59 protein-coding genes and 1 pseudogene are annotated in these 102,497 nt (G+C 42.3%); 32 read left to right on the top strand and 28 right to left on the bottom strand.

Going from position 1 to position 102,497, the window contains the following annotated elements; all coding sequences use genetic code 11:
- On the top strand, nt 1–92 hold a 92-nt coding region (locus M1P97_RS21770), incomplete at its 5' end, for an IS3 family transposase (protein WP_249390155.1).
- Nucleotides 93–121: 29 nt separating this feature from the next.
- Nucleotides 122–1,099: pseudogene (locus M1P97_RS21765) on the top strand (alanine/glycine:cation symporter family protein); the annotation flags it as partial.
- A 22-nt stretch (nt 1,100–1,121) separates the two neighbouring features.
- Here the strand turns inward: M1P97_RS21765 and M1P97_RS21760 are convergent.
- The 4 genes from M1P97_RS21760 to M1P97_RS21745 all read right to left on the bottom strand — a co-directional run bounded on the left by M1P97_RS21760 (nt 1,122) and on the right by M1P97_RS21745 (nt 6,705).
- Nucleotides 1,122–2,342 carry a M16 family metallopeptidase gene (locus M1P97_RS21760; protein WP_195374496.1) on the bottom strand — a complete coding sequence of 407 codons (1,221 nt, stop codon included), beginning with the start codon at nt 2,340–2,342 and terminating at the stop codon, nt 1,122–1,124.
- A gap of 125 nt (nt 2,343–2,467) precedes the next feature.
- On the bottom strand, nt 2,468–4,384 hold the full coding sequence (locus tag M1P97_RS21755; RefSeq protein WP_249390187.1) for a hypothetical protein: 1,917 nt from the start codon (nt 4,382–4,384) through the stop codon (nt 2,468–2,470).
- Between the two features lie 19 nt (nt 4,385–4,403).
- Nucleotides 4,404–4,772, bottom strand: coding sequence for a DUF3244 domain-containing protein (locus tag M1P97_RS21750; protein ID WP_195374498.1), 369 nt, complete (start codon nt 4,770–4,772; stop codon nt 4,404–4,406).
- 211 nt (nt 4,773–4,983) lie between these two features.
- Nucleotides 4,984–6,705 (bottom strand): tetratricopeptide repeat protein, encoded by a 1,722-nt coding sequence (locus tag M1P97_RS21745; RefSeq protein ID WP_195374499.1) that lies wholly within the window; start codon nt 6,703–6,705, stop codon nt 4,984–4,986.
- A gap of 587 nt (nt 6,706–7,292) precedes the next feature.
- Here M1P97_RS21745 and M1P97_RS21740 point away from each other — a divergent pair.
- From M1P97_RS21740 to M1P97_RS21725, 4 genes are all read left to right on the top strand, one after another.
- Nucleotides 7,293–7,904, top strand: a complete 612-nt coding sequence (locus M1P97_RS21740; protein WP_195374500.1) for an SIS domain-containing protein — start codon at nt 7,293–7,295, stop codon at nt 7,902–7,904.
- A gap of 21 nt (nt 7,905–7,925) precedes the next feature.
- Nucleotides 7,926–8,849, top strand: a complete 924-nt coding sequence (locus M1P97_RS21735; protein ID WP_195374501.1) for a carbohydrate kinase family protein — start codon at nt 7,926–7,928, stop codon at nt 8,847–8,849.
- 76 nt (nt 8,850–8,925) lie between these two features.
- Nucleotides 8,926–9,984 (top strand): tyrosine-protein phosphatase, encoded by a 1,059-nt coding sequence (locus M1P97_RS21730; protein WP_249390186.1) that lies wholly within the window; start codon nt 8,926–8,928, stop codon nt 9,982–9,984.
- Nucleotides 9,985–10,107: 123 nt separating this feature from the next.
- Nucleotides 10,108–11,907 (top strand): DEAD/DEAH box helicase, encoded by a 1,800-nt coding sequence (locus M1P97_RS21725; protein WP_195374521.1) that lies wholly within the window; start codon nt 10,108–10,110, stop codon nt 11,905–11,907.
- Nucleotides 11,908–12,018: 111 nt separating this feature from the next.
- Here M1P97_RS21725 and M1P97_RS21720 read toward each other — a convergent pair whose 3' ends face one another.
- Nucleotides 12,019–13,593 (bottom strand): beta-N-acetylhexosaminidase, encoded by a 1,575-nt coding sequence (locus tag M1P97_RS21720; protein ID WP_195374503.1) that lies wholly within the window; start codon nt 13,591–13,593, stop codon nt 12,019–12,021.
- A gap of 107 nt (nt 13,594–13,700) precedes the next feature.
- On the opposite strand from M1P97_RS21720, the gene M1P97_RS21715 reads away from it, so the two are divergent.
- Both M1P97_RS21715 and M1P97_RS21710 read left to right on the top strand, forming a co-directional pair.
- On the top strand, nt 13,701–15,311 hold the full coding sequence (locus tag M1P97_RS21715) for a dipeptidase (RefSeq protein WP_195374504.1): 1,611 nt from the start codon (nt 13,701–13,703) through the stop codon (nt 15,309–15,311).
- Between the two features lie 31 nt (nt 15,312–15,342).
- Nucleotides 15,343–16,512 carry a C1 family peptidase gene (locus tag M1P97_RS21710; RefSeq protein ID WP_249390185.1) on the top strand — a complete coding sequence of 390 codons (1,170 nt, stop codon included), beginning with the start codon at nt 15,343–15,345 and terminating at the stop codon, nt 16,510–16,512.
- A 551-nt stretch (nt 16,513–17,063) separates the two neighbouring features.
- Here the strand turns inward: M1P97_RS21710 and M1P97_RS21705 are convergent.
- Genes M1P97_RS21705 through M1P97_RS21685 form a run of 5 tightly spaced genes read right to left on the bottom strand, consistent with a single transcriptional unit; the run spans nt 17,064 to nt 27,832 of the window.
- A complete protein-coding gene (locus M1P97_RS21705; protein WP_249390184.1) occupies nt 17,064–18,176 on the bottom strand; it encodes an aldose epimerase family protein in 1,113 nt (370 codons plus the stop codon).
- A 17-nt stretch (nt 18,177–18,193) separates the two neighbouring features.
- Entirely contained in the window at nt 18,194–20,338 is a 2,145-nt protein-coding gene (locus tag M1P97_RS21700) for an alpha-galactosidase (RefSeq protein ID WP_195374507.1), read from the bottom strand.
- Between the two features lie 14 nt (nt 20,339–20,352).
- Nucleotides 20,353–23,145: a glycoside hydrolase family 2 protein gene (locus M1P97_RS21695; RefSeq protein ID WP_249390183.1), complete on the bottom strand. Its 2,793-nt coding sequence runs from the start codon at nt 23,143–23,145 to the stop codon at nt 20,353–20,355.
- Nucleotides 23,146–23,157: 12 nt separating this feature from the next.
- Nucleotides 23,158–26,448, bottom strand: a complete 3,291-nt coding sequence (locus M1P97_RS21690; protein WP_249390182.1) for a DUF5107 domain-containing protein — start codon at nt 26,446–26,448, stop codon at nt 23,158–23,160.
- 10 nt (nt 26,449–26,458) lie between these two features.
- Complete coding sequence (locus M1P97_RS21685; protein ID WP_249390181.1) at nt 26,459–27,832, bottom strand: sugar porter family MFS transporter; 1,374 nt, start codon at nt 27,830–27,832, stop codon at nt 26,459–26,461.
- Nucleotides 27,833–27,994: 162 nt separating this feature from the next.
- Here M1P97_RS21685 and M1P97_RS21680 point away from each other — a divergent pair, with 162 nt between their 5' ends.
- Nucleotides 27,995–28,882, top strand: coding sequence for an AraC family transcriptional regulator (locus M1P97_RS21680; RefSeq protein ID WP_195374510.1), 888 nt, complete (start codon nt 27,995–27,997; stop codon nt 28,880–28,882).
- On the opposite strand, the gene M1P97_RS21675 is transcribed toward M1P97_RS21680, so the two are convergent.
- Complete coding sequence (locus M1P97_RS21675) at nt 28,851–30,122, bottom strand: S41 family peptidase (RefSeq protein WP_249390180.1); 1,272 nt, start codon at nt 30,120–30,122, stop codon at nt 28,851–28,853. The genes M1P97_RS21680 and M1P97_RS21675 overlap by 32 nt on opposite strands.
- 310 nt (nt 30,123–30,432) lie before the next feature.
- On the opposite strand from M1P97_RS21675, the gene M1P97_RS21670 reads away from it, so the two are divergent.
- The 19 genes from M1P97_RS21670 to galA all read left to right on the top strand — a co-directional run bounded on the left by M1P97_RS21670 (nt 30,433) and on the right by galA (nt 68,001).
- A complete protein-coding gene (locus M1P97_RS21670) occupies nt 30,433–30,996 on the top strand; it encodes an RNA polymerase sigma-70 factor (RefSeq protein ID WP_195374512.1) in 564 nt (187 codons plus the stop codon).
- A 93-nt stretch (nt 30,997–31,089) separates the two neighbouring features.
- Nucleotides 31,090–32,055 carry a FecR family protein gene (locus tag M1P97_RS21665; protein WP_249390179.1) on the top strand — a complete coding sequence of 322 codons (966 nt, stop codon included), beginning with the start codon at nt 31,090–31,092 and terminating at the stop codon, nt 32,053–32,055.
- Between the two features lie 241 nt (nt 32,056–32,296).
- Nucleotides 32,297–35,650 carry a SusC/RagA family TonB-linked outer membrane protein gene (locus M1P97_RS21660; protein ID WP_249390178.1) on the top strand — a complete coding sequence of 1,118 codons (3,354 nt, stop codon included), beginning with the start codon at nt 32,297–32,299 and terminating at the stop codon, nt 35,648–35,650.
- Nucleotides 35,651–35,679: 29 nt separating this feature from the next.
- Nucleotides 35,680–37,290, top strand: a complete 1,611-nt coding sequence (locus M1P97_RS21655) for a RagB/SusD family nutrient uptake outer membrane protein (RefSeq protein ID WP_249390177.1) — start codon at nt 35,680–35,682, stop codon at nt 37,288–37,290.
- Between the two features lie 2 nt (nt 37,291–37,292).
- Nucleotides 37,293–38,978: an arylsulfatase gene (locus tag M1P97_RS21650; protein WP_249390176.1), complete on the top strand. Its 1,686-nt coding sequence runs from the start codon at nt 37,293–37,295 to the stop codon at nt 38,976–38,978.
- A 226-nt stretch (nt 38,979–39,204) separates the two neighbouring features.
- On the top strand, nt 39,205–39,759 hold the full coding sequence (locus M1P97_RS21645; RefSeq protein ID WP_195374834.1) for an RNA polymerase sigma-70 factor: 555 nt from the start codon (nt 39,205–39,207) through the stop codon (nt 39,757–39,759).
- 58 nt (nt 39,760–39,817) lie between these two features.
- Nucleotides 39,818–40,828 carry a FecR family protein gene (locus M1P97_RS21640; protein WP_195374835.1) on the top strand — a complete coding sequence of 337 codons (1,011 nt, stop codon included), beginning with the start codon at nt 39,818–39,820 and terminating at the stop codon, nt 40,826–40,828.
- Nucleotides 40,829–41,060: 232 nt separating this feature from the next.
- On the top strand, nt 41,061–44,303 hold the full coding sequence (locus tag M1P97_RS21635; protein ID WP_249390188.1) for a TonB-dependent receptor: 3,243 nt from the start codon (nt 41,061–41,063) through the stop codon (nt 44,301–44,303).
- 16 nt (nt 44,304–44,319) lie between these two features.
- Complete coding sequence (locus tag M1P97_RS21630) at nt 44,320–46,050, top strand: RagB/SusD family nutrient uptake outer membrane protein (RefSeq protein WP_195374837.1); 1,731 nt, start codon at nt 44,320–44,322, stop codon at nt 46,048–46,050.
- 40 nt (nt 46,051–46,090) lie between these two features.
- Nucleotides 46,091–46,543 (top strand): DUF5018-related domain-containing protein, encoded by a 453-nt coding sequence (locus M1P97_RS21625; RefSeq protein WP_195374838.1) that lies wholly within the window; start codon nt 46,091–46,093, stop codon nt 46,541–46,543.
- Between the two features lie 103 nt (nt 46,544–46,646).
- Entirely contained in the window at nt 46,647–49,055 is a 2,409-nt protein-coding gene (locus tag M1P97_RS21620) for a glycoside hydrolase family 95 protein (protein WP_249390175.1), read from the top strand.
- Nucleotides 49,056–49,119: 64 nt separating this feature from the next.
- The gene (locus M1P97_RS21615) at nt 49,120–51,780 is read left to right on the top strand and encodes a beta-galactosidase (RefSeq protein WP_249390174.1); all 2,661 of its coding nucleotides are present in this window, start codon (nt 49,120–49,122) and stop codon (nt 51,778–51,780) included.
- 26 nt (nt 51,781–51,806) lie between these two features.
- Nucleotides 51,807–54,767, top strand: a complete 2,961-nt coding sequence (locus tag M1P97_RS21610) for a glycoside hydrolase family 2 protein (RefSeq protein WP_249390173.1) — start codon at nt 51,807–51,809, stop codon at nt 54,765–54,767.
- Nucleotides 54,768–55,245: 478 nt separating this feature from the next.
- Nucleotides 55,246–58,362 (top strand): SusC/RagA family TonB-linked outer membrane protein, encoded by a 3,117-nt coding sequence (locus tag M1P97_RS21605; protein ID WP_249390172.1) that lies wholly within the window; start codon nt 55,246–55,248, stop codon nt 58,360–58,362.
- A 12-nt stretch (nt 58,363–58,374) separates the two neighbouring features.
- The gene (locus M1P97_RS21600) at nt 58,375–59,898 is read left to right on the top strand and encodes a RagB/SusD family nutrient uptake outer membrane protein (protein WP_249390171.1); all 1,524 of its coding nucleotides are present in this window, start codon (nt 58,375–58,377) and stop codon (nt 59,896–59,898) included.
- A gap of 499 nt (nt 59,899–60,397) precedes the next feature.
- Complete coding sequence (locus M1P97_RS21595; RefSeq protein ID WP_249390170.1) at nt 60,398–61,765, top strand: alpha-L-fucosidase; 1,368 nt, start codon at nt 60,398–60,400, stop codon at nt 61,763–61,765.
- Between the two features lie 23 nt (nt 61,766–61,788).
- Nucleotides 61,789–64,191, top strand: a complete 2,403-nt coding sequence (locus M1P97_RS21590; RefSeq protein WP_195374845.1) for a glycoside hydrolase family 95 protein — start codon at nt 61,789–61,791, stop codon at nt 64,189–64,191.
- A 10-nt stretch (nt 64,192–64,201) separates the two neighbouring features.
- Nucleotides 64,202–65,149, top strand: coding sequence for an alkaline phosphatase family protein (locus M1P97_RS21585; protein WP_249390169.1), 948 nt, complete (start codon nt 64,202–64,204; stop codon nt 65,147–65,149).
- A gap of 17 nt (nt 65,150–65,166) precedes the next feature.
- Complete coding sequence (gene galA / locus M1P97_RS21580) at nt 65,167–68,001, top strand: beta-galactosidase GalA (protein WP_249390168.1); 2,835 nt, start codon at nt 65,167–65,169, stop codon at nt 67,999–68,001.
- A gap of 100 nt (nt 68,002–68,101) precedes the next feature.
- Here the strand turns inward: galA and M1P97_RS21575 are convergent, their stop codons facing one another.
- The 6 genes from M1P97_RS21575 to M1P97_RS21550 all read right to left on the bottom strand — a co-directional run bounded on the left by M1P97_RS21575 (nt 68,102) and on the right by M1P97_RS21550 (nt 79,970).
- Nucleotides 68,102–70,003: a RagB/SusD family nutrient uptake outer membrane protein gene (locus M1P97_RS21575; protein WP_195374848.1), complete on the bottom strand. Its 1,902-nt coding sequence runs from the start codon at nt 70,001–70,003 to the stop codon at nt 68,102–68,104.
- A 19-nt stretch (nt 70,004–70,022) separates the two neighbouring features.
- Entirely contained in the window at nt 70,023–73,550 is a 3,528-nt protein-coding gene (locus M1P97_RS21570; protein ID WP_249390167.1) for a SusC/RagA family TonB-linked outer membrane protein, read from the bottom strand.
- Nucleotides 73,551–73,608: 58 nt separating this feature from the next.
- Nucleotides 73,609–74,739 carry a FecR family protein gene (locus M1P97_RS21565; protein ID WP_195374850.1) on the bottom strand — a complete coding sequence of 377 codons (1,131 nt, stop codon included), beginning with the start codon at nt 74,737–74,739 and terminating at the stop codon, nt 73,609–73,611.
- Between the two features lie 603 nt (nt 74,740–75,342).
- Complete coding sequence (locus M1P97_RS21560) at nt 75,343–75,945, bottom strand: RNA polymerase sigma-70 factor (RefSeq protein WP_195374851.1); 603 nt, start codon at nt 75,943–75,945, stop codon at nt 75,343–75,345.
- 516 nt (nt 75,946–76,461) lie between these two features.
- A complete protein-coding gene (locus M1P97_RS21555; protein WP_365358314.1) occupies nt 76,462–78,594 on the bottom strand; it encodes a S46 family peptidase in 2,133 nt (710 codons plus the stop codon).
- A 17-nt stretch (nt 78,595–78,611) separates the two neighbouring features.
- Nucleotides 78,612–79,970, bottom strand: a complete 1,359-nt coding sequence (locus M1P97_RS21550; RefSeq protein ID WP_195374853.1) for a TIGR00341 family protein — start codon at nt 79,968–79,970, stop codon at nt 78,612–78,614.
- 204 nt (nt 79,971–80,174) lie between these two features.
- On the opposite strand from M1P97_RS21550, the gene M1P97_RS21545 reads away from it, so the two are divergent.
- Entirely contained in the window at nt 80,175–82,244 is a 2,070-nt protein-coding gene (locus tag M1P97_RS21545) for a sensor histidine kinase (protein ID WP_249390166.1), read from the top strand.
- Nucleotides 82,245–82,246: 2 nt separating this feature from the next.
- Here M1P97_RS21545 and M1P97_RS21540 read toward each other — a convergent pair whose 3' ends face one another.
- The 3 genes from M1P97_RS21540 to ruvB form a co-directional block, all read right to left on the bottom strand.
- Nucleotides 82,247–83,752 carry a lipopolysaccharide biosynthesis protein gene (locus M1P97_RS21540; RefSeq protein WP_249390165.1) on the bottom strand — a complete coding sequence of 502 codons (1,506 nt, stop codon included), beginning with the start codon at nt 83,750–83,752 and terminating at the stop codon, nt 82,247–82,249.
- Nucleotides 83,753–83,955: 203 nt separating this feature from the next.
- The gene (locus M1P97_RS21535; RefSeq protein WP_249390164.1) at nt 83,956–85,473 is read right to left on the bottom strand and encodes an ATP-binding protein; all 1,518 of its coding nucleotides are present in this window, start codon (nt 85,471–85,473) and stop codon (nt 83,956–83,958) included.
- Between the two features lie 3 nt (nt 85,474–85,476).
- Nucleotides 85,477–86,502: a Holliday junction branch migration DNA helicase RuvB gene (gene ruvB, locus M1P97_RS21530; protein ID WP_195374857.1), complete on the bottom strand. Its 1,026-nt coding sequence runs from the start codon at nt 86,500–86,502 to the stop codon at nt 85,477–85,479.
- Between the two features lie 475 nt (nt 86,503–86,977).
- On the opposite strand from ruvB, the gene M1P97_RS21525 reads away from it, so the two are divergent.
- From M1P97_RS21525 to M1P97_RS21515, 3 genes are read left to right on the top strand one after another with little or no spacing between them, the layout of a single operon-like run.
- Nucleotides 86,978–87,934 carry an outer membrane beta-barrel protein gene (locus tag M1P97_RS21525; RefSeq protein WP_249390163.1) on the top strand — a complete coding sequence of 319 codons (957 nt, stop codon included), beginning with the start codon at nt 86,978–86,980 and terminating at the stop codon, nt 87,932–87,934.
- A gap of 56 nt (nt 87,935–87,990) precedes the next feature.
- On the top strand, nt 87,991–88,953 hold the full coding sequence (locus tag M1P97_RS21520; protein WP_249390162.1) for a hypothetical protein: 963 nt from the start codon (nt 87,991–87,993) through the stop codon (nt 88,951–88,953).
- The gene (locus M1P97_RS21515) at nt 88,925–89,614 is read left to right on the top strand and encodes an ABC transporter ATP-binding protein (RefSeq protein ID WP_249390161.1); all 690 of its coding nucleotides are present in this window, start codon (nt 88,925–88,927) and stop codon (nt 89,612–89,614) included. Before M1P97_RS21520 ends, M1P97_RS21515 begins: the two co-directional genes overlap by 29 nt.
- A gap of 210 nt (nt 89,615–89,824) precedes the next feature.
- Here M1P97_RS21515 and M1P97_RS21510 read toward each other — a convergent pair whose 3' ends face one another.
- The 8 genes from M1P97_RS21510 to M1P97_RS21475 form a co-directional block, all read right to left on the bottom strand.
- On the bottom strand, nt 89,825–91,972 hold the full coding sequence (locus tag M1P97_RS21510) for a GH92 family glycosyl hydrolase (protein ID WP_195370632.1): 2,148 nt from the start codon (nt 91,970–91,972) through the stop codon (nt 89,825–89,827).
- Between the two features lie 33 nt (nt 91,973–92,005).
- The gene (locus M1P97_RS21505) at nt 92,006–93,130 is read right to left on the bottom strand and encodes a glycoside hydrolase family 76 protein (protein WP_249390160.1); all 1,125 of its coding nucleotides are present in this window, start codon (nt 93,128–93,130) and stop codon (nt 92,006–92,008) included.
- 20 nt (nt 93,131–93,150) lie between these two features.
- Nucleotides 93,151–94,290 carry a SusE domain-containing protein gene (locus M1P97_RS21500; protein ID WP_249390159.1) on the bottom strand — a complete coding sequence of 380 codons (1,140 nt, stop codon included), beginning with the start codon at nt 94,288–94,290 and terminating at the stop codon, nt 93,151–93,153.
- Between the two features lie 12 nt (nt 94,291–94,302).
- Nucleotides 94,303–95,430, bottom strand: coding sequence for a SusE domain-containing protein (locus tag M1P97_RS21495; protein ID WP_195370626.1), 1,128 nt, complete (start codon nt 95,428–95,430; stop codon nt 94,303–94,305).
- Nucleotides 95,431–95,463: 33 nt separating this feature from the next.
- Entirely contained in the window at nt 95,464–97,086 is a 1,623-nt protein-coding gene (locus M1P97_RS21490) for a RagB/SusD family nutrient uptake outer membrane protein (protein ID WP_195370624.1), read from the bottom strand.
- A gap of 14 nt (nt 97,087–97,100) precedes the next feature.
- Nucleotides 97,101–100,448, bottom strand: coding sequence for a TonB-dependent receptor (locus M1P97_RS21485; RefSeq protein WP_249390158.1), 3,348 nt, complete (start codon nt 100,446–100,448; stop codon nt 97,101–97,103).
- 132 nt (nt 100,449–100,580) lie between these two features.
- Nucleotides 100,581–101,594, bottom strand: a complete 1,014-nt coding sequence (locus M1P97_RS21480; RefSeq protein WP_249390157.1) for a FecR family protein — start codon at nt 101,592–101,594, stop codon at nt 100,581–100,583.
- Between the two features lie 56 nt (nt 101,595–101,650).
- On the bottom strand, nt 101,651–102,214 hold the full coding sequence (locus M1P97_RS21475) for an RNA polymerase sigma-70 factor (protein WP_249390156.1): 564 nt from the start codon (nt 102,212–102,214) through the stop codon (nt 101,651–101,653).
- Nucleotides 102,215–102,497: the final 283 nt, after the last annotated feature.

Here is a 102,497-nt window from a genome sequence, read left to right as displayed (position 1 = left end):
AATATATAGACTATTATAACAATAAAAGAATTAAAATCAGATTAAATGGAAAGAGTCCGGTGCAGTACCGAACTCTTTATCAAAATATATAGTAGATAACTTGTCCAACTTTTCGGGGTCACTTCAATTACGGTGGATGGGGGTATTTTTTGCCGTATTGATCTCTATCACCTTCGGTTTTGCTTTCAATTCCGTACAAAGTAATACGATTTGTGCTGCGTGGGAAGGGGCATTCGGATTCGATCACAGGATTATTGGCGGGATATTGACTGTATTGACCATTCTGATCATTTTCGGAGGCATTCAACGGATTGCCAAAGTAAGTAGTATCATTGTTCCAGTCATGGCCCTCGGATATGTAGCACTGGCATTGGGCATCGTACTTTTCAATATCGGGAAACTACCTGCCGTACTGGAGTTGATCATTAATAAGGCCTTCGGATGGGAACAAGCCATTGGCGGCAGTATCGGCGCAGCCCTGATGCAGGGTATTAAGCGAGGGTTGTTCAGCAATGAGGCCGGTATGGGTTCTGCTCCGAATGTAGCAGCCACAGCTGATGTTTCTCACCCGGTAAAACAAGGTTTGATCCAGACATTAGGCGTTTTCACCGATACTTTGATTATATGTACCTGTACAGCTTTCATTATCCTTTTTAGTGGTGCACCGCTCGACGGATCAGTTAACGGCGTACAGCTTACGCAACATGCACTGACCAATGAAGTAGGAAGCGTGGGGAGTATCTTTGTCGCCATAGCAATTCTGCTGTTTGCTTTCAGCAGTATCATCGGTAACTATTATTATGGCGAAGCAAACATACGGTTTGTTACTCAAAAGAGAAGCGTATTGTTTACATATCGCCTGTTAGTCGGTGGAATGGTGATGTTTGGTGCATTGGCTAGCCTTGACCTGGCATGGAGCCTGGCTGATATAACCATGGGACTGATGACTATTTGCAACCTGATTGCTATCTCCCTGCTCAGTCGCCAGGCATTCCTTTTACTGAAGGATTATATTGCCCAGAAGCAAAAAGGAATAATAAGTCCGGTTTTCGATAAGAACAGTATCCCGGAACTTACCGACAAAGCGGAGTGTTGGTAAAAGCATCATAGACCGAAAGCTGTTACTGGTAAATCAAGCTAAACAAACGTTCCGGAGCAAAAACCTCGTTTGCTACTTCCTGAATATCCTTTATGGTAAGGGCTTCAATACGGGCAAAAACCTCCGGAAGCGTATCATAACGGTTATAATGCAGGAAGCTTTTCCCCAATCCCAGGAAAAGTCCTTCCTTATTATCACCGGAAACACCTAACTGCCCGATCACTTGTTTCTTGGCTGCAGCCAGCTGCGTTGCAGATAAACTATTATTCCGCAATTTATCCAGCTCTTTATTAACCAGGCGTAAAGCTTTCTCCATATTCTTCGGATCCGTACCAAAATAGATACTGGCTAATCCGGTATCGGTATAGGAAGTGACATTCGATTCTACATTATATACTAACCCATGTTTCTCCCGGAGCGAGACATTCAAGCGGTTATTCATACCCGGTCCGCCCAACATATTATTAAGCAGGAACAAAGGTATTCGTTTTTCATCGTGCATGCTATAAGCACGGCTACCGATCAAGACATGTGTCTGATGCGTATCTTTATGAACTTTCCTCACACAAGGTTCAATTGCACCGGGAACAATACGGTTACGCGGAGCTACCGGAAAAGCAATATCAGACAAAAAGCCTTCGGCCATTTTCACGATCTTATTGAAATCAATCCGTCCCATCGAAAAGAATACCATATTCTCCGGTGCATAAAAACGACGCATAAAAGAACGGCCGGATTCAGAGTTAAATGTCAGAAGAGACGCTTCATCCCCCAGGATATTATGCCCCAAAGCATGTCCGTCATAAAGCAAATTCTCGAATTCATCGAAGATAAGTTCAGATGGACTATCCTCATACGAATTGATTTCATCCAGAATGACATCCACTTCTTTCTCTATTTCCTGCTGCGGGAACTGAGAATGGAAGATCAGGTCAGTCAGCAGTTCCAGGGCACGCTGATAGTGCTCTTCCATGAAGATGGAATAAACAAAAGTCTCTTCTTTGGTCGTATAGGCATTCAACTCGCCACCTACATTCTCCATCCGGTTCAATATATGCCAAGCTTTCCGCTTTTCTGTACCTTTAAACATCATGTGCTCCACGAAATGAGCCAGGCCGAATTCATTCGCCTCTTCATCACGTGTTCCGGCATTCACCGCAAAACCACAGTACGAAACCGGTGATTCCATCGGCAAATGTACCATACGAAGACCATTAGATAAAATATGTGAGAAGTAATGCATTGTATCTTTTTGCTTTAATGACCCGCAAAAGTACAACAAATAAGGACGATAACACAGTAAACGGTAAAAAAATCCGGGAAACAACCTGTTCCCCGGATACCAATATATAAACTTTATAATCGGTCTTATCTTGTTATGTTAGATTCATCCCATGTATAATATCCTGAAATGGGAGGATACCCTGAATCCTTAATCTCATTGACATATCTGACACAGTCACTTTCCCCTTTTACCAATATTTTCTTGTAATTAACTGTTTGGCTACCCAACTTTATATTAAACCATTTTGAGAATGAATAAACTTTCCCCGTTGCATTATCTTTTAAATCAAAGGAAACAACAGCTTTGAAACTTCCATGATAAAACTCAGTAGGTGCTACATGCCTTATTTCCTCGGAAGTCTGATAATTTTTAACAAAGACAGAACCATACAAAGCACTTACAGCAGAACTGGCTCCGGAAGGTCTTCCGATAAGAATTTTAGAATAATACTTTTTATTTCCAATCAATCCGAATGGCTCCGGTTCGTAACTACCATATTCACCTTTTTCCGATGATCCAAATATATAAGGGGCCCTTTCTTCTGCTGCAATCTGCACATCAAAACCACTGATCGTTACTTTATTTTTAATCTCACTATTTAAGATCAAATCTTTTTGGGTACAATCCAGATAATATCTAAAATTATAAACACCTTTATAAAAGTGCTGTGTATCTGTATAAAAATCATGCGCAATTCCTTCTATAATTAGAGTCGGGGTCTTATTAAGATTCCATGTACCAAGTGGTTTATTATAGATCGGCATGTCACTAGTATTGGTAGAACAGCCCGGTACCGGAAACTGAGAAACAGTTCCCCACCCAGGTAACGTTCTCTCTGCCTCAAATTTAAATGTAGTATTAGAAGCTAAACGTAAATCTACTTTACCAACAGAAGGTTTACTACCACCTATTCCCAAGATCGAACTAACAGCCCCTGTTAATGCTTTTGCTGCAACAGAACCTCCGGAAGTAAATATAGCCTGTAGTCCGTTTTTAACACCATCTCCAATACCAGACATTGCTTTCTTCTTTATATTACCCCATAACCCTTTAAAGAAAGAATCATTTTTACTTATCCCCTCTTCAATCTGGCTGCCCAATCCCTCGACTATACCACCATTATCAGCCATAATTGTCTTATTAGAATTGGTTTGACCGAACATATTACTAAGACTAAGGTTAAAATTAGAAGAAGGTGCCATAAATTCAATCGTCCCGGTTATCGAGCCATCAGTCTTTCCTTCCCCTGTTATAGTTGTTTTATCTACAACCCATCCCGCCATCTCAAAATTATATGAACTGCCAGATACAATAGAAGGGTCATAAGCACATTCAACTTCAATACCATACCAGTTATTGACCTGATATCCTCTTCCTACGAATTCTGTTCCTATAATTGTACCCGAAGGCGTAGTAATATAAAATGGGTTTGCAACTTTCCGGGTTATATCCTCAGCAAACTCAGTTGTAAAATTAAACAGAGAAGTTGATTTATCGACTCTAATCCCCCAATATGAATTACTATTACCGCCACCTGAAGCATTTGATAAAGCATAAACAAAAAAACGAAGTAAACCCATATGTGTATTATACAAGGCAAAATATTTATTTGCAGTATTTTTCGTCATATTACTATATACCAATACCCAATTATTCTCTCTGGAATAATATCGTTCTTTGAATACCGGATTATATGCATTGGGATCTAACCATTCACTAGGAATTCCCATCGAAACTGTCGATCCTTTAGCCCAGGGTAGTTCTATATTATCAATTCTTCCGATATTAGGATTATAAATCGGATATTTATCTAATCGATCCCACTCAAAATTATCATCAAAAGCGGCCTTGGTAATAACAGGTACTTCTTCTTCCGGTTTAGGCTTTTCCGGTTCCGGTAAATCTTCCTCCGTCTTACACTGAAAAAACATAATACTAAAAAAAGTAATCATCACAATCTTCAATAACAATGATTGAAAGGTAAACATGCTCTTATTCATAAATATTGAATTTTATAAGTTAATCAGACACTACAAATACCCCATTCAAACAAACACCTGTCGCATCTGTAAAATAAATCGTATATGTTCCTGTCCCCTCTCCACTCAAGTTTATATCGACTGAAGAAGTCTGAGGAGAAACGACTTGTTGATGAACCTGTCTACCTTCCAAATTTACAATAGAAATATTGACGTCTCTCAATAATATAAGAAAATCAACATGGATTACATTATTATTCAAATTAACCGTAAGATGAGATATATCCAACAAAATAGAGCGAACTCCACCCTGATTTTTTGTTCTTCTTATCTCCACCTGATCTGCTTTCACAGTCATACTGCAAATCATTACAATAGTTAACAATACACCAATCATTTTTCTTTTCATAACTTGCTATTTGTTTGATTCAATGCAATAAAGTTATCTACCGCAAACCTATATAAATCCTTTTTGAAGGTATATTAATTCTATACTATTAATATTCCAATTTTATTATGTATTAATAATCAATATGTACACATGCATCTATTTATAAAAAATCAATATTCTATTTCCTACAGTTAATATTTAACAGACGCATGACAATATATTAACAATTTTAACTCTCACTATTTATCCCTTCCTCCAAAATAATAATGATATCAGCCCCATCCGGAGCTTTCAATTTTTTCCGTATACTGGTTTTCCGAGTACGAACCGTATTGATGCTTTGCTTCATTACACAAGCTATTTCCGTAGTATCCATATTCGCTTTTAGCAAACAACAAAGCTGAATCTCTTTCTCCAACAAAATTTTGCTATAATGGTTTCTCAGTTTACCGGCAAAATCATTATATAATAAATCAACAAGCAAATAAAGTTCATTCCAATCAATCTCAAGAGTATGCTGCTCTCCATAAAACAAACTATTAAACCTTTCAAGAAAAGATTGCTCTTTCTCCGATTTTTCATCCAGTTGGGACAAGACTTTCGTGATATTTAACTGCATAAGCAATGCTTTTTTTACCATCATATCTTTTTCTTCATCAGAATAGCCGGATAATTCCATTTGCCCAGCTGCATCATTATTGCAGTTACTTTGATTTATCTTTTCCATCTTTCGCAAAACATCTACCGTATCTTCCGCCTTCGATAAATCTTGTTCTTTCTTCCATTTCATCACGCCAATAACAAGAAAAATAACTAACAATAGACTCAAAATAATCCAGCCAATTACAATAGCACGGTGCTGTACCGTATGCAATTTTTCATTCTCCTCCTGATATTTTAGATAATTATAGATTTGTTCAACCTCCGCTAACGAGCTTTTACGTTGAAGCTGATAAACAGAATCGACACAGGCTACATATCGATTCTGGTAAAAAAATGCCGATTCATAGTTTTTACTTGCAGCTTCTGTTTTAGCTAAAGCTGAATAATAAACAGCCCGCAATTCTATATCATCCAATTCTTCCACAACAGATTTCACTTCATTCAATAAAAGAAATGAAGAATCGGGGTCATTCAAATATGCATAAATTTTCGCTAAAGTAATCTTTCGAGTTATCAACCAATCGCCATCATTCTCTAAAGATAAAGATTGCTGCAAATAACATTTTGCTTTTGGATATTGGCTATCCTCATGCAAATAAAGCCCTATATCATTACATATAGCAGCCATTTCCATTGTATCTTTACATTCGCGAGCTATCTCCAATGCCTTTTCCAAATAATAGTAGGCACTATCTCTTTTACCGTTTATCCCATATTCAGAGCCTATCGAATGTAGTAATGCCCCCGTATATTTCTCTCCGGGAGTTTGACCGTAAATAGCATACGACTTTTTATAAGCTTCCAGCGATTTATCAAAAGCATATTGCTTATCGTGCAACTCTCCCAAATAATAATTCGCCATCATCCCCAAAAGAGGATCCAATATCTCTCCCGCATATTCCGCTGCTTTCAGAAAGTACAACCCGGCCTCAAACAGTTTTCCGGCTTGTTCATATACACGACCGGCATAATAATTGGACCACCCTTTTTGAGATGTATTACCGTGTTTTTTATAATATATCAATGACTGTAATATGGTTACAGTATCACCCGATAAATCCATATAAGATTTATCTTTAACCTTCGTATACATCAGTTGAAAAGCAGCAAAATCTGCCTTACTCAAATTTTCCGGGTCAGAATAAGAGGATAACAACACAAATGCACTATCCGGATCATTTTCCATCAGACTTTCCGCCTGCGATAAAACCTCTTTAAGTTGCCCTGAATGGCAAGAACATAGACCAATCGTAATAATTATGCAGTAAACACGTATCAATAGTTTCATTTTCAAAGCGTTTAGACCAGGTATTCCAGTTTTACGGCAAATATATAATTTTATATTAGACCATACTTGGATAAATTCGATTTCTTTACTAGAAATTCAACCACTCTTCACCTGCGAACAATCAAATCCGCCAATTAAATGTCCCATAAACCTTTTCGAAAAGTATCGCTTCTGCATAATATTTCCATTCAATCATTTATTCGTTTGATATATACCAAATGAATAAAGCATATATGTGTTCTTTTCATTCGATAATTATGTTTCTTTCATTCGATAACCATAAAACGATACTTTGTATGGAAAAAAAATAGAATCTCCAACTATCAAAATGTAATCACCCTACCATGTATTTTTGATTTCTATACCGGGTAAATGAAAATAGTTGCATAGGTAATATTTTTTAACGTATCATACGGTTCTAAAAACAGGGAATTATATATCTATTTGACAAAACCGTCTGTATACTTCGGTTGGAAGGGAGAAGATCGGGAAAACAATATATTAATAGGAATACCTGTCGAACCAACCGATTAAAATAGTATTTTTGCAAACTGTTAGAGATAATTGTATAACAAACAAAAGTAGCTATGTCACACGAAGCAATCGCAAGCATCCTGCAGCAGGAAGCTGCAGCAGTCCTGAATATTCCCGTTAGCTCCGGCTATGAAGAAGCTGTAACCCTTATTGTAAAACATGTTCATGAACTGGGCGGGAAACTGATCACCAGCGGAATGGGGAAAGCCGGGCAAATTGCAATGAACATCGCCACGACCTTCAGTTCCACCGGGACGCCGACTTCTTTCCTGCACCCCAGCGAAGCACAACACGGTGACCTGGGAATCGTACGGAACAACGATATCATGCTACTGATCTCTAATTCAGGGAAAACACGCGAACTGGTAGAATTGGTAGACCTCACCCGCGGACTGGTACCCGACATGAAATTCATTGTTATCACAAGCAATCCCGACAGTCCCCTGGCTAAAGAAGCTACGGTGCAACTACTTACCGGAGCACCCGCCGAAGTTTGCCCGTTGGGCCTCACTCCCACTACTTCCACAACTGTCATGACAGTGATCGGAGATATCCTGGTAGTCGGCACAATGAAAAAGATCAACTTCAACAATAAAGATTATGCCAAGCGTCACCACGGCGGTTATCTCGGATCGAAAAGCCGTGAGCAAAGCAAGAACGAATAGACAATAAACAAACCATTATATATGAGAAAAGTTATTGGCATCGGGGAAACCATTCTCGATATTATATTCAAGAATAACCAGCCGCATACAGCCGTTCCGGGCGGATCAGTCTTTAACGGACTCGTATCGTTAGGACGTTTGGGCGTTCCGGTTTCTTTCATCAGTGAGGTCGGAAACGACCGTGTCGGCGATATTATCCGCCAGTTTATGGAAGAAAATCATATCTCTACGGAGTTCGTTGACCGTTTCCCCGACGGGAAAAGTCCTATATCACTGGCTTTCCTCGATAAGGAGAACAATGCCAATTACACTTTTTACAAAGATTATCCCAAACAACGCCTGGAAGTGCCACTGCCGGTTATCAATGAGGACGATATTTTTATCTTCGGTTCTTATTATTCGCTGAATCCGGTTTTACGGGAACGGATGGTTGAATTTCTGGAATATGCCAAAGAACGGAAAGCCATCATTTATTACGACCCGAACTTCCGCAAGGCACATGCACATGAGGCAATCTACCTCACCCCTACTATCCTGGATAATCTGGAATATGCAGACATCGTACGCGGATCGGATGAAGATTTCTTCAATATCTTCGGAAAAACAGATGCAAAGCGTATTTATACGGATCATATCAAGTTCTATTGCGACCGTTTTATCTCCACTCATGGAGCCGGCGGCGTAAATCTCTATACAAGCAAACTGGAAGAACATTTCGATACCGCTCCCATCCAGCCGGTCAGCACCATAGGAGCCGGTGATAATTTCAATGCCGGTATCATCTATGGATTATTAAAATATAACATCGGATACCATGATCTTTCGACGATGAGTAAAGAAGCATGGGAAAAAGTGATCCGTTGCGGTATGGATCTTGCCTCTGAAGTATGCCAGAGCTACGACAATTACATTTCTAAAGAATTCGCGGCCTCATACAGCCGGTAGTCTTAAATATCATTAACTCTGGTACCATAAAGAGCCGGATTTATTATCTTTGTAATGTATGTATGCTAGAAAAACAATGTTTGTAAGATTATTATCACTGTTCGCTTGTGTAACACTATTAGCAGGCTGTTCGTCCAACAACCCTGAAATACGGACGATCTGCTTGCGTGATGGTATAGGAAATTATATCATCAAATGGGAGACAGACCCACAGATAGACGGGATCTTAAAAATGTATGTATCCGACAATCCGGAATCATTCAACAAATCTCTTCCGGCAGGATACGCCAACATCAACGACGGCGTTTTCACCTACATTACCAACGACAATATGTCGCGTAAATACTTCCTGCTGTCTTTCAACGACAAATACTTCCAAACAGTCGGAGCCCGTTCCGTAAGAATGGACAGTATACAGAATGTACGTGAAATCGGAGGTTACGGAACCGCTCATAATCACAAAACAACCCGCTGGGGGCAGGTCTATCGCTCCGGACAACTCAGCTCCCTGAGTGAATGGGATTCTATCCGTTTGAACAATCTGCACATTAAAACGGTTATAGACCTGCGTGGAAATGAAGAAGTAGCGGTCAACCCGTTACGTTATTCCAACGCAAATGTTGTTCGTATTCCTATTCCCATCAAGAATATGGATAATGTAGTCACACGTATACAAGAAGACCGTATGCGTAAAGGAGACGGGATCTTGTTTATGCAGGATACCTATTTACAATATGTGACCGATTACAGCGAACAGTATGCCAAAGCGCTCGACGTTTTTCTGGAGAAGGATAATTATCCGATCCTGATAAGCTGCTCGATGGGGAAAGACCGTACAGGCTACCTGACCGCCATGTTATTGTTCGCCCTCGGAATACCGGAAGATACAATAGTTAAAGACTATATGGCTTCCAACGAGAATATCAACATCGGACATTTGGCTTACATGGCACGCGACCTGAGTACGAATGCACAGGAAACGATCACGACTCTGGTCACTGTCAACGAAGGGCTGATCGACCTGGTTCTGAAACGGATCCGGAAAGATTACGGTTCGGTAGACAAATATCTGTCAAAAGGCTTGCACCTGACCGATAAGAAACGGGAAGCATTAAAAGATATTTTATTATATTAATGTGAATCCGAATTATTTATCTACCTTTGTACCCTCTGAATTTATTATATACACATATATCACATTTTGAAAACATTTGAAGAATTAGGAGTTGCCGCCCCCATACTGAAGGCAATTCAAGAAATGGGTTACGAATCACCCATGCCGGTACAGGAAGAAGTGATTCCTTTCTTGCTGGGAGAAGACAACGACGTAATCGCATTAGCACAAACAGGAACAGGAAAAACAGCCGCATTCGGTCTGCCCATCCTGCAAAAGATTGATGTGACAAGATATCAGCCTCAAGCACTTATACTTTGTCCCACCAGGGAACTTTGTCTGCAGATTGCAGACGACCTGAATGAGTACTCCAAATATATTGACAACCTGAAGGTGCTGCCGGTATATGGAGGATCGAGCATTGAAAGTCAGATAAAGACTTTAAAACGTGGCGTACACGTAGTTGTAGCCACTCCGGGACGTCTTTTAGACTTGATGAACCGTAAAACGGTAGATCTGGGTACGATTAAGAACGTCATCATGGACGAAGCAGACGAAATGCTGAACATGGGCTTCACCGATAGCATCAATGCTATCCTGGCAGAAGTTCCGCCGGCACGTAATATGTTACTCTTCTCCGCTACAATGCCACAAGGTATTGCAAGCATCATGAAGAAGTACATGAAGAACCCGAAAGAGATCGTAATCGGCAACAAGAACGAAGGTAACAAGAACATCAAAGATATCTACTATATGGTACAGGCAAGAGATAAATATCTTGCACTGAAACGTATAGCCGACTTTTACCCGAACATCTACGGTATTGTTTTCTGCCGTACCCGTAAAGAGACACAGGAAATTGCCGACAAACTGATACAGGACGGTTACAACGCCGACTCACTGCACGGTGAATTAAGCCAGGCACAGCGTGACTACGTGATGCAGAAGTTCCGTGTAAAGAACATTCAACTGCTGGTTGCTACCGACGTGGCTGCCCGCGGACTGGATGTGGACGACCTGACACACGTTATCAACTACGGCTTACCCGATGAAGTGGAATCCTATACTCATCGCCGCGGACGCACAGGACGTGCCGGAAAAACAGGTATATCTATCTCCATCTGTCACGTAAAGGAGAAAGGAAAGATCCGCCTGATCGAGAATATCATCAAGAAGAAATTTGAGAAAGGCGAAATGCCCAGCGGACACGATATCTGCGAAAAGCAGCTTTTCAACCTCGTCGACCAGATCGAAAAGGTAAAGGTAAACGAAGAGGAAATCGAAACCCTGATGCCGCAGATCTACCGCAAACTGGAATGGCTGGATAAGGAAGACATCATCAAACGTGTTGTTTCCCTGGAGTTCAACCGTATGATCGACTACTATAAAGATGCCGATGAAATCCAGGATGTAGATGAACGCTCAGCTCGTAGCGAGCGGGGAGAACGTGGTGAACGGGGAGAACGCCGTACTTTCACTGCTGAAGAAGGTTATTCACGTTTCTTCCTTAACTTCGGAAAAGCAGACGGCCTGTATCCGAACCAGTTGATCGAACTGGTCAACAAATGTGTTCCGGGAAAGGTGCGTATCGGCAAAATAGACCTGCGCGACAACTTCTCATTCTTCGAAGTAGAAGATGGTGAAGCACAACGTGTAATGGATAACATGAACGGTTTCGAAATAGAAGGACGTCGTATTTCCGTTGAACCGGCCCAACAAAGCAAGGGTGAAGGCAGAAGCAGCCGCAGTAGCGGTGGATTCAGCCGTGGCGGTGGTAACACACGCGGAGGCGGTAGCGGTTCGAGAGGCGGTTACAAAAGTGGCGGTGGTTATAAAGGCAAACGCGAAGGAGGCTTCAGCGGCAGCACAACCGACAGACGTAACGGTGAAAAACCCTGGAGACGGGAAACATCCGACCGTAATGCACGTAAGAAAAGATACTAATCTATACTATATGAGGGTGTGTCAAAACCCTCTTTTTAACAAAATCACCCCTGCTACAGATACTTGTGACAGGGGTGATTTTTCTGTTTTGGGTGTTTTGACACACCCTCATCAACCGTTTTGCAATACATCTTCCTTCTCGGGAGCATCCGGTTCAGGAGTAGAGTCCGGATCAAACGGATTAAAGTAGTAAATACCGAATGTATCGAGATATTGCAGGAAGTATGGCAACTTCTTCATAAAGAGACTGCTTTCTTTTGCCTTTGCTGGTGTCCAGGCTGATTCGGCAACGGCTGCCAAGCGGGGGAAGGTCATGTAATCCAGACGCTTTGTATCCGCTACACGCTCCGTCCACAAAGAGAACTGCATCCCCATCACCTGATCTTCATAATCTTTTGTCAGGTGAATGATCGGATCGGGAAAACGATAAATATCTTCCACCGGATTGTAACCGTTCCACAGACGTCCTACCTTATGTGCACCGTATTGTACAAAGTCGGCATAAAGCGGACGACGCGGAGTCATAATCACACGGAAACCATTTTCCAAGGCCTTCACCAGCTGATGTTTCCGGTCGTGACGCCACCACATGATAACAGCTTTATCTGGAGAAACACCGGCATCGATAATTTCATCCCAACCGATCATTGTTTTACCTTTCGAAGCTACGATATCGGCAGCACGCTTCACGAAGTAATGCTCCAGCCCTGTCTCATTCTGCAACTTTTTGTCTTTGATGAATTGCTGGATCTCAGGATCGGTAAACCAGCTCTGGTTGCCATAATGCACCTCGTCACCACCAATATGGATATAAGGGGAAGGGAATAAAGCGACGATTTCATCAAGTACATCACTGATGAACTGATAAGTCGTCTCCTTACAGGGATGGAAAGTGAAACCATTCCATTTACCTTCTCCACCACCCGACAGTTCCGGATAAGCACGGCTTACGGCTGTTGCATGTCCCGGCATATCAAACTCCGGAACGACCATAATATGACGGTCGGCTGCATAAGCTACGATCTCGCGGATATCATCCTGCGTATAGAACTGAGCCGGAGCTTCCGGCTCATGCCAGTTACCGATTGCACCGACAGATGTCAGCTTCGGATATTTCTTGATCTCAATACGCCAACCCGGTTCGTCGGTCAAATGCCAGTGGAAGACATTCATACGGAGGGAAGCCATAATGTCCAGATACTGTTTCACCTTCTCTTTTCCGAAGAAATGGCGACTTTCGTCCAGCATGAAACCTCTCCAGCCATAACGTGGCTGGTCTTCTATCTTACAAGCTCCCAAAGTTCCATTACCGAAACGTACCAGTTGCAACAAGGCCTCCTTGGCATAAAACAAACCCGATTCGGAAGAGGCTTCCAGCAATACAACTGACGGCGAAATGTTCAAAGAATAACCCTCATCAGCCATCTTTAGCTTTTCATCCAATACCAGACGGATCTCTCCCCCGGCGGCAGACGATTGCTTACCTGTCGTTTTCAACTCCGATTGTAATTTCTTTGCCAGCACATCGGCATATCCGCCATTTCCGCTGATCTTTGGAGTGGTTCCAATCGTAAAAGAACCTTTTTGGCCTACAACCCTGGCAGGTGTAGGAAACATTCTCAACTGTGCCAAAGCAGGCAACCCAAGAAATATAAGTAGCAAAGCTACTGAAAATAGTTTTCTCATGGAAATTATAGTTATTGTGTTATCGTGCACACTTTAGATTTGAGCAAATATATGTAATTATTCCGATACAGTTTGTATCTTTAGGCATTAAATCAAATGACGAACACATGAACAGACTGTTTATCTTCACTCTTACACTTATCTGCCACTGTCTGATCACATCTGCGCAGGAAATCGAATATGCACAACCGGTGAATTCCCCGGAAAGCTGCACTAGTATTATGGTCGGTAAAAAAGCATCGACAGACGGGTCGGTTATGACCAGCCACACCTGTGATTCCAACTACCGTACCTGGATGGATATCGTTCCGGGAGCGAACTACGACCGGGACACCACCCTTGCTATCTACAACGGACGGATGCATACCGAATATCCGGCCGATGAAACGAACGTCGAGCTAAAAGGAACTATTCCCCAGGCTCGTTCCACTTATCAGTTTCTGAACACATCTTATCCCTGTCTCAACGAAAAACAGCTGGGTATCGGTGAAACGACAATTTCCGGCCGTAAAGAGATGGAGAACAAGAACGGTATGTTCATGATAGAAGAACTCCAGAAGATCGCATTGCAACGCTGTACCACAGCCCGCGACGCTATCCGCCTGATGGGTAAACTGGTGAAAGAATACGGTTACGGTGATTCCGGCGAATGCCTGACTATCGCCGATCCGAACGAAGTATGGATCTTTGAGATCTTCGGCGAAGGGCCGGATAAGATTGGAGGCGTATGGGCAGCAGTCCGTATTCCCGACGACCATGTCAGTGTATCGGCCAACGTTTCCCGTATCTCCACCTTAAACCTGAAAGACAAGGATAACTATATGGCTTCGGACAATGTATTCGACGTAGCCAAAAAGATGGGATTCTGGGATGGAAAAGAACCGTTCCGTTTCTGGAAAGCTTACAGCGGCGGGAACTATTTCGGTGAATTGAAATCTTATAGTCTCCGCGAATTCTTTATACTAAACAGCCTGGCTCCTTCCCTACATCTGTCTTATGATTCGGAGGAGCTACCGTTAAGCGTAAAGCCGGACAAACAAGTATCAGTCACCGATGTGATGGCGCTTTTGCGTGAAACCTATGAAGGAACCGAATGGGATATGACCAAAAACCTGAAAGTAGCGGCTAATAAGAAAGACGACGGAGTGAAAGATTCGATAGTCAGCCCGTCAGCCAATCCTTGGATGACAACAGACATGATCAACATGTTGAACGGAGTGAAGAGCGGAGTCGTTACCCGCAACCGCCTGGTATCTGTTCCGCAATGTTCCTATTCGCATGTGATCCAGTTACGCAGCTGGTTACCCGATGCCATCGGAGGTATAGCCTGGATGTCATTCGACAACCCGGGACAAAGCCCGCGTTTCCCTATCTTTGCCGGAACCACGGCACTTCCTCCCAGCTTCTATATCTGCGGACAACACCGTCATCGCGACGATGCAGCTATCTGGTCTTTCCGCGAAGCAAACAAGTTGGCAACAGTACGTTGGGGACTGACGAAAGACAAGATGCAAAGCGGAATCAAACATTTTGAAGATAAAGGACAACGAGAATTGCCCTTCGTAGAAAGCCAGTACAAACAAATACAGCAGGCCGAAGGAGACGAAGCAGCCAAAGCCTACCTGACCGGATATACCTCCGACTTTGCCGGAGCTACCATGCAACGCTGGGAAGACATGGCCGACGAGTTCTGGAAGATGTTCGCACGAGGATTCTAAACAACAAAAACAAACAATTAAATCATATCTTATGAAAGCATTATTTATTTCCTGTGCCTTGTTGCTTTCAGCTCTGAGCGCATTTGCACAAGGTTATCAGTTTACCGAAGTAGTAACCGTTCCGGCTACTCCTGTAAAGAACCAGGCTGCCACCGGTACTTGTTGGTGTTTCGCCACAACCTCATTTATGGAATCGGAATTGATGCGTATGGGGAAAGGAGAATACGACCTTTCCGAAATGTTCATCGTACGCCAGAAATACATGAACCAGTTGCAGGATAATTACCTGCGTCGTGGTGATGGGAATATCGGACAGGGTAGCCTTTCGCATACTTTCATGAATGCCTACCGCCAGGTCGGTATCGTTCCGGAAGAAGTTTATAAAGGAATCAATTATGATTCCGACCGGCACAATCACAGTGAGATGGTTCAATATATGAAAGCTATTGCCGATGTTGCCGTAAAAAACAAAAAACGTAGTCCTGAATACGACAAACTGATCAAGAATCTGTTCGATACCTATCTGGGAGAACTGCCTGCAAAATTTACATACAAAGGAAAAGAATACACTCCCAAGTCGTTTGCCGAATCATTAGGATTGAATATGGATGATTATATCGAACTGACAAGCTTCACCCATCATCCTTATTATAAAAAATTCGATGTGGAAGTACCGGATAACTGGGAACATTCCCTGATGTACAACCTGCCGCTCGACGAAATGATCGAAACGGTAGATTATGCCTTAAACAACGGTTTCACCGTATGTTGGGACGGTGACGTAAGCGAAAAAGGTTTCTCTTTCAAGAACGGCGTAGCCATCAACCCGGAAGTAAAGAAGGTAGAAGATTTCTCCAATACCGACCGTGCCCGTTTCGAGAAGATGGACGAGAAAGAGCGTCTGGAAGAAGTATATAAATTCGAACAGCCTTACCCTGAAATCAAAGTAACTCCTGAGGTTCGTCAGGAAGGTTTCGAAGCATTCGTCACTACCGACGACCACCTGATGCATCTGACCGGTATTGCCAAAGACCAGAACGGTACAAAATATTACATCACCAAAAATTCCTGGGGCACAGACCGCAATAAGTTCGGTGGTTACCTGAATATGTCGGAAAGCTTCGTCCGCGCCAAGACCATTTATGTAATGGTGCACAAGGATGCAATACCGAAGGCAATAAAGGCAAAATTAGGTTTGTAGAGGAAAATCGCATGAGGCATGATATTCCTGTAAAGATTTGTTTTCTCGCAAAACAAGGATGAAGAGTTTAAAGGATGAGGACATGGGAGAAAAAAATAATTTAATGAACAAGAATATGCTAAATACTTTACCGGAGATGAACCAATATAACAGCCTCCCCTACTCCTTTTAATCGTCGATAAGGGAGATACTACCTGTTAAGCAAGGAGGAACTATGTGTTAAGTCCTTATATTTTGTTGCTATCCTGTACACCATAGGATATTTCCCTGTACACCCTGCGCGGGCAGCCTGTACACCTTAATCCGCCACCCTGTACAGGGTGGTTTTACTAAATAAGGACTTAACACGTAGTTTGTCGGGACTTAACACGTAGTTGTCTGCCTTTTAACAGATAGTCCTTTGGCGGAACAGGTGACAGATGACAGACTCCGTTGCAGATAAAAAAGTATCTGTCACGCCTTTATACATTGATTATCTATATGTTACGAAGACATGTGACAGATGGCAGATACTTTTCTAAAACTTTGTGTAGAAAGAAATTTTCTTATGGTTACCGGCTCACGTTCGTGAAGCTGTATTCGGTGATATGGCGATACTTCTTTGCCTCATCTATCAGGATAGAGGGGAAAGCCGGTTGGTTAGGCGCATCCGGATAGCCCTGTGTTTCAATAGCTATACCTGCGCTGGCATAGTAAGGGGTATTATCCTTCCCGATGTCCGTACCATCCATAAAATAACCGTTATATACCTGAACGGAGGGCTGATTGGTATATATCTCCAGTGTCCTTCCGGAAAGATCATCAGACAGGCGGGCCGCAAAATTCAATTCGCCGGCCTCTTCGGTATCCAAGGCATCCAAGGCATATGCCAGGGAAAAACCTTTATCCTTTTGTATCTGCGGATGTTCCTTGACCAATGACGAGGCAATGGTACGGGGCGAACGAAAGTCGAGCGAGGTTCCGTCTACCGGTAACAATCGGCCTGTAGGAATTAATTCACCGTCGCATTCTATGATAGCAGAAGCGTTCAGCGTAAGCTGGTGGGATAAGACATTCTTCCTTTCTGCCGGATCGAAAGAAGATTGAAGATTGAAGAAAGCATGATTAGTCATATTCACTGGAGTCGGATGGTCGGTCGTTGCTTCGCATTCCATCCGCAAGATATTGTTTGCTTTCAATAGGTAAGTAACCTTCACTTGCAGGTTGCCGGGATAGCCATCTTCACCGCTTTGTGAATTATTTGTAAACTCGACAGCTTCTTCTCCGGAGGGAGAAACATATGTACGGAATTTCCAGTAACGATTGTGAAAAGCATCGATTCCACCGTGTAAATGGTTACGAACAGGTGTACCATACACATCGTTGGAAGCTAGCAGAAACTCCTGCCCTCCTATCCGGAAACGGGCATTACTGATCCGCCCGCAGACACGACCGACGATAGCACCGTGATATTGTTCACCTGCCATCCGGTAACCATCGATCGTATCGAATCCGAGAACGACATCGGACAAGTTTCCCTCACGGTCGGGTGTCCACATACTTACCCAACGGGCACCATAGTTGGTGAACTGGGCGACAAGGCCGTTACGGTTTCTTAATGTAACCAACTCAGCGGAAGAAGCCGGGCTTCCTCCGCTGAAGGTTGATATTGATAGTAATTTCATCAGAAACAGTCTATACTTTACAGTTTTACAATCTTAAATATCCGACTCTTGAAAGCACCGTACAATGGGAATTCTATTCCTATATTCATCAGTTGACTTCCTTTATAAACACCTTTTACTCCCTCAATCTGATAAGAAGCATCCGGTTGCAGTCCACGAAGTTTTACGCTTTTAGGACGTTTTGTTTCCGGTATGGCATTGTTCGGATATTCCGCCAGATTATATACGAATACGATAGATTCTGACTTCGGTTTATTTACAAACTGAAGCACACTCCGGTTGTTTTCGTAAGGTGAAACCAAACGGTAGTGATCTCCTTTGTGAACGGTTTCACGAATCTCTTTATATCGGGCAACCTTCTCACGGGCAACCTCTTTTTCTTTGTCGCCCCATTTCGTTATATCGTAGCCAACACCTAATACACCGCACATAGATACATCAAACTTGAATTCCAGCGGGTGATTCTGGTTATGCCAATCCTCCTGCGTCACCCAACTAATCATTGAGTTAGACGGAAAGACATTCAGAAAGGAATGTTGTATAAATATCCTTTCCACAGGATCGGTGTTGTCGCTAGCCCAACAGAAATCAGTACGTGCCATCATGCCCAAGTCTACTCTACCACCTCCACCGGCGCAGTTCTCAAACCATACATCGGGAAATTCGGATCGCAATGTTTCAAGTAGACGATACAGGTTTTCCACATATTTAATACGGACAGCCCGCTGTTCATCGGTTGGAGCGGAAAGGAAGCCAGGCTCGGTAACACCTCTGTTCATATCCCATTTGATAAACTTAATATTATTCTCACGCAACAGTGTGGAAAAGCTGGTATACAAATACTGATAGACATCTTCACGGGCCAGGTTCAGCATTAACTGGTTACGCGTTTCATGGCGGGTACGATTCGGATAATGGAAAACCCAGTCAGGATGGCGACGATACAGGTCACTGTTAGGATTCACCATTTCGGGCTCTATCCAGATACCGAAATCGAGTCCCAGGTCATTGATCTTTTCAATCATAGGTTGCAGGCCATTGGGGAACTTCTTTTTATCCACAGTCCAGTCACCCAAACCGCCTTTATCGTCGACACGGCCTTTAAACCACCCGTCATCGATCACGAAAATCTCTACACCCAATTCTTTGGCAATCTTTGCCAATGCCAGCTGATGTTCTTCGTTTACATCGAATGTCGTGGCATACCAACTGTTATATAGAACCGGACGAACCTGGTCGCGATGCGATGGATAAAGTACTTTCTCACGGGTATAAGAGGCCAGGCTCTGTGAAGCACCTTCCATCCCACGGGCAGAATAGCCGATAATCATCTTAGGCGTGGTAAAACTTTTTCCAGGCTTGAGAACCAACGACTGGTCCCAGAAATTGATACCACAGGTAGTCTGAAGTTCACCTGGTGCAAACTTTTCCAGATCGACCCGCCAGTTTCCGCTGTATTGCAGTGTTCCGAACCACACTTCGCCACAGGTCTCCTCTTGTTCGCCTTCCGGCCGTATCGCAAAGAAAGAGGATCCATACGAACGCAAGTCTTTTGTCTGAAGTGTTTTCAAACCCTGGGTAAGTTTTGTTACATTCGGCTGATACTCATACCCCCATCTTCCAGACAGGTGGGTCAGTTCATAGGCATTTTTCGGGAGAAAGAAGGTACCCGATTGGGCGTTCTCCAGCTCAATATCACCTTTCTTCCCTGTATTCGTGATCTCGACCCATTTTTCCAACAGATCGTATTCCGGCAGAACGCGGATATATTCAGTAACAGCCAGCGGATAATACTGATCTTTCTGATGAATTGCCAACACGGTATAACCGTCTTGTACCTGTATCTCCGATCCGGCATAAGTCAATTCGATATCCCGCACACGGTCTTTAAAGATCGCTTCCAGCATAGGTGTCGTAGCCGAATAGCCACCACGTACTGTAACCTCTTCACCCAGCGGGTCATGGAGCATATTCAAATCCTGGCTCTTATCGCCAAAATAGTACATATTCACCGTCCCCTGATCCGAAACACGGATCTGATAAACAAACGAGTTAGTCGTCAACGTCCACGACTTACCATCGTTTCCAACCGCGACAGGCGACTTCTGTGCCCAGGCCATTGCCGCCGCAAAAATAAATAACACAACAAAGAGCTTTTTCATAACTTACAATCTTATTAATAAATATCTTCCGGATTTGTTGCGCCCGAAGACGCTCTATCGGTATGCAATCGAGATAAAACTGTCGATTCCACCGCAGATAAAGGGTTGAATGCATCGCTTTTCATGTATTCAAGCAGGCTGAAATATAACTGTCGCGCTTCAGGACGTTGTGCCCAGTCGGACAACAGGTCCATGGAGCAGAAGATCAGTTTTCCTTCTCCTGCTTTGGCCTCAAACAGGTTGGATAAACGGCGATTGTTCGCGAAGTTATCGACTACTTCGATCAACGGAGTGACAGCAGGCAGACTGTCTAAAACGACCGTCTTCGATTGTTTCAGTAACGACCACCATTGCCAGTCGGTATAATTTCCTGTCGGGAAATTACCGAATGCAGGATGGCCGGCATCACACAAGATACCCATCGAACCCGCCTGCTTCGGAAAATGTACTGGACTCCAGAACACCGGAACGAATTTACCTTCCAATCCCACCGTTTTCTTATAGTCCGGATTGTATAGAACTTTCTTTCCTCCGGCCAATGCTTTCCCGGCTTCATTCAGGTCACGCGTAACGACGATATCTCCCTTATCCAAGCCCAGTCGGGCCGGATATACCCAGATACTCCATTCATTTTTGTAAGACGTATTATCCAAAACTACGGACAAGGTCAACCGGGTTGCCTCAGGCTGATCCAGCGGGCTGGCGATTGTTTCTGGTAGCTTATTCAATCCGATGGCGAGTGACGGACAGGTTATTGTTCCTTTATTCACCACTTTTCCCTTATCATCTTTCAACGACCAGGAAAGGGATTGATCTTTCAATTCTTTATCTGTAAAATTAGCAACCTCTACCGCTGCGACAAAAGACTCGTCATTGGTATAGACGGCTTTCGGAAAACGCACCAAAGGGGATACAGGAGAGCTGGCCTGACGAAAAGTTGCCGCATCGGTAACGCCTTTACTGTCCCAGAATGCATCCAACAAACCAACCAAAGCCGTACTCTGTCCCGGGAAATCATGCAAGTCGAGAAGCTGAAAACCACTACATCCGGCCGTTTTCATCGCACGTTCGATCTCTTCTTTATATAGAATGGCTGCCAGGTAACCGGAAGCTTTCAGGTAGTCGTCGGCTTTATCCGACAGACCTTTCTTTTCCAGTTCCTGCTTTACTCCTTTAAAGTTCAGAGGATCGAGTACGCCGGTGTATTTTTCAATCTCTTTCAGGTTCGGATATACCGAATATTGACCGACTTCATGGGTGATCAGCGGAACCGTCATTCCCTCGACAGAGGCTACATAGTCCTTGTCGAATGAAGGAGACTCGGTATCGAATACTCCCTGACCGCGTACCCATCCTTTTTTAGTCCATTGCGTGATAAAGAAATCGTCATCCGGTTCAGGCCAGTCACCATGTCCACGTTCGAAAGTGAAAGAGGTGGTTGTATACAAATGACGCGGATCTTTCTCCTTAACATAATTCAGCAACTGAGAGAGGAAGTTGAAATCCGGTTGCAACTCATTTCCCAAGCTCAGGAAGCAGAAAGAGGGATGATTGCCGTATTCCGACAGGATACGGTCGGCTTCAGCATACAGATACTCATTCGTTTTCTGATCCTGTCCCACTTTCAACGACCAGAGAGGAAGTTCCACCTGCAGATAAAACCCTAAAGAGTCGGCTACCTGGAAGGCTGCTTCCGGCGGACACCAGGAGTGGAAACGCAGATGGTTTAACCCCCATTCGCGAGCCGTCAAAAAGACCTTCTTCCATCCCTCGGGTTCCATTGGCGGACGACCGGTAAGCGGAAAGATACAACACTCGAGCGTTCCACGCAAAAAGGCTTTATTTCCGTTCAACAGCAGATCCGATTGGTTATGCCTGAATTCACGCATACCGAACTTTGTACTTCGCCCGGCTTTCACCGGACCGGCTTCCACCTTCAAATCTAATTGATATAATGTCGGAGTGAACTCACTCCAAACCTCCATCGAATCACCCATCGGGCAAGTGATATCCAATAATGTCTCTCCCGACGGGAATTCCATATCACGTGTTACGGTTGTAATTGGGTTATTCTTCTGTTTTTGTACCACGGCCTGTAAAATACCTTTTGCAGCCTCCCCACGATTGCTGACCTTACCCTTCACATGCACTAGTTTACCGGAAACGTCCGGATACACTTGCAAATCTTCGATGGAAAGGGCATCTTTTGCCGTAAGAGATATTTCACCGATGATACCGTTCCACATGATCTGTGTTTCGTTGGTATAGGCATGTGCCATATCGTTTACGGAGATATCGTGTTGTTTCCGGTTATCAACGCGGACAGTCAACTTATGTTTCCCCGGTGTCAGATATTCCGTCAAGTCGAAGACATGGGGGCTGATCAGGCTCTCACAGCTACCGGATATGGGATTCCCGTCCACCCATACTCTTGTATGCCAGATAACACGCTCCAGCTTTAATTCGATGGATTTGTCTTCCCAGTCCGATGGAATCGTCACTTCACGCGAATACCATGCCGGACCGACATAACTGTTTTTACGGGTAAGATGAAGTATCTGCGGCTTACCGATAGAAGGTGGCAGGGTATTCGGGACACCATATCCTGCCTCATCCGTCGTTCCCGGTAATTGGATTTTGTCGGCAAACGAACGGTCAAACCATTTCTCCGATACACCGACATCGATACTATCCATCGCAAACTGCCATTCTCCGGCTAAGGATATCACCGGCGACGTTTCCTTACAAGCAGAAAATGCCACCAAACAGAAACATACAATCAGAAATTGCTTCATCTTACTTTCCATCTCTTAAATCTTTTACTTAATCATTTCCTTATGTATCTGTACTCCCTGATGGTTATTATCCATTTCGGCGGCAATATTGAAATACTTCATTGCTTTTTCGGTATCTCCCAAGCCCAGATGGCCTAATGCCATCAGGTAATTGCAGTGGATACGGTTCTTTTTGTTCATATCGTCTTCCCAAATCTGCAGATCCGGTAGGGAGACGGCGAAGTAATCCATCTTAAAGACATCGTATACATGCTTTTCACCATAAGAGATCAGATTATTGAAGCGACCGCGTGCCTCGTCTTCACGACCCAGTTTACGCAATGCCAGTCCCTGATAGAATATCTTATCCGGCTTCTGGTCGTTGTAATACATGGCGGCGGCAGGCTGACTGTTTCCGACACTGGCTTTGAGGAATAATCCGGTTGCTTCTTCATTGCGACCTAATCCCTGCAAGGCACAGGCCTTATAATAATTGAAATCATTCTCCTGGGCACCGTACAGTTTCCCTTCTCCAAAGTTATGCGGATAAACGAAGCATTCTTCTATCAGATTCAATGCATCCTGATATTTTCCTTCTGACAGCAATTGCTTCACCAACTCTACGCGGGCAAGCTGATATTGGGCAGGAACTTTACCTTCTCCCCCTTCCCACGGATGGAACTGGCGGGCATCGATCCTGCGGATGGCTTCCTCATACTGTCCAAGCTGGTTGAGTAAAGTGACATATTCCAGATACAAGTCATCGCGCTCGAAAGCAACTTCTTTGTGTTTATCCAGGAAAGCCAGCCGATCGGCATGCGGACGGTTCAAGCGTTTATACAGTTGATCGAGCTCCATCAGAATACGGGCGTCTGTCGGATCGAGGGCAAAAGCCTTCTCCAATAAAACAACTGCTTCTTCCTGTTTATTCAGTTTATTGAAATAAGCCAGCGAAAGGTTGCGCAATACGGTCGGGAATGTTTCATCCTGCTTTTTCGATGCTTCCCAACAGGCAATCGCTTCCGGGTACTGACGTTTATCGTACCACAAATTACCCAGATAATACAACGCTTTCGGAGCCTCGGCTGCAAAATCAATCACTGCCTGAAGAGCCAAAATAGCTTCCAACGTATTCGGGAAACAACAGTCGGGTATTTGCTGTTCAGCCTCACGGATTGCCGCCAAAGCCTCTTCCTTCCGATCCAGACGGATCAGGAACCAGCTCTTATAATAATGCAACATCGTCTGATCGGCAACCTGTAAATCGATAGCCGTCTCAGCCACCTGCAATGCTTCTTCCCAGCAACCTGCTGATGCATAATCGAGTGCCAGCTCGCTATAATTATGTCCTTCCGGACGCATCAAAGCGACCAATGCTTTCAGATCGGAATCGTTTCCGGTTATCAGATACTTTTCAAAGCCGCAACCAAAGTTGAAACGGTCGATACGCAACGATTCATCGATCAGGGCTATCGCCTCGTCGTTTCGTCCCAAGTGACGAAGAATAATAGTCTTCAAATGACGTCCCCGCAGGTTATGCCAATTGCGGAGCAGGGATTTATCTATTTCATAAAGAGCTTCTTCCCAGTCTCCTCTTGCGGCTGATAATTGGGCGAGAGAATAATAACCGGCATCCTGCCAGGCTGCATTCCAGCAGGCTTTATAGAAAAAGTCGTATGCTTCTTCATTCTTTCCCTGATATTTCAGGGAGAGGCCCAGATTGTATAACGGTTCACCGTCATACGGATTCGGATTCCGCTCGGTCAATGTCTTCACCGCCTGGCGCAGATAAGGTTCTGCCTGGGCAAACTGTCCTTTGCGAACCAGCCATAAGCCCATCGCATTATTATTGCGTACATCGGTCGGATCGCGGCGGATGGCTTCCCGATAATAATCCGTAGCCGAATAGGTGGCATGGCGATACTGTTCCAGATGCAGGCCGGTCAGGTAGAGTTGTTCGGTAGTCCGTACATCTTCCGGATCGAGTGCAGCTTTCGCAGGTTCAGGAACTTCTTTGATCACATCCGGTTCAGGTTCCCATGTCAGTACCTGTTTGCCTTTTGCATTACAGATACAAACCTTCACATCGCACAGACTATTCACAGGGACAAACTCCTCCAGTATATTTTCAGGAGTGACATCACGGGTAATATCAAGATAAGTCTTCCCTGCTTTTTCTATAGTAATATGCAAATTCTTTTGTACCGAAGTGGCAAATATCTTTAATAAAGCGCCCTTTCCATCGGGTTCTATGTTCATCAGAAGGTCGGAAGAGGCGTTCTTCACGACACCCAGTTCACGATAAGGCATGAAGTATTGGGTGAATGTTTTTTCTTCGTAAGGTTGCAGCCAGGTGAAGTCGGGCTGGTTGTCGGTATAGACACCGGTCATCAGTTCGATATAAGGGCCGTCAGCATCCGTCAGGTTGCGGTCCCAGGCTTGTCCGAAATCACCGTTACCCCATGTCCATTGCTTTTTACCCGGTGAGATATGGTGGTTCGCCACATGCAGGACACCGGCACGGGTATCGTTCTCATATCCTCCCACAAAGTTATATTTGGAACGGATCGCCATATAAGAGGTAGGAACCGGGATATTCTTGTAACGCGAAATATCCACGCCTGCCGAATAATCCATCTTATAATAAGTGCCCGTAGCAATCGGGTAACGCGAAACATCCCGTTTTCCATGATCGAAAACGGCATTTACATCGGCAGGAAACACCGATTGATAGGCATCATTCACAGCTACTGCCGGATTTGCCCACCAAAGGAATGTCTGTGGAACCGGAGTCGGATTGTATAATTTACCCTGAATCTCCAACACGGCACGCCCCGGACGCAAGGTAAAGCCGGCCATCCCTTTCTGATGGAACATCCGTTCGCGTTCGCTTACCCAAACGATGGCACTTCCATCGGCACAACGTTCGATCGTATAATCGATCGGCAGGAACGTACTCGGACGGTGATGCTGCGGCCAGTTAAACTCGATACCGCCGGAGATCCACGGTCCGGTCAGTCCAACCAAAGCAGGTTTAATAACATGGTTATAGTAGATGAAATGGCGTTTTTTGATCTTATCGTACGCCATTTGTACCCGTCCGCCCAGTTCGGGAAGGATCATCACTTTTATATATTCGTTTTCCAACCACACAGCATGGTAACTCTTTTCCTCGCAGGTATCTTCTATCTTTTCAACCACCGGATAAGGATAAACCACACCGCTGCTTCCCTGGTAAACACGCTTCTCCAGGAACATCGGATTCTTTTCAGCTTTGCCAATACCGTAGGTAGGAAGAAGGATATCTTCTTCCCAAACTTTCACATTTTCAGTCATTTCAGTATATTTATTTCGTTAATTCTTTTTCCAGTTCCTCTAAAGTTTTACCTTTTGTTTCAGGAAGTTTCGCACGGATAAACAGGAATCCGCCCAGACAGATAAGGCCATACAGCCAGAAGGTTCCCGAAGCGCCTACCGCTTCATTCAGTATCGGGAAAGTATAGGTCAACAGGAAGCAGGCCACCCAAAGGAAGAAAGTAGAGATCGCCATTGCCATCCCGCGTATCCGTACCGGGAATATCTCGGAAAGAACCACCCAAACCACCGGTGCCAGCGACATGGCATAGCAGGCAATAGCCATCACGACCAATAGAAGCATCGGCCAGCCGCTCATTTCCAGGAAGTAGCAGGTACCCAATACCGCATAGATAATAGCCAGCCCGGCAGAACCGACAAACATCAAAGTACGTCTGCCCCATTTATCCACCGTATAGATAGCGACGAAAGTAAAGATTACATTGGTCACGCCTGTCACTACAATATTCATCAAGACATCAGAAACGGCATAGCCTGCCTCCGAAAATATCTCATGTGCATAATTGAAGATCACATTGATACCGCACCACTGCTGGAAGACAGCCAATACGATCCCGATCACCAATACATTCCGTACCCCCGGCTGAAGCAAAGCGCTCCAGTTTACTTTTTCTTCATTCTTATCTGTTAGATGTGCCAATTCGTTTAATGTCTGATCGGCATATTGGTTGCCTCCGATACGTATCAATATATCCCGGGCTTGCGTTGTCTTCCGGACCGTTGCCAGCCAACGTGGACTTTCCGGTATGATAAAAGAAAGCACAAAGAACAATCCGGCAGGGATCAGCTCTGCCCAGAACATCCATCGCCAGGCCCATTCGATACTGTTTGCCGTCAGCGTTTCGCCCCCTTGTGTAAAGTATTCTCCGATCTGCCAGTTTGCTAACTGTGCAAACAGGATACCTAATACGATCGTCAACTGATTCAGGGAAACGAATTTTCCCCGGACAGAAGCCGGAGCTACTTCAGCGATATATACCGGCGATACGTTCGAAGCAATACCGATACCGAACCCACCGATTATACGATAAATAATAAACCAGGTAAAACTGTCGACCGCCCCTGTCCCATAGGCCGACCATACAAAAAGAAAAGAAGCGATGATCAACATTTTCTTACGTCCGTATTTATCGCTCCACTCGCCGGACAGCAACGCACCCGCCAGACAGCCGATCAAGGCACTACTCATCGCCCATCCGCGAAGGGCCGCAGAGCCTTCGAGGCCAAAAAACGGTTCATAGAATATTTTAGCGCCACCGATCACCACCCAGTCGTAACCGAATAGCAATCCTCCCATGGCTGAGACGAGACAGATAAGTAATAAGTAAGCTGTTGTACGCTTCATGGTAGTAGTATTAAAGTTATGGTGCAAAGAAACAGCCTTTCAAGAGAATACAAAATAGATAAAACCGACCTAAAGATGGATAATATTACGATTTTCCTCTTTTAGCCGGTATACTAATCGAATAAATAATATACCTTTGCAAACACCTATAATTCCAGTACCATGATCAAACGAAAAGATGGCTTTAGCGGTGAACGCGCACTTGTGCTTCCTCAATCTGTCGTACAGGAGATGGAGAAAGATGCGCTTTCATCGATCCTGCATATTACGGACATCGGTTATTATCCCAAAGCATGGCATCACTTCCGCGAACGTCCGGAGCCGATCAGCCAGTTCGTTTTTATCTATTGTATAGAGGGAGCCGGATGGTTCCGCATCGGCGATCAGGAGTTCACCATCACCGCAAACCAATATTGTATCCTTCCTTCCGGTGTTCCCCATGCCTACGGTTCAGACGAGAACAATCCCTGGACGATCTACTGGATCCATTTCAAAGGGAAGCTGGCCTCCTACTTTGCCAGCCAGGCCAGTCGCCCGATAGAGATCAAACCGAGCGTACAATCCCGCATCAGCAACCGCAACAATCTTTTCGAAGAAATCTTCCGCACGCTGGAGATGGGATACAGCCACGAAAACCTGTTGTATGCCTGCTCAGCTTTCCACTATTATCTGGGCTCCTTACGCTATTTGCAGCAATACCGGGAAGCAGTACGCAACGAGTCCGATGCAAACGATATCGTAACAGCGGCCATCCATTATATGAAAGAGAACCTGGAAAAGAAACTGACATTGGCCGACCTGGCAACCCATATCGGTTACTCACCGTCCCATTTCTCCGTTCTGTTCAGCAAACGCACCGGGTATGCCCCATTGACTTACTTCAACCAACTGAAAATACAGCAGGCCTGCCAGTTGCTGGACTTCACGGATATGAAGATAAACCAGATCTGTTATAAGATTGGGATAGAAGATACTTACTACTTCTCCCGACTGTTCAGTAAGGTGATGGGGATGTCACCTAGGGAATACAAGAAGCAGAAGAAAGGGTAAGTATCCCCCTATAATCATCCAGTCCCATTTCCTCTTTCAATGAATAGGGAATGTCCGGACAAATATATCCGTCTTTAAACAATGTCACCGGTTCGTAAATCGTTTGCGTTGTTGGCATTTGATACATTATTTTTGAGTTAGGCAGGTATCCTTTGATCCCATTGCCACAAATTGGATAATATTGTCCTGCGATTTCTCCTACTAAGATTCCTGCATTGGATCTCTTTATTGCCATACAAAAATGAGCCCCCGACGAATACGTTTCATTACCCATTATCACAAATACTTTTCCATCATAACCGGAGTCATTACCCGGTATAGTTTCTTCACGATACCCTACCCCATTTTCCATAATAGGATAACCGAATGATTGCATCCATTTATCAGCCTCTACCTTATTCTCACTAGAAAGATGTTTCATCAGATCAGAATCAAGAAATGCTTTTACTCCTGACTTTTTCCCCAGCATCTTTGCTTTCAAAGTATGTACATCTGTTTTTAAATAATTCATTACTATATCATTGCTACCATCACTTCCCCCATTATTATGCGTAACATCAATAAATAACGTTTTTATCCCCTTACTTTCCAATTCTTTGAAAAAGGAGTCAACAAAGGACTTGTATTGTTCCGCACTCTGTTTATTATACACTACCGTACATGTATTATAATAAAGAACTGCCATCGAATCTTCCGGATAAAAAACAGAAGAATAAGGCTTATCGTAAACCGAGGTCTGTTTTTTTCTGTTAGTTTCAACACTGATAATCGTATCCTGCAGACCATTTGCTGTTTTTAAAACACCTATATACGTCCTTGTACGTGTAAGCGCAGGACTTAACAAGAAATTCAATAACATATTCTTACTGTCATTGGATATTCTGGTCGGTAAATCCCATGGAACCATCGAATCTATATCCAGAGCCGTAAATGAAACAAAAGAATCTTTTACTGCCAATAAAGTATCGCTTCCCAAGAGCATTTTATCTTCACAAAATTCAACATACGGAAAATCATAATACCTTTTATCAGAAGAAGGGAATTCAATACCTACATGCCCATCCAGGAACTTTCTGATTTTCATCAACCGCTTTCCAAAATCCTTTTTTGTCATGGGTTCCGAACAAGATTCGATCATCTTTACCTCCAATGCGACAAAAGTCATCGAATCATAACGCTGATACGGATCCGGATGTATATCTCTTATCAAATGGAAGAAGTATTGAATATCTTCTTTCATATCCCCCCTACTTAACATATCCTTATCACTCCCAACGGAACATGCAATGAAAGACAATAATATCAAAATACCCGCTACTAAGTTTCTCATAATACCTGCAAATTATAACAAAGTCTTTATTTCCACCAAAGATATGGATAATTGTACCACCGATCTTCCTTAAATAAAAATTTATCCGTCTGAGAGAGTCCTTTTCAATGGATATAAGTATATTTGTATGCAATACAGGAGAAAGATAAACCTTTTATTGAAATTATCACAGGAGCAAATATGCATTATATGAAAATCCAAATCTTAAAGGAAACAGGGTATGAGTAGCTTTTCAGGAACAGAGAAGAACACATTCTCAAAAATATATCTGGTATATTTCCCCAAGCTCGTGCGTTTCGCCCGGGAATATGTCATATCCACCGAAGATGCGGAGAATATCGTCCAGGATATTTTCATGTATCTCTGGGAACACCGAGATATGCTGGATTCTCTGAACAACCTCAATGCATTCCTGTTCACCCTGGCAAAAAACAGATGTATCGACTTCTACCGCCACAAAGCATTCATCGACAGCAAAAAAGAATCACTGGATAATCTCCAGGAAAGAGAGTTGAAATTAAAGATGGAAGCATTGATGCAATTCGATGAAAACATTTTCACTGAAAAAGAAATAGAAAACCTATTGGCTAAAGCAATCGAACACCTGCCGGAAAAATGCCGCCAGGTGTTCATTCTGAGCAGAATGAACGGATTAAAATATGAAGAGATAGCCACACAACTGGATATTTCCGTCCACACCGTGCAAAACCACATCGTAACAGCCATACGCAAACTGAAAGTCGAATTGAAAGACTATCTTCCTCTCTTTATTTTCATCATCTGAAATCTCTCTCAAAAAAAATCTATTTTTTTCTGTTTCCTACTAGTAGATGGTTAGAACCAATCCGTCATATTAACAGAACGAGCACTAAAAAGCATGAACGAACAACTAAATAAATACTTCCTCGGAGAACTTTCAAACACGGAAAAGAAGGAACTCCTTGACCAGATAGAATCCGACTCTGACAGCAAAGCCGAATTTATCCGTATGCAAAATACGGTTACAATATCGAAGTTGGTCGAACAGAGCAATGACAACGAATGGGCTTCACGAAAGATGAAAGAGTTGGGAAACCGGATCAACCGTAAACAAAACCGTCGCCTCTATCTCAATCTGGCTAAATATGCTGCCGTCACTGCACTCTTGTTGGTAAACACCTGGTTGCTGACCGACAAGTTCATACCAAAGGAAAAAGCAGCGCTTTATACCCAGATAAAAGTACCGACAGGACAACGTATTTATATGACTCTTCAGGACGGAACGGAAGCATGGCTGAGTCCCCGGTCGATCATCAGGATTCCGAGTGAATTCAGTAAGGACGAACGTTCGGTAGAACTGGATGGTGAAGGATTCTTTGCAGTGACAAAAGATGCGAAACGCCCTTTTATTGTAAAGACCCAGGATTATAACATCAAGGTTCTCGGAACGAAGTTCAATATTTTTGCCTATACAAAGAGCAAACGTTTTGAGACAAATCTGGTGGAAGGTAGTGTACAAGTGATCAACAACAAGCAACCGGAAAAGCAGATGATCCTGAAACCGAATGAAATGGTGTCTTTAAAAGATGGCGTACTTGTAAAATCGATTGCCGCATTCAATAATGAAGAATACCTGAAAAGCGGAATATTCCATTTCAGCAACAAAAAATTCTCAGAGATACTGGACTATCTCACTTTATGGTATAAGGTAAAATTCGAAGTGAAAGACTCTGCCCAAATTGACAAGTATGTATCCGGTAAGTTCAGGCAAAGCGATGATATAGAAAGAATACTGAAAGCATTACAAGGGGTGCATCACTTCCAGTATAAAATAGAGAACAATGAAGAAATCAAAATATACTAATATAATATTCATTTAAAAAAAAGAATGCCTATGAAGTAAACACGATCATTCCGGAGGAATGGTATAAAAAGGGGGCAAGTGTTACCAGCACTTACCCCGGAGTCAATACCTTTCTTTTATGTATCCACAAAAAATCAAAAACAGTATTAACTTTAAAAGTACAAGCAAAGTTATGAAAAAAAACTTATTGCTATTATTCAATTGTGCCTTTTATCTTGAATTAAAGCATATAATTCGTATTATGAAAATCGCAACAATTCTCACGTTAATCGCAATTTTCCAAATCAGTGCGACTACTTTGCATTCGCAAAATGCCAAAGTAAACATCAGTAAAAGTGATCTGCCGCTCAAAGAGTTTATCCAGGAGATCGAGAAGCAGACGGACTATTTATTCATGTATAGTGAAAAGGAAATCGACATGCAACAACAGGTGCATGTAAACGCTAAGAACAAGCCTGTATCAAAAGTACTTGAAGAGGCTTTGGGCGACAGTGAAATCAAATATAACTTCAATGAAGGATATATTTCACTGAGTAAGGTCAAGAATGTAACCGTCAGTCAAGAAGGAAAGAAAGTAACCGGTATCGTAAAAGATCCCACAGGCTATCCGGTAATCGGTGCCAATATCATGGTGAAAGGAACCACCAATGGTACTATTACCGATATAGACGGAAAGTTTACTCTGGAAGTGCCTGCAAATGCGACTTTGTCAATCTCTTATATCGGTTATCTATCGCAAGAGATCGCAACAGGTAATCAGTCTGACTTTTCCATCCTGCTGAAAGAAGATACACAGGCATTGGAAGAAGTCGTGGTTGTCGGTTACGGTCAGCAAAAGAAAGTCAGTATTACCGGTGCTGTCGGTAATATCAAAAGCGACAACATCAACCGTTTGGCCAATAGTACCACAGCTTCTATGCAGGGTGTATCACCGGGTTTAACGATCCTGGACAAGGGAGGATCACCGGGTCGTGCCAGCACTACACTTCGTATCAGAGGTATCACTACTATTAACAACGATAAAAATATTGACCGTAATGAGGCTTTATTGCTGGTAGACGGTGTTGAACAGCGTATCTCCGATATCAACCCGGACGATATTGAAAGTATCTCTATCCTGAAAGACGCTTCTACGACAGCTATCTACGGTTCGCGTGCCGCCAACGGAGTTGTGCTCGTAACAACCAAACGTGGAAAAGAAGGTAAGATCAGAATGGATTTCAATACTTACTGGGGTATCCAGAGTGTGACCAACAAACCGGAACACATGGAAACGGTCACTTATATGCAACAGCAGAATTATGCTTTCCAGAATGCCGGACAAGCTCCTCGTTATTCCGACACTTTTATCAAAGAATGGCAGGCTAATCACAAAAGCGATCCTATCACATACCGTAAAGCCAACCAATGGCAGGATGCAGTTTACAGCTCTGCCCTGCAACAGAATTACAGCCTTACCGTAAGCGGTGGTAACGAAAAAGCAAGAGGTTTGATGGCGTTGCGTTATTACGATCAGGACGGTGTTGTTCCGAACTATAAATCCGACATCAAAGAAATTCGTGTCAACACGGACTTTAAACCTTTTGAACGGCTGAAGATATCGGCGGATGCCAACTTCAGAAGCAGTTATTCCAAAGCACCTCTCGATGCCTACGAATACGATAAAAATGGTGGTGGTATTTTCTACTCCATGTATCATGCCACACAGTTCGTTGTTCCGCAATATCCTGACGGCAGCTACGGATTGGGTAATAAGAACGCCAACCCGCTGATGCTGGCCGAAATGGGTGGAACAGACAAGCAATGGAACAATTTATTCATCGGAAACATTAAGGCTGAATTACAAATTATCGACGGCCTGAAGTTTACAGCCCAGTATGCACAACGTTATGGCTTCAATAAGACCGTTAAATTCGAAAATGCCTATACGGTAGTGGATCATCAATATCTGGACTGGACAGCTACAGCAAAAGACGAGCCCTATAATCCGAGTAGTAACCGCCAGCGTACCAGAAATATTTCGCGTAACAGCATGGACGACAAACGGGAAGATACCAACGAATATACACTCAACCTGTTGTTGAACTACGAAAAGCAGCTAGGCAAACATAACTTACAGGCCCTGGCCGGTTTCTCGCAGATAAAGAATGAATGGACACACAACCAGGCACAACGCTGGGACTTCTATAACAACGACGTACCTTCCATCAACATGGGTTCCGAAAGCTCCTGGAAAAGCTACGGATATAACAATGAATTCGCCCTGCGCTCTTATTTCGGCCGTTTGAACTATAATTACGACAACCGCTACCTGCTCGAAGCAAATCTGCGTTATGACGGTACATCCCGTTTCACCGGAGATAATCAATACGGAACATTTCCCTCCTTCTCCGCCGGTTGGCGTATCTCCAACGAAGCATTCTGGAGCGATGAACTGCGTAATATCGTTTCCGACCTGAAACTGAGAGCTTCCTGGGGTAAGACTGGTAACCAGACTGCCGATCTATATGCCTTTTACGAAAGTTATACCTCTACCTCTTATAATTTTGGCGGTAACCTGGTACAAGGCTATATGCAGAAAGAACTTGCCAACAAAGACCTGAAATGGGAAACAAGTACACAAACCGACATCGGTATCGATGCAGGTTTCCTTAACAACCGCCTGACACTTACAGCCGACTATTATTACAAGAAAACGGACGGTATCCTGGTGAAATTACCGATCTCCGGAACCATCGGCCTCGATGCTCCGGTACAGAATGCTGCTGTTGTCGACAATAAAGGTTTTGAACTGGCTCTCGACTGGAAAGACAATATCGGTGATTTCTATTATGGTGTCAACTTCAACATCTCCAACAACTGGAACAAGGTGATCAGTCTGGGTGGTGCAAATCCGACCCTCGACGGAGGAACAGCCGACGTTATAACAACTGTCAGGGAAGGTTATCCGATCAACTCTTACTGGGGTTACCAGACTGACGGATTCCTGACACAGGAAGATATCGACAACAAGTACCCTGTTTATGACAGTAGAATGACATTGGGTGATGTTAAATACGTAGACCGCAACAAGGATGGCAAGATCGATGCAGAAGATATGACCGTGATCGGTAACGAGTTTCCGCGCTACCCGTTCGCCTTCTCTGCCAATTTTGCTTATAAAGGTTTCGACTTCTCCTTCATGTTCCAGGGAGTAATGGATGCCCAGACCCGTGTATCAGGAGCATTGGCTGAAGGTGGTAACTTCGAAGGCTTCACCCTCGATATATTCAAGGATTACTGGACACCGGAGAATACGAATGCCCGTTTCCCCCGCCCACGTAAGAGTGTGGATTACAACTCTATGATGTCTGACTTCTGGGTAATAGATGCCGGTTACATCCGTTTGAAAAATGTACAGTTAGGTTATACGCTTCCGAAAGCATTGAGCCAGAAAGCTTACCTCGAAAAGGCACGTATTTACCTGGCCGGAAGCAATCTGTTGACATTCTCGCCGCTCAAAGAATGGGGACTCGACCCGGAATTCGTATCAGGCCGTTTTCTGTATTATCCTCAGACTTCGGTGTATACAATCGGAGTTAACTTGACATTCTAAATACTATTAATGTTGAAATATAATTCATTATGAAGAAGATTTTTATATATCTAGCTTTACCATGTATCGTATTCGGATGTGATGTACTCGATACGATCCCGACCGACCGTATTTCTTCTGAAATATTCTGGAAAACCGACAAGGATGCCGAATATGCATCCAACGCCATCTACCGTTTCCTGGAAGACCACGGAACTTTACTGAGCCGCGACGAGATGTCGGACATTGCACGTGCCACTTTCGAAACCTCGGACGAGACAAAGATAGAAGCCAGTATCGCAGACCCGCAGACCAACCTCTTCCAGAATACCTGGAATGATCTGTACAAAGGTATCCGCCGTTGTAACGACTACATGGACAACGTGGACAAGATAACTCCCGAAAACGAAGCCAAAGTAAATACCTACACGGCTGAAGTTCGTACCTTACGTTGCTATTTCTACTCCCGCCTGGTTGCTTATTTTGGAGATGTTCCCCTGATTACAACACCGATAGGCATCAGTGAATCGAAAGAACTGACACGGACTCCCGTTTCGGAAATATACGATTTCATCTATAAGGAAATTACCGGATCTGTCAATGATCTTCCGGTAAAAGCCAGCGAAACTGGCCGTGTAACCAAAGGTGCCGCTCTCGGATTACTGGCACGAACAATGTTGTTTGCTGCAGGCAACGTAACAGGTACGGACGATCAATCGACACTCTACTACCAGAGAGCCAAAGAGGCTGCAGATGCTGTAATCGCTCAGGGCAACTATTCACTGTTACCCAATTACAAAGATCTGTTTACGTATGAAAACGAGAACAGTCAGGAAGTGATATTCGACAAACAGTTTATGAAGGATGTCTACGCCAATTCGGTAATGAACAACTTCGGTGCCGTATCATTAGGAAACAACGGATCAATGATGTCGCCGACCGGTCTGCTTGCCGATGAGTTTGAAACGGTCAATGGAAAAAAGATCACGGAAGACAGCTCTTATGACCCGATGAATCCTTATGAAGGACGCGATCCCCGACTCAAATACACATTATACACACCAGGGGACGAACTGCCTAACAAAACCATCTACGACTCCCGCCCGGGTTGGAGCACGACAGGCGATGTAATCGGAGCCAGTTACCAGGTTTCTAAAACCGGATTACTTCCGAAGAAATATATCAATGCGGAAGATATCGGTCAAAGTAACCGTACAAATTGCGGCATCAACCTCATTATTATGCGTTATGCCGAAATCCTGCTGATCGCGGCCGAGTCTCGCATCGAACTGAATACAGAAATGGATCTTGCTTTACAATATATCAACCAGCTCCGTCAACGCTCGGATGTAAACATGCCTCCCTTATCCGGTATCACATCTCAAACCGCCCTACGTGAAGCTGTCAGACATGAAAGAATGGTCGAACTGGCTTTGGAAGGTCATCGTTTCTTCGATATCCGCCGTTGGAAAATTGCTGAAAACGTTTGTAACATGGATCGGATAGAAGGAATGCGTTACGTGGATAAAGAGACGGGAAAACTGGTAACGGTTACCACCGACTACAAGAAAAAATTCACATCTAGAGATTATCTGTGGCCTATTCCATACAACGAGAGACAATTGAATAATAATTTAACTCAAAATAATGGTTGGAATTAATCATGAAGACATTAATATTTAGAACATTACCCATTGCAGCACTGGCTTTCTCGGCCAGTGCATGTAATGCCAGGGAGAATAAGGAAAACAAAGAAAGCAGCAAACCCAATATCCTTGTGATCCTGGCGGATGATATGGGATTCTCCGACCTGGGATGTTATGGTGGTGAAATCCATACTCCCAACCTGGATAAGTTGGCCGAGGAAGGTCTTCGCTTCACTCATTTTTATAATACAAGCCGTAGTTGTCCTACCCGTGCATCGTTGTTGACGGGGCTCTACCAACACCAGGCAGGTATCGGGCGTATGACCTTCGACGATCATCAACCGGGTTACCGAGGAACTATGACACACAACGGGGTTACTATTGCCGAGGCTCTGAAAGAGAACGGTTATCAGACAGCCTGGGTAGGCAAATGGCATATTGCCGAAACACCTTTACGCCCTGATCAGCGTCAGTGGCTGGCACACCAGGTACAACACGATGAGTTTACCCCGAAGGAAAACTACCCGATCAACCGTGGCTTCCAGGATTGTTATGGTACGATCTACGGAGTGGTGGATTACTTCGACCCGTTCAGCTTGGTCAGCGGTGACAAGCCTGTGAACACTGTCCCGGAAGATTACTACAGCACGATCGCATTGGCCGATACAGCCGTCGCCTATGTAAATAAATATGCAAAAACGGATAAGCCGTTCTTCATGTATCTGGCTTTCCATTGTCCGCATTGGCCGTTGCATGCACTACCGGAAGATATAGAAAAGTATAAAGATACTTATAAAGACGGTTGGCAGGCTATCCGCGAAGCCCGCTACCAACGGATGAAGGAGATGAAGTTGTTCGGTGATGCCGATGATTTCCTTTCTCCGCGACAGTTTACCGACTCATGGGACGAGAACCCGACCAAGGAATGGGATGCCCGTGCGATGGCCGTTCATGCAGCTATGGTAGACCGTATGGACCAGGAGATCGGTCGTGTGATAGAGACGCTAAAGAAGAACGGCCAGTTGGATAATACCCTGATCCTCTTTATGTCGGACAACGGTTGTAGTAATGAAGACTGCCAGAATTACTCGGAAGGAGAAAATGACCGTCCGGCCGAAACGCGCGATGGCCGTAAGATCGTTTATCCGAAAGAGAAAGAGATAATGCCCGGCCCGGAAACGAGTTATGCCTCTGTGGGTGCCAGATGGGCGAATACCGCCAATACGCCGTTCCGTTTCTGGAAAGCGAAATCGTATGAAGGTGGTATTTGTACTCCGATGATCGCTCACTGGCCTGAAGGAATTAAGCAACCCCAAGGAACGGTTAATACCCAGATGGGACATGTGATGGATATAATGGCAACCTGCCTTGATATATCGGGTACCGACTATCCGACGGAATACAATGGAAATAAAATCATTCCATTGGCCGGCAAAAGTCTGGATCCGATCTTTAAAACGGGGACCCGCCAGGGACATGACGAATTATGCTTTGAGCATTTCAACGAGAAAGCCCTGATCGATGTCTCCGGCTGGAAGATCGTATGGCCGAACAATAAAAAGGACTGGGAGCTTTATAACTTAAATGAAGATCGCAGTGAGATGCATAACCTGGCCGATCAGTATCCTGAAAAGGTAAAAGAGATGGTAGCACGGTATGAGGAATGGGAGAAAGACTATATGGTCGTTCCCCGTCCGAAATAAGAATAAGAAAGGGGCTGTCCATGTATGAACTGCCCCTTTAATAATTCCTTCGAGAGAATCCCTATAATAGACTTAACTAAAACTAACAAAACCTGAGAAACTTCAGAATTATTTCCATACATCAAGCACTAATTCGCATTTTTCCCTACATTTGCCTCCATAATTAAATAAAAAAATCACATCTAAAGAATGGTATACCTTAGAACATCCCATTTTACTTTCACTCATGCAAAAGACAAAGACTGAAAAAGAACGGCTATCAGATTTAAGTAACGGAGACACAAAAGCATTTAATGATCTCTTCATGCTTTATTTCCCCAAACTCAAACTATTCCTGTCAGGTTTTTTGGACAATGAAGCTGAAGCAGAAGACCTGGCCCAGGATGTATTCGTGAAACTATGGCAAAATCGGCAATCACTCATAAAAGTAGAGAATCTGAACGCTTATCTTTACCGGATAGCCAGAAATACACTATATACATACCTTAACCGCTCTTTTTCTCCAGATCTGATTAACGAAACAAACGCCACCCATATTCCATCTATTGATGAACTGGAAGAACTGATCTTTGCAAAAGAACTGGAAGAATTAATAGATATGACTGTCGACAAAATGCCTCCTCAACGAAAAGCAATCTTCTGCCTGAGCCGCAAGCAGGGACTGAGCAATGACGCAATAGCCCTTCAATTAAACATCAGCAAACGAACGGTGGAAACTCATATTTCTGCTGCATTATCAGATCTACGTAAAGTTATTTCCATTTTACTGCTATTTTTTTAGAATACCAACTACGTGTGTTTTTCATTTTTGTAGTCTTACTATATATAAACATAGTGAGATGGAAAAAAACAGAGTTTATAATATACTACGGCGTCTGGTGGATCATACGGTTCCATCGGAACATCGTTCTGTAATAAAAAACTGGTTGGCCGGTAGCATCGACACTCCTGAGAAGGAAGCGGCCATGAGACAGATATGGCAGGAAATGGTGGCAGAAGCGGACAACAACACTAGCCGATCTCTTCAGAAAACTTTGCAAAAAATTCATCATGCAGACCATCAATCGATTAAAGTATCTTTACAAAGTCGCCTACTACGCTATGCCGCAATCCTTATTTTACCATTAATAACCGGTATTGCAGCCTGGTGGCTGACAAAAAACGAATATACAGAACCCGAAATGATAGAATGTTATGTCCCTAACGGCCAACAAGAAACCATACAATTACCCGACGGTTCCGTCATACAAGTAAACTCCGGTAGTTTACTTGTTTATCCCCGTGAATTTTCAAAGGGGAAACGTTCTGTATTTTTAAGCGGAGAAGCCAATTTCATTGTAGCTAAAAACCCACACAAACCTTTTATTGTCAGTACCGGTCCACTGAAAGTGGAAGTATTAGGTACAAAATTCAATATAGAATCATACCCGGACAATGAGCGTATCATCACTACGCTGGAAAACGGTTCTGTCAAGATATACAAGAATGACGAACCGGAAAAAACTATTATTATGCATCCGGATGAGCAGGTTATTTATGATGGACAAAGTCAGGTATTCAGTACCAGCTATGTGGAAGCCAGTGATTACGCCGTCTGGACTCAAGGAGAATTACGATTTGTTAATCAGCCATTAATGCAGATACTAACTGTCATGGAGCGTAAATATAATGTACACATAAAAATAAGTCCGGATATCAAATCATCCGATTTGTTTACAATGAAATTTAAACAGCATGAGACAGTAGAAGATGCCATACATATATTTACCCAGCTGGCAGGAAATATCAATTACAAAATTGAAGGAAAAGATATCCTTCTGTTCAAAAATAGAAAGGAGGTTACACGCTAATAAAAAGACACCGGAAAGCACCTCTCACAGCAACTTCCCGGCATCTGAAATAGACTTTACTATGTTTTAAATAAAACTTCAACGAATTTATTAACATTTACAATAAAATCTAATACACAAAAGTATGACTTTTAAGTTTAAAAGGGGATTAATTATACCCATAAAAAACAGTAAAAAATTATTTTTCACGCTTTGCCTATTTGTATCCGGGACTCTATACAGTCAAAATCAGATGATCAATCTTCCCAAAGGAGCGAACACGATACAAATTATTTTTCAAGAAATTGAAAGACAAACAAATCTCTCCGTAGATTATAATCAAAGCAAATTGAACATTAATAAAAAAATAGAAACGAAGGGGCAGAACAAAACCTTATCAAGCATGCTGGATGAGATTTTGGACGGAAGTGGTCTGACTTATAAAATAGAAGCTGGACATATTCTGATAATACCTGCTACAGAAGTACAAGAAGGGGGTAAATCCGGTAAACAAATAAAAGGTAATGTCACAGATAAGAATGGGGAACCCATCATCGGTGCAAACATATTTGTTAAAGGTACTACAATCGGAACAGTCACAGATTTGAATGGACAATTCTCTTTGAATGTTCCGAACAATGCTACAATTCAAATTTCATATATAGGCTATCTGCCTCAGGAAATCACTATTGGAAACAAGAGAGATATTTCGCTCATTCTAAAAGAGGATACTAAAATTTTGGATGAGGTCATTGTGATCGGTTATGGAACGACATCTACACGGAAAATGGCATCCGCCGTAACTTCTGTAAAAGGAGAAAAATTACAAGACTTACCATTTAACGACATGAGCTCTACTCTGCAAGGGCGTGCTACAGGTGTGATTGTACAGAATCAGGGAGGTGAACCCGGTTCTAATGCAAAGATATCTATCCGTGGTGGCAACGATCCTGTATATGTTATTGATGGAGTGATCAGTACCGCCTGGGAATTTAATACATTGAATTCCGTAGATATTGAAAGTCTATCCGTATTGAAAGATGCGGCATCATTAGCTGTATATGGTTCAAGAGCTGCAGATGGTATCATTTTGGTTAAAACCAAACAAGGAAGTAAGGGTAAAACCTCCATAACATATACATTTAATGCAGAATATAGTCAGCCAACTGTACTGATGGAAAAAGTAGATGCATATACCTATGCAGAAACTCAAAATAAAGCTGCGATGTTTGATGGTCTCCCTGCTTACCATCAGTATAGCGAAGAAGAAATGAACAAAATTCTAAATCAGACAGATCCACTTTATCCAAATGTAGACTGGCTTGATCTAGGACTTAAAAATTTTGCTCCACAATATCGCCATACTCTTTCAATGAATGGTAGTGGTAAATTAATAAATTATTATTTATCATTAGGTATGATCGATCAAGGAAGTTTGTTCACGTCAAACTCGCTGGATTACAACAGATATACTATACGTAGCAATGTAAATACGACTTTTGACAATATTGGGCTTACTGTTGGTGTTAATTTGAATGGAGCCATAGAAAAAAAGAATAGTCCTTATATAGGAGCAGGGACTATCTTGGGGCATTTATACAGTCAGTTAGCTCTTACTCCGGCTTTTAATGAAGACGGAACCTACTCTTCTGCAACCGACCATCCATTGGTGGATATGGATAAACGTTCCGGTTATAACAAAAACAACAAGAAGTATATTAATGCTCAATTCGTTGCAGACTGGAATTTACCTTGGGTTCAAGGACTTTCCTTGGGAACAATGTTAAACTATAGAGTTAGTGATGAATTTAAAAAAGAATTCAACACACGTGCTCCGCAGTATTATCCGAATGGGATCGACTATCCGATTGCAAAACCAACGTTAAAAGAAAGTGCCGACTTCAAGGAATCATACAATTTTGAAGTAAGTGCTTCTTATATGAATACATTCAATGAAGATCACAGCATTGACGCAAAAGCAGTATTTACTGTTGCTGAAAATAATGGAGATAATTTCTGGACTTCACGTAAAGATTACCAGTCATCGGCAGTAGATCAGATTTTTGCCGGATCACCAGTAGGAATCTTAAATGACGGTAGTGGTGAAGAAGGAGGTAGAATGGGTGTAGTAGGCCGTCTGAAATATGACTATAAGAACCGCTATATTATAGAAGGTAGTTTTCGCTATGATGGTTCAGACAACTTTGCTCCCGGATATCGTTGGGGATTCTTCCCTTCCGGTGCTGTAGCCTGGGCACTTAGTGAAGAACCGTTTTTCAGATCTTTGAATTGGAAAGATGTGGATTTGATTAAATTACGCGCTTCTTATGGTCAGACAGGTACCGAAAACGGAGTTAACCGTTTTGGTTACATGCCTGTTTACGATCTGGATAAAAACATAATTGTAATCGGTGGCAACATGCAATCTGGTTTCAGCGAAGGTAAATTAGTATCACCTTCTTTATTGAGTTGGTACACTCGTAATTCACTCAACTATGGTATTGATATGGCATTCTTAGGCAATCGGCTAAAAGGTACAGCAGATTATTTTTTCTATGTTACAAAGGGAGGACTGATGAGTCCGAGTGACAGATATACGACGCCATTAGGAAAAGATCTTCCACAAATCAAGTCTGAGAGTGAACAAAGAAGAGAAGGTGTTGAATTTTCTTTGCGTTGGAGTGATAAAGTTGGAAAAGATTTCACCTATGATTTAGGGTTCAACATGACTTATTTCAATAATTTATGGAAGGTAAAAGCAGACGAGTCAATGACAGATTTGATGAACCCCTGGAAACGGACAACGAATCAGACAGACTTTTATGATGTCAGATTGGTTTCTCAGGGATATTATCAAACAGTAGAACAGATTTTAAACTCCCCGCGCCGTCCACAGGCTTCCGAACTAAAATTTGGAGATATTGCTTATAGGGATATCAATGGCGATGGTAAAATCGATGATCAGGATCAGACACGAGTAGGAAATACCTCCATGCCCCATTTTACGTATGGATTTGATTTTTCTTTCGGATATAAAGGTTTCTCTTTATCCGGCTTGTTATACGGAACAGGAAAACGAAATATGGAACTTAGCGTACAATATAAAGGAACAAAACCATATTACAAAGAGCAATTGAATTATTGGACAGAAGAAAATAGAAATGCGACATTCCCACGTCTGACGTCTGCTACCTCCAGAAATGGAGATAACAATATTCAGAAATCGGATTTCTGGTTGAAAAATGCTTCTTTCTTAAGACTTAAAAACATACAATTGTCTTACGATTTGAAATACAGCGTATTAAAGAATGTTGACTGGCTCAATATGTGTAGAGTGAATCTCTCTGGAGCCAATTTATTCACTATCTCAGGAATGAATAAATTTTACGACCCGGAAAGCCCTAATATCAATGACAAAGGAGAAACTTATGCAACAGACGGTAGTGCATATCCTGTACAGCGAGTGATAGCATTTGGTTTAACAGTCGGATTTTAATTAAGGAGGAAAAAATATGAATAATATCAAAAATATAATAGTAGTCGTTCTACTCTCTTTATCATGTTTTTCATGTAGTGACGTTCTTGATAAAGGGCCATTAGATAAATACTCGGAAGAAGACGTATGGAATAACAAAGACCTGATCCAGGCTTTTTCGTATACTACACTCCGAAGGGCGACCGATTTAATGATTATGGTAGATGAATATACAGACAACAGTGTTATCGAACCCAACTCCAATGCTATCTCTTTCAATAAGGAGCAAATGGATCGTTATTACGATGTAGGCTGGAACAAAATAAATGATGATTTGAAAGTTTATGAAAATATCAGAAGATGTAACATGATCATTGCTAAAGCCCCGGAGTCACCCGTATTGTCAGACTCGGAAAAAGCATATTTTATTGCTCAAGCTAAAACAATGAGAGCTATGACCTATTTTTCTAGAGCTCGTTGGTTTGGGAAATTAATGATCATAGATCGTTTGATTAATCCGGAAGAAAACATGCAATTCCCCAGAACAGCAACCATCAAAGATACGTATGATTTTATCCTGAATGACTTGAAAGAAGCTACAAATGATTTATCGGAAACATTGAATAATCAACAAGGTATGCTAACCAAAGGAGCTGCCTATGCATTACTGGCAGAAGCAGCATTACACGGTGCAGCTTATATCGAATCCGGTCAAGATGAATATTATAACATAGCAAAAACGGCCAGTGAAAGTCTTTTTAATCTGGGTGTTTATGAACTAGATGAGGATTACAAAGGTATGTTTAACGATTTCAACCATTCGTTAAATTCAAAGGAAATCATCCTAGCTCAATGGAAACATGAAGACGCAACAAAGTTTGCTGATACCTGGATGCAGCAGTTGGTACCCAATACAGACAATAATAAAGTGAAACCGGGTACTGTTCCGACATTTGCAGAAGAATTTGCCGGATGGCTTCAGCAAATGCCTTCTATCGATCTTGTTAATGCTTATGAAGTTATTGATGAGGATGGCAAAGCAAAAGACTGGGATCAAACTTCTTATTATAAAAATTTCCTGAAAAACGGTGGATACGTGTCTGATGCCATTTATAAAAATCGTGACAACCGTTTTTATGCCAGCATCGTTTACGATTCAACTATGTTCTTCAAAAACGAAGTATGGACCAGACTGGAAGGTAACTTGAATTGGGCTTCTGCTCTTGGAGGAGGCGACTGGGGCATGACAAAAACCGGTTACATCTACCGTAAATGTGTTTACGAAGCAAAAAGACTACTAAACGACCAACCTACAAATTATCATTATGTATTATTACGTTTGGGACGTTCTTATCTGAATTATGCAGAAGTGATGTTAAGACAGGGGAATATTAATACGGCTATCGACTATATTAATAAAACCCGTACCACTCATGGAGGATTACCTGCTCTGGCAAAGGATATATCTTTCGAAGATGCTTGGAAAGCTTACAAACGGGAAAGGCGTGTTGATCTGACAATGGAAGGAGACCGTTACTGGAGTTTATTAAGATGGGGTAAAGCAGATAATTTACCGACAGTAAAGGAATTGACAATTGTCCATAAAGCTATCGAAATTGCAGCCGATGGCAAATCATTCAGAATTATTAATCTTCCGTTTAACGAAGCTGATAATATACGTGTATTTACAACAAAACGTTATTTAATGCCTGTTCCCCAGAAAGAGATTGAACAAAATCCAAGTCTGGATCAGAACACCGGATGGTAATAAAATGTAATTCAATGTAAAACCATAAAAATATCATCAAATGAAAAATATAGCAAGATTCACCTTATTTATATTATTGGTAATTTCCTTTTCTTCCTGCCTGAAGATGGGGTTAGACGAATTACCTACATCTGATAAAGCAGAGATAACAAATGTAAAGTTTGAATACCGCTGGTGGGATGAAACAGCAGAACAAATTAGAGTTGTAGAGATGACAACCAATAATCAAATAACAGATCATACCATTAATTGTACAATAACAGTTCCCGACATAACAGAAAAGTTTACCCCTGAAATACGGGAAAAAATTTCATTGTCCAATTTAGTATGTATAACTGATATTTCTGCTGCCGCATCTATTCGTCCGATAAATGGTGCACCAGCATTAGGGACTCCGGGTGATTTTTCCGGAAAAACATTTAGTTACCTGGTTGTAGCTGCTGATGGTTCCGATATTGAATGGAAAATCAACATCATTGCACTTAATAAATAGTTATTCTTCAAAAAAGGGGGATTTCAAAAGTATGTATGATTATATACATCTTTTAATCCTCCTCTTCTTTCATTATCTAAAATCATTCTTAATATATAGATCTATGTTCATAAAGAAATATAGCCTGATCTTTCTATTCATTTTTTTCTTTTCGTGCAATGCAGTAAAAGAAGAACGGGAATATAAGATTTGGTATAATCAACCTGCAAACGCATTAGAGAAAGATAATCCCCTAAGTTGGTCGGACGATCAGGAATGGTTGAAAGCATTGCCCATCGGCAATAGCTATATGGGAGCAATGATCTTTGGAGACGTAGCAATAGAAAGAGTACAGTTAAATAATAAAACGTTGTGGTCCGGAAGCCGGCAGGAAGCGGATAATCCAGGAGCTTTTGCTGCCAGGGAAAAAATAAGAGAACTTCTCTTTCAGGGAAAAAATAAAGAGGCTGAAGACCTGGCACAAAAAACTCAGGTGTGTTTGGGTACCGGTTCAAATACCGCACAGGGAGCAAACGAACCTTATGGTACTTTTCAAACGCTTGGAGATCTGTATATCGACTTTGGAAAACCCGGAGAATACCGGAATTACCATAAAGAACTAAGTCTGAATACCGGAATCGCATCCGTTTCTTATCAGCTTGATTCGAATCAAATCAAGCGCACTTATTTTGCCAGTTACCCGGATAATGTCATTGTTATAAAGATTGAATCCGCGCAAAAAAAAGCACTAAACTTTACTATTCGTATGGATCGCCCGGAAAGATATGCGGTCAAAGAAGACAATGGACAACTACTGATGTATGGGGCTATGAACAATGGTTCAGGCGGAGAAGGCATGAAATATTGGGTTCGTTTGGACGCCAAAGTAAATGACGGAACGAAAAAGATGGAGGGGGGCAATTTAGTCGTAAAAAATACAAGTGAAGTGATCCTCTATCTGACTTCTTCTACCAATTATACAGGAGAATATCCTGTGTACCTGAACGCAGACTACAAGGAAAATACATCGGAAATACTCGATCGGGCTATGAAAAAGCCTTATAATAAATTGTTGCAGGAACATTCCAATGATTTCAGTAAATACTTTAACAGGGTTCTGATCGCTTTACAGGAAAATAAACCGGATACTATTCCAACCGATATTAGGATCAAACAGGTCAAAGAAGGAAAAACAGATCTTCATTTGCAGGAATTACTGTTTCAGTTTGGCCGTTACGAACTGATAGCCTCTTCACGGGAAAATACATTACCGGCAAATTTACAAGGTGTCTGGGGAAACAAATTGAATGCAGCCTGGAATGGAGACTACCACATGAACATTAACCTGCAAATGAATTACTGGCCGGCACAGGTAACCAACCTATCGGAGCTATTTCTGCCTTATGCAGATTATATACAATCCCTGCAGGAACCAGGAAATAAAACAGCAAATATTCATTACCACTCTGATGGATGGTGCGTACATGCTATCTCAAACGTTTGGGGATTCACCTCTCCGGGAGAAGATGTACAATGGGGTAATTACTTGGGGGGAGCCGGTTGGACCTGCCAGAACATCTGGGAACAGTATGCTTTTACATTAGATAAGCAATACCTTATAAAGGTGTATCCGATATTGAAAGCCGCTACACTTTTTTACACTGACTGGCTCATAAGAAATCCGGAGAATGGACTATGGGTATCTGCTCCTTCTGTTTCTCCTGAAAACGGATTTTTTATTGACAATGTAAAAGAGAGAGTCTATACATGTATAGGCCCAACCCATGATCAACAAGTCATATACGATTTGTTTACTAACTTTATAAAAGCATCCGAAGTTTTGTCTATCAATGATGCTTTGATAGAAAAAGTAAAAGATATGCGTGCCAATCTCCAACAAAACGGAATTGGTAAAGATGGAAGATTGCTTGAATGGGATAAGGAATATGTAGAAGATGATCCCGGTCATCGCCATATTTCGCATTTATACAGTTTATTCCCCGGTAATCAAATTACAAAAGATACACCTGAATTATTCGATGCCGCCAGAAAATCTCTCGATACACGAATAGCACATTCCCACGAAAACGTTGGATGGAGTTTGGCTTGGATGATGAATGTAGGAGCTCGCTTTGAAGATGCAGACTTAGCCTATTCCTCTATAGAAAAACTATTGAAAAACGGCATTGCCCCTAATCTGTTTTCTATGCATGCTCCTTTTCAAATAGATGCTAACTTTGGTGCTACTGCCGGTATGGCTGAAATGTTATTGCAAAGCCACACTGGAAAGATCGTTATACTACCTGCTTTACCAGAAGCCTGGAAGAACGGATATGTGAAAGGATTATGTGCTCGCGGAGGATACGAATTAGATATCTATTGGGAGAACAATAAACTGAAGAAAGTATATATTTTATCTAAAATACAAGATAGCGACATTCGGTTATCTTATAAAGAAGCAGAACGATCGGTCAATCTTAAAAAAAGAAAAAAAACAGAAGTTCTTTTTTTCTCAAAAAGAACTGGGTTATAGAGTGATCCGTTGATCAAAAGTTTATCAATAACTCTTATAAATAATCATTTTTTAATAAATACAAATGAAACACTTAATTATTGCATGTTTATCAATGGCAGCCTTATCTACTGCCCAGGGACAATACAAAATAGATTTGAGCCGGATAACCCCTCCCACGATAAAATACCTGGAGTTAGGACATCCCGGTTTGGTCGGAAAAGAAATCCGTGTGAATAACCTATACATGGAAGAAAGTGGTATTCCTCAACTTCCTGTCATGGGAGAAATCCATTACAACCGGATGGACTCCAGATACTGGCGGGATGCTTTGTTGAAAATGAAAGCCTCCGGTATTGATATTGTGGCAACTTATTGTATCTGGTCACTCCACGAAGAGTTTGAAGGCGAATTATCCTGGGAAGGACATCTCAACCTCCGTCGTTTTATCGAATTATGTAAGGAATTGAATATGAAAGTACATCTGCGTTTTGGTCCTTATTGTAATGCTGAAATAAAGAACGGAGGACTGCCGGATTGGATTGTCAATAATAAAAATCTGGTTACCCGTTCTAATGACCCTTTATATCTTGAATATTCTCGCCGGTGGTATCAGGCTGTATATGATCAGGTAAAAGGGTTGTTATGGAAAGACGGTGGTCCTGTCATGGCCCTTCAGCTGGAAAATGAATATGTACGTCCCGGAATGATTATCTCACATCTGCTCAATTTAAAGAGAATGGCCGTTGAAATAGGCTTTGATGTTCCTATTTATTCAATGACACACTGGATGGACAGTGAATATCCGAAAGGGGAAATCATTCCTTATGCCGGTTTCTATATCGAAGCTCCGTGGACTGCTTCGGGAAAGAATGAGATACCTACTTCCAACTTTGAATTTTTTACCTACAATCGTCTTTCAGACAACATTGGTACCGATATTATCAAAATAGAAGGAGATGTAGAGTCGTTAAGTGGAGACAATAATGACTCTCCCTTCTTTACTTGTGAAATAGGCGTAGGTACAACAGCCTTCTACCAACGCCGCGCTGTCGTACCGGAAGAAATGGCTGGAGAAAATATTAACCTTCGTTTGGGATGCGGAGCTAATATGATGGGATATTATATGTATACAGGTGGTACTAATCCTGTTGGAAAAACAAGAACATACCAATCATCCGGGCCACGCGTCAGTTATGACTATCAGGCTCCCATCCGCGAATTTGGGACTTTAGGTACCGTCATGCAGGAAACAAAAAAATATAACTATTTTATGAATGATTTCGGGACAACGCTGGCTCCGGCTGTAGCTTACTTGCCTACCAGCAACCAGGACAAGAATAACCTGCAATGGGCAGTACGATTGAAAGAGAATACAGGCTATCTATTCTGTTCCAATTATTTATACAAACATAGCCGGAAAGACTATAAAAACGTCCAGTTCTCTTTAAAGCTGAAAGATGAAACGATCCGTATGCCACGCCAGAAAGTGACTGTGAAAAACGGTACTTACTTTCTCTGGCCGTTCAATCAGGAATTAAGTAATGTACTGTTGAAATACTCAACAACACAACCTATTTGCTCTTTAAAAGAAGGCAATAACAATACTTATTTCTTCTTTGAAGATGATGCAATATCAGGAGAATATCTAATTGAAAACAAAGATATCCGGAATATCGAAGTAGAGAACGGCACTTGCCGGAAAGAAAAAAACGGATATTTTATCAATCAATTGACTCCGGGAAAAGAGTGTATCATAAAAATCACAAAAGAGAACGGTTCTACAGTACGCTTTGTCACACTGACCGAGGAAGAGTCGGATCATATCTGGAAAGGTACGATTAAAGGAAAAGAGTTTGTCTCTATTACTAATTCTTCATTAATCTACGACAACGATAAGATCACTTTGATTAATGATCAGCCATCAACAGATATCTGGATATACAAAGACGGAAATTTCAAACAACAAACATTCCGAAATGAAGCACACAGCCTACAGGCAATCTTCCGTTCGATTACCCCCATGGAAAAAAGCAAATGGATCCGTCCGACAGAAGGTAACGTTGTAAAACGCCTGTTCGCCTTGAATACTTTTTCTAAAATAGAAAGGGCTTATTTACGCTATGTGTCGCCAGTCTCAGCCGATTGCAATATCAACGGAAAAGAAACAAAAACTACGGTCATGGGAGATTATTTCTACGCAGATGTAACCTCCTTTGTTCAGGAAGGCGACAATACAATTAAACTAACTCTTCCCGGCAACCAAGAGATTACTGCGGAAATTGAGATTCTTTTGAAAAATGGTAAACGAATCGTCTGGAATACCGACGCAACATGGCTATCTACAAACAATAAACCTGTTACTACAGTAACCGCAGAAAGAAAACCTTCGGCATTTGCTCCGGAAGAACATCTCGGACTCTATGAAGTAAAAGCTCCGGTACCCGTTTGTGGTGATGAAGAAACCCGTATGTACATCTCTTACAAAGGAGATGTAGCCAACGCATATCTGAACGGAGATCTGGTGGCAGACTCCTATTACGACGGAACAGAGTGGATTATCAGTCTGAGTCGTTTGCGCGAATCGATCGATACTAACCCGATGGTTATCCGTATTGATGGATTGAAATCGGCTGATGCACCGATTTACTTTGAAAAGAATGTGGTTCCGCAAGAGTGTGTGGTTCCTTCAATGTCTGACATTAAAGTAAGACAGGAGTATCGGTTTGAAGTAAAGAATCAATAATATCCTTACAACTATAAAAGTAGTAAATGAAAAACAAGAGACTCTGTTTTACTTTTCTGTTTATTTTGATGGGCATTTGTATAAATGCTCATCAAAATGACTCTGTATTTACATTTAAAACGGTAGAAAATTTGTATCCTGTTTTAAATGAAAAGATCAAAACGATACATACTCCAACCCCTGCATTTGTAAAAGGAACTACGCAGCCAACCCTATCATTAAACGGTAGTTGGTTGTTTACAAACAAAATAAACAATCCGTTTGAAGGAATAAGAAAAACAGATACCGAATGGTATTCTATTGATGTGCCCTCGGAATGGTATATGGAATCCTTTCAGGTAGAACCTGGCAAATGGGCTGGATATTATAAAGAATTTGTACTTCCTTCAGACTGGAAGGAACAAAAAACACTGATTCGTTTCGGTGCTGTCGAAAGCGAATGCGAAATTTTTCTTAACGGGAAATATGTGGGAGAACATATAGGCTCCATGACACAATTTGAAAAGGATTTAACGCCTTTTTTACTTTCTGGGAAAAATCAATTGATAGTATATGTACGAAACGAATCATTGGCAAGCGAAATATCAAAGATCTCCCACTATGCAAAACATCAGGCCGGAGGAATATTGCGTGGAGTTGAATTGATTACTGTCCCCCAAACCTACATCAATGATCTGTATTGTAACGCTAAATTATCCGATAATCTGTCTCAGGGTATATTGGATATTCATATCTCATTATCCGGAAAACTTCAAAATAAAAAAGTCGAAGTAATTGTAAGGGAAAGAGGTATAGAAGGCTTACCTATGAACGGAAAAGTAATCTATAATGAGAAGATGGCACTAAAACAGTTAAATCCCGTTACTATAGACGTTCCTAAATTGTGGCATGCCGAAACTCCTTTCCTGTATACTGTTGAAGTCGCTCTCCTGGAAAATGATGAAAAAACGGAAATTGTAAAAAGAAACTTCGGATTCAGAAAAATCCAAATAAAAGGGAATGTACTGTACGTCAATAATCATCCGGTTAAACTAAGGGGTGTCTCCCGACATGACATCTCTGCTTACGACGGACGCGCGATAAGAGATACAGCCACTTTACGTCGGGATATCGAACAATTGCGTAATGCCAACTGCAACTATATCCGCACTTCTCATTATCCTCCTGACAGTTATATGCTGGATTTATGTGACCGATATGGTATTTTCGTTGAAGACGAAGCTCCCGTTTGTTGGGAATCCGGAAAAGATTCATACAACCGGATAGAGCAAATTTTTTATGGTTTCAAATCTATGGTAGTCAGAGACCGGTCACACCCTTGCATTTTACTCTGGTCTTTAGGGAATGAAAGTGATTGGAAACCTAAATTTTACAACAGTTTACTTTTAGCAAAGGAACTAACTCCCGATATTCCTGTTAAATTCTCCCACTCAGAAACCCACGGGATTATTAAGGCAACCGATATCGGAACCAAGCATTATCCTGGTTGGAAAGGCTTAATGGCATTCGAAAATTACTTCCGCCCGATTATATTCGGGGAAGCTCTTCATTTGAATTGCTATAACACGTCTGAGAACATAACAGATCCCGGATTAAGGGATATGTGGGGAGATTATCTTAAGTATTTTGTTGATTTCATCCAGGAATCTCCCTCTATTAGCGGATTAGGTATCTGGGGATGTACCGACGAAATGTTTTATCCGAAAGGAAACAAACCCTGTGGATATGGCCCCTGGGGAGTAGTCGATGGATTCAGAAGGGAAAAACCGGAATTCTGGCATATGAAAATGTGTTACTCCCCTATTATTGTGACCAGTAAACATTTCCAAAGTTCCGGTAATGAAACACTGGTTACTTTGGAAAATCGCTACAACACACAAAATGCCAACCAAATAGAAATATTATGGAAAGATACGGATCGGCAAGGGACTGTAGAAATTGATATGGCCCCCGGGACGCAAGGGACTCTCCACATACCTCACAATGTAAAAGGAGATACCCTTACAATCACAATGAGAGACCGACGGGGATTTGACCTATCTGTCTGGAAAATCCCAAGAAACTATTCACCTTATTATCTCATGCCTGAACTGTCGAAAGGAGAAGTAAAAGTCATTTCTTCAGATTCTTCTTACCAGATCACTTCAAAAGAGATTCAATACACTTTTTCCCGGACGACCGGCATGCTAGTCTCTGTCAAGAAAAAGGGAGAACAAATTATAACCGGGCCGGTAAATATATATGCCATTCCTCATTTGAAGGAAAATGAAGTAATTGATTACATTCCACAAGAACGTTCGGGAGGAGAAGTAGGTTTTACCTCTGATCCCCTGACCGGTTGGACATTCGAATCCGAATGCTTGACGCATACAGAGAATGGTATTTCAATTACAATACACGGTAAGTATGGTGTAAATCCGATAGAATTGGTATATTCCATTGATAACGACGAAAGACTCAAGATCGATTACATACTGAACATTTTCAAAATCGGCAATGGTATTCGGCAAATTGGGATAGGTTTCAATCTACCCAAAGCATATGATACAATAGGATGGAAACGAAAATCTCTGTGGAGTGTTTACCCCAATGATCATATCGGCCGTACTGAAGGGATAGCAAAAGCTTTCTATCCGGAAACCCAATCCGATTATCTCCAACAAAGAACGATTCCGACACACGGTTTTAATAAAGACGGGAATGAATACGGATCCAATGACTTCAGATCGACAAAGCAAAACATCATAACTGGCAAGCTGATCAATGAGAGAGGAAATGCTGTAACGATCGAATCGAATGGAAAACAACATTTTAGAGCTTGGGTTTTACAAGATGCAATAACTTTCTTGGTTGCCAACTATTCCGATGCCGGCAATGAGTTTTACCTCAATTACGATTCCAACAGGACAAGGTATCTGGATTCATATATCGCTGAGGATGGGGACGTAGCCGGATGGATACAGCTTAATTTCAATCTTAACAAATAGATAATATTTATTTTTTCATGATAAAATGGCCATAGTCTGTGTAGGACTATGGTTCTTTTTTTAATCAATATTTATTAAGGAGAACGAATGTTGCAAATCAGAATAAATTTTGTTTTCCCAATAAATAAATACTAGAATCTATCTATTTATCTCCATTACTAAAACTTTAAACATTGTAAACAGACTGAATTACAGCACGTTTTTCAACGAATCAAATTTATAACATCTTATTCCTTCTTTCCAGTTTTTCATTCTTTGAGTAGTGGATTATATGGAGTTTATTGTGAAAATAAGTATACATAACGGAATTACTATTGTTTCATTTAGTATGTAGACACTTTGTTTCAACTCGAAAAACACGATACACATATCTATATATCAGCAATATACGAAAACCACTGCCTACCATAGTCCTACACAAACTATCACCTATTTCTCTCTATAATATTTATTATTTATTTAAAATCTTAAAAGAATTATGAGGAAACAATTCAGAAGTGTAGTATGTGCCATAGGCATCCTTTCCGGCTCCCTTCCGGTATTGGGTGTAACACATGCTACTAGTAGTGAAGCCTCCGGAAATATTCTACAATCCGGAAGTGTTAACCAAAAAGGCAAAACAATCACAGGGACAGTTGTTGATGAAACCGGCTTGCCAGTGATAGGAGCCAACGTTGTACAAAAAGGTACGACGAACGGTATTATTACTGATATAGACGGACGATTTTCATTGGATGTTCCGGAAGGAGCCACTTTGGAAATTTCTTATATCGGCTATTTAACCCAAACGATACCGGTTGGAAGTAAATCTTCGTTTCAAATCACTCTACGGGAAGATACACAAAAACTAGACGAGGTTGTTGTTGTCGGTTTCGGTACACAGAAAAAAGCAAATATGACAGGAGCTGTAGCAACGGTATCAGGAGATGATTTGACCAAGAGACCTGTATACAATGTAGCTTCTTCTTTGCAAGGTAAATTACCCGGTTTATCAATATCTCAAGGTTCAGGACAGCCTGGTGGCGAATCTATAAGTATGCGTGTTCGTGGTATGGGTACATTCTCTGATGCAGGTTCTGATCCTTTGGTAATAATAGATGGTATCGCAGGAGATATCAATAGTATTAATTCGTCGGATATAGAAAATGTAACGGTATTGAAAGATGCTGCTTCTGCGGCAATTTACGGTGCCCGCGCTGCCAATGGTGTAATATTGATTACAACCAAAAGCGGAAAGTCCGGGAAAATGAATATCACGTATGACGTTAATTATGCAGTTCATAACCCGACAAGGATGCTGGAATTGGTAACAAACTCGGCTGACTATATGGAATTGAAGAATGAAGCATTGAAAAACTCAGGATTGTCTTCTAATAGAATGTATCCACAGGAAACCATTGATTTGTACAGAAATGCGACTGATCGGACAAAATATCCTAATTATAATTGGATTGACTTGATGTTTAATCCGGCATTGGCTTACTCTCATAATTTGAATGTAAATGGTGGAGGTGAGAAAACGTCCTATAACGCATCTTTAGGATATTCGAATCAGGATGGTGTTATGAGAGGATTCAACAATCAGAAAGTAAATTTTAGTATCAACACGAAAACCGATATAAACAAATACATCTCTTTCGGAACGAAAGCCAACATGTATTATTATGATCAGGAAGCTCCTGTTGTCGGTGCTTCAGATTTGTTCCTTTCTACTCTGGCACAAGCTCCAACATACGGTCCTACTTTGCCAGATGGAAGATATGCATATCGGGCATACGATTATGAAGATAATAACAAGAACCCGTATGCCAATGCTAAAGAGGCTTTAAGTAATACACGTGGTTATGATGTAAGTGCACAAGCCTGGGTGGATATTAAATTTACTGATTACCTGACATGGCATACGAAAGGGGCTGTGAACGGAACTTTCAAAAAAGGCAAATCTTTTTATCCGTTAATTCCTCAATACAACTGGCATACAGGTGACTTCTCCACCAATCTGAATGTAGCTGGAACAAATAAATCTTTAACAGTGAAAGATGAGAATGACATGTTAGTGACATTGTACAGCCATTTGACATTCGATAAAAGATTCGGCGATCATTCACTAAAAGTATTGGCCGGCTATAATCAAGAGTCTTATAAATATGAATATCTGCAAGGATACAGAGAAGGATTTCCCGGAAACAATCTGCATGAAATCAATGCCGGTGCGACAAATGGACAAAAGGCAGAAGGCTCTGCCAAAGAATGGGCCATCCAGTCGTTCCTGGGACGTGTGAACTATGATTATCTAGGGAAGTATCTTGTGGAAGGTAATATTCGTTATGACGGAACTTCCCGTTTGCATAAAGACTCCCGCTGGGGGGCATTTCCATCAGTATCTGTAGGATGGCGTATGTCGGAAGAAAGTTTTATGAAACCGCTTACTTTTGTTAGTAATTTGAAATTGAGAGCCTCTTTCGGTGAATTGGGTAACCAGAATATCGGTAATTATCCTTATCAAGAAATGCTGAAATTAGGTTATAATTATGTATTCGATAATCAAGCTGTATCTCCCGGAGCAGCTCCGGAAAGTTTAGCCAATCAGAATTTACTTTGGGAAAGAACCAGTGCCTGGGATATTGGTGCAGATGTATCCGTTTTAGATAATAAACTATCTTTTGTGTTCGACTGGTATAAGAAAGAAACAAAAGATATTCTTCGTTCGTCTCAAATTCCAGGAAGTATTGGATTAAATGCTCCAACGGTCAATAACGGAGGCGTAACCAATACTGGTATCGAATTAAGTGTTACCCACCAAAATCAATTGGAAAACGGTCTATATTACTCTGTTTCGGCAATGATTAATAAAAATAAAAATGAATTGACAACCTTTGGTGAAAATGAAATAGGTACTTATTCTATAAAACAAGAAGGACAACCCTGGAATTCATTCTACCTGTATAAATGGGTTGGTATTTTCCAAGATGAAGAGGAGATCAAGAATCATGCTACACAACCGTATAATCCGCAACCGGGTGATTTGAAATATGAAGATATCAGCGGACCGGACGGTAAGCCGGATGGTAAAATCGATTCTCATGATAAGGTAATTGTGGAAGGTCGTTTCCCGAAATTCGAATACTCATTCAATCTGAATGCAGAATATAAGAATTTCTATATATCTGCCTTTTTCCAAGGGGTACAAGGTATTAAATTCTATGTTGGCGGATGGGGGTTTGAGCCTTTCTGTCAAGGTGCAGCTCCTACTGTTGACTGGATGGATCGTTGGACCCCGGAAAACAAGACAAATGAAAAACCTCGTATTTATGTAGGTAGAGAAACTCCTGCCATGTCTGGTATGCCGTCTACTTATTTCTTGCAAAATGGTTCGTATTTCCGCTTAAAGAATCTGCAAGTCGGATATACATTCGAACAAGAATGGCTTAAACAGATCAAAGTGAATTCAATTCGCCTATATTTCTCTGGAGATAATTTGTTTACAATTACGAAATATCCTTACCTGGATCCGGAAAGATCCAGCAGTGACGGTTCGTTCGCTCTTTATCCCCAAAACAGAGTACTTTCTTTAGGCGCTAGTGTCAACTTTTAAATCAAATTGGAAATGAAAAAATATATAATATATGCTTCGGCGTTATTAATGACGGTTACATCCTGTGACTCTTTACTGGATAAACAACCGTTAGATCAATTAGCATCAGAAACTTTCTGGAAAACAGAGTCGGACGTGGAAATGGCATTGACTGCTTGCTACAGTATGTTGAATAACTCGTTAATGTCATGGGATTTGACAACATTGGATGCTATGTCGGATGATTTGTATCACCAACACGGACATTATGGGATTAACGCCTTATCCAGAGGCATTATAGAGCCCACAAGCGGAGGAGCTGTCAGTGATATATGGAACTATTCCTATAAAGGTATAGCAAAATGCAACTTCTTCCTAGATGGCATAGAAGCTGTGGAAATGGATATGGCTAAAAAAGATGCATATAAAGCTGAAGCCCGCTTTTTGAGAGCTCATTTCTATTTTTACTTAGTTGAATTTTATGGAGGTGTCCCTCTTTATTTAACAACACCTACGGTAGAAGAAGCTAAAACAACTACACGTTCTTCGAAAGAGGATGTGTTGAAAATTATATACGAAGATCTGGATTTTGCTATCGAAAAGTTGGCAGATAAACCATACAATGGTCATTGCGTCAAAGCTTCTGCCATAGCATTGAAGTCACGTGTACTACTTCATAACGAACAATGGATAGATGCTGCAAAATTGGCTAAGCAAGTCATGGATAATACGAATTTCGGCTTAAGTGAAAATTATATGGATATATGGGATGCACAAAAGCAAGAGAATAATCCGGAAATAATATTCTCTGTCAAATATCTCAATCCAGACTTCGCTCAACCTTTTTATGGAGCTGATATTGTATTCAACTGGTGGCATTCAACAGGTCCTTTGAAATATATAATCAATGTGTATGAATGCGAAGACGGTAAAGATATTTCAGAATCTCCGCTTTACGATCCCGAGCATCCTTATGAGCATCGTGATCCCCGTTTAAGATGGTGTAATTATGTAGATATGGATCCCTGGTATTACGGACAGGACGTTTTGGGTGATGGAGTCAAAAGATGGAGACCTGGTTTCTCCGGAGGAGATGCAGCAGCTGCAACAGACTTTTTGTTGAAGAAATTCTCGACTGAATCTTATTTCCCAATAAGTTATTCTACTAAAACAGATTATGATGCCGTGTTGATTCGTTATGCAGAAGTCTTGTTGATGTATGCAGAGGCACAGAATGAAAGTGCAGGTCCGGATCAATCCGTCTACGATGCCGTGAATGCAGTTAGAGAACGTGTTGGAATGCCTCAGTTACCTACAGGTTTAAGCAAGGAGCAAATGCGTGAAAAAATCCGGAAAGAACGTCGCATAGAATTAGCCTATGAAGGCAAGCGTTATATGGATTTGAAACGCTGGAAAATCGCGCATGAAGTTATTCCAACAATCATGAATCCTGGAGGAACAACTCGTTCCTTTGAGAATCCGAAACATTACCTGTTCCCGATTCCTCAAAGTGAAATCGATATTAACGGCAACCTGGAACAGAATCCCGGATATTGATTAGACCCAAAAGGAAAGGTCATCCTTCAATGCAACACGGTACGCTAAGCCGGAGATGGCCCGAGAACTCCGACATAATGGACTACCCTGAAATTTTCTGTCGACAGGAAGGGTTCAACCTCCCATAAGCGATGCCGTGACTTCTTATAGGTGACGTGGTGACTTCTTATAGGTCATCACGTCATCTCACTAAAGTTATTTTGCTTTTACAATACCTTTGCTTTATGGAATTAATTTAACTAAAGATAATCCATCTAGTCCCAAATAATATCCATTGCCATTTACATCAAAATGAGTTTTATTTGCCAGTTATTAAGTCCGACAACTCCGGTATGTGAACTTATTTTCGCAATAAGCCCCATATAGTTCACATCTCAAAGAGGATGAAGGATAAGAAAAACAAATCAAACATATTATATTTGAATCAACAGAAATGGAAGTGTCATCTCCCTTGTCTATTAAGAATATAACAAAACAGAAACAAAAAATGATTTAACAAATGAACAAAAAAAAGAGGCAATACCCCAAATGCCTACTCCTGCTTGCCACATGTTTTGTTACTTTTGCCGCATCTGCACAAGATGACGAAGTGGCAAAAGCACAACACACCATCCTCGGACAGAACTCGGCACAAGTAGGCGTTTCTGTTCCGATAAGGAATACGCATCCGGATGCACAATGGTTTCCTCAAGATGGTTTCGGATTGTTTATACACTTTGGACTGGCAACCGTTCATGGAGGAATCGATCTGTCCTGGAGTATGTTAGCAAATAAATCCTGGGAAGACGGAGAAATAACTCCCAATGCCTACTGGAAATTAGCAGACCGGTGGAATCCGGTCAATTTCAACACCGAAGAAATTGTCACTAAAGCAAAAAAAGCCGGTTTCAAATACATCGTATTCACAACTAAACATCATGATGGTTATACTATGTGGCCGAGTAAATACAGTGCTTTAGGGGTCAAACAGAAACTAAACGGACGTGATTTGGTTAGAGAGTTTACGGATGCCTGCCATAAAAACGGTATAAAAGTCGGACTGTATTATTCTCCACCTGATTGGTTGTTCGATGCACAGTACAAAAATTGGGATTATTCCGGAAAGAAAATCCTGGATATGGATCATAAGGAAATTAATCGACTACCAGAAAAACCAGCCGGACATGATCAGGCACGAAGAGAAATGGTTGCCAACCAAATGCGTGAACTACTTACCCAATACGGTAAAATCGATCTCTTTTGGTTTGACGGAGGAAGCGGTGAAATATCAAATGATGAAGTCAGAAAGTTACAACCGGGTATCGTCATTAACCGTCGAAACGGAGAACCCGGAGATTACGGAGACTCAGAAGGTACACTACCCACAAAACGATTCACCGGATGGTTCGAAACATGTGACCCATGCTGGCCCAGCCGTTGGTGGACTTATTCTACCAGCGACCGGATGGACACAGGAGCTGATGTAATAGAGAAATTGGTTATCCTGCGTGCCTGGGGAGGAAACTTACTGGCAAATATAGGCCCTTGTGCCGATGGAAGCCTGCCAAAAGAAGCCTTAGAGGCTTGGGATGAAATAGAAAAATGGATGAAACATTCCGGAGAATCCGTTTATGATGTGACCGGTGGTTCCTTCCCTGAGAAAGCCAACCAACCGACCACAATAAAAAAGGATATAGTTTATATACACGCATTCCCGAATTTCCATAAAACCATTGTTCTGAAAGAGATACAATCCTCTCCCAAGCAAGCGATATTATTACGGACAGGGGAAACCATTCCATTCTCTTATGCAGAAGGAGAGATCCACATACAGGTGTCTCCTGAAAAACGTTCACGTATGGTAGATACAATTAAACTGACATGGTAATAACTTCTAAACTTTATCTATCAATGAAAACTCTAATAATTTCAACATGTATCTTGTGTTTTACTGCCTGCACTGTAGAACACAAAAAAGCACCATTGACACTATGGTATAACACACCCGCCGATGCCACCGTCGCTGATAATCCCCATGCAGGCTACAAAGACGATCCGGAATGGCTGAAAGCTTTACCACTAGGCAACGGTTCTCTGGGAGCCATGATCTTCGGAGATGTACACAAGGAACGCATCCAACTGAATGAAGAGACCCTATGGTCGGGAAGCATGCAGCATTGCGATAACCCGGAAGCAGCCAAGCATGTGGAGAAGATCAAGCAGCTATTGTTCGAAGGCAAATACAAAGAAGCCACAGAGTTGACAAACCGTACGCAAATTTGTACCGGGAAAGGCTCCGGACACGGACAGGGTTGTAACGTCCCTTTCGGATGTTACCAAACCTTGGGAGACCTGTGGATCGACTTCGATAACAAATCTCCCTACACCGATTACCGTAGGGAACTGAATCTGGATAACGCGACAGTCCGAGTTTCTTACAAGCAAGGAGAGGCCAATTTCAAACGTGAAATCTTTATCAGCCACCCAGACCAAGCGATGGTCATGCGGTTATCGGCAGATAAAAAACAACAACTCGCTTTCACTTGTCGGCTGAACCGGCCGGAACGTTATTCCACTTATGCAGAAAACGAACAATTGATCATGGCGGGGGTTCTTTCAGATGGTAAAGGAGGCGACGGACTTCAATACATGACCCGGCTAAAAGCTGTGCCGGTAAATGGCTCCGTCACCTACTCCGATTCGACGCTGACAGTGAAAGGAGCCGACGAGGTTTTACTTTTCCTGACCGCCTCAACGGATTACAAAATGGAATACCCCTCCTACAAAGGACGCGATTTCCGCGGTATCACCGAAGCATCCTTAAACAATGCCGCCAAGAAATCATATAACCAGCTTTACAAAGCGCACGTAAAAGAATATGCTACCTATTTCCAAAGAACCTGCTTGTTGCTGACCGACGCCCCCGATACAATACCGACTGACGTAAAGGTACAAAACGCCCGGAAAGGAACGATAGACCCTCACCTATACGAACAGATGTTCCAATACGGCCGTTATCTCTTAATCGCGTCATCGCGACCGGGAACCATGCCTGCCAACTTGCAAGGAATCTGGGCTAACAAACTGCAGACAGCTTGGAACGGCGACTATCATACTGATGTCAATATCGAAATGAATTACTGGCCTGCCGAAGTAACCAACCTGTCGGAGTTGCACCTGCCAATGTTCGATCTGATCGCTTCGCTGGTTGAACCGGGAACCAAGACGGCACAAATCCAATACAACAAAAAGGGGTGGGTAGTACACCCCATCACCAATATATGGGGATATACTTCTCCGGGGGAAAGTGCTTCCTGGGGGATGCATACCGGTGCTCCGGCATGGATTTGCCAACATATCGGCGAACACTACCGGTTTACGGGCGATAAGGACTTTTTGCGTAAGACCTATCCGGTCTTAAAAGGGGCGGTTGAGTTTTACATGGACTGGTTGACTGAAAACCCGAAAACAAAAGAGCTGGTTTCCGGACCCGCCGTTTCTCCGGAAAATACCTTTGTCGCTCCCGACGGTAGCCATAGCCAGATCAGCATGGGACCAGCTCACGACCAGCAAACCATCTGGCAACTATTTGATGACTTCGCGATGATCTCCAACGAATTATCCATCGATGACGACTTTACCCGCCAGGTAGTCGATGCCCAAAAACGCTTGGCCGGAACGAAGATAGGTGCTGACGGACGTATCATGGAATGGGCGGATGAGTTTCCGGAGGTAGAACCCGGCCACCGTCATATTTCCCACCTGTTCGCCATCCATCCGGGATCGCAGATTAACATGCTGCAAACTCCCGACTTGGTTGAGGCAGCCAACAAATCGCTGGATTACCGCATCCAGCATCGCAGAGGGTATGTCGGTTGGAGTTCCGCCTGGGCAATCAGCCAATACGCCCGCTTGCATCAGGCTGAAAAAGCAAAAGAAAACCTGGATGATATCATCGGAAAATGCATCAACCCGAACCTCTTCACAATATGTCCTCCTTTCCAGATCGACGCTAACTTCGGAACAACGGCAGGTATAGCCGAAATGTTGTTACAGAGTCATGTGTACGATCAGGGACAGGAAAGCTATATTATCCAACTGCTCCCCTCCCTTCCCGCCGATTGGAAGAAAGGAGAGTTCTCCGGCTTAAAAGCCCGTGGAGGATTTGAAGTGGCTGTGAAATGGGAAAACGGAGAAATTGTAGACGCTTCCGTTAAATCGTCACAAGGGAACAAATGCCGTATCTGGTATAACGGCGACTATTTACAGACAAACGATTTGAAAAAAGGGGAAACCTGGAAATGGCATAAATAACATGAAAAATATGAAAAACTCAAGAAGAAACTTCTTTAAAAAAGGATTGGCGGGAGCTGTCGCATTAGGCACTGCCTCCATTACCCGACCTGTAACGGCAGCTACTGCCAAAGTGAATGCACCTGCTGCCAAACGCATCGTATTGATCTCACTCGATGGAATCTGCGTCGACGGATTCCTGAAAGCAAAAACACCGAATCTGGACGCATTACTGGCTGAAGGTTCCCTCTCATTGGACACACGCGTGGTCATGCCCTCGGTCACACTACCCAACTGGACCAGCCATCTTTGCGGAAGCGGTCCGGAACAACACGGCGTAGTCGACAATAGCTGGGAGATCTCCAAATTCGTATTACCCGCGATCGAGAAAGACAGTGCCGGATATTACCCCTCTGTGTTCAAAGTATTGAAAGACGCAATTCCGGAAGCAAAAACTGCCTTCTATTACAATTGGATCAACCTGTTCTATCCATACAACAAACAATATTTGGATGAAGTCAGCTATCTGGAAAACGATGCCTATGTGCCAAACTATGAGAAAGCACTCTCTTTCCTGATGGAGAACCGCAAAAAACCAACACTGGTATTCCTCTATTCCGTACATACCGACCATGCCGGTCACAAACATAAATGGATGTCACCGGAATACATACAATCCATCGAGGAAGCCGATGTAGAGATCGGAAAATTCATCGAAAAGATGAAACAGGAAGGATTATACAAAGATACTCATTTCTTGTTCCTGACAGATCATGGCGGTATTAACTACGGACATGGCGGAGTAAGTACAGACGAAATGATCGTCCCCTGGGGTATCGCCGGACCGGGAATAAAGAGAGGATTCAAGATCACGGAAGCCAATAACACGGTAAACACAGCAGCCATCATCCTGCACCTGTTCAAGATTAAACAACCCTTATCCTGGACAGGTGAAGTGATAAAGACAATATTCAAATAATCCTATAACAAAAAACAATGACAACACTCAAAAGTTTTCTACTTCTTTTGTGCATCAGCTTCTCTTTACAGGCTTATGGACAGGAAAAAGTAACCACCCGGGAAGTTCTGTCCTTAGACAAAGGATGGAGTTTTCATAAGGGAGATATCCCCTACCCGGTTATTAAAGGACACAACGCGACCTACCGGAACGCCAAAGCGGGATACGTGAGCGGAGCCGCTTCCCCGAACTACGACGATTCTTCCTGGCGCATCGTAAACCTTCCTCACGACTGGGCTATCGAAGGGAACGTAGATCCGGAAGCCAACCTTTCGCAAGGATACTACAATCGCGGTTTCGGTTGGTACCGCCGCAAATTCAAACTGTCTCCCGAAGATAAAGGGAAACATCTGGAAATACAGTTTGATGGTATCGCCACACATGCAACGATCTGGGTAAACGGAACCGTACTGCATCGTAACTGGTGCGGATACACCTCCATGTATATCGACATCACTCCGTATGCCACTTATGGGGATAATGTAAACACCATTGCCGTACGCGTGGATGCGGATGCCCAGGAGGGTTGGTGGTATGAAGGAGCCGGTATTTACCGTCATACCTGGCTGGTAAAACGTTCGCCGTTGCATATCATTACCGATGGTGTATTTGCTCATCCTGTAAAGAAGAACGACAACCAATGGGAAATACCCGTGGAAGTTTCTTTGTATAACTCGGGAAAGTTACCGGCAGACGGAGAAGTCGAAGTAACCCTGTTCGCTCCCGATGGCAAGCAAATGACAACACTGTCAAAAGCAGTCTCTGTCACAGCATTGAGAGAAAGTATTGCCAATCTCCCGCTGACCGTGTCAGACCCGCAACTTTGGTCACCCGACAATCCTACCCTCTATAAGGTAAAGACTACGGTGAAACAAAACGGCACCGTAACCGACGAGGTCGAAACCAAATGCGGTTTCCGTACAATCCGTTTCGATAACAACACAGGTTTTTGGCTGAATGGGGAAAACATCAAGATAAAAGGTGTTTGTAACCACCAGGATCATGCCGGAGTCGGTGTTGCTGTTCCCGATGCACTTTGGGAATTCCGCCTGCGCAAACTGAAAGAGATGGGAGTCAATGCCTATCGTGTAGCTCACAATCCGGTTGCCAAAGAGTTTATGGCTGCTTGCGACAGCATGGGTATCATGGTGTTGGATGAAAACAGGTTGTTCAACACTTCACCCGAATATGTTCGTCAACTGGAGTGGCAAGTACGCCGCGACCGTAACTGTCCGAACGTAATCCTTTGGTCTGTTTTCAACGAAGAACCGATGCAGGGTACGGAAAACGGGGTTGAAATGGTTCGCCGCATGTACGACGTAGTGAAAAAGATGGACCCGACACGCCCTATAACAGCTGCAATGAACGGAGGATTCTTCTCTGAATATAATGTATCGCAGGCTGTAGATGTCGGAGGGTTCAACTATCAGATCGAAAGTTACGACCGTTTCCACGAAGCCAATCCAAACCTACCTCTGACCAGTTCGGAAGACGGTTCCGCCTTTATGATAAGGGGTGAATATGTCACAGACCGGTCGAAGAACCTGATGGATTCATACGATACGCAATGTGCAGACTGGGGAGCCACCCATCGCAGAGCCTGGAAAGCCGTGGCAGAACGCCCCTGGATGGCAGGGTGCTTCTACTGGACCGGATTCGATTATCATGGTGAGCCGACTCCGCATCGCTGGCCTACAGTCAGTTCTTTCTTCGGTATCATGGACTTATGCGGCTTCCCCAAAATGGCTTATTACTTACACCAGGCACAATGGGTAAAGGATAAAGATATCCTGGAACTGGTGCCTCACTGGAACTGGCCTGCCGACTCCATCGGAAAGCCTATCAAAGTAATGGCATTGAGCAACGCGGATAAAGTAAAGTTATTACTGAATGGCAAAGTAATATCCGAACAAGTAGTCGACCCATATGAAATGAATACCTGGTCTGTTCCTTATAAACCAGGCAAACTGGAAGCCATCGGCTACAAGAACGGAAAGGTCGTCTCACGTGCCAAAGTGGAGACAACCAAGGACCCCGTCCAGGTTCGCCTGACACCGGACCGTAACAGTTTGGCCAGTGATGGTCGTGACGCTATGCCGATCACCGTAGAAGTGATAGACTCCAAAGGCCGTCATGTACCAACAGCCGACAATATGATGGAATTCACCCTGACGGGTCCCGCCGAAATCATCGGTGTAGGAAACGGTAATCCGAACTGCCACGAGCCGGAAAAGGGTAATAAACGCAGCCTGTTCTATGGACTTGCACAAGTCATCATCCAGAGCAAAGAAGGTTCAGGGCCAATCACTCTGACTGCCTCGACTCCGGGATTAAAACCGGCAACGATCACGATCAATACCGAAGAGGTCGCTCCCATACCATCCGTCGCACCAGAGTTTCCTCCAATGTTGCTGAACAGATGGGTAGCCTCTTCCCTTTCCACAGACAAACCTGACGCAACCCGTCAGATTGCCGATAACGATATGAACAGCTGGCAACCCGTTTCAAGTGGCGACCTGATCAAACTGGAAAATGCTAAATTCGTCATTTTACGTGCGACATTCAATCCTTATCAGGCCCATCGGGAAGAAGGCGGAAGTATCCTTTTCAAACAACTGACAGGGAAAGCCGAAATCTGGCTGAACGGTCAATTGATCGGCTCTAAAACGACAGATGAGGAAGAAGACTTCACCGTTGAATTTTCTTCTGTCAAGGATAGATGTGACCTGCGGGTACTGCTGAATGGTGCGACAGGTGAAGCTGTAGGCTTAAAAGGAAATGTAACAGTCCGGACGAAACTGGCTGTAAAATAAGAGATACTATTTCACTACAAAAAACGGAGATACTGCCGGTGGCTGGTATCTCCGTTTTTGATAATAATCAGCTAAGAATCAAAAACACATTCCCTCTACTTTACTCCCATCCCGGATTTTGAATTAATGACGGGCAACGTTTCAACTCTTCCTGATAGATTGGCCAGAGATAAGAACGCGGGGAACTGAATACACGGCCGTCATTCACTACGATACGTTTCATTTTATACTTTTTATCACCAATGATTATCTTTCCGTCCGGATCTTCCACCGGCTTCATTCCATGGGAAAAACGTTGTGTTCTGGCATAAGGCCAGCTATCAGCGTCCCTATAGGCCCTTTCCTGAGCAAGTTGTTCCGTATCATCCGGCTCCATATACAAACGAGCCGTCCAGTAGCGGAAGTTTTCATAAAAAAACTCTACACGACGTTCGCGTTGAATATAGCTATTCATCAACTTTTTATCCGTTTTAGTTTCCGGAGGCATCGGAGCCATGAATGAACGGGCACGAACTTCATTTATCAATTTATAGATTTCTTCGTTCGGACCGCTTAGCTCATTGACAGCTTCACAATAGATGTAAATAAAAGCAGGAAGTCTCCATACCCCCGGGCCATTAATAACATGCCCTCCATGACCTCTTGTCCAACCATCTTTATAAAATTTACGCAGATAATATCCGGTATGGGAAGCCTGATCCAGATAACTGCCGCTCACTGCATCATCACCGGAAGCTGTATTCAATTGCTGTCCTCCATACCAAGAACCGTGGTAACGGATATCACGGTATAGACGCGGATCACGACGAATGCCTTCATACGGATTTTCATCATCATAACCATCAGACTTTGCACGGTCTGCATAAATAGGATAACCATAACCATCCGGCCCGATATATTCGTACTCATCCACCTGCTCCTGCAGAGGACGCTGGCGGGCATGTCCACCTTGGCTGGGAGGCAGGATATCTCCGGACCATCCGGTATCCTTATCTCTTGTTACAAACCATACCCATTCATTCATGATTGCTTCCATCTCAAAGTTCATACGCCACAAACGTTGTTGAACTTTTTCATTATTCGTATCTGATTTGCCATCAATATCCTTAAAATCACTTGCTTCATATTTGTTATACAACTGATACCGGTTCGAACCATCTCCCTTTTTGGCATCCATAACTGCTTTGGCCGCATCTCGCGCTGCTTCCCAGCGCTTAACGTCATAGCTATATTCGTTCTTAAAGACACGGGTATCATTAGGCAAACTTCCTCCATTCCATAGTGGAGTAGCCTGCATCCAGCGGATTATAGCTTTCAATCCCAGACAAGCCCCTTTATCGACGCGACCGAAATAATTACCGCCATTTGAAGCATCCACCCGGGCATATGCCTCATCCGCATCTGCACATATCTTATCGGCAATAGCGTGAAAAGACTCTTTTGTAAAAGTCATATCATCGTCAGGATTGATTACATGGTCAACATATACCGCTTCACCATAAGCCCGAAGTACCAGATAATGCAGATAGCCGCGCAAGAAATAAACCTCACCGATACGCCTGTTCAGGTCTCCTTCACGTCCACTCTGTGGATTATCGGGTGTATTATACCGGGCAACTCCTTCCAGGATAATATTTGCTTTACGAATCCTGGAATATAAACCATTCCAATACTGACCGACATCGCTGCCGTTAGGCATTTTCTGCAGAGCCCCATAGTTGCCTACATGGAATTGATGAGGAATGGCTCCTTCATGGCTACTGGCTGAACATTCATCTGAAATACTGGATAAGCTGAAGTGGTTGAAATAAATCAACGGCTTATTGGCCGATTTACAGTTGGCATATAAATCTGATACCAGCCCATCCACTTTCTCGTAACGTGTGAAAACCTGTTGTTCTGTAGTTTTATCATCCGGAGTCCTGTCCAGATAATCTTCACATGAAGTAAATACGGAAAGACAAGTTGCCAATCCTGCTAATAAAAATATTTTATGCTTCATCTTTTCTTCGTTTATTAAATTAATAAGTGATATCAACGCCAAAATTGAAGATCCGCTGGATAGGATACCAGGCACCGTTACCCTTCTTTGTTTCAGGGTCTACATCCACATCTTTCAATCCGTCAAATGTAACCAGATTCATACCTTGTGCATAGAAACGTACATTTTGGAATCCGGCAAAACGGATCCAGTTTTTCGGTAATGAATAGCCAACTTCCACATTCTTCAAACGCAGATAAGAGGCATTATACAAATAAAGACTGCTACTTTCATTCTTATTGTTCTCGTAAGCACCGATCGTAAGTCGCGGATAGGTGGCCACATCCTTTGTCTCTTCCGTCCAACGGTTCAGGTGCATCGGTTTTACCTTACCTATCTGGTCTTGTTCGTATGCCGGAAAATCCCAGGTGGCAGGACCATTCAGCAACAAACTCGTACTGGCAGCTCCCTGGAATAAGAAACTAATATCAAAGCCTCTATACTGGATTCCCAACGGGATACCAAACTGTATCTCCGGAGTACGCGGATTCCCCATAGCACGCCTGTCATCATCATTAATCACACCATCACCGTTCAGGTCTTTATAAACAACGTCACCCGGATACAACTTACCCCATTGCTGGAAACCGTTATTATTGTTCATCGCATTCAACTTGTCGGCTTCTGCCTGATCGTAAACGAAATGATCTACTTCATATACAAAATGTTCATCGATGCGTTTACCGGTATTCCGACGCCAATCGTCCGCATAGACCACTTCATTCATAAACTGGATTTTGTTGCGGGCAAAAGTGAAGTTCGGTTTAATATAATAACGCAGGTCTTTTCCGAAACGTCCGTTCCAACCGACCTCAAAATCAATCCCACGATTATCTACAACACCTGAGTTGAGAAACGGAGCATCCTTCCCTACAATTTGTGGGAAACCCAGTTTATCGCTACCTCCTAAATAAGTAATTATATCAAAACGGTGTTCATGGAAATAGTCGGCACTAATTGTTAAACGTTCACCGAAAAATGAGGCATCAACACCTACATTTAGCTTCCGTGCCTTCTCCCAAGTCAGGTTCGGATTCGCAAAATTCCCTTCGCTAACTCCACCTGTCCACTGGTTAAATTCATTTTCTCCAAAATCATATCCACTGCCATCACCATAGAATTGTAAATAAGCAAAACGATCGCCATCATTATCTGAAATCTTATCGCTACCTACTAATCCGTAAGAGGCCCTTATTTTCAGCATATCCAACCATTTGCTGCTATTCTTCATAAAGTTTTCACGGGAAATGACCCAACCGATAGAACCGGCAGGGAAAGTGCCATACCGTTTGCCGGGGGCAAAATTCTCCGATCCGTTATAACCAACATTAAATTCAGCCAGATATTTATTTGCATAAGCATAAGTAGCCCGAGCTGTCAACCCCTGATAACGGTAAGCAACACGGTTGTCGATGGTACGGTGTGAACGGTTGAACAAGACCATCCCTGTTACATCATGCTTTTCGAATGTACGCATATAGTCCAACTTCAACTGGTAATAGGTTTTCGCTTCGGCTTCGTTATGGGAAAAGCCGTTAACGATCGTTTCATCCTGTGCATACCAGGGATTACCTTTGATATAAGTCCCGTCATAAGGAGCACTGTTATTCATATAGTATGAGCCATAGCTCCCTTCACCCGGCTGAAAAGTAGCATATCTTGCATAACTCGCATAACCATCGGAACGATCACCCAATACGCGGTTAATCCAGTTTCCTTCTTTAGCGTCATAAGAGAATACACCTTCCACACGTAAACCTTTCGTGATAAAATCCAATTTATGACCAATAGAGAAAGAGCCATTCAGGTAGGTCTTCTTTTCTGTCAGACTACCTGTTCTGGATAATTCTCCTAAGATATTACGACGGTGTTTATAATCTCCGTACAAAAGTCCGTACGGATTTTCCAATACAAATGTTTCGTTCTCCGGATTCCCATTGTCCGGTACAGTGATAGGCAGATAGGAAGGCTGCGTATTACATAAGGCGACAATCCTGTCGGCTGTTGTTCCCGGTGCCTTACGATCCGTAATCTGGGCTCCCAAATCCAGCTTGATATAAAAATCTTTCGTAATATCGACATCTACATTGGCGCGGAAGTTATAACGCGTGAAGTTGGCCTGCGTGTCCGTATCCGTCATGTCGGTATGCCTGTAATTACCGCTTTGAGTGTAATAGTTAGCCATTACATAATAGCGGGCACGTTCCGAACCACCTCGTACAGACAGACTATAATCCTGCTGTACACCCGGTTTGAATGCATAATCAAAATAATCCCAGTTATATCCAAGACCATCCGAATTATCTCCTTTCGCAATCCGATAATTGTCGATAGCCTGCTGAGTGAACAATCCTAATTTAGAAGGATCCGTACCCGGATTAGTATTGATCATTGCTTCATTATATAAAGTAGCATAATCGGCCGAACCCAAATAAGTCGGGAATTTTACAGGACTGTTTGTTCCGGCAGAAGCTTTAAAGTTTACATTCGGCTTTTCAGAAACTTTACCACGTTTGGTCGTGATAATGATCACACCGTTCGCACCGCGTACACCATAAGGTGCAGTTGCCGAAGCATCCTTCAGGATAGTAAATGTTTCAATTTCTTCCGGTGCCAGGTAACTCATATCCCGTTCCACCCCATCCACAATTACAATAGGTGACTGATCTCCATAGGTAGCCATACCACGAATACGGATATCCGATTTATCAACTCCCGGTTCGCCTCCGCTGAACTGATTCACCATCAGACCCGGCATACGTCCGGCCAGTGCATTGTTCAGATTGGCGGTAGGGCTCTGTTTCAGATCTTTAGTCGTAATAGTAGCCACAGAACCCGTGATCGTAGCTTTTTTCTGAGTAACATAACCTACTACCACCACTTCTTCCAAAGCCTTGGTATCCTCCACCAAAGTCACATTCAGCGTATGTTTCCCACTCAGATTAATTTCCTGAGGCTGATAGCCGACATAGGAAAAGACAAGACTAGCCTTTGAATAAGGTGCTACAATCTCATAATGACCATCCACATCGGTAATAATACCGGTCATGGTACCCTTCACCATGACATTCACTCCCGGTAATGGTTCTCCGAAGTTATCAAGCACTTGCCCCATCACTTTAAAGCCCTCCTGGCTGACTTCCGCAACAGAGGGAAATGTTTCCTTAGGATAAACCATCACCTGTCCTTTTTCTACTTTGAACGTGCAATTCTGATTCGCCAATAAAAGGGTCAAGGCCTCCTCCAATGTTACATTCTGTTTGTATACACTCACCCGTGTATTATCATTCAGAATATTGTCTGAATAAATAATACTCACCTGCGCCTGTTCCTGTAGTAATTCCAGCGCTTGTTTCAGCGTTAAGTTATTCACCGATAAACTCACCTGCGACTTCAGTACATTGGCACAGACAGATAATGAAACCAGGCTACAAACACCCAAAGCCAATACTTTTCTCCATCGTTCTTTCCCACGAGGGAAACTTTCCTTTAGGATACTTCCTCCCATAATACCAGATTTAAATTGTTAAACAATAAAAGATAAAAAAACACTTTTCCTATAATAATTACTTGGTCGTTATTTCATAAAACAATTGATTTTCTGAGCTATAATCAGGAACCAGAATACTCATTACCACATCCAGAGTTTCCATTGCAGTATTCCTTATATCTAAATCGCCGGATATCCTGTAATCTTTATATTCCGGCTTAAGAAGTGTGATTTGTATATTGTATACTTTCTCCAGTTTATGCAAAACATTGTATAATGGTTCTTTCCTGAATTTCAATTTACTGTTGATCCATGAAATATAATCCTGTGGATCTACTATTTTAAGCTCTTCCTCCCCCGATGCGGAGAAGAAAGTATAAAGCTGATCGGGCGCCATCACTATTTGTCCGGCACTACCATCCAGAGCTATCTTACCTGAGACTAAGACTGCTTCAAATTTATTAAGTGATTTATCGATGGAGACATTAAACTGTGTGCCGAGCACCTCCACCGCTTTATAAGCTGTCTGCACAATAAATTTGCGATCAGACTCCTTAGCTACTTCAAAATAAGCTTCACCATCCAGATATACTTCCCGCTTATTTGCCGTAAATTCAATGGGATAGGCCAAAGAAGAACCAGAGTTTAGATATACTCTTGTTCCGTCTTCCAAAATAAGGGTAGAACGTTTACCATAAGGAACATGGATTGTATTTAATGTATGTTTTTTTTCCCCAGAGATTTCCACAGTATCATTTATGACAATTTGCCCCCGTCTGTTATAAGCAACGACCACAGACGTATCGGCCAGCTTTATCCTTTTATCAGCTTGTAACGTCAATGTTATTTCCGTTTGATTGCGACCTGTAGCCAAAGCCTTTTCATAATCATAGTAAGGTTCTTTGCCGGAAGGTGAAAAGAAAAAGAACAGCAGAATAGCTGCAACACCGGCAATTGCCGAAATATAGTAAGCAATATATCGGGGCAATCGCTTTCTGCGTATTTTGTCCATGATAAATCGTACCTCTTCCTGATCTGCTTCCCCTTTCTGCATTGCATAATACACATCAGCAGAGGCCCACAAAGACTGTAATTGAGCAAAGCGGGCTTTGTTTTCATTGCCTGACTCAATCCACAGAAGTATCTCCCGTGCCTCTTCTACAGAACATTGTCTCTCTATAAACCGTATTAATATTTCGTCGTTCATTTCCTGTTTTATGTCGGATACAAGAGAAGAACAACATTTTCAGGTTTTACCCTAACCATAATATAGTATTAATTCATTGACGGAATTAATTCTTACCATATTTGAATGTTACTTTTCTCTTGAAAGAAAAGTAACCAAAAGTAGGTTCATCTTTCTAAATCCGCATCTATCCTTATTGTGTTTTTCGGTATGTAATGAAAAGCTGTTGCAGGGGAAGTATTAATTTCCTCCTTAGGACACACCAATTTCCTAAGGAGGAAATTCGCGTTTCCTGCCTGGGAAATTACAGTTTCCTGCGCAGGGAACTAGAGTTTCCTAAGGATGGAATTGTCAGGAAACTGGAGTTTTCATATCGAAAGACTACGAAGAAACTGTAATTAATTGATTAATAACAAATAAATGCAATTTTAATACAGCTGTATATCTATGCTTCTTTCTATCTCGATGGTAAGTATAAAAAATATTTTCTGCTGTAATTAGTTTGATCTTTCCCATGATCGGACGTTTTAGTTATTGTCAGAAATGAATGTTTCAATTTTTTCTATATTAGAGACTCACATTCTAAGAGGGAAATATATTAATTCCGCCAATCGGTTAGTACTCTTACTTTTTTATCAGAAGAAACTGAAGTATACAAAACAGAATGGTAAAATAATCTTTTGATAAATCGCTTCTCAATTGCTTTAAGGCGTTGCTTATATGATATTCCACGCCTTTTATCGAGATTCCCAATTGTTCGGCAATTTCTTTGTTTTTTAATCCACTATAACGGCTTAGCATAAAAATCTTCCTGGTTCGGGGTGGTAATTTCTCTAAAGAGGCTGCTATAGCACTGGTTAGCTCTTTCGTTGTAAGTATCTCCAATGAATCATCCTCCAGAACATATACATTACTTCTTTGATAAACGGCATATTCACTAAGATTATCGATAGGAATAGTTTCTAGTTGCAGACTCTTCAAATAGTTCAGGCATTTGTTGCGGCTGACCACCATCAGATAGGTTATCAGACAGGTTTTATCATCCAGATTTCCTCGTTGTTCCCAAAGAGCCAGGAATGTATCTTGTACAATCTCTTTTGCCACCTCCTGGTCCACTACATAGATATTGGCGAAAGAATGCAGACGGGGCCAATAAGACTTGACCATTTGTTCGAAGACTTTTTCATTGCCGTTTTTTAATTGCTGTATCGGAAAAGACTGATCCATAATCTAAATGGAATTTTATCCATCAGTTCCCGAAGTGGATGGTTTATAAATAAAGAAGCGTGAGAACTGTTGATATATCTAAATTCGAGGCTCTCGACTGCCCATAACTCTGATATAAACAACAGGCTCACGCGCTTTATCCTGAATACACAGATATGGAACACATACCTGCCAGCGTATAACAAGAAAAAGAACATGAGCGTTTAGTTGCCTATTATCCAGAGTTATTGAAATTGTCGAGATTTCGAATTTAGGATAATATCTTTAAACGCTTATGTTTTATTAATAAGTTGCAGAATCAGCAACGCTTTGCCTGCCTGCACATTCATCGCAAATATAAATAGAAGATATGGAATTCTTAAGCCTCTGCTCCATTTTTTTACAAGAATCGAAATACTTATAGCTACCAGAGATAAAAATCTTCCTCCATTTTGCTGAATTAACAGATATTGTTTATCATAAAAAAAGCCTGAAAGAGTTATTCCTTCAGGCTTTTTTTATGATAATTATGTAAGATTATCTCACCAGTTTCAATTCCTCGATCAAACGTGGGCATTTTCCCCACTTGTCGATCATGTAAAGTACATAACGGATATCCACTGCAATACAACGCTGCAAATCCGGTTCGAATGCGATATCGCCACTCATTGCTTCCCAGTTTCCATCGAAAGCAAGACCGATCAAACGGGCATTTTTATCGAAAACAGGGCTACCGGAGTTACCGCCTGTTATGTCGTTGTTCGATAAGAAGCAAAGCTGTAATTCCCCTTTTTCATTAGCATACTGGCCAAAATCCTTGCTACGGATCATATCCAGGATTTCAGGCTGTACCCAGAATTCATCGTCTTCCGGATTTTCTTTTTCCAGAATACCTTTTTCCGTAGAATAATAATCATACCAGGCGGCATCATACGGATGGTATCCACCGATTGAACCGTAGCTTAAACGCATGGTAAAGTTTGCATCCGACGAAAGGGCTTCATCAGGATACATTTCTTTCAGACCGGCAAAATACAGACGTTCGCCTTTTTCTATATCGTAATGGGCATCCCCCATGAACTGCTGCAATTCGAACAGAGAGATCAATGTAGACAGACTCAGTTCTGCTGCCGGATCTTTCTTCAGTTTTGCATACAGTTTCGGATTCTTCAGCATCTTCTCGATATTATCGTAAGATAAAAGTGAAGTCTTTTTAAAGACATCCGCCGCATATTTAGCATAGTCTCCTTTATACTTTTTATCGACTTTCTGATAGATATCCGGAAGATACTGGGCAGGAACACGCTCTTTCACCACCTTCATCATGGCGGCGAGTACTTTCTGGTCGAGAGTAGCATCGTAATCCTTAAAGAACGGTTTGATCTTATCTTCCAGGACAACGTCTATTTCCTCCGGAGTAGAACCGCTGACATCCACACCCTGCACCATACGTGCCAGACGCACAATTTCAGTTCCGCTGACAAACGCTTCCATCAGATAAGTCGATACATTCTTATATTCATCGGTTGAAGTATACCCTTTTTCCAACAAACCTAATACTTCACCATATTTAGCCTGACGCTCCGGAGTCTGGCTCACCCAGTTTGCAAAAGCAGCTTCTTCCTCCTTCTTACGCTCCAATACATTCAGGTTAGCTAAACCACGGTTCATTCCGATCGAATTCTTCCAGTAATTGGAACTACCGGCATATTTGGAAGCATATTTGATACGTACTTCGTCACTGGCCAGCATGGCTTCTTTCCAGATAGCCTGCTTAACACCACGTACATCGATACGGGGTTTATTACTGTCTTCAATACGTTGTTTCACCCCCCAAGAGGATAGATAACGGTCTGTACTTCCCGGAAAACCGATCGTCATGGCGTAATCCTTATCCTGATATCCCTGCAGAGAAACTTCAGCTACATATTTAGGACTATAAGGTTTGTTATCCTTGTTATATGCTGCCGGCTTATTATCTGCATCAGCATATACGCGGAATACAGAAAAATCGCCCGTATGACGTGGCCACATCCAGTTATCGGTATCACCACCGAACTTTCCTACTGAACTGGGTGGAGCAAATACCATACGCACATCGTTAAACACATCATATACAACCAGGAAATATTTGTTATTATTATAGAAAGGCACTACATCGGCTGCCTGAAACTCTGTGTTTCCGATAGAATCGCAAATAACCTGTCCGATAGAGTCGGCAGCGGCCAAACGAAGATATTCTTCTTCGATATTAGCGATTTCACCGTTGATACGGTCGCTTACGTCTACTGTTTCACGCAGGTAACGTACGCTTAAGCCCGGAACAGGCAATTCTTCTTCTTTGGTCTGAGAGACAAAACCATCTTTCAAATAATCGTGTTCAACACTACTCAACTGTTGGATCGAACCAAAACCGCAATGGTGATTGGTAAAGACCAATCCTTCTTCCGATACGGTAATACCGGTACATCCGCCACCAAAAATAACAACAGCGTTGGCCACACACGGGTCAGTTTCACTGTAAAGCTGCTCATAGGACGGGACAAATCCCAGTTCCTGCATTTTCGCCAGATTCTGTTTGTTTAATTCCTTCAGAACCCACATACCCTCATCGGCATATACCTGGCCTGCAGCAATCAGAAGCAGTAAAACTGCCCACACCTTCTTCATAAAATTCATTCTTTTATTTATTCTATTAGTAATTTGATATTCTTTGCATTTACACGAGCTCCCAGCCACTCCCGTATTTTTTGTTGCTCTTTTTCATTGATGCGTTCTTTACTTTTCAGGTAAACCAACATGACCGTATCCTGCTTCATGCTGTCGGTCGTCATGATATAGGTATTCGAGCAGGAAGCTTCAAGAACCGCCGGAAACAGCACTTTCATTTCCGGAATTAACTCAGATGTAATACGTGAAGCGCTTTTATAATGATCGACTGTCCGTTTCAACGAATCGATCTGTATGGATTGCACGCGGAGCACTTCTTCGCTATTTTTATAAAGATCCTGCATCAACATACTCTTCAGTTCGTTAATGTCTGTGGCCTCCTGGCCAAAACCTTGCTGGACGACTAACGAAACGTCTTTCAAACCATATTTACGAAGTCGGCTCCGGGCTATTTCAATCATCGGGTCCGGTACATTTTCCCCGATCAATACGACCTTTACCTCTTTCTTCTCACTCGTATCCGTTACCGTTTTGCTCAATATCTGCGTATTCGGAAAAGCTAACTCTTCCGCCACAAAATTGGTAACCCGGTCATTGAAGTAACTGGAGCGGATCAGGTTATAACTCAGAAAAAGACTGGGAACAATGGTAAAAAAGACGATTACACCGACATACCGTGTCACCACTTTCTCCCGTTGCTTATCAAGAAATATCTTTTTAGGATACTTCAGAAGCCGAACCACCAGAAAAGTAGCCAGACTGATAAATACCGTATTGATAAAATAGAGATAAAAAGCACCGAAGAAATAATAAAGGTTTCCGCTGGCTAACCCGAAACCGGCTGTACAAAGCGGTGGCATCAAGGCCGTAGCAATAGCCACACCCGGAATCACATTCCCCTTACTTTTTGTCGAGCTGGCTACAATTCCGGCCAATCCTCCGAAGAAAGCGATCAACACATCATACACGGTCGGTTGCGTACGCGCCAACAATTCACTTTGCGCCTCACTGATCGGAGAGATAAGAAAAAACAAGGTGGATGTAATCACACTAAAGACCGTAGCCGTTAGAAAATTGCGGAAAGAACGTTTGATCAGTTCATAATCGTAGATACCCAAACCAAGACCGAATCCCATAATTGGTCCCATCAACGGAGAGATTAACATCGCACCGATAATCACCGCCGTAGAGTTCGTGTTCAAACCCAAAGACGCGACGAAAGTTGCAAATATTAAAACCCAAAGATTGGTACCTTTAAAGTCAATACCTTTTTTTATGGATTCTACTGTTTCAAGTTCATTTTCCTTCTCCTGACGGACATCAAAATTACGAACAAAGAAGTCTCTTATTTGCTTGTGTAACACTCCTTTTTCCATCCCACTCTCTTGTATTGATAAATACTCCGACTAATAGCCTCACCTTAACCGTGCAAAGATAGAAATAGTATCCCGAAATAAAAAATAAGAAATGTAAACAAGAATAAGCAACATAAGCTCCAATCAGTAGTTGATTTTCATTAACTTTGCACACAGTAGACAAACAGGTTCCGGAAAGGGGCTTATCTAAATATTTATATAAAAATGAAACTCTGTTTAATTCTGATGTACATGCTTACCAACACATTCTTTATTGTAGCCAATAATGCTACAACCAAAGAAGCTTTGAGCATGAGCCTAAAGTCTGCATCCTCTACAGAAAAAAAGCTGGAAACACTGACCAACCTAATGGATATTTCCCGTCAGGAAGAGCAGGTTGAATACGCAAAAGAACTATATAAAGAGGCACTTGCCGATAACAACGATCATTATAAAGAGGTCGCTCTCACAGAAATACTCCGGTTCTATGTCAACAACGATATTAAAGACAGTACCAGTGTATACATGGAAAAAGCCAGACAGGAACTGAAAGGAAAAGCACGTGATTTTCTAGTTACTTATATGCAAACGATCATCGATGTACGCGTTGTGTTTTATACGGAAGGAGAAGACAGAAAGAAGCTGATAGAACAATACCGGCTCAAACTGGAAACAGATAAGAAGCTTTCGTCCCTTGAAAAAATGTCGATCAACTATGTTCTGGGAATGGCCTATAGCAACCGGATTGAACCGGGTAATGAGGAAGAACTACAAAAAATGGTAAGTGAGCGGTTTAAGGAAGTGATCGCTCTTTCGGAAAACATACCGTTACAATACTCTTATTTGTTCCGTTTGAACTCATTCAGCATTCTGACTCTTTATTCTCCCGACACTTCGGAACAAATAAAATATGCAATCCGTTATCTGGATATGCAGAATGAATACGCTGAAACAAAAGAAATGAAAAAACGCCCTTACGTCACAAAGCGGCATTTATTGAATGCTTATTCTTCGCTCGCCCTTTCTGCCAAAACGCTGGGAAAAGACATCGCAACGTCCTATTATCGGCATTTCATGGAATTAAATGGCAAATATCCTGAGGATGCCGGTTTTTCCGCTGAATATGACCGTTTTTACACATCACTGAATTTCTATCGATTGATAGAAGATTATCCTAAATCTATCAAATATTGCGATTCGATTATCCATTATTTCCGCCATTCAGGTTTGAAGATCGACCTATCGGAACATGTCGTATCGACACTCAAGGATAAAATAGATATGTTAGACAGCCTCCACCTGTATAAGGAAGCCTTTTATGCTCATAAAGAATACGCAACCCTAGTGGATTCTGCACGAATGAAGAATATAAATGACAAGCTGGAAGACCTGGAAATCAAGAAACGGGTGGATGAACTGGTTATAGAAAAGAAAGCACTGGAAATTGATTTGCAGAAAAGTCACAACCAGCTCTATCTGTTTCTATCCTTATTTATACTGGCCATCAGTTCTGCTGTTTTCGTTGCATTCCGTTTATGGAAAATTAATTCCTTATATAAGAAATTACAGGAATCAAACCGCCAGGTTATTCTCGCCAGTGAAAAAGCACAAGAAAGTGAGAGGATGAAGAATGCGTTTATTAAGAACATGTGCCATGAAGTTCGTACGCCTTTAAACGCAATCAATGGTTTTGCCGAACTGATCACGACTGAAGACATCTCTCTGGAAGAAAAACAAGACTTCAGCAAGATTATTTTTGAAAATTGCAACCATATTACTTCCATGATGAACAGCGTACTGGAGATCGCTCAGTTAGATAGTAATAAAGATGATCTTCCGTTGTCAGCAGTTAATATCCACCTACTTTGTTCCTGTGAAATGGAACAGATAAAAAGACTTTACGGCAAACCGGGCATAGAATACAAACTCGAAGGTAACCGCGAAAAGGATCTGGCTTTCACAAACCAAAGTCATTTCAGCCTGATCCTGTCGCATCTGTTGAACAATGCGAACAAATTCACAGAAAAGGGTAATATCACGCTCTCTTACAACCCGGAAGAAGAGCAGAACCGAATGGTCATAAGCATAACTGATACCGGCTGTGGCATTTCGGCGGATAAACGCGAATGGATATTCGAACGGTTCACTAAAGCGAACGATTTCGTTCCGGGATCAGGACTTGGACTATATCTGTGCCGCCAGATCGCTCACCGGATGAAAGGTAACATTTGTGTAGATCCGGATTATACAACCGGATTACGCATTATTCTGACAATCCCGATCAAACCGGAATAAATCTATTTCTTCTTGGTGAAATAACGTCCTACATAAGGTAATTCCTGCAACGGAAGATCCCGTTTGATCACAATACCTACGAAAAAGAAAAGCAACAAAGTACGGTAACCCAAACGCAAAATCTCCGATTCAATCGTAGGTTGCATACCGGCCAGAAAGAATACTGCGGCCAAAACCGAATAGATTACAACAGATTTAATATCATATTGGATCGGGAACTTCTTCTGTCCGATAATGTATGATAATGCCATCATAATAAGGTTACTTGCAAAAGAGGCCCAGGCACAAGCCATATATCCGTATGTCGGAGCAAAAAACACAATAATCAGGATCGTTGTAATACAACCTATTGTTGAGAAATAAGCCCCCCACTGCGTCTGATCGATCAATTTATACCAGAATGACAGGTTAAAATAGATGCCAAAGAACAATTCGCCCAGCATAACGATAGGAACGACACGCAAGCCCGGATAATAATCAGCAGGCACAATGTATTTAAACAGGTCGATATAGAACATCACACCAAGAAAAATAATCAAAGAGAAGATGATGAAATACTTCATTGCTTCCGAATAAGACTTTTTACTGTCATCATCCTTGTTCTTCGCAAAGATAAACGGCTCATACGCATACCGGAAAGCTTGCGTAAACATGACTAGTACAACAGCTATTTTAAAGCAAGCACCATATATCCCCAACTGGGTATTCGCCAGTTCCTTATCTTCAAATAAAAAAGGAAATAGTATCTTATCGGCTGTCTGGTTGAAAATCCCAGCGATTCCTAAGATAAGAATAGGGAAAGAATAAGTAAGCATCTGCTTTAGCAATACAAAACTAGCCTTTTCCCGCAGTCCAGGAATCATATCCGGCACCAACAAGACAAGTGTAACAAGTGTAGTAATCACGTTAGCAATAAAGATATAGCCCACCTGATAATCTGGAATATAGAACCATTCCACCAGAGCCGGAGCATGTTCATACAACCACGGACAAGCAATAAGGAAAAAGAGAACTAAAACGATATTCAGGAAAATATTAATCAGTTTGATAGAAGCAAAGCGCACCGCTTTCCCTTGATAACGAAGAAAAGCAAAAGGAATACAGCAAAATGCATCTACAGCCACAATGCCTGACATCATCCCGACAAACTCCGGGTTAGAGGCATAACCTAAGGAATTGCTGATCGGTGTCAATGCACTGAATATTAAAACGACAAACAACGTTGACGTAAAAGCGATACTGAACAAAGTCGTAGCATATACCCGCATAGGAAGAGTTATCTCTTTCTTATTTATAAAACGGAAAAAACCGGTCTCCATTCCATAAGTAAGTATAACCATCAACAATGCCGTCCAAGCATATAAATTTGTAACGATCCCGTAGTCACTTTGCGTTGCCAGTACGCGTGTATACATCGGAACCAGCATCCAGTTCAGGAACTTTCCGACAATACTACTAACGCCATAAATCGCAGTCTCTCCTGCGAGCCGTTTCATACCTCCAGCCATAATCCGAAATTATTTATAAAACAAACCACAAAACTATTAAATAATATCTCCACTATTTGAATTATTTTCTGGCCCTTTCACAGTCCTATCAACAAAAATGAACTAACAGTTTAAAATCAAGCCCTTAAAAATATACTCAAAGTTCAATAAAAAAGAAAAAGAACGTTTTTTTGGCCCTTTTTTGGCCCTTTTTTGGCCCTTTTCTAATTATCATCTTTAGAGGATAAGCATTCTTTCATCATTTCATTCAATCCGATATTCATAGCCTTCTGCAAAATCTTCACATTTTCTTCATAGGCTGGGCTAAGTATATAATAAGTACCACTACCCTTTCCTTCAACATTTAGCCATTTACGCTCTACAAGTTTATCAACAACTTTACGAGTTTGCTTTCTTGTCAGTCTTCCCTCAAACAGACAAACGATTTCTCCCATCTTTATCTTACCATATTTTTCCAGATATGGCCTGACGACATTGAATGCTTGGTCTTCATCCCAGTCTGTAAGTTTTATATATTCTGCCTTCTGATCCGTAAATACATAGTACTCTTTTGATAAAAGATAATAAATACCGTTTGTATGTCCTTTCTTTTCAATAAGTTTCCGTTGAAGTAATGACTTTACAGATTGTATATCCAGTTTTTTCCTATTTATGCCGCGTTTTATTTGTTCAAGTGTCACAATTTCAAAAACAGAAAGTTTCCTGTTTTCCGGCAAAGAAGACTGAACAGATTCAATAAACAAAGCGAATGCCTGATCTTCAATAACAGATGAAATACTTAAATAAACATTGAAACAGTCCGATTTAGAATAATCAGGAATTGTTTTCCCTTCCATAAGTGTATTATAAAAGATTTTATCAATGCCTTGTCCGGAGCGCTCAACAACTCCTGTTTTTTGTAAAACATCAGCCAGCAAACGATTTCTGGGAGTACTTGGGACTGTCAATAAATTATCAATAGTTACCCCAAAAGGGAAGCTTCCCGGATTAACAACATCCAATCGTTTAGGATACTGCTTTATAACTATTTCCCCATTTCTCCTATAATCACGATGAGTAATCGCATTATTTACCGACTCACGAATAACCTCCTCATTAAAAAAAGGAATATTAAAGATATAGGCACCTTCTTGTATCGGTACGCTTCCATTCCTCAAATCGATCATTTGCCACAATTCATCGATCAAAAGGAAAAAGGCCTTACGAAAAGAATAACGATTATCAAAATGGATCTGTGATTCCGTATTGCGATATTCCAACATAACAGCACATTGAGGCAAATATTTTTTAAGAATATCTTCTTTCCCCAATAAGATAAGAGCTGCATTTGTCAGTTTTCCATCTTTCAATAAATCCAAATCAACTAAAACCTGATAATCAGAAAGCGCTCTAAATCGGGGATTATTCTGTTTAAGTGCATATTTTTCCTTCATAACCTCCAAAGCCCGTAAATCGAGATCCGACAAAGTAAGATTTTCGCAAACTTGTTGGGAGAAATCCGGTTCCTGTTCTTGCAGAATTTTTAAAAGAACTTCATCCGACATCGGTTTCAGCTCTTCCCCAATACGCATTAATGTAACATAGCCTAAAATACAACGTCTTCGTTCTGAAGGAGAGGTTTTACTTCCGCCATTATAGGCAATATTACCCCCTTCACCTTTTTTAAACTCAACGTGATCTTCAGATTCTTTTAATTGTTTCAGTTGCTCTATCGTAAACATAGCTTAGTCAAATAAAAAACCTTGTTCGCTTCCTCTTGTTCGTCCCAGGTGAGTATAAGCAAGCTCTGTAACCTCACGTCCCCGCGGCGTGCGTTTGATGAACCCTTCTTTGATCAGGAAAGGCTCGTATACTTCTTCCAGTGTCCCGGGATCTTCGCCCAAAGCCGTAGCGATCGTTGTCAAACCGACTGGTCCACCGCTGAATTTATCAATAATTGTTGTCAGTAATTTATTATCAATCTGATCCAGACCGTAACGGTCGATATTTAATGCTTCCAGTGCATAACAGGCAATCGCCTTATCTATTTCACCGGAGCCTTTTACCTGTGCGAAGTCACGCACGCGCCTCAACAATGCATTGGCAATACGAGGCGTTCCACGGCTACGGGAAGCTATTTCCTTGGCGGCACTCAGTTCACATTTCACATTCAGGATATCCGCACTACGAAGAACGATCTTCGTCAATGTCTCCATCTCGTAATATTCCAGATGCATATTAATCCCGAAGCGGGCACGCAACGGACTGGTCAGCAACCCACTACGGGTAGTTGCTCCAACTAGTGTAAACGGAGCCAGATCGATCTGGATAGAACGTGCGCTAGGCCCTTTATCGATCATAATATCAATCCGGTAATCTTCCATGGCCGAATAAAGATATTCCTCCACGATAGGACTCAAACGATGGATCTCATCGATAAAAAGCACATCATCTTTTTCAAGCGAAGTCAACACTCCCGCCAGATCACCGGGTTTATCCAATACCGGTCCGGAAGTCACCTTAAACCCTACCCCCAACTCATTAGCTATGATATTAGACAACGTTGTTTTACCTAATCCGGGAGGGCCATGCAACAATACATGATCCAATGCTTCCTTACGCATGCGGGCAGCCATCACGAAAATCTTCAGGTTCTCAACCACTTTGGCCTGTCCGCTGAAATCGTGAAAAGAAAGCGGGCGGAGTGCATTTTCATACTCCCGTTCACTTTCAGGCATACGCGTATCCCTTATATCAAAATCGTCTTCCATATTCTTGCTCATTGACTGGCAAAGATAATAAATATAATCGTGATACACAGAGACGGCAGCGTTACGTTTTCTTGGTATGCTTTTGGGGGTGTACCTAAAAAATAGAGTTACAAACTGGTTAATCAAGAATAGTATTTCATCGACTGTCCTGTTCTAAAAGAAGTTTACTTGGGTTATTTACCTACCTATTTCAGGACAGGACATGCCGTATTAATTGGTTGCCGATAATTGTCGACAGGCTTGCTCACAATTGTCAACAAGTTTGTCGATAATTATCAACAGGCTTGTCGACAATTATCAGCAACCAAAATGTACCGTTTGTTTTTAGGGAAAGGATCGGATAATCTTTGATAATGAAAGGTATGATTTGGTGGGTGAAAGATAGGGATAATATCCTTGCGATACAACAAAAGGAAAGATACTCCGTTTTCAAAAGCAATAAATTTATATCAGATAACAAAAATCTTAGAAGAAAATGAAAACTATTGGAAACCTCGTATTTGTGTTTACCCTTTTCACTCTGACAAGTTGCGCTCCTAAAGTCATAACGGACATCGTTAAAGTCTATCCGGTAACGACAGACCCAGAAAATGTAATCTTGTATGAAGTAAATGATACAGTACCGAATACGGCAGAAGTTATCGGAAGAGTATCCGTAGTCGATAACGGTGCCTCGACGAAATGTAACTACGACCAGGTACTCGCACTGGCCAAGAAAGAGACATCCAAAAACGGAGGGAATGCACTGGCCCTTACAGATCACAAAAAACCTTCCATCCTGGGAAGCAGTTGCCACCAGATAGCAGGGATGATGCTCAATATTAACGATACGGTAATCGACAGCTATAACCCCAACTCATTTATCGAGGCGAAGGAGATCCGGACAGAACGGGAAAGAAGGATGCGGCCTACGACAAATACCATCTATGCCAATATAGGATATGCCTGGATCACAAGCAAATACTATTTACCGTCGGGAGCTTCCGGAAACCCCAAAAACGGATTAGACTGGCAGGTCGGATATGAATGGATTTCAAAAAGCGGTTTCGGTTGCGGAGTGATGTATTCGGGTTACCGATCTTCTTACGATATATCGAATAATACGATCAATGTTGGGCTTACCTATATCGCTCCGCAGTTTACTATGAAACAAAAGGTAAGTGAGAAATGGCAGTTCCGCGAAAGTGTCGGGCTGGGATACTTCAACTACCGGGAGTCGCTAAAAGGAGAAAGCATATCCTTATCCGGTGTCGGTTACAACTTCTCACTGGGTGTGGAATATTTACTGAGCAACCATGTCGGTATCGGTGCCAATCTGGGATATCTCGGAAGTTCATTACCCGAGCAGGATACGAATTACAACAAACCGAAGGACGAACGAACGGGCATATTCCGCCTGACGTTCGATGCGGGAATTCGTTTTTACTTCTAAACCGTAATAAATAAAAATTCCCTACATTTGTTCCGGTACATTTTAAAGACCCATATATGAACAGCGCATTCCTTCGTTTCCGGCTTCGCCAGTTCGAAAAGTTTATCCGCGAAATACCTGTTATCTATCTGATTCTGTTAACAGGTATTTTACTGATAGCCGGGATTGCGTTGTTTGAACTTTCGAAAGAACCGAAAGGAGCCCTAATCATAACGGCAGTCCTATTGGCTCTTTTGTCGTTGCTACAACTGCGGAGGAAAGATTATCATTTCATTTTACATGCGGAAGAGAAAGCATGGAAGGTGTTTTGCGTGGATTATTTACTATTATCCCTGCCGGTTATCTTCATTTTACTACTACATTTTTATTGGTACATCGCATTTATTATTCCGATAGGTAGTATAGGTGTCAGTTTCATAAAACAGCCGTTTCATCGTACAAAACAGGGTATATCCGTACCCGGATGGTTCCCCGCAGAGGCCTTCGAAATACGTTCGGGGATACGACAATACGGTGGCTTATTATTGGTTCTTTATATCAGTGCCTGGATCGGATTGTTATTACCTTTTGCTTCGTTGGCTTCGCTCTGGTTTCTCACGGTCTTTATCTCAGAAATGTTCCGTTATTCGGAGTCCCAACAGATACTATTTACACAGGAAAAACCTGCCAGGCGTTTCCTGCACCGGAAACTGCTATTAAACCTGCGGTTGCCGCTGTACGCAATAGTTCCGGTCTGCGTAGTATATATCTGTTTATATCCGGCACATTGGTGGCTTATACTGACTTTCCTGATAGGGATTGTACTGAATATCCTGTTATTCGTCACAACGAAATATGCTTACTACTGGCCGGATACCCGGATAACGGCAGGCCAGATACCTATTGCCATAGCGATATTCAGCATATTTATGCCGATGCTCACACCTGTTATCCTGTTTTTTCTAATCAGAAACTATCTGGCAGCCTGCCGGAATTTAAATACTTATTTATATGCTTACAATCCGGAACCTGGAAGTTGAATATAAAAAGGATTCATTGATACTGAAAGGGATCAGCCTTTCGATGGAACCGGGTAAAATACACGGTTTGGTCGGCCTGAACGGTGCGGGTAAAACCACCTTGCTGAATACGCTGTATGGCTTCATCCGTCCGGCAAAAGGTAATATCCTTTACGATGACAGTCCTTTGCAAAGACGGGACATTGCTTATCTGGAGGCAGAAAACTATTTCTACCCTTATATGACAGGCCGCGAATACCTCAACCTTTTCCCGGCCGGGAAAAATGATTTTCAGCTGGACAGTTGGCAGAAACTATTCTGTATTCCATTGGATGATATCACGGAGAACTATTCTACAGGCATGAAGAAAAAACTGGCTTTGCTGGGTATCCTCAAACCGGATAAACCTATCCTGATCCTGGACGAGCCATTCAACGGATTGGACCTGGAAAGTGCCCATATACTAACACTTATCCTACAACAGCTACGGGAGAAAGGAAAAACAGTCCTGGTTACTTCCCACGTTTTCGAGACATTGACATCCGGCTGCGACTATATCCACCACATCAACAAGGGAACGATAGCTCGCAGCTATTCCCAAGATCAATTCGGAATGCTCCAGCAACTACTTTACTCCACCATAGAGCACCAGACCGCCGACCAGATAAAAGAACTTATTTGAAAAAACAGAGGACATTTTAGCCTTCACAAAGACGTGTCACAGGAAAACACTAATAATCAAAAAATGGAAGCAGTGAAAGGTGAAAGGTATGAGTGCTATTTTATGGTGAACGGGATAAAAAGAGGCTGAATAAGGTGGTAGAGCTTAATAAAAAGCTGCCGGGCTTTTCGTAAAAAGGACGGCAGCTTTTCTATAAAAGGAAAGCAGGTTTTATTCGGTAGTGATCGTCAACTGTTTTCCCTGCTTCAATAAATCGTGCGAGATAAACCAACCATCGATCTTCCGGCCGTCGTAAGAGATGTCCGTTATCTTTTGGCCGTTACCCTTTTTAACAATTGTGAACCGGGTTTTATCGCCCAGCGTAAATTTCACCTGGTCGAACAAAGGAACGGTTACGATATATTCCGGATCTGCCGGCGAATAGGTGTATAAACCAATTGCGTTGAAGACATACCAGGAAGACATCTCACCGGCATCATCCATTCCTGAATAGGCCAGTTTGTCCTTACCCATATCATAATAATGATTCATGATACTATCCAGCATACACTGTGCCTTTTCCTGCTTATCAATAAAGTAATAAGTATAAGGAATACTATGTCCGGGCTGGTTACCCTGGCAATAATTACCGATGAAACCGGTCAAATTGTGGGCTTCATAGTTTCTCCAAGGCTCGGTAAAGAGTGAGTCGAGCTTCTGCTCAACGGCCTTTTTACTGGGATAAAGAGCAATCATTCCTTCCGGATCATGGGGAGCGAAGAACAAAGATTGCCAGGCATTCGCTTCCCGATACATATAGGCATAATAAGGATAGTAAGGATCGAAATCTTTGATCCAGCTACCATCGGCTATCTTTCCACGCCAGAAACCGGTACTCGGATCAAACAGGTTCTTATAGTTGCCGGTACGCTCCATCAAAGTATTATAAGTACTTTCGTCGCCCAGTTCTTTGGCTAACAACGCGGTTGCATAATCGTCGTATGCATACTCGACGGTTTTCGTTACCGCTGCTTTGTATTCATCCCAGGTAGGGACATTGGTGGTGTCTTTTTCTGCAATCCAGCCTTGTGCGATGTATTCGTCCAGATACGGCCGGCCACCTTTTCCCGGGATAGTTGCATTATTCACCAACAATTTATAGGCACGGTTCAGATCAAAGTCTTTCAATCCGCGCAGATAGTTGCCGGCTACAAAAGCAGAAGCATGGTCGCCGTGGAAGAAGGTCGGCATATAGCCACCACGCTTTTCCCCTTTATCGGTAATCGATTTGATCACATCTACCGTTACATCCGGAGAGATCATTCCCAATAAGATCAGTTTATTGCGGTAATCATCCCAGAAAGACGGATCGGTATAATAACGGAAACCATTATTTACCACATCACCCTTCACATCCGTATATTCCCCGTTCACGTCGCTACGCAACACCGGCCAGAGGAAAGAACGATAAAGGCAGGAATAAAAAATACCCTTCTCACGCTCCGTACCGCCTGTCACTTCTATATTAGACAACAGCTTTTCCCAAGTCTTGTCAGCCTCTCCGCTAACCTGTGCAAAGCTTTTATCCATCATCTCCTTCTCCAGGTTCATCTTTGCATTATCGACGCTTACGAAAGAGAAACCGATCTTTAGTTCCAGGGGCTTGTTCCCTTTGCTGTCGGCAAAGTTGACAACCGAAACTTCGTGTTCACCGCTCTTTACCTGTTCTATATCATCGATCTTATAGTTAGAAACCGCATAGAAACGAATATTTCCTTCCGCATCCTGATTACCGGAGAAGGTATAATCGTCCACTTTCCGAATGCTCCAGTCTCTCACACCGTTGTTCGTACGTGTGATATCGACCAATACTTTCTTATCGTCTTCCGGACGGAAAGTATATTTATGATAAGCCGAGCGGAGCGTAGAGGTCAGCTCGGCATTGACTCCATATCTTTCCAGGAACACCTGATAATATCCGGGGCGGGCCGATTCGTTGGTATGGCTGTATTTTGAAGCATAGTCGTCGGAAGATATATCGCCCGTCACCGGCAAAATCGGAAGATGCAACAGGTTCCAATGCCCCTTATTGGTATGCGAGAAGCCATAGATAACGGTATCTTCATACTGGTAACCGGCCCCGCTACGGAACTGGGTAACGGGACTTAGCTGAATCATCGCATTCGGGACGGAAGAGCCGGGAAAGACTTCCGCTCCCCAGGTTCTCGTCTTCAGGTGACGTTCGTACCCTAAATCTTTCGTTTCCCAAAGGGTTGCCGTCCCCAGGAAAGGATTCACATAATTTGTCAGTCGTTTATCGGGCTGGCAACTTACCATAAAAGCTAATGACAGGAAACCCGCTAAAAAATAGTTTTTCATGTTATTTATTATTAGAGACAAAACTAAAAACACTTATAACAGATCCAAATCTTCTAATAATGCTGCTGCTTCGATCAGCATACAGCCGCTTAACTGCTCGGTCAACCCGGTAGACGCTCCCGGGGCCGTCCCCCAATAGGTGCCGAATAAAACATTCGATTTATTTGTCCCCCGCGTCCAAAGCGCTTCTGCATTTACATTCAAAAATTGCGTATAACGCCGTTTAGCCCCAACATCCAGACGATCCTGTTGGATCAACTCCGTAAAATAACGAATAAAAATTCCTTTAAACAATCCTCCGTCTCCATTTCCTTCGTCTTTCAGAAGAGAATTATTTACTAATGTACCGATTGTATAATCGGCTGCTAAGACGGCATCGTTCAGATAGCTTTTTTCTCCCAATATCTTATACAACTCTACTGCCGAACCGATGAATGTACCTTCATTGTAAGTAAATATCCAATCTTTCTGTATCTCTCCGGTATTGCTGTTTATATTATCATACACCATCCCGTTATTGCTGTTGAACAAGGTACTTTTCTCCCAGTTATAGATCTTGAGTGCCCACTCCTTGTCGGCTTCATTTCCGAATTCCTGAAACAGGCGGGCTGCCAGGATACAAGCCGGACCGTTAGAACAGGCGTTTTTACTGTACTCCTGCCCTTTCACCCAAGTGATGCCTCCGCCGGCATTCGTATTCCAGCCGACTTTGATATACTCCCAGATCTGCAAGGCTGCTTCTTTGTACTTCCGGTCTTTAGTGACCTGATAGGCACGAAGGATAGCCAGTGCATTCCACTCCATATCATCATAAAAATCATTCCTGAAAGTGTTACCGTTCTTTACCTTTACACCTTCAAACCATTGATCGAAATAGGTCTTGTACTTCATATCCCCGGTACGCAGGCTGGCATCTACCAACACATCCAATGCATGGGCCTGGGGCCAGTAATGGAAAGTCTCATTCCCGTTACTGTCATAATTAAAATACTTCCCTCCGGTATTCCAGAAAGAGTTGACCAATGCTGTGGTACTGCTATCGGCGGCGGCATACCAGTCGATGCCTTCACCTTCATCCGGATTCACCGGATTATTGTCGTCGTCGCCACATGCCCAAAACAAAAGGGGGAGAAATAAGAAAAGGAGAATATTCTTCATGTTATTATCTTTACTCTGGATTATTTAACTATCGTATGTGTATAAGGCTGATCAGCCGTCAGATAAATAGTGTAAGTTGCCGGAACACCATCAAAATCTCCCATCAGCTTCCATTTATTTTCCCACTGAGAAGTCTCGTTAAACATTTGCAGGTAGTAATACGTTTCCGGGCTGGATGCCGTCGGGCGCGAGTCGGTCTGGTTCAATGTTCCCCAGTCTACTTCCTTCTCTGCATCGGCACCATTATTTTCCTGGATAAACATTCTGAACTTATAACGTTCGTCTTTACCCCAGCTTTCTTCCTTGAAGTTCACGGTTGCCTTTGTCTGGAATACGCCATAACCGACGTAAGGCAGTTCAAACAGGATTTCATCATTCGGACAGAAATAGAAACCGATCTTATTTACCAATGTATAGGTACAAGCACCGGTGTTAAAGTCTAATGTAATCCGGTAGACACCGTCCTTAGGTACTGTTGTCGTTCCATTTTCTTTAATAACGCCGTCGGCTGTATAGAATACTCTCGTCGTTCCAGATTTGCCGTCAGTAAAGTTAAATGATTTACCGGCTGCCAACTTTGTATATACTTCAAATTCGCCACCTGCTACCGCTTTCATTTTATGTGCCTTTGCCAGATCTGCACCGCCTTCGGATGCTTCACCGGTTACATATACATCGATAGGAACATCTTCAAATCCGGCTAGACGGGTAACTGTGATCTTGTTTTCCACACTCGATTTCATGCTTTGCATTCCTTTAGTAGAGAATACGGTCCATTTGAAAGTACCTGTATCGGCAGGTTTAATACCTACTTTACCGGCAATCTGGTTCAACAGTTTATGAGTAACGGTAGCAAAATTGTTGTACCCGTTGTTATTAGCAGACACCACATAAACAGGTTTTGAAAAGTCACCGTCCGCTTTATCAAAAGCAATCTGATAAAGAGCCGTACCAGCTTCTTCCACGCTGGCTGCTTTCCATTCAAAATAGACACTTGCCGATGCAGAAGCCTCCAGTACAACCGATTTGCCATCCGCAGGTTCGAGCAATGTATTCACACTTGCCAGACGACCGTCAGTGTCTCCCATATTATCATTACATCCCATGAATACCAGCGCAACAGAGCTGATAAACATCAGTTTTTTTAATATCGCTTTCATAATTCTTCCTTTTTATTTGATTACTAAATTATGAGTATATTCACCTTGCGTATTCAAAGAGAATGTAATATCGTATGTTTTATCGCTCCAACCATCAGTAGCCGGGGTTTTCCAAACTTCATTGTTCGTCCACTGTTCTACATTCGTCTTTTCCACCATATAATAATACTCATCATTTCCGGTCGGCTTGCTGTCGTTATTGATGGCAGCTCTCCATTCGGTCTCTCCGTCGGAGCTTTCCATTCTGAACTTATATCGGTCGTCTGTATTATCACTATCTGTCAAACCTGTAATCGTGTAACCGTTCAATGCCCAGACTCCAAGTCCCTGGTAATCGAGTTCGATCTCTTTCTGCGACCAGTTCAGATAGAATTTCACTTTGGTTACCTCTTTCGATGTAAACGAACCGGCATTGAAATCGATATAATATTTATAGATACCAGTCTTAGCAGCCGTAACACTACCACCTTCAACCAGCTTCTCGCCGTTCAATGAATATTCGGTCGGAGTACCGGTGTTGGCACTGACGAACTTGAATGATTTGCCTTCGGTAAGTTTAATGAATACTTCGAATTCACCGTCGGCAACCTTCTTCATCACCATTGCCTTATCGAGATCGGCTCCCACTTCCGTAGCTTCACCGGTGATATACAACTGGCCCGGCACTTCGGCAAATCCTGCCAGGCGGGTAAGCGTCAGCGTACGTTCCTCTTCCGCCCTTACGGGATTGATACCTTTAGAGGCATATACCGTCCATTTCAATGTTCCCTGGGCAGCAGACTCGATACCGGCCAAAGCGGCGATCTGGTTTAATTGCTTATGCGTAATTGTAGCATGGTTACTACCACCGTTATTGTCTGCCGTAGAAATATAAACAGGATCCGAGAAATCGCCATCTGCCTTATCAAAGACTACTTCATACAGCACGACTCCACCGTCTTCGGCTAAAGAGGGTTCCCATTCGAAATATAAAGAAGCCGATGCTGATGGTTGCAGAACAACTGCCTTACCGTTATCCGGTTCGTATAATGTTTTTACTGCGGTCACGCTCAGATCTCTCACTTCTCCATCACTGCTACAGGCAGTAAAAGCCAGAATGAAAGAAAAAAGCATCGCATATGTTATAGATATTGCTTTCATATCTTTTTCTGAGTAATTAGATTTATAATTTGATTAATATCCCGGATTCTGAGTCAGGTTCTTGTTAATATCCCGCTGTGACTGCGGAATAGCGAACAAGTAATCTCTGTCTTTACTGAACTTACGGGCATCCAGCTCGATATATTGTGTGTTATCGGCAGCGAATTTAGCTCCATGAGGACGGCCGTTCAATACGGTTTCGATGGTTTTCCAACGACGGATATCATATATCCGCAAACCTTCGATGGCAAGTTCACAACGACGTTCACGGCGAACGATCGACTGCATATTACCTGAAGCAGGATAATTCAAGGCAGATGCATCGGTAAATCCGGCACGTTCACGAAGAGGTTTGATCGTCTTGTTCCAGACAGCTTCGTTCATCTGGCCCAGCTCTGTTTTAGCTTCAGCATACATCAATAAAACATCTGCATAACGCATCAGCATAATATTCAGGCCCGCTGCGATTCCTTCCGGAGCGGTAGGGTCGAAATATTTGCGGATATAGTATCCGGTACCTGTCGAGTTTTGGCCAGGGCCTGCATACTCATCCAGGTTAGCTACACCTGCATCCTCAGAAGAACCCGGTTTGATGTAGATAGTTGAGGTTACGCCTTTACCGTCTGTCCACTGATAGCCATGATAAACGATCGTAGCTTTAAAGCGGGGGTCTCTGTTTATATAAGGATCATCTTCCTTATAGCCTGAACCGGCTTCATTGATCGCTTTACCGTTCTTCATCAGGTAATCGTCCACCAGTTCCTGGGTAGGTGCAAATGCATTGATACGTCCACCTACGGAAAGCGGAATTGCATCGTACATTTCAGCCCATGTTCTCAGGTTCAGCAAATATCCCATATCCAGGATCACTTCACTGTTGTATTCATTTTCCGGCAGGAACAATCCTTCATAGCTGGGAAACAAAGTATATTCGCCGTATTCTCCGTTGATAATTTTCTCACAAACAGAAGCTACATTCTCCCAGTCGCTTTCATACAGATAGGTACGAGCCAATAACGTCATGGCAGCTCCCTGGGTTATACGGCCATTATCGGCTGCTGTATATTGCTGTTTAGTTGGCAACATCTTTACAATATCGTTCAGTTCCGTACGAACAAAATCGAGCACTTCGCTTCTCGGTGAACGGGCTATTGTGTTTGCCTCTTCAATTGACAATCCATAATCGAACAAAGGAACATCACCGTAATGGTTGGTCAAACGGAAGAACAGATAAGCACGGATAAAGCGGGCTTCTGATTTCATCCTGTTCTTCAATGTCTCATCCATATTCGGAACGCGATCCACATTTTCAAGGAAAGTATGGCAGGTTTTAATGCCTTCATAACATTTTTTCCAGTCTTCCGAGAAACGACCCAATGCGGCATTTGCCTGACCAGAAGTAATCAGTTTTTCATCCGAGCTGCCACGACCTTCATATAAATTATCGGATAGCTTTTCATCTTTGAAGAAATATTCGGACGTCATCATTTGCCCATAGGCCTTGCTCAACACGGCAGAGGCTTTTGCTTCGGAGGTCCAATAGTTCAAGTCTGTAAATTTATTGGTTGGAGCCAAATCCAGATCATTACAGGATATAAAGGTTGCGAGCACTAAACAAGCAAAACCTGTACTATATTTTAAGAAATTCATTTTCATAATAAACAGATGTATTAAAATTCTATATCTAAACCGAACCCGTAATAAGTAAGCGTCGGATAGTTACGACCGCTATTACCGCCCATACCACCGGTACCTCCCATATTACTACCAAATTCGGATGATTCCGGATCGATAAATGAGTTTTTACAGAAAGTCAACGGGTTTTCCGTATTCACACTGACACGCAGTTTCTGAACACCAAATTTCTGAGTCAGCGATTTGGGCAAAGTATATCCGACCTGAATATTCTTTACACGCAGATAAGCCGCATTTAATATATGATTATCACCAGCCAGGCTCCAATTGTTAGTAGCAGAAGCAGAGCCAGGAGCTGTCAGGCGCGGCCAGCGGGCATCCAGATTAGTCGGTGTCCAGAAGTCCAATTGATGTTTATAGATACAATATGAATAGTTGCTATGGAATGGCTCCATTAACTCTCCGCGAAGGAACTGAGAACGTTTTCCAACACCCTGCAACATCAGGTTCAAGTCAAATCCTTTCCAGGCTAAACTGTAAGTAAAACCGAATGTGTAACGAGGAAATGCATTTCCTAATACGACACGGTCTTTCTCATTAATAACCTTATCTCCGTTCTGATCGACATATTTAACATCTCCCGGTTGAACGGAACTACCTACAGGCAGTGCGCTGTTAGCTATTTCTTCATAGCTCTGGAACAAACCGTCGGTTTTGTAACCATAATAAGATCCCAACGATTCGCCTTCACGGATCAGCTTGTATAACTCATCGAGTCCGTCGATACGTTCCTGACCGCCAAAATCAGTGACCTTATTCTTAGAGTCTGAAATATTGAAGTTAAAATTATGGTGAAAATCACCATGATTTAGCTTATAGTTGACTGTCAACTCCCAACCTTGGTTTTTCATTTCGCCCGCATTTTCCTTAGCAGTAGTTCCTCCATAAATGGTGGATACTTCGGGAGTCAACAGGATATTGGTCGTTTTTTTATTGAAATAATCGGCAGATACATACAAATTACCATTCAGGAAAGTAGCATCCACACCGATATTGAAGTTGGCTGACTTTTCCCAGGTTAACAAGGCGTTACCATCCGTAATCTTCGTACCGGCAATCGAAGTGTTATTAAATACGAACTGATTGTTCTCTATCAAATAAACTGTCTGGTAGGAATAATTGTCTACATTCTGGTTACCCAATACACCATAAGAAGCACGCAGTTTCAAATCGCCGATATTGCTCTTATAAGTATCCATAAAAGCTTCTTCCGACAAACGCCAGCCGGCAGAGAACGAAGGGAAGAAGCCCCAACGCTGATCTTTAGCGAACTTGGAAGAACCGTCATAACGGAAAGAGACATCTCCGTAGTATTTATCCATATAGCTATAACCTACACGGCCGAATACGGATGTGATACTCGTTTGGTCTGTATCATTATTCGAGTTCTTATTTTCTTTATTCTGTACGGAGTCGTCTGTTGTCGGTAAGCCCAGATCTTCGTCCGTATATTCCCAGGCGATACGACTGGCCTGCTTTGTGTACGACTCGTTAGATGCACCGAACAAGGCTGTTACATGGTGAGCTTCCTTAAATGTACGGTCATAATTCAACAGGAACTGGGAACTGAGCGTATACCGTTTTTCATTATAGTCTTCCGTCATTGTATTAGAATGCATATACAATACCGGATTTGTCAGATCGGCAGACGAATATAAAGGCACTTTCTTATCACGGCGATAACGATGATGTTGCGTGAGGTCCAAACCGATCAAACCGGTGGCTTTTAATCCTTCCATAATCTTGAAGTCGAGATTCATGCTACCGATGAAGTTATCCTCGTCTTTCTTTTCATAACCGCCATCCTGCAACAATGCCAGCGGGTTGTCATCACCCACAATATCGTTTACCAGATATTTGTCGCCTTCCATGAATTTATAATAGTAATAAGAAGGTACGCGGGAAGAGTTGATGATCGCATTACCAGTACCGCCGGCAACGGTACGGTCCTTACGGCGGTTGTAGGCCATCAGTGAAGTCAGTTTGAAGCGTCCGTATTCCGTGCTTAAGTTCGTACGGAAGTTATAACGTTCCATGCCGAAATTACCCTTAAAGTTACTTTCCTGATTAAAATAACTGGCCGATACCATATAAGTTGTATTCTCGCTACCACCGGATACATTAATGTTGTAGTTCTGCTGAAGACCTGTCTGGATGATCTGATCGTACAGCCATTCTTCTTCGTCGCGGTGGTCATATAAGTCGCGAATAGCGGCCGGAGTGAATTGAGGGGCATTACCGACATTCACATTTGCCTGGTTTCTCAGCATCGCATTCTGCCAACCTTCTACCGGAGAGAACAAAATACGCGGATCCTGCATACCGATCTGTCCATTAAATGTAACCTGTGGTTTACCTCCCTTAGATCCTTTCTTGGTTGTGACAAGGATAACACCATTTGCTGAACGTGAGCCGTAGATAGCCGCACTACCGGCATCTTTCAGGATAGAAACATTCTCGATATCGTTCGGGTTCAGATTATTCAGTGTAGAAGAACTGGATATCAAACCGTCGATAACGATCAGCGGATCGTTATTACCCATCGTACTGACACCACGTATGTTGATATTCATACTGTTGTCATTAGGATTCATGTTCTTGCTCTGGATAACCAGGTTGGCTGATGCTCCTTGTAATGCCTGAGTAGCATTGGTCACAGGACGATTCTCGAAAATCTCGCTGTTCACCTGGTCTACCGAACCGGTAATACTTTTACGTGAACGGGTTCCATAACCGACCACCACCACTTCATCCAGTTTTTGGCTATCTTCTTTCAGGGTAATACGGAAATCATTCTTTCCTTTTAAAGAGATTTGCTGTGTCAGGAAACCGATATAAGAGATTTCCAGTGTTCCGTTTTCAGGAACTTGCAAGGTAAAGTTTCCGTCAAAGTCGGTAACGGTTCCGCTTGTAGTTCCCGAAACAACGACATTGGCACCGATAACAGGCAAGCCCGTTTCATCGACAATAACTCCTTTTACGGTTTTTTCTTTCTGATCGACTGCATTTTTAGCAGGTACGGAAATGACAACATAATCTCCTTTAATCGAATAAGTATAACCTGTATCAGCCAGGATCTGCTTTAATACATCCAATACTTCTACGTTCTTTTGATTCAGTTGTACCCTTTTGCTGACATCCAACTGCGTACCATTATAAGCAATTTTGTACTTGGATGAAGCTTCGATCTTCTGGAACGCTTCCTTTAATGAAACTGTTCCTTCATTAAAGGAGACCTTTTGTGCATTGATCTGCAGACAACCTGCGATCAGGAAGCACAGACAATAGGTTCCAATTCGTCTGGATTTGTGTTTATTCTTCATATGTAATTAAAAAAGTTAAACAATAACACGATTTTTAAGTGCGTACTCATCTATAATGACAGATGGAAAAAACGTTGCACCCAATCGAAACTGAAACTTTTTTTAATTACATCGTAAAAAAATGCTTTTTCCCTATTTCAGGTAGATATCTTTATTATCAATACGATATTCAAGTCCGGGGATTAGCTCCTTCAAAAGCATGAATATATTTTCCAACGATTCATTCTTATTAAAATGTACCGTTATTTTGTTATTATTATAAATAGATGTCTGCAAATGTACATTTACTCCATATGTACGTTGCAGAATATGGATGATATCTGAAAAAGAGTAGTTGTCAAATAATAAACCTCCTTCGCGCCAGTCGGAATAATCAGCAGAGACGACCTGTTTTATATCCACTATTGCGGAGTCGATATTATATACCAACTGTTCATCGGGCACCAGATGATATACTTTCTTATCATTATCCTGCAGACATACCCGTACGGAGCCTTCTTCAAGTGTCGTGGCAATCTGTTTTACCTCCGGATAAGCAAGAATATTAAAGCGCGTACCCAATACTTCTACATTCAGTGTGCGGGCTTTCACGATAAAAGGTTGTTCCGCATTTTTCTCTACCTCGAAATAACCTTCACCAGACAGATAAACATCACGTGTCTGTCCTATAAAAGTAGAAGGATAAATCAATACACTACCGGAATTCAACCAAACCCGGCTACTGTCCGGCAGAATGATCTGTTCACGTTTGCCTGCCGGAACGAAATGCTCAATCAGCGAAACATCCGCCACGGCATCTTTAACTATATTTGCCTGCCAATAAAAATAAACGGAAGAAGAAAGCATGATCAACGGTAAGAGCCATATAGCCGCCAGTTTCATCACAAATGACGTCGGCCGTAAAGATTTCCGCACAGGTTCCTTTTGTTCTGAGAAACCTAATTGTCTGCTTAATTGAGAAAAAGCCTGTTCTGAATGATTTTCGTCCATCTCCGGGAACCCCATAGTATCCCAGACCGACAGTAGCGCATCGTCTACCTCCGGCCTATCATCTCCCTTTGTCAGCCTTTGATGTACTTTCCTTATCGTCTCTTCCGAGAAGTCATGATGAAAGAAATAATCAACTATTTTTTTTATATAACTCATTCTGTCCTTAACATTATATTATAAAGACTCTTTTTGGGCATTTCGCCCCCAATATTTTAACACAAATAAAGTATCAATAGATATAATAAAACCTTTCTCAATTCTTTTAACGCCAAATTCAGATGATTTTCAACTGTTTTCTTACTTAATTGTAATTTTTCGGCAATCTCCTGGTTGGATAATCCGATCTCACGGCTCAACTGATAGATCAATTTACGCTGTGGAGGCATGCTTTCTACCACCATATCGATCAAAAGCTGCAAATCCTTGGCAATTAAATCTTCATCCGGAGAGTCATTGGTCTCTTCTTCAAATGGTTTCTCTTTTAATCTTTCGATACGTATTTGTTGAGCTTCCAAAAAATTGAAAGTGGTATTCTTAGACAAGATGAACAGATAAGCGCCAAAGTTCTTCACATCGGCAAACTTATCCCGGTTTCCCCATACTTTAGAAAAAACTTCCTGGGCAATATCCTCTGCATCCTGCTCCGATTTAACCAAACCGTATACAAAACCACGGATCTTGGGGTAATAGCGCATGAATAATACCTGAAAAGCTCTCTGGCTTCCCAGGGTCAGTTCCTTCACTAATAGTTCCTCGTCGATCAGATTTGTTAGCATAGCGGCAAATATACGAACACAATCGTTTAAATCAGAACGAACACTACCAATTTATTTTTAGTCGAGTTTGATTTTTCCGTATTGTTACTTTTGGGTCAATACAACAAATATACTATTAAATCATTTTTAAGTAAATAAATCAGTCCCTATATCAAATTGACAGAGTTCGTGACAGACTCTGGTATACCAAAATATAAAAGAGAATCATTTTCATATTTTTTGATCTTTTCATTATTACAGGCAAAATAGCGACTACTCTTTAATTATTGCGCAAATATAAATA

Source organism: Parabacteroides leei (genome assembly GCF_023369805.1).
Classification (GTDB): Bacteria; Bacteroidota; Bacteroidia; order Bacteroidales; family Tannerellaceae; genus Parabacteroides; species Parabacteroides leei.
The sequence above is the reverse complement of the archived record's forward strand: the minus strand, read 5'-3'. Positions and strand labels throughout refer to the sequence as shown.

Bases quoted from the DNA above. Each gene is read 5' to 3' on its own strand.
- M1P97_RS21760 (WP_195374496.1), bottom strand. From the start codon at position 2,342: ATGCATTACTTCTCACATATTTTATCTAATGGTCTTCGTATGGTACAT.
- M1P97_RS21755 (WP_249390187.1), bottom strand. From the start codon at position 4,384: ATGAATAAGAGCATGTTTACCTTTCAATCATTGTTATTGAAGATTGTG.
- M1P97_RS21750 (WP_195374498.1), bottom strand. From the start codon at position 4,772: ATGAAAAGAAAAATGATTGGTGTATTGTTAACTATTGTAATGATTTGC.
- M1P97_RS21745 (WP_195374499.1), bottom strand. From the start codon at position 6,705: ATGAAACTATTGATACGTGTTTACTGCATAATTATTACGATTGGTCTA.
- M1P97_RS21740 (WP_195374500.1), top strand. From the start codon at position 7,293: ATGTCACACGAAGCAATCGCAAGCATCCTGCAGCAGGAAGCTGCAGCA.
- M1P97_RS21735 (WP_195374501.1), top strand. From the start codon at position 7,926: ATGAGAAAAGTTATTGGCATCGGGGAAACCATTCTCGATATTATATTC.
- M1P97_RS21730 (WP_249390186.1), top strand. From the start codon at position 8,926: ATGTTTGTAAGATTATTATCACTGTTCGCTTGTGTAACACTATTAGCA.
- M1P97_RS21725 (WP_195374521.1), top strand. From the start codon at position 10,108: ATGGGTTACGAATCACCCATGCCGGTACAGGAAGAAGTGATTCCTTTC.
- M1P97_RS21720 (WP_195374503.1), bottom strand. From the start codon at position 13,593: ATGAGAAAACTATTTTCAGTAGCTTTGCTACTTATATTTCTTGGGTTG.
- M1P97_RS21715 (WP_195374504.1), top strand. From the start codon at position 13,701: ATGAACAGACTGTTTATCTTCACTCTTACACTTATCTGCCACTGTCTG.
- M1P97_RS21710 (WP_249390185.1), top strand. From the start codon at position 15,343: ATGAAAGCATTATTTATTTCCTGTGCCTTGTTGCTTTCAGCTCTGAGC.
- M1P97_RS21705 (WP_249390184.1), bottom strand. From the start codon at position 18,176: ATGAAATTACTATCAATATCAACCTTCAGCGGAGGAAGCCCGGCTTCT.
- M1P97_RS21700 (WP_195374507.1), bottom strand. From the start codon at position 20,338: ATGAAAAAGCTCTTTGTTGTGTTATTTATTTTTGCGGCGGCAATGGCC.
- M1P97_RS21695 (WP_249390183.1), bottom strand. From the start codon at position 23,145: ATGGAAAGTAAGATGAAGCAATTTCTGATTGTATGTTTCTGTTTGGTG.
- M1P97_RS21690 (WP_249390182.1), bottom strand. From the start codon at position 26,448: ATGACTGAAAATGTGAAAGTTTGGGAAGAAGATATCCTTCTTCCTACC.
- M1P97_RS21685 (WP_249390181.1), bottom strand. From the start codon at position 27,832: ATGAAGCGTACAACAGCTTACTTATTACTTATCTGTCTCGTCTCAGCC.
- M1P97_RS21680 (WP_195374510.1), top strand. From the start codon at position 27,995: ATGATCAAACGAAAAGATGGCTTTAGCGGTGAACGCGCACTTGTGCTT.
- M1P97_RS21675 (WP_249390180.1), bottom strand. From the start codon at position 30,122: ATGAAAGAAGATATTCAATACTTCTTCCATTTGATAAGAGATATACAT.
- M1P97_RS21670 (WP_195374512.1), top strand. From the start codon at position 30,433: ATGAGTAGCTTTTCAGGAACAGAGAAGAACACATTCTCAAAAATATAT.
- M1P97_RS21665 (WP_249390179.1), top strand. From the start codon at position 31,090: ATGAACGAACAACTAAATAAATACTTCCTCGGAGAACTTTCAAACACG.
- M1P97_RS21660 (WP_249390178.1), top strand. From the start codon at position 32,297: ATGAAAATCGCAACAATTCTCACGTTAATCGCAATTTTCCAAATCAGT.
- M1P97_RS21655 (WP_249390177.1), top strand. From the start codon at position 35,680: ATGAAGAAGATTTTTATATATCTAGCTTTACCATGTATCGTATTCGGA.
- M1P97_RS21650 (WP_249390176.1), top strand. From the start codon at position 37,293: ATGAAGACATTAATATTTAGAACATTACCCATTGCAGCACTGGCTTTC.
- M1P97_RS21645 (WP_195374834.1), top strand. From the start codon at position 39,205: ATGCAAAAGACAAAGACTGAAAAAGAACGGCTATCAGATTTAAGTAAC.
- M1P97_RS21640 (WP_195374835.1), top strand. From the start codon at position 39,818: ATGGAAAAAAACAGAGTTTATAATATACTACGGCGTCTGGTGGATCAT.
- M1P97_RS21635 (WP_249390188.1), top strand. From the start codon at position 41,061: ATGATCAATCTTCCCAAAGGAGCGAACACGATACAAATTATTTTTCAA.
- M1P97_RS21630 (WP_195374837.1), top strand. From the start codon at position 44,320: ATGAATAATATCAAAAATATAATAGTAGTCGTTCTACTCTCTTTATCA.
- M1P97_RS21625 (WP_195374838.1), top strand. From the start codon at position 46,091: ATGAAAAATATAGCAAGATTCACCTTATTTATATTATTGGTAATTTCC.
- M1P97_RS21620 (WP_249390175.1), top strand. From the start codon at position 46,647: ATGTTCATAAAGAAATATAGCCTGATCTTTCTATTCATTTTTTTCTTT.
- M1P97_RS21615 (WP_249390174.1), top strand. From the start codon at position 49,120: ATGAAACACTTAATTATTGCATGTTTATCAATGGCAGCCTTATCTACT.
- M1P97_RS21610 (WP_249390173.1), top strand. From the start codon at position 51,807: ATGAAAAACAAGAGACTCTGTTTTACTTTTCTGTTTATTTTGATGGGC.
- M1P97_RS21605 (WP_249390172.1), top strand. From the start codon at position 55,246: ATGAGGAAACAATTCAGAAGTGTAGTATGTGCCATAGGCATCCTTTCC.
- M1P97_RS21600 (WP_249390171.1), top strand. From the start codon at position 58,375: ATGAAAAAATATATAATATATGCTTCGGCGTTATTAATGACGGTTACA.
- M1P97_RS21595 (WP_249390170.1), top strand. From the start codon at position 60,398: ATGAACAAAAAAAAGAGGCAATACCCCAAATGCCTACTCCTGCTTGCC.
- M1P97_RS21590 (WP_195374845.1), top strand. From the start codon at position 61,789: ATGAAAACTCTAATAATTTCAACATGTATCTTGTGTTTTACTGCCTGC.
- M1P97_RS21585 (WP_249390169.1), top strand. From the start codon at position 64,202: ATGAAAAACTCAAGAAGAAACTTCTTTAAAAAAGGATTGGCGGGAGCT.
- galA (WP_249390168.1), top strand. From the start codon at position 65,167: ATGACAACACTCAAAAGTTTTCTACTTCTTTTGTGCATCAGCTTCTCT.
- M1P97_RS21575 (WP_195374848.1), bottom strand. From the start codon at position 70,003: ATGAAGCATAAAATATTTTTATTAGCAGGATTGGCAACTTGTCTTTCC.
- M1P97_RS21570 (WP_249390167.1), bottom strand. From the start codon at position 73,550: ATGGGAGGAAGTATCCTAAAGGAAAGTTTCCCTCGTGGGAAAGAACGA.
- M1P97_RS21565 (WP_195374850.1), bottom strand. From the start codon at position 74,739: ATGAACGACGAAATATTAATACGGTTTATAGAGAGACAATGTTCTGTA.
- M1P97_RS21560 (WP_195374851.1), bottom strand. From the start codon at position 75,945: ATGGATCAGTCTTTTCCGATACAGCAATTAAAAAACGGCAATGAAAAA.
- M1P97_RS21555 (WP_365358314.1), bottom strand. From the start codon at position 78,594: ATGAAGAAGGTGTGGGCAGTTTTACTGCTTCTGATTGCTGCAGGCCAG.
- M1P97_RS21550 (WP_195374853.1), bottom strand. From the start codon at position 79,970: ATGGAAAAAGGAGTGTTACACAAGCAAATAAGAGACTTCTTTGTTCGT.
- M1P97_RS21545 (WP_249390166.1), top strand. From the start codon at position 80,175: ATGAAACTCTGTTTAATTCTGATGTACATGCTTACCAACACATTCTTT.
- M1P97_RS21540 (WP_249390165.1), bottom strand. From the start codon at position 83,752: ATGGCTGGAGGTATGAAACGGCTCGCAGGAGAGACTGCGATTTATGGC.
- M1P97_RS21535 (WP_249390164.1), bottom strand. From the start codon at position 85,473: ATGTTTACGATAGAGCAACTGAAACAATTAAAAGAATCTGAAGATCAC.
- ruvB (WP_195374857.1), bottom strand. From the start codon at position 86,502: ATGGAAGACGATTTTGATATAAGGGATACGCGTATGCCTGAAAGTGAA.
- M1P97_RS21525 (WP_249390163.1), top strand. From the start codon at position 86,978: ATGAAAACTATTGGAAACCTCGTATTTGTGTTTACCCTTTTCACTCTG.
- M1P97_RS21520 (WP_249390162.1), top strand. From the start codon at position 87,991: ATGAACAGCGCATTCCTTCGTTTCCGGCTTCGCCAGTTCGAAAAGTTT.
- M1P97_RS21515 (WP_249390161.1), top strand. From the start codon at position 88,925: ATGCTTACAATCCGGAACCTGGAAGTTGAATATAAAAAGGATTCATTG.
- M1P97_RS21510 (WP_195370632.1), bottom strand. From the start codon at position 91,972: ATGAAAAACTATTTTTTAGCGGGTTTCCTGTCATTAGCTTTTATGGTA.
- M1P97_RS21505 (WP_249390160.1), bottom strand. From the start codon at position 93,130: ATGAAGAATATTCTCCTTTTCTTATTTCTCCCCCTTTTGTTTTGGGCA.
- M1P97_RS21500 (WP_249390159.1), bottom strand. From the start codon at position 94,290: ATGAAAGCGATATTAAAAAAACTGATGTTTATCAGCTCTGTTGCGCTG.
- M1P97_RS21495 (WP_195370626.1), bottom strand. From the start codon at position 95,430: ATGAAAGCAATATCTATAACATATGCGATGCTTTTTTCTTTCATTCTG.
- M1P97_RS21490 (WP_195370624.1), bottom strand. From the start codon at position 97,086: ATGAAAATGAATTTCTTAAAATATAGTACAGGTTTTGCTTGTTTAGTG.
- M1P97_RS21485 (WP_249390158.1), bottom strand. From the start codon at position 100,448: ATGAAGAATAAACACAAATCCAGACGAATTGGAACCTATTGTCTGTGC.
- M1P97_RS21480 (WP_249390157.1), bottom strand. From the start codon at position 101,594: ATGAGTTATATAAAAAAAATAGTTGATTATTTCTTTCATCATGACTTC.
- M1P97_RS21475 (WP_249390156.1), bottom strand. From the start codon at position 102,214: ATGCTAACAAATCTGATCGACGAGGAACTATTAGTGAAGGAACTGACC.